General features: G+C 69.6%; 117 protein-coding genes, 1 tRNA gene and 1 pseudogene (2 of these 119 only partly in view). 75 read left to right on the top strand and 44 right to left on the bottom strand.

Going from position 1 to position 109,503, the window contains the following annotated elements:
• The 4 genes from DVR07_RS01705 to DVR07_RS01690 all read left to right on the top strand — a co-directional run.
• A protein-coding gene (locus DVR07_RS01705) for a shikimate dehydrogenase (protein ID WP_115795051.1) crosses the window boundary here: on the top strand, positions 1-129 show its 3' end. It extends 708 nt beyond the left edge of the window; 129 of the gene's 837 nt are visible here — the last part of the coding sequence; its start codon lies beyond the left edge, outside the window; its stop codon occupies positions 127-129.
• Between the two features lie 27 nt (positions 130-156).
• Positions 157-957 (top strand): helix-hairpin-helix domain-containing protein, encoded by an 801-nt coding sequence (locus tag DVR07_RS01700; RefSeq protein WP_115795050.1) that lies wholly within the window; start codon positions 157-159, stop codon positions 955-957.
• A gap of 188 nt (positions 958-1,145) precedes the next feature.
• The gene (locus DVR07_RS01695; protein ID WP_115795049.1) at positions 1,146-2,093 is read left to right on the top strand and encodes an aminotransferase class IV; all 948 of its coding nucleotides are present in this window, start codon (positions 1,146-1,148) and stop codon (positions 2,091-2,093) included.
• 108 nt (positions 2,094-2,201) lie between these two features.
• Positions 2,202-2,615 (top strand): Rieske (2Fe-2S) protein, encoded by a 414-nt coding sequence (locus DVR07_RS01690; RefSeq protein WP_115795048.1) that lies wholly within the window; start codon positions 2,202-2,204, stop codon positions 2,613-2,615.
• 221 nt (positions 2,616-2,836) lie between these two features.
• Here the strand turns inward: DVR07_RS01690 and DVR07_RS01685 are convergent, their stop codons facing one another.
• Positions 2,837-3,127: a transcriptional regulator gene (locus tag DVR07_RS01685; protein ID WP_115796274.1), complete on the bottom strand. Its 291-nt coding sequence runs from the start codon at positions 3,125-3,127 to the stop codon at positions 2,837-2,839.
• Positions 3,128-3,179: 52 nt separating this feature from the next.
• Here DVR07_RS01685 and DVR07_RS01680 point away from each other — a divergent pair, with 52 nt between their 5' ends.
• The 3 genes from DVR07_RS01680 to DVR07_RS01670 all read left to right on the top strand — a co-directional run bounded on the left by DVR07_RS01680 (position 3,180) and on the right by DVR07_RS01670 (position 6,458).
• Complete coding sequence (locus DVR07_RS01680) at positions 3,180-4,838, top strand: bacterio-opsin activator domain-containing protein (RefSeq protein WP_162829399.1); 1,659 nt, start codon at positions 3,180-3,182, stop codon at positions 4,836-4,838.
• A 59-nt stretch (positions 4,839-4,897) separates the two neighbouring features.
• Positions 4,898-5,296 (top strand): DUF7344 domain-containing protein, encoded by a 399-nt coding sequence (locus DVR07_RS01675; protein WP_205254470.1) that lies wholly within the window; start codon positions 4,898-4,900, stop codon positions 5,294-5,296.
• 193 nt (positions 5,297-5,489) lie between these two features.
• Complete coding sequence (locus DVR07_RS01670) at positions 5,490-6,458, top strand: sugar phosphate nucleotidyltransferase (RefSeq protein ID WP_115795046.1); 969 nt, start codon at positions 5,490-5,492, stop codon at positions 6,456-6,458.
• Positions 6,459-6,669: 211 nt separating this feature from the next.
• Here the strand turns inward: DVR07_RS01670 and DVR07_RS01665 are convergent, their stop codons facing one another.
• The 4 genes from DVR07_RS01665 to DVR07_RS01650 all read right to left on the bottom strand — a co-directional run bounded on the left by DVR07_RS01665 (position 6,670) and on the right by DVR07_RS01650 (position 10,150).
• Positions 6,670-7,239: a hypothetical protein gene (locus DVR07_RS01665; RefSeq protein ID WP_115795045.1), complete on the bottom strand. Its 570-nt coding sequence runs from the start codon at positions 7,237-7,239 to the stop codon at positions 6,670-6,672.
• A gap of 81 nt (positions 7,240-7,320) precedes the next feature.
• Entirely contained in the window at positions 7,321-8,079 is a 759-nt protein-coding gene (locus DVR07_RS01660) for a diphthine--ammonia ligase (RefSeq protein WP_115795044.1), read from the bottom strand.
• Between the two features lie 70 nt (positions 8,080-8,149).
• Entirely contained in the window at positions 8,150-9,307 is a 1,158-nt protein-coding gene (locus DVR07_RS01655; RefSeq protein WP_115795043.1) for a DUF373 family protein, read from the bottom strand.
• A 120-nt stretch (positions 9,308-9,427) separates the two neighbouring features.
• A complete protein-coding gene (locus tag DVR07_RS01650) occupies positions 9,428-10,150 on the bottom strand; it encodes a CehA/McbA family metallohydrolase (RefSeq protein ID WP_115795042.1) in 723 nt (240 codons plus the stop codon).
• Positions 10,151-10,214: 64 nt separating this feature from the next.
• On the opposite strand from DVR07_RS01650, the gene DVR07_RS01645 reads away from it, so the two are divergent.
• The 4 genes from DVR07_RS01645 (at position 10,215) to DVR07_RS01630 (ending at position 12,134) form a co-directional block, all read left to right on the top strand.
• A complete protein-coding gene (locus DVR07_RS01645; protein WP_115795041.1) occupies positions 10,215-10,655 on the top strand; it encodes a hypothetical protein in 441 nt (146 codons plus the stop codon).
• 99 nt (positions 10,656-10,754) lie between these two features.
• Complete coding sequence (locus tag DVR07_RS01640) at positions 10,755-11,114, top strand: DUF7344 domain-containing protein (RefSeq protein ID WP_115796273.1); 360 nt, start codon at positions 10,755-10,757, stop codon at positions 11,112-11,114.
• Positions 11,115-11,304: 190 nt separating this feature from the next.
• On the top strand, positions 11,305-11,793 hold the full coding sequence (locus DVR07_RS01635; RefSeq protein ID WP_115795040.1) for an Lrp/AsnC family transcriptional regulator: 489 nt from the start codon (positions 11,305-11,307) through the stop codon (positions 11,791-11,793).
• Between the two features lie 80 nt (positions 11,794-11,873).
• Complete coding sequence (locus DVR07_RS01630) at positions 11,874-12,134, top strand: HalOD1 output domain-containing protein (protein WP_115795039.1); 261 nt, start codon at positions 11,874-11,876, stop codon at positions 12,132-12,134.
• A 19-nt stretch (positions 12,135-12,153) separates the two neighbouring features.
• On the opposite strand, the gene DVR07_RS01625 is transcribed toward DVR07_RS01630, so the two are convergent.
• A complete protein-coding gene (locus tag DVR07_RS01625) occupies positions 12,154-13,005 on the bottom strand; it encodes an endonuclease III domain-containing protein (protein ID WP_115795038.1) in 852 nt (283 codons plus the stop codon).
• Between the two features lie 148 nt (positions 13,006-13,153).
• Between DVR07_RS01625 and DVR07_RS01620 the strand changes: the two genes are divergently transcribed.
• Entirely contained in the window at positions 13,154-14,200 is a 1,047-nt protein-coding gene (locus DVR07_RS01620) for a class I SAM-dependent methyltransferase (RefSeq protein WP_115795037.1), read from the top strand.
• Positions 14,201-14,215: 15 nt separating this feature from the next.
• Here DVR07_RS01620 and DVR07_RS01615 read toward each other — a convergent pair whose 3' ends face one another.
• Both DVR07_RS01615 and DVR07_RS21935 read right to left on the bottom strand, forming a co-directional pair.
• Positions 14,216-14,635 carry a DUF371 domain-containing protein gene (locus DVR07_RS01615; protein WP_115795036.1) on the bottom strand — a complete coding sequence of 140 codons (420 nt, stop codon included), beginning with the start codon at positions 14,633-14,635 and terminating at the stop codon, positions 14,216-14,218.
• 104 nt (positions 14,636-14,739) lie between these two features.
• Positions 14,740-14,892 carry a hypothetical protein gene (locus DVR07_RS21935; protein ID WP_165881717.1) on the bottom strand — a complete coding sequence of 51 codons (153 nt, stop codon included), beginning with the start codon at positions 14,890-14,892 and terminating at the stop codon, positions 14,740-14,742.
• Between the two features lie 112 nt (positions 14,893-15,004).
• Here DVR07_RS21935 and DVR07_RS01610 point away from each other — a divergent pair, with 112 nt between their 5' ends.
• The 4 genes from DVR07_RS01610 to DVR07_RS01595 all read left to right on the top strand — a co-directional run bounded on the left by DVR07_RS01610 (position 15,005) and on the right by DVR07_RS01595 (position 21,793).
• The gene (locus tag DVR07_RS01610) at positions 15,005-16,897 is read left to right on the top strand and encodes a hydrolase (RefSeq protein WP_115795035.1); all 1,893 of its coding nucleotides are present in this window, start codon (positions 15,005-15,007) and stop codon (positions 16,895-16,897) included.
• 327 nt (positions 16,898-17,224) lie between these two features.
• Positions 17,225-18,088 carry a coiled-coil protein gene (locus tag DVR07_RS01605; RefSeq protein WP_115795034.1) on the top strand — a complete coding sequence of 288 codons (864 nt, stop codon included), beginning with the start codon at positions 17,225-17,227 and terminating at the stop codon, positions 18,086-18,088.
• 646 nt (positions 18,089-18,734) lie between these two features.
• Positions 18,735-20,867, top strand: coding sequence for a methionine--tRNA ligase (gene metG, locus DVR07_RS01600; RefSeq protein WP_115795033.1), 2,133 nt, complete (start codon positions 18,735-18,737; stop codon positions 20,865-20,867).
• A gap of 104 nt (positions 20,868-20,971) precedes the next feature.
• Complete coding sequence (locus DVR07_RS01595) at positions 20,972-21,793, top strand: class I SAM-dependent methyltransferase (RefSeq protein ID WP_115795032.1); 822 nt, start codon at positions 20,972-20,974, stop codon at positions 21,791-21,793.
• A 31-nt stretch (positions 21,794-21,824) separates the two neighbouring features.
• Here DVR07_RS01595 and DVR07_RS01590 read toward each other — a convergent pair whose 3' ends face one another.
• A complete protein-coding gene (locus DVR07_RS01590) occupies positions 21,825-22,109 on the bottom strand; it encodes a GYD domain-containing protein (protein WP_115795031.1) in 285 nt (94 codons plus the stop codon).
• Between the two features lie 118 nt (positions 22,110-22,227).
• Here DVR07_RS01590 and pyk point away from each other — a divergent pair, with 118 nt between their 5' ends.
• The 6 genes from pyk to DVR07_RS01560 all read left to right on the top strand — a co-directional run bounded on the left by pyk (position 22,228) and on the right by DVR07_RS01560 (position 28,027).
• Complete coding sequence (gene pyk, locus DVR07_RS01585) at positions 22,228-23,991, top strand: pyruvate kinase (protein ID WP_115795030.1); 1,764 nt, start codon at positions 22,228-22,230, stop codon at positions 23,989-23,991.
• Between the two features lie 109 nt (positions 23,992-24,100).
• Complete coding sequence (locus tag DVR07_RS01580; protein WP_115795029.1) at positions 24,101-24,313, top strand: DUF7312 domain-containing protein; 213 nt, start codon at positions 24,101-24,103, stop codon at positions 24,311-24,313.
• 110 nt (positions 24,314-24,423) lie between these two features.
• Positions 24,424-25,005 (top strand): NfeD family protein, encoded by a 582-nt coding sequence (locus DVR07_RS01575; protein ID WP_115795028.1) that lies wholly within the window; start codon positions 24,424-24,426, stop codon positions 25,003-25,005.
• A gap of 71 nt (positions 25,006-25,076) precedes the next feature.
• Entirely contained in the window at positions 25,077-26,234 is a 1,158-nt protein-coding gene (locus DVR07_RS01570; protein ID WP_115795027.1) for an SPFH domain-containing protein, read from the top strand.
• Positions 26,235-26,509: 275 nt separating this feature from the next.
• The gene (locus DVR07_RS01565) at positions 26,510-27,124 is read left to right on the top strand and encodes a winged helix-turn-helix transcriptional regulator (RefSeq protein ID WP_115795026.1); all 615 of its coding nucleotides are present in this window, start codon (positions 26,510-26,512) and stop codon (positions 27,122-27,124) included.
• A gap of 30 nt (positions 27,125-27,154) precedes the next feature.
• On the top strand, positions 27,155-28,027 hold the full coding sequence (locus DVR07_RS01560; RefSeq protein ID WP_115795025.1) for an NAD-dependent epimerase/dehydratase family protein: 873 nt from the start codon (positions 27,155-27,157) through the stop codon (positions 28,025-28,027).
• 134 nt (positions 28,028-28,161) lie between these two features.
• Here DVR07_RS01560 and DVR07_RS01555 read toward each other — a convergent pair whose 3' ends face one another.
• Positions 28,162-28,404 carry a DUF7123 family protein gene (locus DVR07_RS01555; protein WP_115795024.1) on the bottom strand — a complete coding sequence of 81 codons (243 nt, stop codon included), beginning with the start codon at positions 28,402-28,404 and terminating at the stop codon, positions 28,162-28,164.
• Between the two features lie 381 nt (positions 28,405-28,785).
• Between DVR07_RS01555 and DVR07_RS01550 the strand changes: the two genes are divergently transcribed.
• Together DVR07_RS01550 and DVR07_RS01545 are read left to right on the top strand one after the other, a co-directional pair.
• A complete protein-coding gene (locus tag DVR07_RS01550; RefSeq protein WP_115795023.1) occupies positions 28,786-30,636 on the top strand; it encodes a flippase-like domain-containing protein in 1,851 nt (616 codons plus the stop codon).
• A 99-nt stretch (positions 30,637-30,735) separates the two neighbouring features.
• Complete coding sequence (locus tag DVR07_RS01545) at positions 30,736-31,122, top strand: SHOCT domain-containing protein (RefSeq protein ID WP_115795022.1); 387 nt, start codon at positions 30,736-30,738, stop codon at positions 31,120-31,122.
• Between the two features lie 35 nt (positions 31,123-31,157).
• Here the strand turns inward: DVR07_RS01545 and yjjX are convergent, their stop codons facing one another.
• Positions 31,158-31,676 carry an inosine/xanthosine triphosphatase gene (gene yjjX / locus DVR07_RS01540; RefSeq protein WP_115795021.1) on the bottom strand — a complete coding sequence of 173 codons (519 nt, stop codon included), beginning with the start codon at positions 31,674-31,676 and terminating at the stop codon, positions 31,158-31,160.
• A 196-nt stretch (positions 31,677-31,872) separates the two neighbouring features.
• The gene (locus DVR07_RS01535) at positions 31,873-32,652 is read right to left on the bottom strand and encodes a cobalamin-binding protein (RefSeq protein WP_115795020.1); all 780 of its coding nucleotides are present in this window, start codon (positions 32,650-32,652) and stop codon (positions 31,873-31,875) included.
• Positions 32,653-32,911: 259 nt separating this feature from the next.
• Between DVR07_RS01535 and DVR07_RS01530 the strand changes: the two genes are divergently transcribed.
• The 4 genes and pseudogenes from DVR07_RS01530 to DVR07_RS01515 all read left to right on the top strand — a co-directional run bounded on the left by DVR07_RS01530 (position 32,912) and on the right by DVR07_RS01515 (position 36,363).
• Positions 32,912-33,877 (top strand): transcription initiation factor IIB, encoded by a 966-nt coding sequence (locus tag DVR07_RS01530; RefSeq protein WP_115795019.1) that lies wholly within the window; start codon positions 32,912-32,914, stop codon positions 33,875-33,877.
• A 123-nt stretch (positions 33,878-34,000) separates the two neighbouring features.
• Entirely contained in the window at positions 34,001-35,032 is a 1,032-nt protein-coding gene (locus DVR07_RS01525) for a DNA-methyltransferase (RefSeq protein WP_115795018.1), read from the top strand.
• A gap of 306 nt (positions 35,033-35,338) precedes the next feature.
• A pseudogene (locus tag DVR07_RS22285) lies at positions 35,339-35,798 on the top strand (type I 3-dehydroquinate dehydratase); the annotation flags it as partial.
• Positions 35,799-35,910: 112 nt separating this feature from the next.
• On the top strand, positions 35,911-36,363 hold the full coding sequence (locus tag DVR07_RS01515) for a zinc ribbon domain-containing protein (RefSeq protein ID WP_115795017.1): 453 nt from the start codon (positions 35,911-35,913) through the stop codon (positions 36,361-36,363).
• A gap of 75 nt (positions 36,364-36,438) precedes the next feature.
• On the opposite strand, the gene DVR07_RS01510 is transcribed toward DVR07_RS01515, so the two are convergent.
• From DVR07_RS01510 to ppsA, 3 genes are all read right to left on the bottom strand, one after another.
• Positions 36,439-37,605 carry a 3-dehydroquinate synthase II gene (locus DVR07_RS01510; RefSeq protein ID WP_115795016.1) on the bottom strand — a complete coding sequence of 389 codons (1,167 nt, stop codon included), beginning with the start codon at positions 37,603-37,605 and terminating at the stop codon, positions 36,439-36,441.
• 112 nt (positions 37,606-37,717) lie between these two features.
• Positions 37,718-38,776, bottom strand: coding sequence for a hypothetical protein (locus DVR07_RS01505; RefSeq protein WP_162829398.1), 1,059 nt, complete (start codon positions 38,774-38,776; stop codon positions 37,718-37,720).
• Positions 38,777-38,904: 128 nt separating this feature from the next.
• A complete protein-coding gene (gene ppsA / locus DVR07_RS01500; protein ID WP_115795014.1) occupies positions 38,905-41,277 on the bottom strand; it encodes a phosphoenolpyruvate synthase in 2,373 nt (790 codons plus the stop codon).
• A 267-nt stretch (positions 41,278-41,544) separates the two neighbouring features.
• Between ppsA and DVR07_RS01495 the strand changes: the two genes are divergently transcribed.
• The 3 genes from DVR07_RS01495 (at position 41,545) to DVR07_RS01485 (ending at position 43,750) form a co-directional block, all read left to right on the top strand.
• Positions 41,545-41,976 carry a hypothetical protein gene (locus DVR07_RS01495; protein WP_115795013.1) on the top strand — a complete coding sequence of 144 codons (432 nt, stop codon included), beginning with the start codon at positions 41,545-41,547 and terminating at the stop codon, positions 41,974-41,976.
• Between the two features lie 213 nt (positions 41,977-42,189).
• Positions 42,190-42,474 (top strand): hypothetical protein, encoded by a 285-nt coding sequence (locus DVR07_RS01490; RefSeq protein ID WP_115795012.1) that lies wholly within the window; start codon positions 42,190-42,192, stop codon positions 42,472-42,474.
• A gap of 163 nt (positions 42,475-42,637) precedes the next feature.
• On the top strand, positions 42,638-43,750 hold the full coding sequence (locus tag DVR07_RS01485; RefSeq protein WP_115795011.1) for a phosphotransferase family protein: 1,113 nt from the start codon (positions 42,638-42,640) through the stop codon (positions 43,748-43,750).
• Between the two features lie 379 nt (positions 43,751-44,129).
• Here the strand turns inward: DVR07_RS01485 and DVR07_RS01480 are convergent, their stop codons facing one another.
• Positions 44,130-45,038, bottom strand: coding sequence for a PhzF family phenazine biosynthesis protein (locus DVR07_RS01480; protein WP_115795010.1), 909 nt, complete (start codon positions 45,036-45,038; stop codon positions 44,130-44,132).
• A gap of 137 nt (positions 45,039-45,175) precedes the next feature.
• On the opposite strand from DVR07_RS01480, the gene DVR07_RS01475 reads away from it, so the two are divergent.
• The 3 genes from DVR07_RS01475 to mtnP all read left to right on the top strand — a co-directional run bounded on the left by DVR07_RS01475 (position 45,176) and on the right by mtnP (position 47,386).
• Entirely contained in the window at positions 45,176-45,889 is a 714-nt protein-coding gene (locus tag DVR07_RS01475; protein ID WP_115795009.1) for a phosphoribosyltransferase, read from the top strand.
• Positions 45,890-46,013: 124 nt separating this feature from the next.
• A complete protein-coding gene (locus tag DVR07_RS01470; protein WP_115795008.1) occupies positions 46,014-46,481 on the top strand; it encodes a VOC family protein in 468 nt (155 codons plus the stop codon).
• A gap of 50 nt (positions 46,482-46,531) precedes the next feature.
• On the top strand, positions 46,532-47,386 hold the full coding sequence (gene mtnP, locus DVR07_RS01465; protein WP_115795007.1) for an S-methyl-5'-thioadenosine phosphorylase: 855 nt from the start codon (positions 46,532-46,534) through the stop codon (positions 47,384-47,386).
• A gap of 51 nt (positions 47,387-47,437) precedes the next feature.
• Here the strand turns inward: mtnP and DVR07_RS01460 are convergent, their stop codons facing one another.
• From DVR07_RS01460 to DVR07_RS01445, 4 genes are all read right to left on the bottom strand, one after another.
• Positions 47,438-47,803 carry a hypothetical protein gene (locus DVR07_RS01460; protein WP_240147423.1) on the bottom strand — a complete coding sequence of 122 codons (366 nt, stop codon included), beginning with the start codon at positions 47,801-47,803 and terminating at the stop codon, positions 47,438-47,440.
• A gap of 93 nt (positions 47,804-47,896) precedes the next feature.
• Positions 47,897-49,012 carry a segregation and condensation protein A gene (locus DVR07_RS01455; protein WP_115796271.1) on the bottom strand — a complete coding sequence of 372 codons (1,116 nt, stop codon included), beginning with the start codon at positions 49,010-49,012 and terminating at the stop codon, positions 47,897-47,899.
• Positions 49,005-52,592, bottom strand: a complete 3,588-nt coding sequence (gene smc, locus DVR07_RS01450) for a chromosome segregation protein SMC (protein WP_115795006.1) — start codon at positions 52,590-52,592, stop codon at positions 49,005-49,007. Before smc ends, DVR07_RS01455 begins: the two co-directional genes overlap by 8 nt.
• 24 nt (positions 52,593-52,616) lie before the next feature.
• Positions 52,617-52,934, bottom strand: a complete 318-nt coding sequence (locus DVR07_RS01445) for a DUF7518 family protein (RefSeq protein WP_115795005.1) — start codon at positions 52,932-52,934, stop codon at positions 52,617-52,619.
• Positions 52,935-53,133: 199 nt separating this feature from the next.
• On the opposite strand from DVR07_RS01445, the gene gatB reads away from it, so the two are divergent.
• Complete coding sequence (gene gatB, locus DVR07_RS01440; protein ID WP_115795004.1) at positions 53,134-54,621, top strand: Asp-tRNA(Asn)/Glu-tRNA(Gln) amidotransferase subunit GatB; 1,488 nt, start codon at positions 53,134-53,136, stop codon at positions 54,619-54,621.
• Positions 54,622-54,756: 135 nt separating this feature from the next.
• Here gatB and DVR07_RS01435 read toward each other — a convergent pair whose 3' ends face one another.
• Complete coding sequence (locus DVR07_RS01435; protein WP_115795003.1) at positions 54,757-55,329, bottom strand: response regulator; 573 nt, start codon at positions 55,327-55,329, stop codon at positions 54,757-54,759.
• A gap of 664 nt (positions 55,330-55,993) precedes the next feature.
• Between DVR07_RS01435 and DVR07_RS01430 the strand changes: the two genes are divergently transcribed.
• Positions 55,994-58,546, top strand: a complete 2,553-nt coding sequence (locus DVR07_RS01430; protein WP_115795002.1) for a DNA topoisomerase I — start codon at positions 55,994-55,996, stop codon at positions 58,544-58,546.
• A 175-nt stretch (positions 58,547-58,721) separates the two neighbouring features.
• Positions 58,722-59,447, top strand: coding sequence for a phosphoglycerol geranylgeranyltransferase (locus DVR07_RS01425; RefSeq protein ID WP_115795001.1), 726 nt, complete (start codon positions 58,722-58,724; stop codon positions 59,445-59,447).
• Positions 59,448-59,519: 72 nt separating this feature from the next.
• On the opposite strand, the gene DVR07_RS21280 is transcribed toward DVR07_RS01425, so the two are convergent.
• The gene (locus DVR07_RS21280; protein WP_162829397.1) at positions 59,520-59,732 is read right to left on the bottom strand and encodes a hypothetical protein; all 213 of its coding nucleotides are present in this window, start codon (positions 59,730-59,732) and stop codon (positions 59,520-59,522) included.
• A gap of 247 nt (positions 59,733-59,979) precedes the next feature.
• On the opposite strand from DVR07_RS21280, the gene DVR07_RS01420 reads away from it, so the two are divergent.
• The 7 genes from DVR07_RS01420 (at position 59,980) to DVR07_RS01390 (ending at position 66,244) form a co-directional block, all read left to right on the top strand.
• Complete coding sequence (locus DVR07_RS01420; RefSeq protein ID WP_115795000.1) at positions 59,980-60,966, top strand: ABC transporter ATP-binding protein; 987 nt, start codon at positions 59,980-59,982, stop codon at positions 60,964-60,966.
• Positions 60,959-61,759, top strand: a complete 801-nt coding sequence (locus DVR07_RS01415; protein ID WP_115794999.1) for an ABC transporter permease subunit — start codon at positions 60,959-60,961, stop codon at positions 61,757-61,759. Before DVR07_RS01420 ends, DVR07_RS01415 begins: the two co-directional genes overlap by 8 nt.
• Positions 61,760-61,779: 20 nt before the next feature.
• Positions 61,780-62,391 (top strand): TetR/AcrR family transcriptional regulator, encoded by a 612-nt coding sequence (locus DVR07_RS01410; RefSeq protein ID WP_115794998.1) that lies wholly within the window; start codon positions 61,780-61,782, stop codon positions 62,389-62,391.
• A 167-nt stretch (positions 62,392-62,558) separates the two neighbouring features.
• Complete coding sequence (gene aspS, locus DVR07_RS01405; protein WP_115794997.1) at positions 62,559-63,860, top strand: aspartate--tRNA(Asn) ligase; 1,302 nt, start codon at positions 62,559-62,561, stop codon at positions 63,858-63,860.
• Positions 63,861-64,067: 207 nt separating this feature from the next.
• Positions 64,068-64,913 (top strand): pantoate kinase, encoded by an 846-nt coding sequence (locus DVR07_RS01400; RefSeq protein ID WP_115794996.1) that lies wholly within the window; start codon positions 64,068-64,070, stop codon positions 64,911-64,913.
• A 90-nt stretch (positions 64,914-65,003) separates the two neighbouring features.
• Positions 65,004-65,381: an SHOCT domain-containing protein gene (locus DVR07_RS22280; protein WP_115794995.1), complete on the top strand. Its 378-nt coding sequence runs from the start codon at positions 65,004-65,006 to the stop codon at positions 65,379-65,381.
• A 119-nt stretch (positions 65,382-65,500) separates the two neighbouring features.
• Positions 65,501-66,244: a 4-phosphopantoate--beta-alanine ligase gene (locus DVR07_RS01390; protein ID WP_115794994.1), complete on the top strand. Its 744-nt coding sequence runs from the start codon at positions 65,501-65,503 to the stop codon at positions 66,242-66,244.
• Positions 66,245-66,402: 158 nt separating this feature from the next.
• Here DVR07_RS01390 and DVR07_RS01385 read toward each other — a convergent pair whose 3' ends face one another.
• On the bottom strand, positions 66,403-66,597 hold the full coding sequence (locus DVR07_RS01385; protein WP_115794993.1) for a cold-shock protein: 195 nt from the start codon (positions 66,595-66,597) through the stop codon (positions 66,403-66,405).
• A gap of 355 nt (positions 66,598-66,952) precedes the next feature.
• On the opposite strand from DVR07_RS01385, the gene DVR07_RS01380 reads away from it, so the two are divergent.
• Positions 66,953-67,882 (top strand): sulfide-dependent adenosine diphosphate thiazole synthase, encoded by a 930-nt coding sequence (locus DVR07_RS01380; protein ID WP_115794992.1) that lies wholly within the window; start codon positions 66,953-66,955, stop codon positions 67,880-67,882.
• 230 nt (positions 67,883-68,112) lie between these two features.
• Here the strand turns inward: DVR07_RS01380 and DVR07_RS01375 are convergent, their stop codons facing one another.
• A complete protein-coding gene (locus tag DVR07_RS01375; protein WP_115794991.1) occupies positions 68,113-69,669 on the bottom strand; it encodes a SagB/ThcOx family dehydrogenase in 1,557 nt (518 codons plus the stop codon).
• A gap of 89 nt (positions 69,670-69,758) precedes the next feature.
• On the opposite strand from DVR07_RS01375, the gene DVR07_RS01370 reads away from it, so the two are divergent.
• On the top strand, positions 69,759-70,544 hold the full coding sequence (locus DVR07_RS01370; RefSeq protein WP_115794990.1) for a DUF7001 family protein: 786 nt from the start codon (positions 69,759-69,761) through the stop codon (positions 70,542-70,544).
• 40 nt (positions 70,545-70,584) lie between these two features.
• On the opposite strand, the gene DVR07_RS01365 is transcribed toward DVR07_RS01370, so the two are convergent.
• The gene (locus DVR07_RS01365) at positions 70,585-71,163 is read right to left on the bottom strand and encodes a hypothetical protein (RefSeq protein WP_115794989.1); all 579 of its coding nucleotides are present in this window, start codon (positions 71,161-71,163) and stop codon (positions 70,585-70,587) included.
• A gap of 200 nt (positions 71,164-71,363) precedes the next feature.
• On the opposite strand from DVR07_RS01365, the gene fdhF reads away from it, so the two are divergent.
• Positions 71,364-73,481 (top strand): formate dehydrogenase subunit alpha, encoded by a 2,118-nt coding sequence (fdhF, locus tag DVR07_RS01360; RefSeq protein WP_115794988.1) that lies wholly within the window; start codon positions 71,364-71,366, stop codon positions 73,479-73,481.
• Positions 73,482-73,668: 187 nt separating this feature from the next.
• Here fdhF and DVR07_RS01355 read toward each other — a convergent pair whose 3' ends face one another.
• The 3 genes from DVR07_RS01355 to DVR07_RS01345 are packed head-to-tail and all read right to left on the bottom strand — an operon-like array spanning position 73,669 to position 77,576.
• Complete coding sequence (locus DVR07_RS01355) at positions 73,669-74,901, bottom strand: cupredoxin domain-containing protein (protein ID WP_115794987.1); 1,233 nt, start codon at positions 74,899-74,901, stop codon at positions 73,669-73,671.
• A 22-nt stretch (positions 74,902-74,923) separates the two neighbouring features.
• Positions 74,924-76,669, bottom strand: coding sequence for a pyrroloquinoline quinone-dependent dehydrogenase (locus DVR07_RS01350; protein WP_115794986.1), 1,746 nt, complete (start codon positions 76,667-76,669; stop codon positions 74,924-74,926).
• Position 76,670: 1 nt separating this feature from the next.
• On the bottom strand, positions 76,671-77,576 hold the full coding sequence (locus DVR07_RS01345; protein ID WP_115794985.1) for a hypothetical protein: 906 nt from the start codon (positions 77,574-77,576) through the stop codon (positions 76,671-76,673).
• A 293-nt stretch (positions 77,577-77,869) separates the two neighbouring features.
• Here DVR07_RS01345 and DVR07_RS01340 point away from each other — a divergent pair, with 293 nt between their 5' ends.
• Entirely contained in the window at positions 77,870-78,670 is an 801-nt protein-coding gene (locus DVR07_RS01340) for a hypothetical protein (RefSeq protein WP_115794984.1), read from the top strand.
• A 232-nt stretch (positions 78,671-78,902) separates the two neighbouring features.
• Here the strand turns inward: DVR07_RS01340 and DVR07_RS01335 are convergent, their stop codons facing one another.
• Entirely contained in the window at positions 78,903-79,580 is a 678-nt protein-coding gene (locus tag DVR07_RS01335; RefSeq protein WP_115794983.1) for a class I SAM-dependent methyltransferase, read from the bottom strand.
• Here DVR07_RS01335 and DVR07_RS21275 point away from each other — a divergent pair.
• The 3 genes from DVR07_RS21275 (at position 79,579) to DVR07_RS01325 (ending at position 80,379) form a co-directional block, all read left to right on the top strand.
• On the top strand, positions 79,579-79,749 hold the full coding sequence (locus DVR07_RS21275) for a hypothetical protein (RefSeq protein ID WP_162829396.1): 171 nt from the start codon (positions 79,579-79,581) through the stop codon (positions 79,747-79,749). The genes DVR07_RS01335 and DVR07_RS21275 overlap by 2 nt on opposite strands.
• A gap of 27 nt (positions 79,750-79,776) precedes the next feature.
• Positions 79,777-80,019, top strand: coding sequence for a PRC-barrel domain containing protein (locus tag DVR07_RS01330; RefSeq protein WP_115796270.1), 243 nt, complete (start codon positions 79,777-79,779; stop codon positions 80,017-80,019).
• Positions 80,020-80,130: 111 nt separating this feature from the next.
• Positions 80,131-80,379, top strand: coding sequence for a PRC-barrel domain containing protein (locus DVR07_RS01325; protein WP_115794982.1), 249 nt, complete (start codon positions 80,131-80,133; stop codon positions 80,377-80,379).
• A gap of 36 nt (positions 80,380-80,415) precedes the next feature.
• On the opposite strand, the gene DVR07_RS01320 is transcribed toward DVR07_RS01325, so the two are convergent.
• A complete protein-coding gene (locus DVR07_RS01320; RefSeq protein ID WP_115794981.1) occupies positions 80,416-81,315 on the bottom strand; it encodes a thiamine-phosphate synthase family protein in 900 nt (299 codons plus the stop codon).
• Positions 81,312-81,935 carry a dCTP deaminase gene (gene dcd / locus DVR07_RS01315; RefSeq protein WP_115794980.1) on the bottom strand — a complete coding sequence of 208 codons (624 nt, stop codon included), beginning with the start codon at positions 81,933-81,935 and terminating at the stop codon, positions 81,312-81,314. Before dcd ends, DVR07_RS01320 begins: the two co-directional genes overlap by 4 nt.
• A 101-nt stretch (positions 81,936-82,036) precedes the next feature.
• Between dcd and pth2 the strand changes: the two genes are divergently transcribed.
• From pth2 to DVR07_RS01270, 10 genes are all read left to right on the top strand, one after another.
• A complete protein-coding gene (pth2, locus tag DVR07_RS01310; RefSeq protein ID WP_115794979.1) occupies positions 82,037-82,375 on the top strand; it encodes a peptidyl-tRNA hydrolase Pth2 in 339 nt (112 codons plus the stop codon).
• 635 nt (positions 82,376-83,010) lie between these two features.
• Positions 83,011-84,396 (top strand): tRNA pseudouridine(13) synthase TruD, encoded by a 1,386-nt coding sequence (truD, locus tag DVR07_RS01305; protein ID WP_115794978.1) that lies wholly within the window; start codon positions 83,011-83,013, stop codon positions 84,394-84,396.
• Between the two features lie 79 nt (positions 84,397-84,475).
• Complete coding sequence (locus tag DVR07_RS01300; RefSeq protein WP_115794977.1) at positions 84,476-84,841, top strand: zinc ribbon domain-containing protein; 366 nt, start codon at positions 84,476-84,478, stop codon at positions 84,839-84,841.
• A gap of 115 nt (positions 84,842-84,956) precedes the next feature.
• A complete protein-coding gene (locus tag DVR07_RS01295) occupies positions 84,957-85,679 on the top strand; it encodes a DUF2103 domain-containing protein (protein ID WP_115794976.1) in 723 nt (240 codons plus the stop codon).
• Positions 85,680-85,965: 286 nt separating this feature from the next.
• The gene (locus DVR07_RS21925) at positions 85,966-86,136 is read left to right on the top strand and encodes a hypothetical protein (RefSeq protein WP_165881716.1); all 171 of its coding nucleotides are present in this window, start codon (positions 85,966-85,968) and stop codon (positions 86,134-86,136) included.
• Positions 86,137-86,224: 88 nt separating this feature from the next.
• The gene (locus DVR07_RS01290) at positions 86,225-86,506 is read left to right on the top strand and encodes a 50S ribosomal protein L37ae (RefSeq protein ID WP_115794975.1); all 282 of its coding nucleotides are present in this window, start codon (positions 86,225-86,227) and stop codon (positions 86,504-86,506) included.
• Positions 86,503-86,637 carry a DNA-directed RNA polymerase subunit P gene (locus DVR07_RS01285; protein WP_115794974.1) on the top strand — a complete coding sequence of 45 codons (135 nt, stop codon included), beginning with the start codon at positions 86,503-86,505 and terminating at the stop codon, positions 86,635-86,637. The genes DVR07_RS01290 and DVR07_RS01285 overlap by 4 nt, the downstream gene beginning before the upstream one ends.
• A gap of 17 nt (positions 86,638-86,654) precedes the next feature.
• On the top strand, positions 86,655-86,981 hold the full coding sequence (locus tag DVR07_RS01280; RefSeq protein WP_115794973.1) for a KEOPS complex subunit Pcc1: 327 nt from the start codon (positions 86,655-86,657) through the stop codon (positions 86,979-86,981).
• 103 nt (positions 86,982-87,084) lie between these two features.
• Complete coding sequence (locus DVR07_RS01275) at positions 87,085-87,486, top strand: prefoldin subunit beta (RefSeq protein ID WP_115794972.1); 402 nt, start codon at positions 87,085-87,087, stop codon at positions 87,484-87,486.
• Positions 87,487-87,753: a DUF3194 domain-containing protein gene (locus DVR07_RS01270; RefSeq protein WP_115794971.1), complete on the top strand. Its 267-nt coding sequence runs from the start codon at positions 87,487-87,489 to the stop codon at positions 87,751-87,753.
• A 190-nt stretch (positions 87,754-87,943) separates the two neighbouring features.
• Here DVR07_RS01270 and DVR07_RS01265 read toward each other — a convergent pair whose 3' ends face one another.
• A complete protein-coding gene (locus DVR07_RS01265; protein WP_115794970.1) occupies positions 87,944-88,123 on the bottom strand; it encodes a BBE domain-containing protein in 180 nt (59 codons plus the stop codon).
• Here DVR07_RS01265 and DVR07_RS01260 point away from each other — a divergent pair.
• The 7 genes from DVR07_RS01260 (at position 88,122) to DVR07_RS01230 (ending at position 96,634) form a co-directional block, all read left to right on the top strand.
• Complete coding sequence (locus DVR07_RS01260; protein ID WP_115794969.1) at positions 88,122-89,048, top strand: diacylglycerol/lipid kinase family protein; 927 nt, start codon at positions 88,122-88,124, stop codon at positions 89,046-89,048. The genes DVR07_RS01265 and DVR07_RS01260 overlap by 2 nt on opposite strands.
• A gap of 116 nt (positions 89,049-89,164) precedes the next feature.
• Positions 89,165-89,605: a VOC family protein gene (locus tag DVR07_RS01255; RefSeq protein WP_115794968.1), complete on the top strand. Its 441-nt coding sequence runs from the start codon at positions 89,165-89,167 to the stop codon at positions 89,603-89,605.
• A gap of 93 nt (positions 89,606-89,698) precedes the next feature.
• On the top strand, positions 89,699-90,247 hold the full coding sequence (locus DVR07_RS01250; RefSeq protein WP_115794967.1) for a GMP synthase subunit A: 549 nt from the start codon (positions 89,699-89,701) through the stop codon (positions 90,245-90,247).
• A 75-nt stretch (positions 90,248-90,322) separates the two neighbouring features.
• Positions 90,323-90,691, top strand: a complete 369-nt coding sequence (locus tag DVR07_RS01245; protein ID WP_115794966.1) for a putative quinol monooxygenase — start codon at positions 90,323-90,325, stop codon at positions 90,689-90,691.
• A 34-nt stretch (positions 90,692-90,725) separates the two neighbouring features.
• Positions 90,726-92,726 (top strand): DUF2070 family protein, encoded by a 2,001-nt coding sequence (locus DVR07_RS01240; RefSeq protein ID WP_115794965.1) that lies wholly within the window; start codon positions 90,726-90,728, stop codon positions 92,724-92,726.
• Between the two features lie 160 nt (positions 92,727-92,886).
• Entirely contained in the window at positions 92,887-94,131 is a 1,245-nt protein-coding gene (locus DVR07_RS01235; RefSeq protein ID WP_115794964.1) for an ABC transporter substrate-binding protein, read from the top strand.
• A gap of 1 nt (position 94,132) precedes the next feature.
• Entirely contained in the window at positions 94,133-96,634 is a 2,502-nt protein-coding gene (locus DVR07_RS01230) for a methyl-accepting chemotaxis protein (protein WP_115794963.1), read from the top strand.
• 101 nt (positions 96,635-96,735) lie between these two features.
• On the opposite strand, the gene DVR07_RS01225 is transcribed toward DVR07_RS01230, so the two are convergent.
• From DVR07_RS01225 to DVR07_RS01200, 5 genes are all read right to left on the bottom strand, one after another.
• Entirely contained in the window at positions 96,736-96,915 is a 180-nt protein-coding gene (locus DVR07_RS01225) for a hypothetical protein (protein ID WP_115794962.1), read from the bottom strand.
• Between the two features lie 93 nt (positions 96,916-97,008).
• Entirely contained in the window at positions 97,009-97,191 is a 183-nt protein-coding gene (locus tag DVR07_RS01220; protein WP_115794961.1) for a hypothetical protein, read from the bottom strand.
• Between the two features lie 408 nt (positions 97,192-97,599).
• Positions 97,600-98,256 carry a helix-turn-helix domain-containing protein gene (locus tag DVR07_RS01210; RefSeq protein ID WP_115794960.1) on the bottom strand — a complete coding sequence of 219 codons (657 nt, stop codon included), beginning with the start codon at positions 98,254-98,256 and terminating at the stop codon, positions 97,600-97,602.
• Positions 98,257-98,385: 129 nt separating this feature from the next.
• Positions 98,386-98,928: a DUF7097 family protein gene (locus DVR07_RS01205; protein WP_115794959.1), complete on the bottom strand. Its 543-nt coding sequence runs from the start codon at positions 98,926-98,928 to the stop codon at positions 98,386-98,388.
• Positions 98,929-99,055: 127 nt separating this feature from the next.
• The gene (locus DVR07_RS01200; RefSeq protein WP_240147422.1) at positions 99,056-99,382 is read right to left on the bottom strand and encodes a hypothetical protein; all 327 of its coding nucleotides are present in this window, start codon (positions 99,380-99,382) and stop codon (positions 99,056-99,058) included.
• 377 nt (positions 99,383-99,759) lie between these two features.
• Between DVR07_RS01200 and DVR07_RS01195 the strand changes: the two genes are divergently transcribed.
• On the top strand, positions 99,760-100,104 hold the full coding sequence (locus tag DVR07_RS01195; protein ID WP_115794958.1) for a DUF192 domain-containing protein: 345 nt from the start codon (positions 99,760-99,762) through the stop codon (positions 100,102-100,104).
• A 177-nt stretch (positions 100,105-100,281) separates the two neighbouring features.
• On the top strand, positions 100,282-101,790 hold the full coding sequence (locus DVR07_RS01190; RefSeq protein WP_240318839.1) for a 2-isopropylmalate synthase: 1,509 nt from the start codon (positions 100,282-100,284) through the stop codon (positions 101,788-101,790).
• A 279-nt stretch (positions 101,791-102,069) separates the two neighbouring features.
• On the opposite strand, the gene DVR07_RS01185 is transcribed toward DVR07_RS01190, so the two are convergent.
• Entirely contained in the window at positions 102,070-102,351 is a 282-nt protein-coding gene (locus DVR07_RS01185; protein WP_115794956.1) for a hypothetical protein, read from the bottom strand.
• A gap of 101 nt (positions 102,352-102,452) precedes the next feature.
• Between DVR07_RS01185 and DVR07_RS01180 the strand changes: the two genes are divergently transcribed.
• The gene (locus DVR07_RS01180) at positions 102,453-102,962 is read left to right on the top strand and encodes a TspO/MBR family protein (RefSeq protein WP_115794955.1); all 510 of its coding nucleotides are present in this window, start codon (positions 102,453-102,455) and stop codon (positions 102,960-102,962) included.
• A 178-nt stretch (positions 102,963-103,140) separates the two neighbouring features.
• Entirely contained in the window at positions 103,141-103,542 is a 402-nt protein-coding gene (locus DVR07_RS01175; protein ID WP_193569997.1) for a hypothetical protein, read from the top strand.
• Positions 103,543-103,618: 76 nt separating this feature from the next.
• On the opposite strand, the gene DVR07_RS01170 is transcribed toward DVR07_RS01175, so the two are convergent.
• Positions 103,619-103,704, bottom strand: a tRNA-Ser gene (locus DVR07_RS01170).
• 102 nt (positions 103,705-103,806) lie between these two features.
• Here DVR07_RS01170 and DVR07_RS01165 point away from each other — a divergent pair.
• The 3 genes from DVR07_RS01165 to DVR07_RS01160 all read left to right on the top strand — a co-directional run bounded on the left by DVR07_RS01165 (position 103,807) and on the right by DVR07_RS01160 (position 105,571).
• Positions 103,807-104,757, top strand: a complete 951-nt coding sequence (locus DVR07_RS01165; RefSeq protein WP_115794954.1) for an AAA family ATPase — start codon at positions 103,807-103,809, stop codon at positions 104,755-104,757.
• A gap of 174 nt (positions 104,758-104,931) precedes the next feature.
• Entirely contained in the window at positions 104,932-105,075 is a 144-nt protein-coding gene (locus tag DVR07_RS21270; protein WP_162829395.1) for a hypothetical protein, read from the top strand.
• Between the two features lie 70 nt (positions 105,076-105,145).
• Positions 105,146-105,571, top strand: coding sequence for a hypothetical protein (locus DVR07_RS01160; RefSeq protein ID WP_115794953.1), 426 nt, complete (start codon positions 105,146-105,148; stop codon positions 105,569-105,571).
• 7 nt (positions 105,572-105,578) lie between these two features.
• Here the strand turns inward: DVR07_RS01160 and DVR07_RS01155 are convergent, their stop codons facing one another.
• From DVR07_RS01155 to DVR07_RS01135, 5 genes are all read right to left on the bottom strand, one after another.
• Positions 105,579-106,079, bottom strand: a complete 501-nt coding sequence (locus tag DVR07_RS01155) for a DUF7519 family protein (RefSeq protein ID WP_115794952.1) — start codon at positions 106,077-106,079, stop codon at positions 105,579-105,581.
• Positions 106,076-107,353: a DUF58 domain-containing protein gene (locus tag DVR07_RS01150; RefSeq protein ID WP_115794951.1), complete on the bottom strand. Its 1,278-nt coding sequence runs from the start codon at positions 107,351-107,353 to the stop codon at positions 106,076-106,078. Before DVR07_RS01150 ends, DVR07_RS01155 begins: the two co-directional genes overlap by 4 nt.
• The gene (locus tag DVR07_RS01145) at positions 107,350-108,195 is read right to left on the bottom strand and encodes a DUF7269 family protein (protein WP_115794950.1); all 846 of its coding nucleotides are present in this window, start codon (positions 108,193-108,195) and stop codon (positions 107,350-107,352) included. The genes DVR07_RS01150 and DVR07_RS01145 overlap by 4 nt, the downstream gene beginning before the upstream one ends.
• Positions 108,192-109,226 (bottom strand): DUF4129 domain-containing protein, encoded by a 1,035-nt coding sequence (locus tag DVR07_RS01140; protein WP_115794949.1) that lies wholly within the window; start codon positions 109,224-109,226, stop codon positions 108,192-108,194. Before DVR07_RS01140 ends, DVR07_RS01145 begins: the two co-directional genes overlap by 4 nt.
• Positions 109,227-109,361: 135 nt before the next feature.
• Positions 109,362-109,503, bottom strand: partial view of a hydantoinase B/oxoprolinase family protein gene (locus tag DVR07_RS01135; RefSeq protein WP_115794948.1) — the 3' portion only. The gene runs 1,511 nt beyond the window's last position; the window shows 142 of its 1,653 coding nt (coding positions 1,512-1,653); the start codon falls outside the window, past its right edge; the stop codon is at positions 109,362-109,364.

Raw genomic sequence — 109,503 nt, 5'->3', positions numbered from 1 at the left:
GAGGTCGGGGCGACGACCGTGGACGGGGCGTGGATGCTGCTGTACCAGGGCGTCGAAGCGTTCGAGATCTGGACAGGTCGGGCGGCCCCCGTGGACGCGATGAACGCGGCGCTTCGGGCACGGCTTTAAGTACCGCCGCCGTCTACTGTCGAGCAAATGGGACTGCTCACGAAGCTGAAGTCGTTGCTTGGACTCGAGGACGACCGCTCGCGGATGCGTCGGAGCGAGTCCGGCGTCACCATCGAGCGCGAGCCCGACGAGTCGGTCGAACCGGACGCGGAAGCCGAGAGCGCCGTCAAGGGCGTCGACGCCGACGCCGAGGAGTCCACCGGTGCGGAGTCGGACGCCGAGGCCACTCAGGAGGAAGACGGAGTGGCCGGAATCGAGGAGGCCGAGGCGACCGACGCGGAACCGGCCGAGACGGAAGGCGAGCCAGAAGTCGACGCCGAATCCGAAGCGACCACCGACGTTGACGAGAGCGGTGCGACCGACGAGTCCGAACCGGCTGACGAGGTCGACGCGACCGAAGAGCCCGAAGGGACGGACGAGGACGAATCCGAGGACGCCGAGGCCAGCGTCGACACCGACGCCGTGACGACGGCGCCCGAGGGCCAGGGCGCCGAGACCGAGGTCGACGAGGCCGCCGAACCCTCGGAGGCGGTCGGACCCTCGACCGACGCGGCCGAGCCCGACCAGTCGGCGGGCGACGAGCCCGAGCCGACGCCCGAGGACACCGAGGGCGAGGAGCCCGACGCGGCCGACGGGGAACCGGTCGGCGAGGGCGAGCCGCTCGAGGACGTCAAGGGCATCGGCCCGGCCTACGCCGAGCGGCTCCGCGACGCGGGCGTCGCCGACGTGACCGAGCTCGCGAAGGCCGACGCCGAGCAGCTCGCCGAGGAGACCGGCCTCTCGGACAAGCGCATCCAGGGCTGGATCGACCGGGCGCAGGCGCGGTAACTCGGCCCCGCGACCCGGGCGTATCGACCGCGGAGTCCGGGCTCGCGTCGGCTGGCCTTCGCCGGCGCCGCCCGCGACCCCCGCGAGACGACCGCCGTCGTTTCTTTCGGAACCTCTCGACTACCGCGAGTATTGCGAGCTGCGGCCGACCCCACCAACACAAGCCCCCGGCCCGCCTACCCCGACGCATGTACTACCACGTCGACGGCGACCTCGTCCCCGCCGAGGAGGCGACCGTCAGCGTCCGCGACCGCGGGTTCATGTACGGCGACGCCGCCTTCGAGACGCTCCGGGCCTACGGCGGTCGTCCCTTCGAGTGGGCGGCCCACGCCGAGCGACTCGACCGGACCTGCGAGGCGCTCGGGCTCGACCACGGCCTGTCGGACGTCGACCTCCGGGAGCGCATCCGGGAGACGCTGGACGCGAACGAGTTCGAGGACGCCTACGTCAAGCTCTCGGTCTCGCGGGGCGCCCAGCCCGGCAAGCTCGCGCCCGGGCCGGTCGAGGACCCCACGGTCGTCGTCTACGTCGCGGAGCTCCCGCGGGGCGGGTCGGCCGACCGCGGCGGCGAACCGGTGTGGGACGGGCCGGCGACCGCCGCGGTGGTCGAGACCCGCCGGGTCCCCGACGCCGCGCTTCCAGCGCACGCGAAGACCCACAATTACCTGAACGGGATTCTCGCCCGGCTCGAACTCGGCGACGGAGACGGCGAGTCCCCCGACGGGACGACCGACGAGCGGGACGCGCCCGACGAGGCCCTCATGCTCGACGCGGACGGCAACCTCGCGGAGGGCGCGACGAGCAACCTGTTCTTCGTCCGAGACGGGACGCTACACACGCCGAGCCTCGACGGGCCGGTGCTGCCGGGCATCACGCGCCGGGTCGTGCTCGACCTGGCCGAGCGGGAGGAGATTCCGACCGCGGAGGCCGCCTACGCGCCCGCCGACCTCCGGGACGCCGACGAGGCGTTCCTGACCAACTCGACGTGGGAGGTCCGGCCGCTCGCCGCGGTCGAGGGGCGGGACGGCGAGCGAACCGCGCTCGGTCGGGGGCCGATTACCGACGCGCTGACCGACGCCTTCGACGCCCGGGTCGAGCGCGAGCACTACGCCGACGACCGCGAGCGCGCAGAGTGAATCCGGGCCCGAGCCGGAACCGAGTTCGTTCTCGTGAGGGGCCGAGCCGCAGAGACCGGGGACCGCGATGCGAAGGCTCAAAACCCCGCACTCGCTACTGGCGGGGTGATGGACGAGGACAGCCGCATCGCCGACGTCTCCGAGGTCCCCGCCGACTCCACGCTGCTGTTCACGGTCCGGGACGGCTTCGACGAGCGCGAGGCCGTCCTGACCCGGACCGCGGCGGGCGAGGTGACAGCCTTCGAGAACTACTGCCAGCACTGGACCGACGTCCGCCTCGACAAGGGCAGCGGGGCGAGCAAGCGCGACGGCGAACTGGTCTGCGGCAAGCACGGCGCGCTCTTCGAGGACGACTCGGGCGCCTGCACCTACGGCCCCTGCGAGGGCGCGGTGCTCGAATCCGTCGAGGTGACCGTGGAAGACGGCGCGGTGTACCTCGCGGACGACGGCTACGAGTTCGTGGAGGTGGGTTCGTCGATGGAGTACGACCTCTCGTCGGACCGGTCGCTGGGTTTCGATTGACGACCTTTTACTGCGGGCGGCGCCTGAACGCGCCGCCCTTGTAAAAGCTCGACCAAAACCACTGCGCTCCTCCCGCCGCTCGCTTCGCTCGCTCTGGTCGTCGCTTGGGCCGCTCGCTCGGGCTCCGCCCTCGCTCGCGGTAGAGCTATCTGGTACTCAAAGCACCGCAAACCGCGACAGCGAACCGTATTTGCCGAAGCAAACCGCAGTCGGTACGGCGGCTACGCGATTCTGAACTCGGGGTCCTCGACCGACTCGCTCTTGCACTCCGGGCACCGCGAGGGGCGGTTCGCCGGGTCGTCGAAGTCGCTGAAGCCGCAGTCCCGACACTCCGGCGGGGCGACGAGCAGCTCCTCGTCGTTGGCGGACAGCGACTGGGCGACGTGGCGGACGTGGTCGATGGCTGCTCCGGCCGTCACGTCGAATTCGGTGGCCAGCGCGCTCGGCGAGGCGGTCGTCTCGCGGAGGTGGGCGGCGATGCGCTCGCGGGTGGTCTCGTCGGCCTCGCGCATGTCCATCCGTCGCCACCGGGCGACTATAACCCTTTCCCGCGGGCGTAATTTTATGTCCTCGGCGCGACTGGTTTCGACCGAACCGGGAATGGGCGACACCGACGACCATCCGGGCGAGTACGCCCGACTGCTGGAGGCCATCGTCGAGAGCCACACCGACGCGCTCATCGTGAAGGACCTGGAGGGACGGTACCGGTTCGCCAACGCGGCGGCCGCGGACTTCCTGGGGTGCGACCCGGCCGACGTGGTCGGGAAGACGGACGCGGAGTTCTTCGACGAGGAGAGCGCCCGGAGCCTCCGCGAGCGGGAGCTGCGGGTGCTCGACCGCGAGACCGCGGGGACGTTCGAGGAGCGACTCCCCACCGACGACTCCGAGCGCGTGTTCCAGACGACGTGCTCGCCCTACTACGACGCCGACGGCAGGCTCGCCGGAACGGTGTTGATCTACCGGGACGTGACCGCCCGGCGGGTCCGCGAGCGAATCCTCGAGAGCCAGCGCGACGAGCTGGCCACGCTCGACCGCATCAACGAGGTGGTCCACGAGGTCATCCGGACGCTCATCGGCGAGCCGACCCGCGAGGAGATCGAGCGGACGGTCTGCGACCGGCTCGTGGAGTCGGAGCTCTACCACGTCGCGTGGGTCGCCGAACCGGTGCCCGCGACCGGCGGGGTGACCGGCGTCGTCGGCGCGGGACTCGACGACGAGGTCCGCGACCTCATCGCCGACGTCGACGTCCGCGAGGACAGCGACGAGCCGTTCCTGCGGGCCTACTACTCGGGCCAGCACCAGATCGTCCAGGACATCCCGGACGCCGACGCCATCGACGAACGGCTCCGGGCGGAGGTCGTCGACCGCGGGACGCGGTCGGCCATCGCGGTCCCGATCCGCTACGGCAACACGACCTACGGCGTGCTCACGGTCGGGTCGACCCGGCTCTCGGCGTTCAGCGAGCGCGAGGCCGACGCGTTCGACGTGCTGGGCGAGGTCATCGGCTTCGCCATCGGCGCGGTCAAGCACCGTCGACTCGCGCTCTCGGACACGGTCGTCGAGGTCGAGCTCCGGGTGACCGACGCCGACTCGTTCTTCGTCGCGCTCGCCGACGAGCTGGACTGCCGGGTCCGACTCGACGGCATGACCGCCGGCCCCGAGGGGAGCCTGCTGTTCTACGACGCGGTCAGCGGCGCGGATCCCGACGCGGTGCTGGCGTTCGCGGCGGAGTGGGAGACGGTCGAGGACGCCCGCGTGGTCAGCGACGGCGGCGAGGAGACGCTGTTCGAGTTCACGGTGTCGGGGTCGTCGCTCGTGCTGACCCTCTCGGAGTACGGCGCCAACACGACCGAGGCGGTGTCGGAGGCCGGCGAGGCCCGCGTCGTGGCCGAACTCCCGGCCGACGTCGACGTGCGGGGCGTGGTCGAGCGCGTCCGGGCCGAGTTCCCCGGCCTCGAACTGGCCGCCAAGCGCGAGACCGAGCGCGACCTCCAGACGGCCCGCGAGTTCCGGCGCGACCTCGACGACCGGCTCACCGAGGCCCAGCGGACCGCGCTCCGGGCGTCGTTCTTCGCGGGCTACTACGAGTGGCCCCGGGACAGCACCGCCGAGGAGGTCGCCGACTCGCTCGGCGTCTCGTCGCCGACGTTCCACCAGCACATCCGGAAGGCCCAGCGGGAACTGCTCGGGGCGTTCTTCGACCGCGACGGCGACCGACCCTAGGTGTTTAGGTCCATCGTTCTTTGTAGTCCGGAAGAAAGCAATGGTCGGCGCGCCGCAACATGAGCAACGAACACGCAGAAACGGGAGGAGAGGGGACAGCGACGGACGGTCGACCGGCCGTTCCGAGCGAACGACCGACGGCGACGGACCTCGATTCGCTCTTCGAGGTCCTCGCCGACGGACATCGTCGCCGCGTCCTCGACTACCTCGACGACACCGACGACGGCGTCGCGTCGTTCTCGGACCTCGTCGAGCACGTCGCCGACCGCGAGGGCGAGGGAACGCCGGCCGACCGCGACCGGATAGCGGTGAACCTCCACCACAACCACCTGCCGAAACTCGAGTCGGCGGGCGTCCTGGAGTACGACCCGCGGAGCGAGACGGTCCGGTACCGCGGGGGCCCGATCGTCGGCGAGTGGGTCGAACTCGCGCTGGCCCACGAGTCCGACGACCGGTAACGTCCGTCGTCGCGATGGCCGTCCGCCGTCGGCCGGCGAGTGGAGCCCAGCGACGCTCGACGGCCAGACCGGAGGACGCGACCAGGCGGGAGAACGCCCGGACGCGGGCGACGGAGTGGCTTCGAGGACCGTCGCGTCGTGTCCGACCGCGGAAATGAAAAAGGACTTACCGCGTGGGGACGACCGTGTTCGCATGAAAGCCGTCGTTCTTGCGGGTGGGTACGCGACGCGGCTCTGGCCGATCACGAAGCACCGACCGAAGATGTTTCTACCGGTCGGCGACTCGACCGTCATCGACCAGATATTCGCCGAGCTGGAGGCCGACGACCGCATCGACGAGGTGTACGTCTCGACGAACGAGCGGTTCGCCGACGACTTCGAGGCCCACATCGAGGACAGCGAGTTCGACAAGCCCCGGCTCACCGTCGAGGACACGACCGAGGAGGACGAGAAGTTCGGCGTCGTGGGCGCGCTGGCCCAGCTGTTCGACCGCGAGGACATCGCCGACGACACCCTCGTCATCGCCGGCGACAACCTCATCAGCTTCGGGGTCAGCGACTTCGTCGACTTCTTCGAGGCCAGGGAGTCGCCGACGCTGGCCGCCTACGACGTCGGCTCCCGCGAGCGCGCGCGGTCCTACGGGCTGGTCGAACTCGACGGCGACGAGGTCGTCGACTTCCAGGAGAAGCCCGACGACCCCAAGAGCACGCTGGTCTCCATCGCGTGCTACGCGTTCACCGCCGACAACATCCCGCTGTTCGACGAGTACCTCGAGAGCGGGAACAACCCCGACGAGCCGGGCTGGTTCGTCCAGTGGCTCCAGGGCCGCGACTCGGTGTACGCCTACACCTTCGACGAGGCGTGGTTCGACATCGGCACGCCCGAGAGCTACCTCGAGGCGGTCGGCTGGAAGCTCGACGGCGAGAACCAGATCGCCGACTCCGCGACCGTCGAGAACACCACGGTCGGCGAGAACGTCCACGTCATGCGGGGCGCGGAGGTCGTCAACTCCAGCGTGAACAACTCCATCGTCTTCCCGAACGCGACCATCGTGGACTGCGACATCCGCGACTCCATCATCGACGAGAAGACCCACGTCGAGAACATGGACCTCGCGGGCGCGCTTATCGGCGCGCACACCCAGATTCTGAACGGCGACTAACCACGGCCTTTTCCAGCGGTCGGCGCATGAACGCGCCTCCCTTGCAAAAGCTCGACCAAAAACACCGTCAGAGCGAAGCTCTGACGAGCCTGCGTTCACTCCGCTCACGCAGACACGGCGGTCGTCCCGTTGGTCCTCCCTTGGTCCGCTCGCGCACTTCGTTCGCTCGCGGTACAGTCGCTGGGACTCGCTCTACAAACGCGGTCTGCAACTACTCCCTGACGCCCAGGTACGCCTCCTGCCCCTCGAACTCGCCGCCGCGGAGCAGGTGGAGGACGTGAGCGACCGCCCGGTGGTTCCCGTCGGCGACGTAGGCCGGGTCCTCGCCCTCCTCGACGACGACGAGCCGACCCACGTCGCCGCCCTCGGCCAGGTCGTCGGCGAACTCGACCACCTCCAGGAGGTCCTTCGGCGCCTCCTCGTCCAGTCGCTCGAGGTCGTCGGCCTCGTGGACGCGCCGGGCGACGGACTCGATGCGGTTGTCGTCGGTGAGCGCCCGCCAGTCCTCGTCGTGGGGGCCGACGACCACCCGGAGGTTCCGCAACTCCGCCGCCGAGAGGTCGACCCGGTACCAGTCTGCGACCTCCGAGCCGAAGATTCGCTCGGCGATATCGTTGCGGTCGAGCAGTTCCTGCCGGAGCGCGGGTTCGGTTCCCAGCGCGTCGGGGTCGAGGTCGCCGCCGGCCGCGTCGACCTCCTCGCCCAGCCAGTAGCGCATCACCTGTTCCGGCGAGACGGGGTCGAGTTCCTCGCCCCTCCGGATGCGGTCTTCGAGGACCATCGCCGTGTGACGTTCGGCCGCCGACGAGTAGAAGCGTTTCGGCGGTCCCCGGGCGAGCGTTCCCGCGTAGTAACTCTCGCGCTACGACTCCAACCGAGCGTCCGTAATCCGGAGGGTTCCGCGCGTCCCGTCCCACTCGGTCTCGTACTCCAGTTCGATGGGCCGCTCCATGTGGGGCCCGTCGGTCACCAGCGTCTCGAACTCCCCGCCCTCGCCCAGGATGTGGACCCCGTGGCGCTCGTTGAGTTCCTCCAGGTCCGCGAGTGCCTCCCGGTCCAGCCGCCGCCCGAGCCACGACTCGTCGAGGCCGTAGGCCGCGACCCGGATGACGGTGATCTCGAAGCCCGCGTCGAGCATCGCGTCGGCGAGTTCGCGCGGGTCCTCCTGCCAGAGCGGCGCGAACACCTCGGCGTCGAGGCGGTCGGCCATCGCCTCGATGCGGGAGGTCTGGTACTCGCTCTCGACCGCGCCCGCGGTCACGCCCGCGAGGCCGCCCGGGAGGTCGGCCGCGAGGTCCCGGAGCGCGGCTTCGAGCGGGCGGAGTTCGGCGTCGCCCTGCGCGCCCGACTCGGCCGCAGCCTCGGCCTCGAAGTCGTCGGGTTCGACCTCCACGAGCGGGACGCCGACGCTCTCGGCGGCGAGCGAGGCGAGCCGGGTCGCCGGCACGTGGTACATGTAGGAGTCGCCCTCGGGGTGGACCGTGACGAGTCGCGAGACGTCGAGTCCCGCCTCCAGTGCGCGGTACAGCGCCCACGAGGAGTCCTTGCCGCCCGAGAAGAGGCTGACCCACGACCCGTCGTTCGCGGCGGGGTCGTCGGTCGACGACGAATCTTCGGTCATGGCGGTGTGTCGGCGGCGGGCGGATTTAGGTGCGGCGAATCGGGCGGCCGTCGCGAGGAGGAGGCCGGAATTACTCCGGCAGCTCCTCCTCGTCGAACTCCTCGCCGAGCGCGGTGCCGGTGAAGTACGACGAGAGCTGAACGCCGAGCAGGCTCACCACGACGCCCGCGACGACGAACAGCGCCATCCTGGTCCCCGGGAAGAGGACGATGCGCTCGACCGAGAGGCTCCCGAGGTCCATCTGGGGGACGACCATCGGGGCGACGTACCCCTCGCGCTGGAGGAAGTACGCCGAGAACCCCCGGACCACCAGCCCGACCGCCATGACGCCGAACGGGAGGTTGAGGTAGGAGTTGCGCACCCGGTCGTTCCGGATGACCTCGTCGAGCAGCCGGCCGGTCGAGGCCGCCAGCGCCGCCGCGGCCAGCCAGGGCACGCTGGCGAACGCGAACGCCATCGCCGGCATGAGGACGCCCTGGGTGGGCGCCGAGGGATCCGAGATGCGGAGCGCGCCGGCGAACAGGCCGATGAGCGAGAGCCCCGCCGCGACGACGTAGGTGACGATGGAGACCCGCCCGGAGTAGAGGGCGTCCCGGACGTCGGCGGGCAGGTCGGCCACGTACTCGTCGACGCCCAGCCCCTTGTAGAGGACGAACAGGCCGATGACGGCGGTGATGGCCGCGACCGCGGTCGCCGGCCCCGCCACCATCAGCAGGACCGGGAACGCCAGCAGCGCGACCCCGATGGGGACGAGGATGGTCTGGCGCAGTTCCTCGTCGGCGAGGAACTGCTTGAGCAGGTAGTAGGTCGACTCGATGTCGCGGGCCTGCCGGACGACGACCCGGTCGACCGCGTCGACCTGTACCCGGCTCTCGATGATGGGGACGAGCCGCTCGTCCTGGGCGCTGTCGATGACGACGACCGCCGAGTCGGGGGCGGTCTCGGCGATGAGGTCGTCCATCTGCTCGGCGACCGCGCGGTCCCGGCCGACCATCGTCTCGGCGGCGCCGGAGATGACCGCCACGGTCACCTCCTCGTCGCCGTCGCGCAGGTCGCGGGCCACGCGCAGGGATTCGAGAAGACAGTTGACGCTGGAGTCCTCGGGGTCGGCGAGGCCGACGTCGGTCACGAGCGACCGGACGGCCTCCCACCCCGCGACCGGGGTCTCGAGACCCGTCTTGGTCCCGATGTCGTCGTTCCGGTCGACGCACACAACCAGCGTACTCATGTCGCGTGGCTGAATCCAGACGTTCGCGCCTTAAAAACCCCATTGCTTGCGCCCACACCGGCCGGAATCGACGGACGAGGAGTAGCGAATCGGTAGCGGCGGGCAGTTTCGGAGCGGATCTCAGAACCGGGCCAGGCTCGACATGCTGGCGGCGACGCCGTGGCCGACCTTCCGGCCGGCGCCGAGCGCGTAGTGGCGGGCGCTCCGGGGCAGCGGCTGGCGGCGGCCGTGGATCTCGGCGTTGCCCTCCGCGAGCGCCTCGACGATGCGCTCGCGGTCGAGTTCGGCCTTCGAGGAGACGCCCTGGACGGTGAGCTCGGTGTACGCCCGACCGAGGTACTTCGCCGAGTGGGCGTCGCTGGCCGCGACCCCGGGGTAGTCGTTGCGGGCCGCGAACTGGCGCGCCCGGCGGTTCCGGTAGCCCGTGAAGATCCAGGCGTTGTACACCTCGATGGCGTCGCAGTCGGTGATGTGGCCCTTCCGGACGCCGTGGCGGGTCCGCTGGAACGGGTGGGGCACGACCGCGGCGCCGCCGGCGTCGCGGACCTCGGCGACCGTCTCGTCGAGGGGTCGGTGGGGGTCGGGGCGCTCCTCGACGCCGATGGCGAGCAGGTGGCCGGCCGCGGTCGAAACCTCGACGCCCGGAATCCCCACCAGCCCGTACTCCGGCGCGAGCTCGGCCGCCCGGAGCGACTCGACGATGGCGTCGTGGTCGGTCACCACGATGCCGTCGAGCCCGATGTCGCTGGCCTGGGCCAGCAGGAGCTCGACCGGCTCGTGGCCGTCGTAGGACCCTTCGGAGTGGACGTGCGGGTCGATAGCTATCGTTACCTCTGGGGCCATCTATTCCCCGTACTGCCCGAAACGCCAAAAGTCCCGCCATCGAAGAGCCGGCGGAGACGAGACGATGGAGCGGAAGGTCACCCTCGAGGCCGAGGAGTGGTACGTCCTCGCCAACTGGCTCCGCGAGCGGGAGAACCGGCTCCAGTACGCGCTCCGGTCCCGGTCCCGGGAGTGGGCGTTCGTCCACGACCTCCGGCTGGACATCGAGCGCCAGCGGGGCGAAGCGAGTGGGTCCGCCGGGTCGTCGCCCGAACTCGGGAGGACGGACGGGCCGGGTGTGGCCGCGGGCGCCGAGACCCGCGGGACGACCCGGACGGTGACGCTCACCGACCGGCAGGTGGCGTACCTCGCGTCGTTCCTCCGGAAGCGGGCGCGGCGGTTGCTCCTCCGACCGTGGCGCGACCGGGAGCGCCGGGACGTCCGCCACCTCCGGGACCACCTGCTCGCCGCGGCCGAGGGGGCCGAGCGGGCGGACCGGGGAACCGGGATTCAAAGGGAGGAATAATTTTATAAGGTGTGCCTGAGGGGAGTGAACCGTACTCTGCCGAAGTAGCGCCGTGAGACGAGTCGTGCAGTGCCGCGTAAGCCGAGTATGGAGCTCAGTATGAACACTGAAACGCGAGATTCCATCACCCAGGGTACAGACGCAACCGACCTTTCGCCGACCGCCATCTTCGGGCTGCTCGCCGACGCCCGCCGACGCCGCGCGCTCCGGTACCTCTCCCGGACCGTCGGCGCGACCGACCTCGACGACCTCGCGGCCGAACTCGCCCTGCGGGAGGGCGAGGCGTCCGCGAGCCGCCGCGACCGGATCCGCGCGAGCCTGTTCCACGTCCACCTCCCGAAGCTCCGCGACGCCGGCGTCGTCCGGTACGACGCCGAGCGCGGGACCGTCGAGCGACGGAGCCGACGCGACCAGCTCGAACCGTACCTGTCGCTCGCGGCGGCCGACGAGGCACGGTGACCGCCCGATAGCCCGACCTCCCGCGAGCAGCCCCGCCGCGGAGCGGCCGACTCCGCCGCGGTCGTCGCTCGGTCGAACCGGCGACCGCCCCGACCGAATCCGGTCGGCTCGGGCGAACGTCCGGTGACGGTCCGCCCGCACCGGCGATCGTCGCGGAAAGTTTCTACTGGGTGTGCCGGGTACGGACTGTATGGCGTTCGACGAACTCGACAGCGTGGACAAGGGCATCCTCTTTCTGCTCCAGCGGAACGCCCGGACCCACACGACCGCCGAGATCGGCGAGCAGGTCGGCGTCTCGTCGAGCACGGTCGGCAACCGCATCAGCAGGCTCGAGGAGCGGGGCGTCATCACCGGGTACTACCCGACGGTCGACTACGACCGGGCCGGACTGGGCCACCACCTCCTCGTCGTGGCGACCGTCCCCTTCGAGGAGCAGGAGTCCCTCGTGGACGAGATCATGGAGGTCTCGGGCGTCGTGAGCGTGCGGGAGCTCCTGACCAGCACCGAGAACGTCTCGATAGAGCTGGTGGGGTACGACAAGCAGGGGATAGAGCAGAGCCTCGCGCGTCTGAACGACCTCGGCATCGACGTCGAGCGGATGGAGATGGTGCGGTCCGAGCGGACCCGGCCCTACAACCACTTCGGCGAACAGTTCACAAGCGAAGACGGATCTGGATGATTGCCAGCGGCCTTTAAGAGGCCCTGTGATATATACACTACCCAACAAATTCAAGGGGCGGAGCGAACTATTGCGGCCCAATGAGCAACGTCCAGACCGCGACAGTGGGGGACCGAAGCGTGTGCCAGTCGGTCATCGAAGCCGTCGCCGAGACCGAGGGGGTCGAGCCCGAGGAGTTGGACCCCCTGTACGAGGCGGTCGACCCGGACGCGCTGGAGGAACTGTTCGCCCCCACGTCGACCGCCGCCAGGATGGAGGGGAAGGTGGTGTTCACGTACTACGGGTACGAGGTCACCGTCTGCGGTGACGGGTTCGTCTCGGTCGAGCCGGACGAGACGTAACCTCCCCGACTGCCCGGGTCTATTCCGTGTCCGGGACTGCTTCGGCGGGGTCGACCACGGACCCAGAGTCGGGATCGACGCCGACCCTGTCGCAGAGGTCGTAGAGGGGACACGCTTCGGGACCGTCGAGACACGCCGGCTTTCGAGCGGTGCAGTACTCCCGGCCGAACTGTATCGTCGCGGTGTGGCCGAAGCCGCACTTCTCCGCCGGCACCTCCCGCTCCAGGACGGCCCGGACCCCCTCGTGGTCGGCGTCGGCGGGTGCGACGCCGAGCCGACGGTAGATGCGGTGGACGTGGGTGTCGACGGGGAAGACGCCCGGCCGCCCGCCGGCGAACAGCAGCACGCAGTCGGCGGTCTTGGGGCCGACCCCGTCCATGTCGAGCAGGGCCGCCCGCACCTCGCCGGGATTGCCCTCGCGGACGAAGTCGTCGAAGGCGGCCGCGGAGCCCCACTCCTCGAGGACGAGTCCGGCGATGTCGATCAGTCGGGCCGACTTCTGGTTGTAGAGCCCCGCCGACCGGATGGCGTCGGCGAGTTCTGGCTGGTCGGCGTCGGCCAGCGCGGCCGCGAGGTCCCCGTCCCCTTCGGACGCGGCCCCGTCGCCGTCGGCTGAACTGCCGTACCGCTCGATCAGCGCGTCGTGGGCGGGCTGGCTCGCCACGTCGCTGGTGTTCTGGCTCAGGACGGTCCGGACCAGACACTCGAAGGCGTCCCGGCCGCCGTAGGTCTTCTGCCAGTAGCGTTCGCCCAGTCGGTCCACCACGGCCTCCGCGCGGGTCTCGGGCTCCCCGGCGGCGAACTCCGCGAACGAGCTCGCGGCCGGTTCGCCCCCGCTGATGTTCTCCGCGGGTTCGGGGTCGTCTGCCATGTCGGACACTCGTGGCGGAGCGGGATTAAAACGGTCGCTCCGGTTCGCCCGGAGGCGCCGCCTCCGGCCGCCGGGACGACTGCAGGTCGGCCGTGCTCGGCGCGGCGAGTCCGGAAGCGTTTTGCGCCGGCCACGTCAGGTCCGAGCCATGCCGGTACAACCGAATCTGGTCGAGCGGGTCGCGCTCCACCGGCTCAATCGGGGCCCGTCGTCGATACTCGACCTCTTCGGCGCGGGCGGCTTCCGGGCGGTGGCGCTGGCGCACGACCTCGGGCTGTTCGAGGCACTCGACGAACCGCTGACGCCGCGGGAACTCGCCGCGAGCCTCGACGCCGACGAGGGCGGACTGCGGTCGCTGCTCGGCTTCCTCGATGCTTTAGGCTACGTCGAGCGAGACGGCGGTACCTACGAGCGGACCCCGACGACCCGCCGCTGGCTCACCGACGACGGACGGGCGAACATCGCGCCGTGGTTCGCCTTCTGGCGGGACGTCGTCTTCCCGTTCTGGGAGGAGCACCTCGAGACCGCGGTCCGCGAGGGCACCCCGCCCCAGACGGTCTACGACTGGCTGAACGACCACCCCGACCTGTGGCCGACCGCCCAGCGCGGATTCCGGGCGGCGGCGACGCTGCTGGCCGACCCGGTCGTCGACGAGATCGGCGTGCCGGCGGGCGCGACGTCGCTACTGGACCTCGGCGGCGGACACGGGCTGTACGCCGCCGAACTGTGCGAGCGCCATCCGGGCCTGTCGGCGGTCGTGTTCGACCATCCCGACGCCCTCGGCGTCGCCGAGTCGGAGGCCGGCGACCGGGGGCTGACCGACCGGTTCGAGACGCGCGGGGGCGACTACCGCACCGACGACGTCGGCGACGGGTACGACGTCGTCCTGCTGTTCAACGTCGCGCACGGCCACGACGAGGCGGGCGTGCGGGCGCTGTTCGAGACGGCCCGCGAGGCGCTCGCACCCGGCGGTCGGGTGGTCGTCCTCGACCAGTTCGAGGGCGGCGGCCGGATGAACGTCGGGCGCGCCGCGGTCGCGTTCGTCGCGCTCGGCTACCGGGTGACGCTCGGCCGGACCGTCCACGACGCCGACGCGGTCGCAGACTGGCTCCGGGACGCGGGGTTCGCCGACGTCTCGCGGACCGGCCTCCGGCGCGACCCCGGGAGCGAACTCCTGCAGGCGACGAAGAAGTGAGTGTCCCGGAACGGGTCAGGGGCGTTCCACCCGGAGCGTCACCGTCAGGTCCGCGCCCTCGGCCAGCGCCGCGACGAGGTCCCTGTCGAACCCCTCCGCGGCGAACTCGGCGCCGACCATCACGGTCCGGTCGTCGACGTAGTCGCTGGTCCGGCCGACCGCGCTCCGGTCGCTCTCGAGCGTCAGGTCGGGGTCGCCGCGACCGACCACGGTCTCGCGGTGGCCGTCTGCCTCGAACGTCGCGGTGACGGTCGCCCCGACGTCCCGGCAGGCGTCGACGAACGCCGAATCGAAGTCGGCGGGCGCGCGGTCGGCCTCGACGCCGAGGATGCAGTCGCCCGCGGGCGTGAGGTAGTCGTCGGTCGTGACCTCGAAGGTGCTGGCGTGGGCGGCCGAGACGTTCTCGTGGCCGCGCGCGTGGAGGACCTCTTTCATCGTCGCTGCCGGAGGTTCGGGCGGGGGCTACTTCAGGGACGCCTTCTCGATGCGGCGTCGCGACGTCGGCGGGCGGTCGCGTCGCCCCGCGGGTCGGCGGCATGCTACCGGACGACGGTCACGGTGACCGCGCCGCAGGCGCACTCGTAGGCCCGTCGCTCGCCCGCCTCGGTCGTCATCCGGAGCATCAACTCGTCCTCGCCGAGCGCGCGCTCGCAGCCGACCGCGTCGCAGGCGCACCGCAGGTCTTCGAGCATACCCGATGCTGGTCCCGCCATCCTACTTAAATTGAGCCATGCCCGGAGCGAAAGTGAAAGTGGCCGTCGGTCGGACGTAAGACCTATCTGGTGTGGGTTTAGTTCCCCCAGTATGTCCCTCACCGACTGGACGGGCGCGGCGGTCGACGCGTCCGCCGGAGCCGAGCCGCCCTCCCCCGACGAGTGGCATCCGGTCGAGGTACCGGGTCGCCCGGAACGGTTCGCCGGCGCCGACGCCGCCGCGTACCGGACCGAGTTCGCCGACCCCCGCGACGGCGACGAGCGCGCGACCCTCGAACTCCGGGGGCTGTTCGCCGACGCCCGCGTCTGGCTCAACGGGGAGTTGCTCGGCGAACACGACGCCTACTTCGTCCCCGCGCGCTACGAGCTCGACCTCGACGCCGACAACGAACTGGTCGTCGAGTGCCGCGCGCCCGAGTCGTTCGGCGGCGTCTACGCGACCGACCGGGTGCCCGACGAGCGGGCGGTGCCCGGCATCTGGTGGGGCGCCGAGCTCGACACCCACCCGGAGACGTTCGTCGACGCGCTCTCGCTGACGCCCCGCCGGACCGACGACGGCGCGGTCATCGACGCCGCGCTGGCGGTCGAGGCGGGCGAGGACCTGGACGACCGCGTCTCGCTGTCGGTCCGGCCCCAGGGGTTCCGGGGCGGCGGCGTGATGGAGCGAGCCCGCATCGAGGCCGACGCCGGCGACCGCGTGACCGTCGAGAAGACCCTCGAACTCCGGGATCCGGCCTTCTGGTGGCCCGCGGGCCACGGCCCGCAACACCAGTACGCGGTCCGAGCCAAGCTCGGCGACTCCGAGCGAGTCGTCAAGACCGGCCTCAGCGAGGTCCGGGCGGGCGGGGACGGCGACGGGCTGGTCGTCAACGGCCAGCGGGTCCGGGCGCGGGGGTTCTCGCTGCTCCCCACCGGCGACCCGACGTGGGACGTCGAGCGGGCGGCCAACGCGAACGCCAACCTCGTCCGGGCGTACGGCCACGTCCCGCCCGCCGAGTTCTACGAGGCCGCGGCGGAGGCGGGGCTACTGGTCTGGCAGGACCTGCCGATCACCGGACCCGAGGAGTACGACCCCGACGACGCCGCCGACCTGGCCGGGACGCTCGCGTCGGCGGTCGAGCGCCACCCCAGCGTGGCCGCGTTCGGCGTGCGGGCCGACCCGACCGACCACCTCGCGGGCGTCGGCCCCTCCCGACTGGCCCGATACAAGGTGCGCTGGCGGGCCTGGCGGGCGGGTCACGACGCGACCGCCGACCGCGAGCTCGCCGAGTCGCTGCCCGACGACGCCGCGGTGTTCCCGGTCTCGGGCGCGCCGGGCATCGACCCCGACGCGGCCCACGTCTACCCAGGGTGGGAGTTCGGCGAGCCGACCGACGCCGATTGGGTGCTCGACCGGTACGGCTGCGGCGGCGCGGTCGGCGGGTTCGGCGCGGGGTCGCTGACCGCCGAGGAGGGCGGCGACGCCGCCGGATTCGACGCCGACGCTCACGACGCATACGTCGCCGGCCGGGTGGAGGAACTGGCCGGCGAGGACGGGAGTGCGGTCGACGCCTCGCAGGCGTACCAGAGCCGCGTTCTCAAGGGCGTGACCGAGACGCTGCGCCGGCGGGGGACCGGCCTGCTCGCGGCCGACGCGCTCCGAGACGCCGGCGAGGGCGCGGGCATGGGCGTGCTGGCGGCCGACGGCTCCGAGAAGCCGGGGTACGCCGCGATGGCGGCCTCGCTGCAGCCGGTGCAGGTCGTCCTCGACGCGTACCCCGCCGGCGGCGCGACCCGGGAGCTGACGGTGCTCAACGACACGCCCGAAGCGGTGTCGGGCACCGTCTCGTGGACCGCGGGCGACCGGACCGGCGGGACCGACGTCGAGGTCGACGCCTACGGCCGGGAGCGGGCCGGGACGCTAGACGTGCCGGCCGACGCGCAGGCGGTCGAACTCTCCTTCGGACGCGTAGACGGATCGGTCCAGAACGTCTACCCGCTCTGAGGCGAGCGGCGGGTCCGCGGAGCGACGACGGCCGCTGCGTCCGGCCCCGGGCGGTCGCTTCTTTATAACCCCCCGAAAGGTGTGGGAAGGCGTTACACGGCCGGTAGCGGGCGTGTGAACGCTTTCCACGCGGCGAATCTGCGCAACATTTATATAGACACAGCGAATATTTGCTGATACCAGAACGCCACGAGCGTTCGGCAAGCATCGCGCGACAAATGACATGGGACTATTGTCACAGGTCGATTGCCAGTCGAGGACAGCAGTCGCTGTCGTCCGCTGGCTCGCCGAACGCCGCGGCGGGCATGGAATCGAGGTTTAATTAGCATGGTAAGTGTAACCGAAGAGGAACTCCAGACCAAGTCGAAGGGCGAACTGATCAAACTCGCGGGCCAGCTCCGTGACCGACGAAACGAGCTGAACCAGAAGGCCAGCAAGCGCGCGTCCAAGCGCGACGACCTGAACGCGAAGACGCGCGAGAAGGTCGACGAGGCACAGGAGCACCGCGAGCAGCGCGACGAGCTCAACGAGAAGGTCCAGGAGCACAAGGAGAAGCGCAACGAGCTCAACGCGAAGGCCAACGAGCTGTTCGACGAGGTCGAGCAGCGCAAGTCCGACCTCGAGCTCAACGAGGGCAAGGACATCGAGGAGCTCGAGTCCGAGATCGAGGACCTCGAGTTCAAGCAGCAGACAGAGGTGCTCTCGACCGAGGAGGAGCGCGAGCTCATCGAGAAGATCGAGGCCAAGCGCGAGAAGCTCCAGGAGCGCAAGGAGAAGCTCGACGACAGCGAGGACCTCGAGGGGCTCGTCGAGGAGGCCGAGGAGGTCCGCGCCGAGGCCAGCCGGCACCACGAGAAGGTGACCGAGCTCGCCGACAAGGCCCAGGAGCACCACAACCAGATGATCGAGGCCTATCGGGAGGCCGACGAGATCCGCGACGACGCCGACGAGATGCACGAGAGCTTCGTGGAGGCCCAGGAGGCCGCCGACCAGCACCACGAGGACTTCGTCCGCGTCCAGAAGCGCCTGCGCGAACTCGACAAGCAGGAAGAGGAGGAGCGCAAGTCCGAGAAGGAGAAGGAGCGCGAGGAGGCCAAGGAGGAGGCCGAGGAGATCTACCAGCAGTTCAAGGACGGCGAGACCCTCGACACCGAGGACCTCATGAAGCTCCAGAAGACGGGGCTGCTGTAATTTCGTAGTTTCTGCGGTCGATTCGCGGTTCTTCGAGTTTTCGGTAGCGGTGGGTTCGTATAATATTCGTGACGAGAGGAGACGAGCAGTCGCAATCGTGATTTTCGGCTCTGTAGAATGCGAAACGGAAAGTGAGGAAACGAGAAGCTAGCTACTGCCGTCACCTATGTACCGCCCAGCACCGCGACCGCGACAGCCTCACGCCTCCCCAGCCTCCTGCGTTGCTCGGCCTTCGGCCTGCGCTACTCGGCCCTCGGCGCACATCGGCGCGGCCACTAACGGGCCGCGCCAGCGCGCGCCGAGGGAATCGGCCGGACTCTCGCATCCCGCAACGCTGTTCTACCGAGTGACACACCGAACCAACGTTTAAATACCGAGACGACCAACCCTGAATCGTGCCAGTCACGGTCCGAACTCGCTCGGAGCCCGACCGGTCCGCCCGCGCTATGCGTATGCGCATGCAGAGCGACGCGTAGCGTCGGGAGGACCCGCCCGGACCGTGACGCGCGGACGGTTTCTCGCGGTGGCGAAACCCGACTCGCCGACGGTATCGCCAGCCAGCCGCACTCGCTCGAAACACAGACGACGGACATGCACGAACACGGAAATCGGCGGGTTTTACACCCGCGAACGAGGAGTTGGTAGTATGAGCCACGAGGACTTTCCCACCGACGAGCCCGCGGTGGTGACCTGCGGGTTGCCGTACGCTAACGGCGACCTCCACATCGGTCACCTCCGGACCTACATCAGCGGCGACGCCTACGCCCGCGCGCTCGAGAAGCTCGGCCAGGAGACCGCGTTCGTCTCCGGGTCGGACATGCACGGGACCCCCATCGCGGTAAACGCCGCGGAGGAGGGCGTCGACCCGGAGGAGTTCGCCCTGGAGTTCCACGAGAGATACGAGGAGACGTTCCCTCAGTTCAACGTCGAGTTCGACAACTACGGCCACACCCACGACGAGACCAACACCGAGCTCACCCGGGAGTTCGTCGAGTCGTGGATCGCGAACGACCACGTCTTCGAGAAGGAGATCCAGGTCGCGTGGGACCCCGAGGCCGACCAGCCGCTGCCCGACCGCTTCGTCGAGGGCACCTGCCCGTACTGCGGCGCGAAGGCCCGCGGCGACGAGTGCGACGAGGGCTGTCAGCGCCACCTCGAACCCGGCGAGATCGAGGACCCGCACTCGACGCTGACCGGCAATCCCGCCGAGTACCGGAGCCGCGAGCACAAGTTCCTCCGGCTCTCGGACTTCCAGGAGTACCTCGCGGGGTTCATCGACCGCCTGGAGGGCACCAGCAACGCCCGCAACCAGCCCAGGGAGTGGATCGAGGGCGAGCTCCAGGACCTCTGCATCACTCGCGACATGGACTGGGGCATCGACTATCCGGGTGAGGGCGAGGAGGACCTCGTCCTCTACGTCTGGGTCGACGCCCCCATCGAGTACGTCGCCTCCACGAAGCAGTACAGCGAACGGGTCGGCGCCGACGAGTTCGACTGGGAGGAGGTCTGGAAGGACGGCGCGCCCGCGGCCGACGACCCCGCGGCGGCCGACGCCGAGACGTGGGAGCGGGCCGACACGGGCGAAATCGTCCACGTCATCGGCCGGGACATCATCCAGCACCACACCGTCTTCTGGCCGTCGATGCTCCGCGGGGCGGGCTACAACGAGCCCCGCGCGGTGATGGCCAGCGGCTTCGTCAACCTCGACGGGGCGGCGTTCTCGACCAGCCGGAACCGGGCGGTCTGGGCCGACGACTACCTCGACGAGGGGTTCGACCCCGACCTCGTCCGGTACTACCTCACCACCACCGGCGGGTTCCAGCAGGACGTCGACTTCTCGTGGGAGAAGTTCCAGGAGCGGGTCAACGGCGAACTCGTCGGCACGCTCGGCAACTTCGCCTACCGGAGCCTGCTGTTCGCGGCGCGCAACTACGACGGCGCTCCCGATGCCGATACGTCCGAGGAGGTCGAGGAGCGCATCGAGGAGGCCATCGAGGACTTCGAGGCCGCGGTCAACGACTACTCGCTCAAGAAGGCGGGCGACGCCGCCGTCTCGCTGGCCGGCTTCGGCAACGAGTACATCCAGCGCAACGAGCCGTGGAACCTGACCGGCGAGGAGCCCGAGCGCGCCGAGCAGGTCATCTACGACTGCGTCCAGATCGCGAAGGCCGTCGCGGTGCTGTCGGCGCCGATCCTCCCGGGCAAGGCCCAGCGACTCTGGGAGCAGCTCGGCGAGGCGGGGCCGGTCCGCGACGCCGGCCTCGACGCCGCGCTCGAATCGCCGCCGGGCGAGTTCGGCGAGCCCGACGAGCTGTTCGAGAAGATCGAGGACGAGCGGGTCGAGGAGCTCAACGCGAAGCTCGAGGAGCGCATCGAAGCGGCTACGGAGGCGGCGGACGAAGACGCGGACGATACGGAGGCAACCGTGAGCGACGATACCGACATCGAACCCATCAGCGACGACCGCATCAGCTTCGAGGAGTTCCAGGACCTGGACGTCCGGGTCGGCGAGATCGAGGTCGCCGAGCCCATCGAGGGCGCGGACGACCTCGCGCGGCTCGAGGTCGACATCGGCGTCGAGACCCGCCAGATCGTCGCGGGCATCAAGCAGCTCCACGACCTCGACGAACTGCCGGGCGAGCGCATCATCGTCCTGGCCAACCTCGAGCAGGCCGAACTGTTCGGCGTCGAGAGCAACGGAATGATGCTCGCGGCCGGCGAGGACGCCGACCTGCTGACGACCAAAGGCGACAGCGAGCCCGGTACGAGAATCCGGTAGTCTGCGCCCGGCCGACACGTCCGACGCGACCTTTTTCCGGCGAACGCGACCCCGTTTTTCCGACGAACGCCACCGTAATACCGGCGGCCGCCGTTCGGTCGCGCATGGACGACGATAGGCAGACGGACAGCGACCCGAAGCGTGCGGCGATGGACGCGTTCGCCGCCGCCGCAGACGCCTACCGCGACAGCGACGTCCACCGGTCGGGCGAGGACCTCGACCTGCTGGCCGAGTGGTGCGCCGGCGCATCTCGGGCGCTCGACGTCGCCTGCGGGCCGGGGAACGCGGCGGGTGCGCTCGCGGACGCCGGGGTCCCGTCCGTCGTCGCAACCGACGCGACGCCCGAGATGGTCCGGACCGCGACCGACTCCTTCCCGGTCGACGGAGCGGTCGCCGACGCGGAGCGGCTCCCGTTCGCCGGCGGCGCGTTCGACGCGGTGACCTGCCGCATCGCGGCCCACCACTTCCCGGACCCCCGGGCGTTCCTGCGGGAGACGGCGCGCGTGCTCGAACCCGGCGGCGGTGAGCGGACCGGAGGTCCGCGAGCCTCGTCGGACCTTCGGTCCGACGCCGTCCTCGCCTTCGAGGACAACGTCGCCCCCGAGGACGACCGGCTCGCCGACTTCTTCGACGAGTTCGAGCGCACCCGCGACCCGAGCCACGTCGAGGCCTACCCCCAGACGACGTGGGAGTCGTGGTTCCGCGAGGCGGGATTCGAGGTCGAGGAGACGCTGACGATGACCCGCGAGCTGGACTACGAGGCGTGGGTCGACCGGACCGACCCGGACGAGGACGACCGAGAGAAACTGGCCGAGATGGTGCGGAAGCCGGCCGCGAAGGAAGTATACGGAGTGTCGGTCGAAGACGGCGAGGTCCAATCGTTCAGCAATCGGAAGGTGCTGATCCGGGCGACGGTGCCCGAGTGACGGGACGGAGTCGGGTCGCCCGAGGGAGGATTCAGAGGTCGTCGACGACCTGCGCGAGCTCCTCGGTCGGGATGATCTCCATGGTCTGGGCGTCGAGGCCGTGGCGCTCCAGCGCGACGCCGGCCTGGTAGGCCGCGTCGCGGTCCGGCGCCTCCATGATGACCAGGAAGTCGTACTCCCCGAGGATGGCGTAGGTGTGCTGGAGGTCCGCGGGCTGGTCGTCGAGGTCCATGCGGATGTCGCCCCACACCGACGCGAGCTCCTGCGCGTTCTGGAAGTCCGTCCGCACGTCGACCAGCGAGGCGTAGGTGGGCATAGCTATCCGCTTGGACAGGCATGCAATAAGGGGTTGTGGCCGGGAGAAAGTACTCGGCCGCGAGTCAATCTCGGTCCAATCACGTGGGTTTTAGGCCCGGACGAACCTACCCCGACCCATGAGAAACGCGAAGATCGTCTGTACGCTGGGCCCGGCCTCCGACTCCCGGCGTACGGTCCGGGAGCTGGCCGAGGCCGGGATGACGGTCGCCCGGCTCAACGCCAGCCACGGCACGCGAGCCGACCGCGCCGAGGTCATCGACCACGTGCGCGACGTCGACGAGACGACGCCCGACCCGCTCGCGGTGATGGTCGACCTCCAGGGGCCCGAGATTCGGACCGCCGAGGTCGACGAGCCCGTCCACCTCGAGACCGGGTCGACCGTCCGCTTCGTGAAGGGCGACACGGCTACGTCCGAGGAAGTCGGGCTGAGCTACTCCATCACCAACGTCGAGCCCGGCGACACCGTGCTGCTGGACGACGGCCGCATCGAGACGACTGTCGAGGCGGTCGAAGACGGGGACGGCGAGGGCGACGCCGTCGTCGCCAGGGTCGAGAGCGGCGGCGACCTGAACAGCCGGAAGGGTGTCAACGTCCCCGGCGTCGACCTCGACCTCGACGTGGTGACCGAGAAGGACCGCCGGGACCTCGAACTCGCGGCCGAGAAGGAGGTCGACTTCGTGGCCGCGAGCTTCGTCCGGAGCGCCGCGGACGTCCTGGAGGTCAGCGAGGTGCTCGAGGAGCTGGGCGCCGACATCCCCATCGTCGCCAAGATCGAGCGCCGGGGCGCGGTCGAGAACCTCGACGAGATAATCGGGGCGTCCTACGGCGTGATGGTGGCCCGGGGCGACCTCGGCGTCGAGTGCCCGCTGGAGGACGTCCCGATGATACAGAAGCGAATCATCCGGAAGTGCCAGCGGACGGGGACGCCGGTCATCACCGCGACCGAGATGCTCGACTCGATGGTTCACGCCCGCCGGCCCACCCGCGCGGAGGCCTCCGACGTGGCGAACGCGGTGCTCGACGGCACCGACGCGGTGATGCTGTCCGGCGAGACCGCCATCGGCGACGACCCGGTCCGGGTCGTCGAGACCATGGACCGCATCGTCCGGGAGGTCGAGGCCAGCGAGGAGTACGACGAGTTCCGCGAGCAGCGCGTGCCGGCGGCCGACGACGCCCGGACCGATGCCCTGGCGCGGTCGGCCCGGTACCTCGCCCGCGACATCGGGGCGTCGGCCATCGTCGCGGCCAGCGAGTCCGGCTACACCGCGCTCAAGATATCGAAGTTCCGGCCCCAGGTCCCGGTGGTGGCGACCACGCCGAACGACCACGTCCGGCGCCAGCTCGCGCTCTCGTGGGGCGTCAACGCCGAATACACCCCGGTCGCCGAGGGCGTCGACACCATCATCGAGGACGCAGTGCAGGCCGCGCTCGACGCCGGCGTGGCCGAGAGCGGCGACACCGTCGTGGTCGTCTCGGGCATGATGTCGGAACTGGAGGACACCAGCACGACCAACATGCTCAAGGTCCACGTCGCGGCCGAGACCATCGCGACCGGCCGGAGCGTGGTCCGGGGTCGGGTCGCCGGCCCGGTCGCACGGACCCGCGACGGCGACCTCTCGGGGGTACCCGACGGCGCGGTGCTTGCCATCGACCCCGAGTTCGACGGCGAGTTCGCGGGCGACCCCTCGAAGCTGGTCGGCATCGTCGACGCCAGACCGGGGATGACCGGCTACCCCGCGATGGTGGCCCGCGAACTCGACGTCCCGATGGTGAGCGGCGCGCCGCTCGACCCGACCATCCGGGACGGCGACGTGGTGACCCTCGACGCGGAGCGCGGCGTGGTGTACGAGGGCGACGTGACTCACGCCGACCGGCCGTAGGTCGGCCGCCCGGGCGCCCGCCGTCCGGGACTCGGCGCATCGCGGTCGGCCCGCCGTCCGGTCCCGGTCGGTGACCAACCTTTTGCCGGTGGACCGCCTATCTCTCGCCATGTCGGATTGGAAGTACGACATCGACGAGGTCGGCCACGACGCCGAGGAACCCGACGACGAGGCCGGAGTCGCGGGGGCGGAGGAGGGCGAGCGCCCGGCACTCCAGCCGGTCGAACCGGGGTCGCCGACGGCCGAGAACGCGCTCTTCGTCGCGCTCGGAATCGGGGCGACGCTGTTCGTCTTCGCCCGCGTCGTCATGTTCGTCGGGTAATTCGGCGCGGGTCACGATTACTCGCGCCCGCAGAGCCGGAGTCCGAGGCGGGTCGACGACCGGCGCCGTCACTGCAAAACGTTAACCGGTCCGAATTCCAAGACGATGGTATGGCACCGCTGCTGGACTCGCTCTCGCTGTTGCTCCTGGTCGCCGGCATCGGGCTGGCGATAGCCGAGGCGCTGATTCCCGGCGCGCACTTCATCGTCCTCGGCGTCGCGCTCGTCCTCGCGGGGGTGATCGGACTGCTGCTGGGACCGGCCGCCTCGCCGCTCGTGCTGGCCGCGCTGGTGCTGGGGTTCGGCGCGGCCTCGCTGTACGCCTACCGCGAACTCGACCTCTACGGCGGCAAGGGCGTCGCGCGGACCAGCGACTCCGACTCGCTCAAGGGCCAGACCGGGCGCGTCACCGAACGGGTCACGACCCAGGACGGCCAGATAAAGCTCCACGAGGGCGGGTTCAACCCCTACTACGCCGCCCGGAGCATCCACGGCGAGATCCCGGAGGGGACCGAGGTGATGGTGGTCGATCCCGGCGGCGGCAACGTCGTCAAGGTCGAGGCGCTGGAGGCCATCGAGGACCCCATCGACCGGGAACTGCGCGAGGGCCGGACGGGCGCGGAGACCGACCCCGAGGTCGACCGGGAGACCGGACCCGAACCGGACCGCGAGACCGACACCGAAGGGGCCTGACGAAGATTCCGTCGCCCGAGCGGCGACGGTGAGGGGAACGCTTAACACGTCCTCTTTCTAACAATCGAAGTATGTTGGTTCCACTACAGGCTGCCCCCGCGGGTGGCCTCACGATCGTCGCCCTGTTGGTCCTCGCGTTGGCCGTCATCACCATCTGGCAGTCGGTCGAGATCGTCGACGCGACCGAGAAGCGCGCGCTGACCGTCTTCGGGGAGTACCGGAAGCTGCTCGAACCGGGTATCAACTTCGTGCCGCCGTTCGTGAGCGCGACCCACCGGTTCGACATGCGGACCCAGACTCTCGACGTGCCCCGGCAGGAGGCCATCACCCGCGACAACTCGCCGGTGACCGCCGACGCCGTGGTGTACATCAAGGTCATGGACGCCAAGAAGGCGTTCCTCGAGGTCGAAGACTACAAGCGGGCCGTCTCGAACCTCGCCCAGACCACGCTCCGCGCGGTGCTGGGCGACATGGAACTCGACGACACGCTCAACAAGCGCCAGGAGATCAACGCCAAGATCCGCAAGGAGCTCGACGAACCCACCGACGAGTGGGGCATCCGCGTCGAGAGCGTCGAGGTCCGGGAGGTCAACCCGAGCAAGGACGTCCAGCAGGCGATGGAGCAGCAGACGTCCGCCGAGCGCAAGCGCCGCGCCATGATTCTCGAAGCGCAGGGTGAGCGCCGGAGCGCCGTCGAGACCGCCGAGGGTGACAAGCAGTCGAACATCATCCGCGCACAGGGTGAGAAGCAGAGCCAGATCCTGGAAGCCCAGGGTGACGCGGTGTCGACCGTGCTCCGCGCGAAGTCCGCCGAGTCGATGGGCGAGCGCGCTGTCATCGAGAAGGGCATGGAAACGCTCGAATCCATCGGGCAAGGCGAGTCGACGACGTTCGTCCTCCCGCAGGAGCTCTCCTCGCTGGTCGGCCGGTACGGCAAGCACCTCACCGGCAGCGACGTGAAGGAGGACGGCGAGCAGCTCGACAGCCTCGACTTCGACGCCGAGACCCGCGAACTCCTCGGTCTCGACGACATCGAGGAGATCCTGGGCCAGATAGACGAGGAGGCCGAGATGGACGTCGAGGCGATGGAGCAGGAGGCCCAGGCGATCAAGGAGGGCGAGGACCCCGCGAACATCAAGAGCGCCGACGAGGTCATCGAGGAGATGGACGAGGACTCCCCCGACATGGAGGACGTGAAGGCCGAACTGGACGCGGAACTCGAGAAGTAACCGACCCTCCGGTCGCCCTCCGTTTTTTCCGCGCGTCGCGGAACGCCGCGCTGCGCGAGATTGTGTGTCGCCGTGTCAGTCGTCCAGCGCAGATCGTGCGACGTTGCGGCGTGAGGAACCATTATTAAATAGTTGTCTTCCATTGAAACGCCGGTCCGGGAACCGCCGCGAGCGCACGTGCGGCGTACGCGCGGCCTATATCCGGATTAGTCGGTCGTGCGACGGTCTCTCAGCCGAAGGTGTTTTAGGCCCCCGCAACGACAATTCTCTTGTAGATGGTTGAGCGCTCCGATGTGGATGAAAATAAGCGGGCGACCCTCCGCCGGTTCGCGGTCCTGGGGGCCGCGACGCCGCTGGCCAAGTTCGGCGGCGACGACGAGGCCGGCGGCGAGAGCGAGGCCCGCGACGCCATCGCGGGCTACGTCGCCACCACGCCGGGCGCGCACTTCTCGAAGATCCGCGACGACCTGAAACTGGGGACGGGGGAGGCCCAGCACCACCTCCGACAGCTGCTCGACGCCAAGGTTCTCGAGAGCCGCCGCGACGGCGACTACCGCCGGTTCTACCCGGCCGAGCAGTTCGCCCCGTTCGAGCAGGTCGCGCTGGGCTACCTCCGACGGGACACGCCGCGGGGGATGCTCATCGAGCTGCTGCGCGACCCCGACGCGACGGGCAGCGATCTCGCCGAGGCGCTGGACGTGTCGCGGCCGACCGTGAGCAAGTACGCCGCCGGCCTCGAGGAGGCCGGCCTGCTCGACCGCGAGGACGGCTACGCGGTCCGCGAGCCCGAGACGGTCATCACCCTGCTCGTCCGGTACGCCGACTCGTTCGGCGCTGACGCCGCGACGTTCGCCGCGCAGGCCGACGGCCTCATCTCGTTCGACCCGTAGCTTTTCGGTCGCCCCGCTCCGACTTCCTCCATGGACACCGTCGCTGTCACCGGCGGGAACGGCCAGATCGGGTCGGCGCTGCTCGCGGCGCTCGCCGACCGGGGCCACCGGACCGCGAACCTCAGCCGGGGCGAGCGCCGCGAGTCGGTCGCCGACCGGTACCTCCGGACCGACCTGCTCGACCCCGGCGAGGTGTACGGCTCGCTCGCGAGCGCCGACCCCGACGCCGTGTCCCACTTCGGGACGATCCCTCGACCCGGCGAGACGCCGGGCCACGTCACCTTCCGGAGCAACGTCCAGACGACCTACCACGTGCTGGCGGCCGCCGAGGCGCTGGACGTCGAGACGGTCGTGCTGGCCTCCAGCCTCTCGGCGATGGGCGCGGGGTTCGAGGACGAAATCGACGTGCGTTACCTCCCCGTCGACGAATCTCATCCGCTGACCGCCGGCAACCCGTACGGCCTCGGCAAGCGGGTGGCCGAGGTAGTCGGCGACGGATTCGGGCGCCGCGAGGGCGCGCCGACGACCGTCGCGTCGCTCCGATTCCCGCTGGTCGCCGACGACGCCGAGCTCCGGGAGACGTTCGCCGCGGCCGACCGCTCGCTCGACGCGGTCCGCGAGGCGGGCTTCTTCGAGACGGCCCGCAAGACGCTGTTCGCCTACGTCCATCTCGACGACGCGACCGACCTCGCAGTCCAGGCGCTAGAAGCCGACTTCGAGGGTCACGAGGCGGTCTTCGGGGCGGCGGCCGACACGACCGTCGACGCGCCGACCGCGGAACTGGCGGAGCTGTACGACGCCGAAGCCAGCGCATCGTTAGAGGGTCATGAGAGCCTGATCGACACCGGAAAGGCCGAGCGCCTGCTGGGCTGGTCGCCCGAGCGGTCGTGGCGGTCGCTGTGAGTTTGGGTCGAGAGAAAAACGGAGGGGCGGGCGGCGGGCCGAGGAACGAAGGCGGGGATCACGGGCGGACGGCGGGAACCCACCCCGAGCGCGTGCCGGCAACTTCCGCGGTCGGGCGTCGGGTCGGGCCGGCCTCAGACCGTGACCTTCCACGTCGTCGAGGAGGAGTAGCCCCACTTCTCGACGTCCACGTCGAACTCGCCGTCGGCGATGGCGGTCATGTTCGCGCCGACCTCCTTGGCGGTCATGCCCAGTTCGTCGCCGATGAGCCGGGACTTGAAGTAGGTCTTCATCTGGCCCTTCTCGCGGAGGAACTGGAGGATGCGCTGTTGCTTGTCGGTCAGGGTGGTCGTGCCAGCAGTCGCGGTCGTGCTCATGACGTACTTCTCACTTGGACGGAGACCACCTTAGTGGATTTGGTACGAGGAGTTAACGCCGTGCAGTCGTGCTATTTTCCTGAATAAAAATGTGTACTAAACCATCCCCCGGGGGTCCGTTGGTACGGCTGGTTAATCCGGAATTTCTCAGACGTGTCTGTTCGCGAGTATCGACCGAGCCGGCGAGGAGCTCGGCCGGTCGGAGCGGGCGAGAGCGGGGAATAAGCAGCGATTACCCGGCGTAACGACGGCGCGACTCGGTTCCACGGCTCGTTTCTCCCTGAATTCGGGTGAACGACGCCGCAAAGACCGGCCTATAGCCGTGAAGCCGCCGGAACGGAGCAGAAGGTACTTACGCGACCGGGCTGAGTCTCTTCGATAATGAGCGGTCGTGCAGTCGAGGTGAGCGTCGTCCTCCCGGCCTACAACGAGGAGGCGACGATAGAGAACACGGTCGAGACGACACTCGCCACGCTAGACGGGTTCCTCCCCGCGGGGACGTTCGAGGTCATCGTCGCCGAGGACGGGTGCGACGACCGCACCCCGGAGATCGCCGACCGGATGGCCGCGGACGACCCGCGGGTCCGGCACTACCACAGCGACGAGCGACTGGGTCGCGGGGGAGCGCTGAATCGCGCGTTCGAGGCGGCCGACGGGGACACGCTGGTGTACTTCGACACGGACCTCGCCACCGACATGAAGCACCTCGAGGAGCTGGTCGAGAGCGTCCGGTCGGGCGAGTACCAGTTCGCCACCGGGTCGCGCTGGATGCCCGGCGAGGAGGCAAGCAGGCCCGCCAAGCGCGACGTCGCGAGTCGGGGGTTCAACGGGCTGACCCGGACGTTCCTCGGTTCGGAGATGCGCGACCACCAGTGCGGGTTCAAGGCGTTCGACCGGACCGCGCTGTTCGACGTCCTCGACGACGTCGAAGACGAACACTGGTTCTGGGACACCGAGGTGCTCGTGCGCGCCCAGCGCCGGGGGTACGACGTCAAGGAGTTCGCTGTCGACTGGACCCCCAAGGGCGACTCGAAGGTCGACATCGTCCGGGACGTGTTCGGGATGGGCAGCCAGATCATGCGGTGCTGGTGGGAGTTCTCGGTCCAGCCCCGCATCACCCGCCGGGTGTCCATCGCGGCCGGGATCTTCCTGACGATCGTCGCGGTGCTGCTGATGGGCCAGTACCTCCCGCTTGAGAAGGTCCTGGCCCAGATGAGCGCGGCCGACCCCGCGCTGGTCGGCCTGGCCGCGCTGGTGTACCTCATCTCGTGGCCCCTCCGGGGGACGCGGTACAAGGACATCCTGGAGGAACTGGACTACACCGAGGACGCGGGCTTCCTGACGGGAGCCATCTTCGTGAGCCAGACCGGCAACCTCGTCTTCCCCGCGCGGGCGGGCGACGCGGTCCGGGCCTACGTCGTGAAGGCCCGGCGGTCGATTCCGTACCCGACCGGGTTCGCGTCGCTGGCGGTCGAGCGCGTGTTCGACCTGCTGACCATCACGATGCTGGCCGGCGTGGTCCTCGTCGGGCTCGCGCTCACCGGCGCGACCGCCGGGCTCGAGTCGACCCTGTTCGGGTCGACGCCGGTCGGCGCGGAGGGCGGCGACTACGGCGCGGCCGGCCAGACCGCCCTCTACGTCGCGGGCGGGGTCGGCCTCGCGGCCATCCTCGCGGTGGCGGCCATCGTCGCCAGCGCCCGGTCGGACCGCAACCTCGTCCGGGGCGTCGTCTCGCGGCTCAGCAACGACTCGTACGCCGACTACGTCGCGGGGGTCATCGAACGGTTCACCGGCGACGTCCAGACGGTCGCGGGCAACCGGAGCGCCTTCCTGACGGTCGGCGCCAGCAGCCTCGCCATCTGGACGCTCGACGTGGTGACCGCGCTGCTCGTGCTGAGCGCGTTCCCGAGCGTCGAACTCCCGATTCCGCTGCTCGCGGGGGTGTGCTTCTTCGCGGTCAGCGTGGGCAACCTCGCGAAGGTGCTGCCGCTGTCGCCCGGCGGGGTCGGCCTCTACGAGGGCGCGTTCACCCTGCTGGTGGTCGGGCTCACCCCGCTGGGCTGGAGCGTCGCGCTCGGCGCGGCCATCCTCGATCACGCCGTCAAGAACGTCGTGACGCTGGTCGGCGGCGTGGCGTCGATGCTCTGGCTGAACGTCTCGCTGACGACCGCCGTCGAGGAGAGCAAGGACGCGCGGGCCGCCGCCGACCCGGCGGAGCCGACCGACGACTGAGCGACTGGCGACCGACGGCTCCCCCGACGCCGACCGACTGCCGCGGACGCGGTCGGGTCGTCCCGAACTATTACTGCCTACCGATTGTAACCCTCTAGCATGGCTGACGATCCGATCGGCACGCTCGCGGCGGTCGTCGCCGTCGTGACGCTTCCGCTCGGCACCCTCTCGCTGTTCTTCGTCGGCTGGGAGGTCGCGATGGTCGTGTTCGTCGTCGGCTGGTTCCTGCTCGCGCCGCTGATTCCCATCGTCGGCGAGGAACTGCTACCTGCCCTCGGTAGCGCCGAGTCCGAGGGAAAGACGTCCGATCCGCTGACGGAGCTCAGGGGTCGGTACGCCCGGGGCGAGATCGGCGACGAGGAGTTCGAGCGCCGGGTCGAGCGCCTCGTCGCGACCGAGAGAATCGATCTGAATCGCGACGCAGCGTTCGACAGGTCCAGCAGTGCGGACGCCGACCCCCAACGGGACGTCGAGCGGAGTCGCTGACCCCAGCGGCGGGCCCGTCCCCGCTCGACGACCGCTCACTCGTACAGGTCGGTCACGAACGGGCCGAGCGCGCCCGCGACCGCCTGCCGGAGCGCGCCCTCGCGGTCGATGGCGTTCGCGGTCAGCACGCCCGCCGCGCCCTGCTTCTTCGCGACGTTCTCCGCGTCGAGCACGTCGTCCATCACGGGGCCGAGCTCCTCGCCGTCCCGGACGCGACCGGCGATGGACCCGGGGAGCCGCAGGCGGGGCCCGGCGCCCCTGCCGACTCGCTCGCCGTCGGTGGCGGCCGCCCACATGATGAGGAAGAGCCCGCCGGTGCCCTCGACCTCGGCGACGCCGCCTTCGAGCCCGACTCCAAGGTCGTAGTTGCCCGCTTCGAGGGCGTTCCGGGCGCGGTTCTCCGCGCCCGAGACGGTCTCGCGCTCTCCGCGGGGCTGTTCGCTCACGCCCGACTCGACCCCGACCGACTCGACCGCGGTGCCCGGGAACTCGCGCAGGGCGGCCTCCGTCGCGGCGCGCTTCACGGGGTTGGTGCTGCCGACGCCGACTCGCATGGCCGAGTGATGATTCCCGGTGGTCTTGGCGGTTACGCTCTGTGGAGAGCCGGGGTGTATCGTCAGCCGGTCCGGAGACAATCGAAACGGAGCGAATTCCGAACGAGGACGGTCAGAGAGCCCGCGACCGGGTGGCCCCTGGCATCCACCCGAACTGTCGGTGGTCGTGCCAAGCGGATCCCTGGTGGTCGGCCAGTCAGCCACGCCGAGGGGATCGCGAATCGAGCGCGTCGCCGTGGAGCGTCCCGGCCAGCGTCTCGATGCCCTCCACGAGGCGGGGGCTGGGCTGGTTGAGCAGCGAGTCGTCGAGGACGTGGACGTCGCCGCGGTCGACCGCCGGGAGGTCCCAGCCGCGGTCGGCGACGGCCGCAGGGTCCGCGCAGGCGCCGTGGCCGCAGACGTGGAGGACGACGTGGTCGGGGTCGGCGGTCTCGACCTCGGTGGCCGAGACCTCCCGCGAGCGCTCGCCCGGGTCGACGAACGGGTAGCGCCCGCCCGCGGTCTCGACCGCCTCGGGCACCCAGTTGCCCGCGGCCATCGGCGGGTCCGACCACTCCTCGCAGTAGACGACCGGCCTGTCGGCGTCGTCGGGCGTCAGCCGCCGGACGCGGTCCAGCCGGCTTTCGGATCGTCGGGCGAGCGCCGCACCGTCGTCCGGGAGGCCGACCGCCGCCCCGAGCTCGGCGAACGAGTCGACCACCTCGTCGAGCGCGGTCGGCGCGGCGTGGAACACCTCGTGGCCGCGGTCCCGGAGGTCCGCCGCCACGTCGGCCTGCAGGTCGTCGGCGGTCAGGACGAGGTCCGGGTCGCGGTCGGCGACCGCGTCGTAGTCGGGGTTGAGCCACCCGCCCACCGCGGGGACGTCGACCTCGCAGTGGTGGGTCGCGCCGACCAGGCGGTCGGTCGCGTCGAGCGCCCGCAGCGTTTCGGTCGCGCTCGGGGCCAGCGAGACGATCCGCTCGGGATGGGCTGCCATCACCGTCGGGTTGGGACCCCCGATGGTTAAATCGACCGCCGGTCGCGCTCGTCCAACGAACGGGGGCTTAAAATTATCCCCTCGGATGTGGAGACCGACGCCTCGTGGAGTGTGACACCTGTTCACGAGACCCTGGAAATCATACTCCGAAAATACTAAATACCTTTCGGAACAACGAAACCTCAAGCAACTGATTCCGGGGTTTTCCAGGTTCTCCCTGCCCGGTAGCCGACGCCTTGTCCGTCAACGAGGAGCCATCATGTCAGACGTAAGCACGAGAGTCAAGCGATCCGAAGAGGAAGAGAGCGAACGAGAGACCGAGGAGTCCACCGCGTGCCCCGAGTGCGGCGGGAACATCATCTCCGACACCGAGCACGGCGAGACCGTCTGCGAGGAGTGCGGCCTGGTCGTCGACGAGGACCAGGTCGACCGCGGGCCGGAGTGGCGCGCGTTCGACTCCAAGGAGAAGAACGAGAAGTCCCGTGTGGGCGCCCCGACCACGAACACGATGCACGACAAGGGGCTGTCGACCAACATCGACTGGCGCAACAAGGACGCCTACGGCAACTCGCTGGGGTCGCGCCAGCGAGAGAAGATGCAGCGGCTGCGCAAGTGGAACGAGCGGTTCCGCACCCGCGACTCTAAGGAGCGCAACCTCAAGCAGGCCCTCGGCGAGATCGACCGCATGGCCTCCGCGCTCGGCCTGCCGAACAACGTCCGGGAGACCGCGTCGGTCATCTACCGGCGGGCGCTCGACGAGGACCTCCTCCCGGGCCGCTCCATCGAGGGCGTCTCGACCGCCTGCGTCTACGCCGCCGCCCGACAGGCCGGCGTCCCGCGCAGCCTCGACGAGATCGCCGACGTGAGCCGGGTCGAGAAGAGCGAGGTCGCCCGGACGTACCGGTACGTCGTCCGCGAGCTCAACCTCGAGGTCAAGCCCGCCGACCCCGAGAGCTACGTCCCGCGGTTCGCCTCGGGGCTGGACCTCTCGGACGAGGCCGAGCACCGCGCCCGCGAACTGCTCCAGACCGCCAAGGAGAAGGGCGTCCACAGCGGCAAGTCGCCGGTCGGCCTCGCGGCCGCCGCGGTGTACGCCGCCGCGTTGCTCACCAACGAGAAGACGACCCAGGCCGAGGTCAGCGAGGTGGCCGACATCAGCGAGGTCACCATCCGGAACCGCTACCACGAGCTGCTCGAGGCCGAAGAGGCCCCGGCGATGGCCTGAGACGGTCGGCCAGGATTCCACGTCGACGCGGAGACCGCACCGCGACCGCCACAGATTTCTAGTTCCATACATTTCCAAACCGAAAGAGAGTTCAGTCCGCCCGACGAGGGAGCTACAGAGCGGATGGAGACCGAACACCGGATCCACGTCGGCGACGCCCGCGAGATGACCGCGCTGGACGACGACGCGGTCGAACTCGTCGTGACCTCGCCGCCGTACCCGATGATCGAGATGTGGGACGACCTGTTCGCGGAGCTGGACCCCGCCGTCGCCGACCTGCTGGCGGCGGGCGACTCGGCGGCCGCGTTCGAGGCGATGCACGACGCGCTCGACCCGGTCTGGGACGAGCTCTCGCGGGTGCTGGTCGACGGCGGCGTCGCGGCGGTCAACGTCGGCGACGCGACCCGCAACGGCGGGGAGGGGTTCCAGCTCTACCCGAACCACGCCGAGCTCATCTCCCGGTTCCGCGACCGGGGGTTCGACCTCCTGCCGGACGTGCTGTGGCGCAAGCCGGCCAACGGCCTCACCAAGTTCATGGGGTCGGGGATGGTGCCGCCCAACGCCTACGCCACCCTCGAGCACGAGTACGTCCTCCTCTTCCGGAACGGCGGGGAGTCGCGGTCGTTCGCGGCCGGAGCCGACCGGCGGTACGAGGCCGCCTACTTCTGGGAGGAGCGCAACGACTGGTTCTCGGACCTCTGGACCGACGTCCAGGGCGAGGCCCAGCGGCTGGACCACGCCGAACTCCGCGAGCGGTCGGGCGCGTTCCCCTTCGAGCTCCCCTACCGGCTCGTCAACATGTACTCGGTGTACGGCGACACGGTGCTCGACCCTTTCTGGGGGACCGGGACCACGTCGCTGGCGGCGATGGTCGCCGGCCGGAACTCGGCGGGGTTCGAACTCAGCCGGGAGTTCCGGGAGGTGTTCGACGACCGCCTCGCCGACGTGGAGTCGTTCGCCGACGAGTGTAACCGTGAGCGACTCGCCGACCACCGAGAGTTCGCCGCGGGCGAGGACCTCGCCTACGAGGCCGAGAACTACGACTTCCGGGTCAAGACGAAGCAGGAGCGCCAGTTGCAGCTGTACACCGTGGCGGACTACGAGCGCGACGGCGACCGGTACGTGGTCTCCCACGAGGAGTTCGGCGGAGAGTGAGGCGAATTGGCGAGTGAGATTCCTGTACTGTCAGTCCGGCGCGCGGTGGCGGACCCCTCCGTGGGTCCGCCGATGCGCGCGAGGGAGGCGGCCGCGTTGATGCGGCCGCCGAGGCTGGGGAGGAGTGAGGCTCACGGTCGCTATTGCAGTGCGGGGCGTGCGGTTGCGGTAACAGAGGTGACGGCAGTAACTAGCTTCCTCGACGCGAACGACCTCGTTGCAGCGGCACATCCCCCCTCGCGTCCAACGAGTACACTTTTCCTCGTACCCGACACAGGCACCCACATGAACTTCGAGGAGTTCGTCCTCGCGGCGCTCGCGGAGGCAGCGGAGTTGGCCTGCGTCGGCGCGGTCGACGTCGAACTCCGGTCGCTGACCGCGGGCGAGGGCGAGCGCGTGGTCGAGCGCGCGTCGGGCCGGCACCGCGGTCGTCGCCTCGGTCCACGACTTCGAGCGCACGCCGCCGGAACCCGACCTGCGCGGGACGCTCGAGACGGCCACCGACCGGGCCGACGTGGGCAAGCTCGCGGTCACGGCCGAGAGCCGGGGCGACGTGCTCGACCTGCTGGCGGTGACCCGCGAGTTCGACGACGCGGGCGAGCGCGTGGCCACGATGGCGATGGGCGCGCCGGGGCGCCACTCGCGGGCGGTCGCGCCGCTCTACGGCTCGAAGATCGGCTACGCGCCGGTCGACCCCGCGGACGCGACCGCGCCGGGTCAGTACGACCTCGCGACGCTGGCGCGACTGGTCGAGGAGCTGTCGTGAGCCGCCGCGATGCGCGGAATCGAGGCCGGGTTAAAATAGAACGCCGACATTGACCGCTAACACCGGCCTGAGGGGACAGCATTTATTAACGTCGGTCGGCTACCCGCGACTAGTGACCCGTACGAAATCCGAGAAGCGTCCGTGGTTGGGGGCGCTGCTGTCGTTCCTCCTGCCCGGAGTCGGCCACGTCTACCTCCGTGAGTGGCTCCGCTCGGCGATGTGGTTCGCCTTCGCGGTCAGCGCGGTGCTGCTGTTCGTGCCGCTTCCCGAGGCCGCGACGACCGGCGCCACGAGCGTCGGGGCCGCGATGGACGCCGCGATGGAGGCGACCAGCGACCTCCCGCTCGAGGCGCTGGTCCCCATCTGGGTCGTGCGGGCGTTCAGCGCCATCGACGCCTACTGGCTGGCGCTCCAAACCCGGAGCGACGACGAGGACGGCGAGCAGTGCCCGGCCTGCGGCAAGCCGGTCGACGACGACCTGGACTTCTGCCAGTGGTGCACGACCCCGCTCCCCGAGCGCGACGGCCCGAACGGCCCGACGGAAGGCAACGCGGTCTCTCGCTGACGGACTCCCGACAGAGAGCGGTCTCTTACTTCGATTCCGAACGAAGGAGTTCCGACGCGACCCCGACTGCGCGCGCTACTTCTCGATGATGCTCTCCTCGACGGTCTCGCCGAAGTGGCGGGCGCCGCCCTCGCGGAACACCAGGACCTCGTCGCCCTCGGCCAGGTCCGTGACAGCGGTCCGACCGTCGCGGGTGGGGACCTTGATGGTCTCGGCGTTCTGGAGCAGCGTCTCGACTCTATCTCCGTCGTCGAACTCGGCCTCGACCCGGAACATCGGCCGCTTCTCGATCTTGACCCGGCCGACCGTCGCCTCGCGGGTCCGGCCGTCGGTGTCGACGATCTGGACTTCGTCGCCGGACTTGAGTTCCGAGAGGTACTTCGTGCCGCCGTCGGGCGTCCGGACGTAGGCGTGGACCGCACCCGCGTTCACCCGGAACGGCCGCGAGGCGACGTACGGCGATTCGGCGGTCTCGGCGTGGACGAAGAACAGGCCCCGGGACATCGACCCGACGAGCATCCCCTCGTCGTGGTCCATCAGGCTCCCCGTGTCGACGCAGACCCGGTCGGCGCTGCCGACGCGCTCGACCGCCGTCACCTCGGCCCAGGTGAGGTCGAGCGTCTCGCGCTCGGCCTCGTCGCGGACCTCGACCGTCTCGCGGATCTCGTCGGGGTCGTCGGAGTCGAGCAGCACCGCGTCGCTCCCGATTTCGAGCGTCTCGAACGCGGTCTTGGCCTCCTCGGCGCTCGTGACGCCCGCGACGAGGTCGGTCTCCTCGCCGATGCGTGCGATGAGGTTCTCCAGCGGGATGATGGTCCAGTCCTCGCCGACGACGATGGTGTAGTCGGCCTCCTCGGCGGCCGCCTCGGCGAACGCCTCGTAGTCCTCGCTCAGGATGCGGACGTACGCGCCCTCGGCCCGCTCGTCGTCGCGCCGGAGCGTCGAGAGGTCCGCCGACCCCGAGAAGTCCGACGGGAGGTCGACGGTGCCGTCGCCCTCGCCGTCCTTGCCCACGACGAAGACGTCCGGATTGGCCCCGGACTCGGCCTCGTCTATCAGTTCGGCGTCGCCGTCGGTGAACGCCGCGACGTTGACGTCGCCGAGTTCGCGCACCCGTCCGACGTCGGCGGCGTCGACCAGCACCCAGTCGACGCCCGCTTCGAGTCCGGCCGTGATCCGTTTCCGTCGGTCGTCCCAGTCGCCGACGGCGTCGTCGGCCTTGAGCCACACGGAGCGTGTCATGTTATGTTCCCACGCTTGCAGCGAGACGGCTTGAACGTGGCGGATGCGACGTATGGTGCGACCGACGACGTGCCACCGACGCCGACGAGTCGGCGTCGAGGGCGTCGCAGAATCAGCCCGAGTCGGCGGTCGTCGGCGCCGTCGTGCGCCGAGTCGCGGTCGCGGTGGTGCTCGGGGTCGTGGTCCCGTTGGCGCTCGCGGCGGTCGTCGCACCGCTGGCGGTTCCCGTCGTCGCACTGCCGGCCGCCCCGGTCGTCGTCGCGGTCTCGTTCCGCGGGGTCGGCGGACTCGCGGCCTCGACCCACGTCGGGCGCTCGACGGTGACGTCGCCGACGTCGGTCAGCGCGAACTCGTAGTGGATCCGGGTCTCGTCGTCGCCGGCGTAGGCCGCCGTCAGCGAGAGCGAGTGGACCCGGCCGGCGGCGTCGACGACGACCGCCGCCTCGAAGTCGGTGTAGTTCTCGGCCGAGACGGCCCGATCGGCCCGGAGCACGGTCATCGTCCGGCCGTCGCGGCGCTCGACGTCGGCCACGTCGAACTCCCCGGCGGCCAGCGCGAGTTCGATGAGCCACGCCTGGGTGACCTGCGAGTCGAGGTCGGCCCGCGGCAGGTGGGCCCACGTCTCGTCGGCGACGCTCTCGCCGGTCCGGTTGTACCGGCGGAGCTCTGACCGGTTGGCCCCCTCGTACCGGACGACCACCGCCGTCCCGTTGGCCCAGAGGTCGGTGGCGACCCGGGTCCGGCCGTCGCCCAGTCGGCGCACGCTGTCGGAGTGGACCACCAGCGGCGACAGGCCGGCCTCGACCGCGCCGCGCTGGCGGGTCCACTGGTTGGCCGGGCCGACCGAGACGTTGGCGTGGAACCGGAAGGCGAAGCTGGTGTTGTTGAGCGCCGCCCGGTGGGCGTCGACCAGCGCCGACGGGTCCTCGACGCCGGTCCGGTTGACCCCCGGCGGGCGCGACTCGTTCGGCGTGGCGTTCGCGGCGGTCGTGGTCGCCGACGGCGCGTCGCGCTCGCCGCCGGTGTCTGGCGGCGCGTCGGCCGGCGAGGTGGTCGCGGTCGGCGTCGCGTCCGCGCCGGCGGGCGCGTCGGGCGCGGCGTCGCTGCCCGCACAGCCGGCGACGACGACCATCAGCGCCACGAGGAGCAGTGCGACTCGACGGACATCCATTTCCGTGTACTCCATTGCGGCCGCCCATAAACGGACGGTACCATGCCGGGACGTTTTCCCGATTTAGCCCCCGATTATTTCGACTAAGTGGTGCTTACTCAGCCGGCGTCGTCGGGCGGTAGCCGGCCCTACCGCACCGAGTCGAGCAGCAGCTTCTGCTCGACGCGCTTGACCTCGTGCTGGACGTCGCGGACCGCGTCGATGTTGGCCGAGATCGACGAGACCCCCTCGTTGACCAGGTGCTGGACCATCTTTGGCTTCGAGCCGGCCTGGCCGCAGATGGAGGTGTCGACGCCGTGCTCCCGGCAGGTCTCGATGGTCTGGCTGATGAGCTGGAGGACGGAGGGGTGGAGCTCGTCGAACCGGTCGGCGACGTTCTCGTTGTTGCGGTCCACGGCGAGGGTGTACTGGGTCAGGTCGTTGGTGCCGAACGAGGCGAAGTCGATGCCCTGCTGGGCCATCTCCTCGACGCCGAGCGCCGAGGCGGGCGTCTCGATCATCACGCCCCAGGTGCGCTTGTCGGGGTCGATGCCCGCCTCTTCCATGAGGTTGCGCGCCTGGATGACGTCCTCGGTGTCGTTGACCAGCGGGAGCATGATCTCGACGTTGTCGTAGCCCATCTCGTAGAGCCGGGCGAACGCCTCGAGCTCGTGGGCGAACACGTCGGGGCGGTCGAGGCTCCGCCGGATGCCCCGGTAGCCCAGCATCGGGTTGTGCTCGTCGGGCTCGTCCTCGCCGCCCTGGAGCTGGCGGAACTCGTCGGTGGGGGCGTCGAGCGTCCGCACCCGGACCGGCCGGGGGTAGAACTCGTCGGCGACCCCGCGGACGCCCTCGACGATCTCGTTGACGTAGGCGTCGACGCCGTGGTCGTCGATGTACCGGGCGGGGGTCTTGTTGGTCGAGAGGATCATGTGCTCCATCCGGAGCAGCCCCACGCCGTCGGCGCCGGTCGCCGCGGCGCGCTCGGCGGCCTCCGGAATCGAGACGTTGACCTTCACCTCGGTCGCGGTCATCGGCTTGACCGGGGTCTTGGGTCGGGCCTCCTCGATGGGCTCGCGCTCCTCGCTCGTCTCGCGGCGGCCCTCGGTGACGGTCCCCTTGTCGCCGTCGATGGTGATGCGCTGGTCGTCGGTCAGCGTCGACGTGGCGTCGGTCGAGCCGACGACCGCCGGGACGCCCAGCTCCCGGGAGACGATGGCGGCGTGGCTGGTCATGCCGCCCTCGTCGGTGACGATGCCCGCCGCCCGCTTCATCGCGGGCACCATGTCGGGCGTGGTCATCTCGGTGACGATGATGTCGCCGTCGCTCACCTTGTCGAGCTGGTCGAGCTGGTCGACGATGCGGACCGCGCCCGACGCGATGCCGGGGCTCGCGCCCAGCCCGGAGACCAGGACGTCGCCGTTGCCCGACGCGCCCCCGGCGTCGCCGCCGGGACTGGCGGCCTCGACGCCGCCGCTCCCGTCGGTGATGCCCTCGGTCGGGCTCCCGTTGGCGCCGTTCGCGCCGACGCCGGCGTCGCCGTTGGCGCTCGCGTCGGTCTCGATCTCGCTCTCGCCGTCGTCGATGGTCGTGATGGGACGGGACTGGAGCATGAAGACCTCGCCGTCGACGATGGCCCACTCGACGTCCTGGGGGTCGCCGTAGTGGTCCTCGACCCGCTCGCCGAGCTCGACCAGCCGCTCGATGTCGCGCTCGTCGAGCACCTGGGCCTCCCGGAGGTCGTCGGAGACCTCGCGCTCGACGGTCTCGCCGGTCTCCTCGTCCTTCTCCATCTTGGTCTTCTTGTCGGCGATGGTGACCTCCTCGACCGAACTGGTCTCGCGGTCGACGACGTAGTTGTCGGGCGAGACCGACCCGGAGACGACCGCCTCGCCGAGCCCCCAGGCGGCCTCGATGATGATCTTCGGCGCGCCGGTCGAGGGGTGGCTGGTGAACATCACGCCGGACTTCTCGGCGTCGACCATCCGCTGGACGACGACCGCGATGTCGACCACGTCGTGGGCGAAGCCCTTCTCCTGGCGGTAGTAGATGGCCCGCTGGGTGAACAGCGACGCCCAGCAGCGCTTGACCCGGTCGACGAGGTCCTCGCGGGTCACGTTGAGGAACGTCTCCTGCTGGCCCGCGAACGAGGCGTCGGGGAGGTCCTCGGCGGTCGCCGAGGAGCGGACCGCGACGAACGCCTCGCCGTCTTCGAGGTCGTCGTAGGAGTCGAGGATCTCCTGTCGGATCTCCTCGGGCATCTCGGTGTCGAGCACGAGCTCCTTGGCCCTCGACTGGGCCTCGGCGAGCGCCGCGGAGTCCTCGGTGTCGACGTCCACGGCCTCGAACAGTTCCTCATCGATGCCGGTCTCCTCGATGAACGAGCGGTAGGTGCCGGCCGAAACCACGAACCCCGAGGGGACCGGCAGGCCCGCGCCGGTGAGCTCCCCCAGCGACGCGCCCTTCCCGCCGACCAGTTCGAGGTCGTCTGCGGTGATTTCGTCCAGCCAGAGTACAGCCATTGGTGCATGTGAGAGAACAGGAAGGCGAATAAAGAATGTTCCGACCGGTCGGTAGAGCGAATATTAACTCGGAATCGGATTTTCTCTTCGTCCCCGAAGTGCCGGGGCGTCGGAGACGAGTCGCCACGGGGTCCGACTCGGCCGGCGCCAGTCCGTCGTCCGACTGGCGCCCGTCGCGACCGGGTCGCCGGTCGGCCGGCCGGTACTTCTTCGTTCACCGACACGAAATCGGATGGGTTTATAATCCCGGGTCGGCCTCACCCACGCATGGACGCGAAACGCTCGCTTCGGTGGGCAGTGTACTACGTCGTCCTCGCCGGCGCCGCCACCCTGGTCGGTGGCGCGCTCGTCGGCGCGGGCGTCGCTCTCGGCATCGGCGACGGGTACGGACAGCTAGCGGACGGCGCGGCGCTCTCGACGGCGCTGACGACGGCCGCGCCCGGCCTCGCGGTCGCGGTCCTCGGCGTGCTGGTCTGGGCGGTCGGTAGCGTCGCAGCGTTCGTGCGGGTGTTCACCGCCGCGGTCGAGGAGCAGATGCGCGAGCGCTTCGACGGCGAGCGGGTCAAGAGCGAGATCCTATCGGTGCTCGACGAGCGCCTCTCGGAGGTCGAGCACGACGTCTCGGAGACCCGCCGCCAGGTGTCGGAGCTCAAGCGCGAGGACACGGCCGAGGAGTTCCAGTTCGGCGAGCAGCAGTGAATGAGCCTCGCCGCGCTCCCCCGGATTCGAGGTAGGGGCGCCGCCGCGTGGTCCGCCTCGCGATAACTGACGGTCGACAGTACGCTTTTCTGAGAGTTCGCCGTAGACGGTTCCACCATAGAGACGGACGGAGCAGCGACGACGGCAGAAGACTCCTCCCTCCCGGACGGCGTCATCGCTGTCTGTCTCCTCCACTACGGCCTGGGCGGGCTGTTGGTCCTCCTCGGCGTAGCCTCGCTCGTCGGGAACCCCGTTCTCGGAATCGTCGCCGGTGTTCTCGGCGGTCTGTTCGTCCAGATAGGCAACGGCCTCCGGGCGTTCCGCCGGTCGGCGTGGCGCAACGCGCTCGTCGTGCACGGGATCGACGTCGCCGTCGGACTCTTCCTGCTGGTGTCCGGGGGAGCCGGCAGGCATCTGGTTGCGATCGGCGTCAGCGGTGGCGTCGTCGGTTATCTCTACATCCAGCGTACCCGCTATCGCCACGATTCGGAGGGATAATTCCAACACGGTTCACCGGCGCAGAAGCCGGCGGAACCGAAGCGCCTCGATTGACCGGTCCGCACAACCGAACTCCACCGACTCCGCAGGCGACCGTCGCAGAACTGCTACCAACGTCCAAACCGGGGCAAGACTTCTACCGAGGGGCCCCGTCCCCGGGGACATGGACACCGACGAGGCGCTCGCGGACCGGACCCTCCGGCGGCTGCTGCGCGAGGTCCGACCGGCGTGGTCGCTCCGCGGGGCTTCGGCCGCAGAGGAGGGCACCGACCTCGTCTACTTCCTCGACGTCGAGACGCCCGAGGGACCCCGCGAGTGCGTCCTCAAGGCCCGCGAGTTCCTCGACCCCGAGGCGTTCCGGCCCGAGCCGTACCTGATGACGCTGGCCGACCGCCGGACGTCGATGTCCGTCCCGAGTGTCGTCGGCGCGGTCGACGACCACCCCGACCTGCCCGCGCCGTTCTTCCTGATGGAGCGCCGCGCCGGCGACGTTCGCGAGAACGGGGCGCGTGACCTCCACGCCGACGCGATGGAACGCATCGCCCGGGACGCCGGGCGCTGGCTGGGCGAACTCCACGGCCTCGGCGACTTCGAGCGGTTCGGGCCGATTCGGCTCGCCCGGGACGTCGACCCCGAAGCCGGCGGCGCCGCCCCCGACCGCGCGGACAGAATCCCCGGCGGCATCGCCGTCGAGGGACGGACCATCACCGTCGGCGAGGCCGGGACCGACTCGTGGCGCGACCGAATCGCGTCGATGGCCGACGACTGTCTCGACGACCTCCACGACCGGTTCGCCGACCTCGAACCCGACCTCCGGGCGTTCGTCGACGACCGCCTCGATGCACTCCCCGATGGACCGGGCCGAGACGGTCCCGACGGCGGAGTCGCGCCGGTGCTGGGCCACGACGACTACCGACTGGGGAACCTGCTCGTCGACCCGGAGACCGGCGAGACCCGCGCCGTGCTCGACTGGGGCAACGCCCACACGATGACGGCCCGGTACAACCTCGTCGTCACCGAGCAGTACCTCAGCGGGTGGGCGACCCGCGACGACCCGCTCCGCGAGCGCGTCCGCGCGGCGCTGCGCGAGGGCTACCGGGAGTCGGGCGAGCTACCGCGGGGCTCCGACGACGAGCGCCGGCGCGAGCTCTATCTGGCCGTGACCCGGACCTTCCCGCTGGGCTGCTTCTCGCTGTGGTACGGCGATTTCCCGGCGAGCGAGCGCGAAGCGGTCGCCGAGCGGAACCGGCGGGCGGTGCTAGACCTGGTGGACTGAGGGCTCGAAATCGGTCGAACTGAGGGTTCGTCGTGACAGCCGCACGTAGCGGTGTCAAGAAGAAACAGCTAGCTACTACCGTCACAAATGAATTACCGCACCGCACCGCACCGCCCCGCACCGCGACCGCGAGCCTCACTCCTCCCCAGCCTCCTCGCTCACACCGGAAGACGAGCAAAGCGAGTCTTCCGAGCCTTGTCGTCCGAAAATCTTCGATTTTCGGGATCACGAAAGGCTCCGCCTTTCGAACGACTTCGCTTCGCTCAGCAAGACTGCGTTCGCTCGTCCCTCGCGCATATCGGCGGACCCACGGAGGGGTCCGCCAGCGCGCGCCGGAGCCTACTTGTTCACCGAGCGAAGCCAGTCCTCCTACCGGTCCCTATCCCGTCGCGTCGATGATGTCGTCGTCCTCCGCGGCCGGCACCCGCAGTTCGCCCTCGAACGCGGTGGCCGCCTTCCCGCCGACCCGGACTTCGTCGCCGACACGCACCCGGACGTGGCCCGGCCGGTCGACGAAGTGGCCCTGCTCGAACACCATCTCGTCGGGGAACTCCCCGTCGAAGGCCTCGTACTCCCGGAGGTAGGCGCCGGTCGCGCCGCTGGCGGTGCCCGTCACGGGGTCCTCGGGCACGCCGGCGGCGGGCGCGAACATCCGGCCGTGGAGCGTCGAGTCGACGGCCACGGCGTCGAAGCTGAAGGCGTAGATGCCGGTGGCGTCGACGTCCTCGCTGATGGCCTCGATCTTCCGGTGGTCGGGGTCCATCCCGCCGACGTGCTCGAGGAAGTTGACCGGAACCACCAGGAACGGGAGGCCGGTCGAGGCCACCGCCGGCGGGAGGTCGGCGCCGATGTCCTTCAGCGCGGCGGGGTCGACGCCGAGCGCGTCGGCCACCCGGTCGTAGTCGATGTCCACCTCGCGAATCGTCGGGTCGTCCTGGGTCATCCAGACCGTCCCGTCATCGGCGACGTCGATGTCGAGGACGCCGACGTTGGTCTCCAGGCTGTGCGTCCCGGGGTCGACGACGCCGTTCTCGTGGAGGTGGGCGTGGGAGGCGATGGTGGCGTGCCCGCAGAGGTCGACCTCGGTCGTGGGCGTGAAGTACCGGACCCGGCGGTCGGCGTCGTCGCTCTCGCGGAGGAAGGCGGTCTCGCTCACGGCCAACTCGGCGGCGATGGCCTGCATCTGGTCGTCGGTCAGTCCGTCGGCGTCGGGGACCACGCCGGCGGCGTTCCCGGCGAAGGGGTCGTCGGTGAAGGCGTCGACCAGCAGCGCGCGTCGCGTGTCCATGGTCGGACCCAGGCGGGCGCCGCCCTTAGTAATTTGTCCGTCGGGACAGGGCGAGTCGCGGCCGCGACAATCCGGAGCGGCGACGCGGGAGCGCCTGTAAATCGTTAAGTGTGCAGGAGTGCGAGTCCCGAGTTGGTATGAGCGAACTCCCCGACGAGTTCAAATGTACGATTACGAACTGGGAGTACATCTACGGTCTCTGCCGCGACGTCAGCGACCAGGTGAAACGCGACTCCTTCGAGCCGGACGTGGTGGTCGCGCTGGCCCGCGGCGGGTGGTTCGCCGGGCGGTGCATCTGCGACTTCCTCGGGATGGACGACCTGACCAGCCTCAAGATGGAGCATTACGTCGGGACCGCCGAGAAGGCCGGCGAGCCCGAGGTGCGCTATCCGATGCCCGAGGGCAGCGTCGAGGGCAAGGACGTGCTCATCATCGACGACATCGCCGACACCGGGGGTTCCATCGAGCGCGCCTACGAGTACGTCACCGACCGCGACGCCGGGGAGGTCCGGACCGCCACGCTCCAGTTGCTCCAGACCAGCGAGTTCGAGCCCGACTACATCGGCGAGCGGCTCGAGGAGTGGGCCTGGGTGGTCTACCCGTGGAACTTCATCGAGGACATGATCGACCTCACCTCGGGCGTGATGGACAAGGCCGACGGCGACGCCTTCACGACCGAGGAGATCCGCCACCTGCTCTCGGAGTACCACGAGATCGAGCGCATCGAGATGGAGATCGCCCAGCCCGACCGGATGGGCGAAGTGCTCGACGAGATGGTCCGCCGGGGAGTCCTGGAGGACGACGGCGAGAAGTGGCGGCTCGTCGAGAACGAGGAGGGCGTGGGCGCCTGAGCGGTCCGGACGCTGCCGAACCGCCCTCGCGTCTCGCTCGTTTCGCGGCGGCGGAGTGTGCCATTGTATCCCGCACCGACGGTATGCTTATCGAAGTTCGCGGAGTACCGACAGGAGAGAAGCCGTGGCGACCGACCCCGACGCCTACCCGATGCCGCTGTTCGTCCGACTGAGCGTCTCGGACCTCGAGGCGTCGACCGAGTGGTACCGCGCGCTCGGGTTCGACATCGTCTACTCCATGCCGGTGATGGTCCACGTCCGGTACCGGAAGTACGCGGACGTCATGCTCGCCGCGCCGGCGGCCGACCTCGACGGCGAGCGGACAAGTGGCGACGCGAGTCGGGGGCGGGGCGTCTCGGTCTACGTCGCCGTCGAGGACGAATCGGTCGACGACGTGGCGGGCCGGGCCCGCGAACACGGCGCGGAGCTCTCGGCGGAACCCCACGAGACCCCGTGGAACACCCGCGAGGTCGCGCTCCGGGACCCCGACGGGTACGAGTTCGTCTTCTCCGAGCCGGTCGACACCGAGCGGTCGTTCGAGGACGTCATGGGCGGGCCTGCGCCGGACGACGCCACAGACGAGTCGAGCTAGTCCGACCGAGAAGAGCAGGCGTTTAGTAGCCGCCGCCTGGAGTATATCCCATGACGATCGGCTTCATCGGTGGCAGCGGTATCTACGAAGCGCTCCCGCTGGAGAACACCCGCGAGGAGGAGATCACCACGCCGTTCGGCGACCCGAGCGCGCCCGTGACCATCGGCGAGCTGGCGGGCGAGGAGGTCGCGTTCCTGCCGCGCCACGGCCCCGACCACCAGCACACGCCGACCAACGCGCCGTACAAGGCCAACATCTACGCGCTCAAGCGGGTCGGCGTCGAGCGCGTGCTCTCCTCGAACGCGGTCGGGAGCCTGCGCGAGGACCTGCCGCCCCAGACGCTCGTGGTCCCCGACCAGATATTCGACCGGACCAAGCACCGCGACGCGACGTTCTTCGGCGACGGCATCGTGGTCCACATGCCGTTCGCCGACCCGTACTGCCCGCACATGGTCGACCACCTCGCCGACTCGTGCCAGACCGCGACCGACGCGGAGTCGGAGCAGGGCGGCACCTACGTCTGCATCGAGGGGCCGCAGTACTCGACCCGCGCCGAGAGCGAGTTCTACCGCGACCAGGGCTGGGACGTCATCGGGATGACCACGATTCCGGAGGCCAAGCTGGCCCGCGAGGCCGAGCTCTGCTACGCCACCGTCACGGGCGTCACCGACTACGACGTCTGGAAGGAGGACAGCGAGGTCACGCTCCAGGAGGTACTGGACAACGCCGCCGAGAACGAGGACGCGATCAAGGAGGTCGTCGAGCACGCAATCCGGAACATGCCCGACGAGCGCGACTGCGACTGCGGGTCGGCGCTCGAGGGGACCATCAACACGCCGACCGAGGCGATCCCCGACGAGACCCGCGAGCGCGTCGAGCCGTTCGTCGGCGAGTACCTGGGCTGACGGGGCGACCCGGGGTCGGCGTCCGGTCGGTGGAACGCCCACCGGCGGGCGTCACAGGTGGCGGCCGACCGTCTCGACCAGCGACTCGAGCCGGACCGACGCGTCCGAGTCGGCGCTGACGTACCCGCCCGTCTTCTCGGTCCGCACGAAGTGGTAGGCGGTGAGTTCCTCGAACCGGTGGACCGAGCACTGGAGCGGGCCGGCGTCGAACAGGTCCTCGAGGTACTCCCGCCCGACGCCCTGGAGCACCAGCTCCCGATGGATTCGGTCGGTGTTCATCTCCTCGACCCGCGGTCTGATGTCCTCCCGGACGTAGTGGAGTTCGTAGCCCTCGGCCGTGTACCCGGCGACGACGCGCAGCCCCTCGCCGACGTCCTCCCGCAGGTCCGAAACGAGGTCCGACGGGTCGCTGTTCATGCGTTACCGGTTGGCACTCCCTGAGTTTGTCTCTTGTGGGCCGTGTCTCGACACGGGGCAGAATCGCGTCGGCGAGTGCGGCGGCGAGGTCGCCTAGTCGGCGATGGCCTCGGGGGTCTCGGTCCCGTCGGTCGCCTCGGCGTCGATGACCCAGAGGTCGCCGAACAGGTCGTCCTGCTCCAGGGTGACCGCGCCGCGGTGCGAGAGGAAGAGGATCGCCAGGAACGTCTCGATGCGCGTCCCGCCGATCTCGTCGATCTCGGCGTACAGCACCTCGTCGCGGCCCCGGTCGTAGTGGTTGCGCAGCTCCTCGCGCACCACGTCGATGACCGCCTCGATGTCCTCCTCGTGGGCCGTGCCGGTCACGTCGTCGGCCGAGGGCTCCTCGTCGACCCGCATGTCGTCGTCCATCCGGTAGTCGAGCGTCTGGGTCCCGCGCTGGAACCCCGACGGCGAGTCGCTGGTGTCGTAGCTCCGCGAGTCCTTCCACCACGACCCGCGCTCGCGCTCCCGGAGCTCGTGGACCAGCTCGTCGAGGGTCTCGGGCGTCCCGCGGGCGGTCTTGCGGTCGAGCCGGCGCTCCATCTCGTCCTCGAGCTTGGCCACCGGGTCGAAGTCCGCGAAGTCGCCGTCCGCGGGGTCCATCGGGGCGTCCGCACCCGGGCCCCACTCGTCCCACGGGTCCTCGGGCTCCTCGTCCTCGTCGTCGTCGGCCAGCATCGCGTCGCTCTTCATCCGGAGCAGCACGCTGGCGTAGAACAGCGCCCGGCCCGAGGTCCGGAGGTCGGCCCCGTCGAGCCGGTCGAGGAACTTGTCGGTCACCCGGACGATGTCGATGTCCCACGGCTCGATCTCGCCGTCCTCGGCCAGCTGGACCAGCAGCTCGACGGGTTCGGCCTCCTCGTCGGACGGGTCGGGATCCACGTCGAGTTCGTCGGACAGGATGGCGTCCGACTCGTCGACCTCGCCCTCGGATGCGTCCTGCTCGGAGTCCGATTGGGTGCCGTCGGCCGACTCGTCGTCCGCCCCGAAGGGGTCGGCCTCGTCCCCCTCGCGCTTTCGCTTCTCCTCCTCGTGACCTGCGATGTTGAGCGGAATCTCGCCGCCGTCCGTGCGCGCGTCCTTTTCGGGTCCGGATTCCGCCGGGGTCTCGTTACTCGCGGTTTCGCCGCTCGTATCCCGAGATTCCTCCGGAATCTTGCTAGTCATCGGCGGGTACCTCCTCGTCGCCGTCGCCGTCACCGAGCTGGATGCCGGTCACGGTGCTGACGTTGTCGCCCTGCATCGTGACGCCGATGGCGCGCTCGGAGCGCTCCATCATGGCCGAGCGGTGGCTGACGACGATGAACTGGGCGTCGCCCGCGAGCTCGTCGACCATCTCGCCGACCCGCTCGGCGTTCGCGGCGTCGAGGAAGGCGTCGACCTCGTCGAGCGCGTAGAACGGCGCGGGGTTGTACCGCTGGATGGCGAAGATGAACGCGAGCGCGGTCAGGCTCTTCTCGCCGCCCGACATCGCGTCGAGGCGCTGGATGGGCTTGTCGGCCGGCTGGGCCTTCATCGTGAGCCCGCCCTCGAAGGGGTCCTCGGGGTCCTCGAGGTGGAGGTCGCCGGTCCCGTTCGAGAGCCGCTCGAAGATGTCCTGGAACTGGTCGTCGATGGCCTCGTAGGCGTCCATGAACGTCGCCTTCTTCTGGTCCTCGTAGGAGTCGATGCGATCGCGGATGGCCTCCCGCTCCTCGACGAGCACCGACTTGCGCTCCTCGATGTCGTCGAGGTCGGACTTCACGTCGTCGTACTCGTCGATGGCGAGCATGTTGACCGGTTCGAGCTCCTCCATCTGGCGCTCGAGGCGCTCGATGTTCTTCTCGACCTCCTTGAGGTCGGGAATCTCGTCGGCCTCGTACTCGCCGACCTCCGCCTCGAGCTCGGCGACGTCCTCCTCCAGCCGCTCTTCGCTGCGCCGGAGGCTCTCGAGGCGGTTCTCGACCGTCTCGACCTCGTTCTGCTTCTCGTCGCGGGCCTGCTGGGCCTCCCGGAGGTCGTCCTTGACGTCCTGGCGGTCGTCCTTGAGGTCGGCGAGCTCGTCCTCGAGTTCGGCGACCGCCTCGCGCTTCTCCTCGAGCAGCGACTCCTGGTCGTCGATCTTGCTCTCGAGGTCGGCGATCTTCTCCTCCTGCTCGGCCTTCCGGTTCTGGGCCGTCTCGATGTCGTCGTGGAGGTCCTCGATGGCCTCCTCGGCGTACTGCTTCTCGAGCTGGAGCTCGTTGAGCTCGCCGTCGAGCTCGTCGACGCGGTCCTCGAGGTCGTCGATGTCGCCCTCGATATCCTCGGCCTCGGCGGTGAGCTCCGGAATCCGGGAGTCCTGGAGCTCGGTCTCCAGCTCCGCGATGGCGGCCTCGACCTCGGCGATGGCGTCGTCGCGCTCGTCGATCCGCTCCTCGACCTCGGCCATCTGCTCGTTGACCTCCTCGCGCTCGGCCGCCAGCTCCTCGAGTTCGGCCTCGAGCTCGTCGATGCGCTCCTCGGCGTCGGTCAGCTCCGCCTCGGTTCGCTCGACGTCCGACTCGATGGACCGGACCTGGTCGGTGGCGTCGCTCTTGCGGTCGCGGGCGTCGTCGAGCCGGTCCTCGACGTCTCGGACGTCCTCCCGGATCGACCGGCGCTCGTCCTCGAGCTCGTTGATGCGCTGGGCGACCCGCTCGAGCTGGCCCTCGCCGGACTTCGAGAACGAGTAGCGCGACCCGGACTTCGACCCGCCGGTCATCGCGCCGCTCTTCTCGACCAGTTCGCCCTCCAGGGTCACCAGCCGGTAGTCGCCCATCAGGTCGCGGGCGGTCTCCATGTCCTCGACGACCAGCGTGTCGCCGAGCACGTAGGCGAACACGCCCGCGTACTCGGAGTCGAAGTCCACGAGGTTGTACGCGAAGTCCACCACGCCGGGCATCGAGGGCGCCGACGGGAGGTTTCGCGTGTGCATCTCGGTCAGCGGGAGGAACGTCGCCCGGCCGGCGTTCCGAGACTTGAGGTGCTCGATGCAGCGCTGGCCGACGCCGTCGTCGTCCACGACGACGTTGGCGAGCCGGCCGCCGGCCGCCGTCTCGCAGGCGGTGGCGTGCTTCCCGGCGACGCTGCCGAGCTGGGCGACCGCGCCGTGGACGCCCTCCATGCCGGCGTTCAGGACGGTCGAGACCGCCCGACCGAACGAGGAGTCGCCGCTCTGGTCGGCCTTCGCCTCGAGCTCGGCGTACTCCTGCTGCTTGGCCTGGATCTCGTCCTCGACGTCGTCGAGGTCGTCCTGGAGCTCGCGCTTCTCCTGTTTTAAGTCCTCGACGACGTCGTCTATCTGAGCGCGGTTGCGCTCGGCCTTCGCCAGCTCGTCCTCCAGGTCGTCGAGCTTGGTCTCCAGTTCCGGAATGGACTCGCGCGCCTCGTCGAGTTCCTGCTCCTTCTCGCTCTCGGCGTTCGACCGCCGCCGGGCCTCGTCGACGAGTCGGTCCTTCTCGCGCTGGAGGTCGTTCTTCTCGCTCTTGTGCTCCTCGAGTTCGTCCTTGCGCTCGGCGAGGTCGGCCTTCACCTCGTCGTACTCCGTGTCGATGGCGTCGATCTCCGCCTCGACCTCCGCGAGTTCGGACTCCTTCTCCTGGACGTCGGCCTTGACCGAGGACTTCTCGATCTTGATGTCGCGGATGTCGCCCTCGAGCTCCTCGACGTCCTCCTGCTTGCGGTCGATCTCCACGAACGCCTGCCGTCGGGTGTTCTCGGCGTCCTGGATCTTCTCCTCGGCCGACTCGATGGCGTCCTCGAGCCGCGAGATCTCGCCCTTGACCTCCTCTATCTCGCTCTTGATGCGGAGCTGCTCGTCCTCGCCTTTCCGTTCGATTTCGGCGTTGAGCTCCTCCAGCTCGTCCTCGAGCCGGATGACCTTGCCCTGGCGTTCGTCTAACTCCTGCTGGAGGTCGGCCAGTTCGTCCTTCCGGTCTGCGATGTCCTCGCGGGTGTGCGCGAGGTCCTCGCGCTTCTCCTCGAGCTCGGCGGCCCTGAGGTGGCCCTCGTACTCCTGCTTCTCGTCGCGCAGGCCCTGGTACTCCAGGGCGGTCTCGCGCTCGTCGGCCAGCTGGTCGAGCCGCTCCTGCTTCTCCTCGATCCGGAGCTCGGCCTCGTCGATGCGCTCTTTGACGGTCTCGAGCTCCGCCAGGGCGTCCTCCTTCTTCGCGTCGAACTCCGCGACGCCGGCGATCTCGTCGATGATCTGGCGGCGCTCGTGGGGCGTCATGTTGATGATCTCGGTCACGTCACCCTGCATGACCACGTTGTACCCCTCCGGCGTCACCCCGGCCTGCGCCAGCAGGTCCTGGATGTCCGAGAGGTTGACCGACCGCCCGTTGAGGTAGTAGTAGGAGTAGTAGTTGTCGTCGGTCTCCTTGACCCGGCGCTTGATGGTGATCTCGTCGACGGCGTCGACGTTCTCCGACCCCGCGGCGTTGACCACCTGCGCACGCTCGAGCACGCCGTCGCTGTTGTCCAGCACGACCTCGACGCTGGCCTCCCGCGTCCCGTTCGACTCCTCGCTACTGTCGGCGTGGCCGGGATTGTAGATGAGGTCGGTCAGCTTCTCGGCGCGGATGCCCCGCGTCCGGGCCAGGCCCAGCGCGAACAGGACGCTGTCGATGATGTTGCTCTTCCCCGAGCCGTTCGGACCCGAAACGGTCGTGAAATCCTCGTAGAACGGAATCTCGGTGCGTCGTCCGAAGCTCTTGAAGTTATCCAGGACGAGCTTTTTGATGTGCATGGTTGCTCGTACGTGGGGCTCCCGTCAGGCGACGATGATGTCGTCGCCCAACCCGGAGTCCTCCCCCGTCTCGTCTTCTTCCTGGGACTCGTCGCTTTTAGCCTCGTCGTTCTCGGCGTTTCGGCCGCGAGCGTCGGTCTGCTCCGTCGTCGTGGACTGTTGGGCTCCCGACCCGCTCGCCGCCGAAGCCGAGCCGTCGGTCGCCGCGTCGGCCGCGGCCCCCTCGAGCGTCTCGAGCCGGTCGTGGACCTCCACCAGCTCCTCGGTCAGTCCGTGTACGGTCGCCTCGAGTCGCTCGACCTTCGATTCGAGTTCCTCGACGCGCTCGTCTTGGTCGCTCATGTCCGTGATGGCCCACGGCAGGACCATAAACGTACGTCAGACGAATGTAGTAATTTTTACCATATCGGCGGTGGACGGACCGCCGCGCTGCAGACGTACCAGCCGAGTTCGACAGACGACTCTGCGCCGCGCGGACCGGCGTGCGTCGTGTGACCGGCGTTCGTTAGTCTTTAGCGGCGCCGCCGCGAACGGGCGGGTAATGACTGCACAGGCTGTCCAGCAATCGGACCTCGCGGTCGTCATCGGGCTCGAGGTCCACGTCCAGCTCGAGACGGACACGAAGATCTTCTGCGGCTGTTCGACCGACGTGGCCGACGCCGAGCCGAACACCCACACATGCCCGGTGTGTCTCGGCCTGCCGGGCGCGCTGCCTGTCCTCAACGAGGCGGCCGTCGAGTCGGCGGTCAAGGTCGGCAAGGCCATCGACGCCGACATCCCCGAGGAGACCGCCTTCCATCGGAAGAACTACTTCTACCCCGACCTCCCGAAGGGGTTCCAGATCACCCAGTACGACGCGCCGATCTGCCAGGACGGCGAGCTCGAAGTGGAGGTCGAGGGCGAGCGCCGGACCGTCGGCATCCAGCGCGCCCACCTCGAGGAGGACCCGGGAAGCCTCCAGCACGCCGGCGGGAACATCGACACCGCCGACTACACCCTGGTCGACTACAACCGGGCGGGCGTCCCGCTGATGGAGATCGTGACCGAGCCCGACTTCCGGGGCGCCGAGGAGGTCCGGGCGTTCCTCGCGAAGCTCGAGGAGGTCCTGGAGTACCTCGGCGTGTTCGACAGCCAGCGCGACGGGAGCCTCCGCATCGACGCCAACCTCAGCGTGGTCGAGGCCGACGAGATCGGCGACGACGGCGCGGTCAGCGACGAGACGCTCGAGGCGGCCAACCGGACCGAGGTCAAGAACATCTCCAGCCACAAGGGCGCCGAGAAGGCGCTGTCCTACGAGGCCCAGCGCCAGAAGAACGCGGTCCAGCGCGGCCGCGAGGTCGAGCAGGAGACCCGCCACTGGGACGAGTCCCGGGGCATCACGGTCTCGATGCGCTCGAAGGAGGAGGAGAAGGACTACCGCTACTTCCGGGAGGCCGACCTGCCGCCGCTGCAGGTCAGCGACTGGAAGCAGAAGCTCGAGATCCCCGAACTCCCCGACGCCCGGCGCGAGCGCTTCCGCGAGGAGTACGACCTGAGCGCGGAGGCCGCCAGCAAGCTCACCTCCACGAAGCAGGTCGCGGACTTCTACGAGGACGTGGCCGGCGAGTACGACCCCGACCTCGCCGCGACCTGGGTCGCGGACAACCTACTGGGCGAGCTCAACTACCGCGACATGGCCGTCACGGACGTCGACGACCGGCTCGACGAGTTCAAGCGGCTGGTCGAACTCGTCGCCGACGAGGAGATCACCACCAAGAACGCCGAGGAGGTCGTGCTCCGCGAGATGCTCGACGAGGGCCACGACCCCGAGGCCATCATCGAGCGCGAGGGGCTGGGCAAGGCCGACGAGGGCGCCATCGAGGGCGCCGTCGACGAGGCCATCGACGAGAACCCCGACGCGGTCGAGGACTACCACGCCGGCGAGGGCGGCGCGCTCAACTTCCTGGTCGGCCAGGTCATGCAGAAGACCGGCGGGAGCGCCGACCCCGGGTCGGTCAACCAGCTGCTCCGCGAGCGACTGGACGAGTAGGCGGGCAGGCGGTGCGGAGGAACGTTCCGTCTCTCGCGAGGGGTGCACCGCACATCCGCCCCGACGCCCTCGCGGCAGTTCTCAGGTCACGGCCGGGCTTCGTCCCGGCCTCCGGTGTAAACGTTCGCGTCGAAGTTACTCTTCTCGCCGGGACACTTCGAGCAGGAGTCCCTGGAACGTCTCGTGGTCCTCGAACGAGACCGCGTCCTCGAGGTCGCGTTCGAGTTCACGGAGTTCCGCTTCGAGCTCCGCGAACGTCTCGCTCTCCGCCAGCTCGTGTCGCGGTCGCTCGGCGGTCAGGGCGGCGTGTTTCGAGGCGAGCGCGTAGTACCGGTCGAGCCCGTCGACGTAGTCGGCCCGCGCCAGCAGCGACTCGACCGTCTCGCGCAGTTGCTCGCCCGAGACGGGTTTGGTGACGTAGTCGTCGAACGGCATGTCGATGATGTCGTACCCCGGCGCGACCGCGGTGAGCATCGCGACGCGGCAGTCGACGTCGCGCTCCCGGACCACCTGCAGCACGTCGTCGCCGCTCGCTCCGGGCATCCGCCTGTCGAGGAGGACGACGTCGACGCCGTCGCCGCGACGGTCGAGTATCGAGAGCGCCTCCGACCCGTCGTGGGCGACGAGCACCTCGTACTCCGACAGCCACGACTCGTAGACGTCCGTGAGCGAGGGTTCGTCGTCGACGAGCAGCACGGTCGCGGTCATCTGCCACCCCCGGCGGCGCGACAGGGGCGGTGAGACCGCGCATCCGCCCGGGAGGTCCGCCTGTCTGCGTTCTCCGGCGCGCCGACGACGCCGTTCCGTCGAAGCGGGAGGCTCGTCAGTTCGGGGTTGACGACCGAAGCGAGCGTCGCCGCGACGGGGAAAGTGGCGTCGGCGGACATCGTTCAGTGTTCGTTGGGAGTCGATATCCACATAATATAACCGTTTCCCATCTTATCTCGTTTGATAATCAGCCGGAGAATATTTCGTACTTTTCTTTATTTAATTTACATTATTTATACCAGACACGATTTTGGCGCGAACCGTTGCGGCCCCGCTGGCTCTTTATCTGCAGCGACATCCGCGTTCGGTGTGCGACGCGACGGACGCGCCGGAGGCGCCGGCATCGTGCAGGTTGGCTCCTTTGGGGCACAGTCCCGGTTACGGCGCTGCCGGTCGACTGTCCCGACCTGCGCGTGCGTTCGACTCGCATCGAGCGCACGCTCCACCGCGATCGACCGCGTGCATCGAAGACCGCCGCCCTCCCGCGATTTCCTCGGCGAAAGCTTTACCCACTCACTTGTCCTACCGAGGACACGATGACCGACGAGCGACTCCCGGAGCGCCCCCTGCGCTGCGGGCGGACCCCCGGACCCGGAGGTGAGGTATGGAGCTGATAATCACCGAGAAGGACAACGCGGCCAGGCGCATCGCCGACATCCTGAGCGGCGAGTCGGCCGACGCCGAGCGCAAGAACGGCGTCAACGTCTACAAGTGGGGCGGCCGGCGCTGCATCGGCCTGTCGGGCCACGTGGTGGGCGTCGACTTCCCCGACGAGTACAACGACTGGCGCGACGTCGAACCGGTCGAACTCATCGACGCGCCCATCGAGAAGAAGGCCACCAAGGAGAACATCGTCCGGACGCTCCGCGTGCTGGCCCGGAAGGCCGACCAGGTGACCATCGCGACCGACTACGACCGAGAGGGCGAACTCATCGGCAAGGAGGCCTGGGAGCTCGTCCGCGAGGTCAACGACGAGGTGCCCATCCGCCGGGTCCGGTTCTCCTCCATCACCCAGAACGAGGTCACCGAGGCGTTCGAGAACCCCGACGAGCTCGACTTCGACCTCGCGGCCGCGGGCGAGGCCCGCCAGGAGATCGACCTCATCTGGGGCGCGGCGCTCACGCGGTTCCTCTCGCTGTCCGCCCGGCAGCTGGGCGAGGACTTCATCTCGGTCGGCCGGGTCCAGTCGCCGACGCTGAAGCTCATCGTGGACCGCGAGCGCGAGATCGAGGCGTTCGACCCCGAGGACTACTGGGAGCTGTTCGCCGACCTGCTGAAGGACACCGCCGAGGAAACCTCGGCGAGCCGCTCGGAAGCCGGAGCTTCCGAGGATGCGGACGACGAGACCGTCGAGTTCGAGGCCCAGTACTTCTACCGCGACGAGGACGACAACGAGGCCGAGCGCGTCTGGGACGGGGAGACCGCCCAGGCCGTCTTCGAGGCGCTCGAATCCGCGAGCGCGGCGACCGTCGACCGGGTCAACCGACGAACCCGGACCGACGACCCGCCGGCGCCGTTCAACACCACGCAGTTCATCCGCGCGGCGGGCAGCCTGGGCTACTCGGCCCAGCAGGCCATGAGCATCGCCGAGGACCTCTACACCGCGGGGTACATGACCTACCCGCGGACCGACAACACTGTCTACCCCGACGACCTCGACCCCGAGGAGCTGCTCGACGCGTTCTCGGGCGACTACCACTTCGGCGACGACGCCGACGACCTGCTCGACCTCGACGACATCGAACCCACCGAGGGCGACGAGGAGACCACCGACCACCCGCCGATCCACCCGACCGAGGACATCCCGACGAAGGGCGAGCTGAGCGACGACGAGTGGGAGATCTACGAGCTCGTCGTGCGGCGGTTCTTCGCCACGGTCGCCGAGTCCGCCACCTGGGAGCACCTCAAGGTGGTCACGGCGGTCGGCGACCACAAGCTCAAGTCCAACGGCAAGCGGCTCCTGAAGGAGGGCTACCACGCGGTCTACCCCTACTTCAACACCTCGGAGAACTACGTCCCGGACGTGACCGAGGGCGAGGAGTTGGCGCTGACCGAGGCCCGCATCGAGGACAAGCAGACCCAGCCGCCCCGCCGGTACGGTCAGTCGCGGCTCATCGAGACCATGGAGAAGATGGGCATCGGGACGAAGTCGACCCGTCACAACACCATCGAGAAGCTCTACGACCGCGGCTACATCGAGGGCGACCCGCCCCGGCCGACCCAGCTTGCGGACGCGGTCGTCACGGCCGCCGAGGAGTTCGCCGACCTCGTGGTCAGCGAGGAGATGACCCGCGAACTCGAGCAGGACATGACCGCCATCGCGGAGGGCGAGGCCGACCTGAGCGAGGTGGCCGACGAGTCCCGCGAGTACCTCCAGCAGGTGTTCGACGAGCTCCGGTCCTCGCGCGAGGAGGTCGGCGACCTGCTCCAGGAGTCGCTGAAGGCCGACAAGACCCTCGGCCCCTGCCCCGAGTCGGACCACGAGCTGCTCGTGCGCCAGAGCCGAAACGGCTCGTACTTCGTGGGCTGCGACGGCTACCCCGACTGCGAGTACACCCTGCCGCTGCCGAACACGGGTAAGCCCCTCATCCTCGACGAGGAGTGCGAGGACCACGGCCTCCGCCACGTCAAGATGCTGGCGGGCCGCCAGACGTTCGTCCACGGCTGCCCGCTCTGCAAGGCCGAGGAGGCCGAGGAGCAGGACGACGAAGTGATCGGGGAGTGTCCCGAGTGCGGTGACGAGGAAGGGGGAGAGCTCGCCATCAAGCACCTCCAGAACGGCTCGCGGCTGGTCGGCTGCACCCGGTACCCCGACTGCGACTACTCGCTGCCGCTCCCGCGCCGGGGCGACATCGAGGTCACCGACGAGCGCTGCGAGGAGCACGACCTGCCCGAACTCGTCGTCCACAGCGGCGACGAACCGTGGGAACTGGGCTGTCCCATCTGCAACTACCGGGAGTTCCAGGCCCGACAGAGCGAGTCGGGCAGCGACCTCGAATCGCTCGAGGGCATCGGGTCGAAGACCGCCGAGAAGCTCTCGGCCGCCGGCATCGAGAGCATCGAGGACCTGAAGGACGCCGAGGTCGAGACGGTCGCGGCGGAGGTGGCCGGGGTCAGCGAGGACAGACTGCGAGGGTGGCAGGCGAAGGCGGACTGACTCCCACTTTTTGCTGCGCTCGCGGAGCAATGCGGTGTACTCTCGTGGGAAGTTCGGACGAGAGAACCCCGAGGACAGCGACTCTCGATATCGAAGCGGTCGGCGGACAGACGCGACTTCCTCACGAGAGGCGGTTCCGAAGAGGTTTTAGCGAGCAGTACGGTTAACACGAATAATGACTACAGCACCGTGGGGCGACTGGGAACACATCGTCAAGCTGGACCCGGACAAGACCCTCGTCGAGGGCGAGACCTTCGAGGACGTCTGCCGGACCGGCACCGACGCCCTCGAGATCGGCGGCACGCTCGACATGACCCAGGAGAAGATGCAGCGGGTCATCGACGCCTGCGCGAAGTACGACGTTCCGCTGTATCAGGAACCGAGCAATCCGGCGGTCGTCGTGAACCACGACGCGCTCGACGGCTACCTCGTGCCGACCGTGCTGAACGCGGGCGACATCGCCTGGACCACCGGCTTCCACAAGGAGTGGGTGAAGTCCAGCGACGTCGACTGGACGCAGACGACCACCGAGGCGTACGTCATCATGAACCCCGACGCCAGCGTCGCCGACCTCACCGACGCCGAGTGCGACCAGACGCCCGAGGACGTCGCGGCCTACGCCGAGGTCGCCGAGCAGATGTACGGCCAGGAGATAATCTACGTCGAGTACTCGGGCACCTTCGGCGACCCCGCGGTCGTCGAGGCCGCCGCCGACGCGCTCGAGGCGGCGACGCTGTTCTACGGCGGCGGCATCCACGACTACGACTCGGCCAGGACGATGGCCGAACACGCCGACGTCGTCGTGGTCGGCGACCTCGTCCACGACGAGGGGTGCGACGCCGTCCGCGAGACCGTCGAGGGCGCGAACGACGCCGAGGCGGCCGCACCGGAGTCGGTGTAGGGACCAGTCCGCGACACCTCGGGCGTGCGTTCCCGGCGAAGAACGACCGGAATCTGTTTATCGCGGGTCAGTTCAGATGTCGAACCCCGATTCGAGGGTCTCCGCGAGTTTCTCGCACCGGGCCCGCTTCCACGGGGTGATGTCCTCGCGCGCGTACCATCGCAGCGCCTCGGCGATCTGTGCGGCCTCGCCGTTCCGGAGTGCGACCTCCGTCTTCGCCATCGAGCGCTCGACGTCGCGTGCGGCGGGTCGTGTCGTCTGAACCGTCCGTGGGTCACCTGACATGGGAATCCTAACCTCGTGAGTCGACCGACAACATCTGCTTAACCCCGTATCGACTTCGTTATACGTCGCCTGACTCCCCACAGGCCCGGCCTGTGCCCCCGGTCGGCGGTCGACCAGCCTCCGGTGCGAGGCACCGAGATCCGCCATCGTTGGGCGTATTTTACCCGTCCTGAGGATTTTCAGCCACTCGTGAACGAATAATCGAACCATTCATCTATTCACGGTTCGAAGCTGTAGACGTGATGTTATGAGCGCCATCGAGACCAGCGGGCTGACGAAGTACTACGGCGACACCCGCGGCATCGAGGACCTCTCGCTGTCGGTCCGCGAGGGCGAGGTGTTCGGCTTCCTCGGCCCCAACGGCGCGGGCAAGACCACGACCATCCGGACCCTGCTGGGGTTCGTCGAGCCGACCGGCGGGTCCGCGACGGTGCTGGACCGGGACGTGACCGACGAGGCCGCCCTCATCGAGGCCAAGCGCCGCGTCGGCTACCTGCCGAGCAACCCCGGCTTCGACGAGGACGTGACCGGCCGGCGGCTGGTCCGGTACCACGACGACCTCAAGGGCGACGAGCGCAGCGACGAGCTCCTCGAGGTGTTCGACGCGCCCGTCGACCGGGAGATCGGCGAGTACTCCACCGGAAACCGCCAGAAGCTCGCGCTGGTGCTCGCGTTCATGCACGACCCCGACCTCGTCGTCATGGACGAGCCGACCGCGGGGCTCGACCCCCTGATGCAGGAGCGGCTCTACGAGTTCATCGAGGACGAGCGCGAGCGGGGGACGACGTTCTTCTTCTCCAGCCACGTCCTGAGCGAGGTCCGGCGGGTCTGCGACCGCGTGGGCATCATCCGAGAGGGCCGGCTGGTGGCGATGGAGGGCGTCGAGGAACTGCTCGACCGGAGCGGCAAGCGCGTCCGAGTCAGCGTGGAGGGGTCGCTCGACCCGGCGGACTTCGACCTCCCCGGCGTCCACGACCTCGACGCGGGCGACGGCGAGGCCGCGTTCATGTTCACGGGCGAGTACGACGCTCTGCTGGACCACCTCCGGAACTACAGCGTCCGCGACCTCGAGATCGAGGAGGCGCCGCTCGAGGACGTGTTCATGAAGTTCTACGACGGCGACGCCGCGCCGGGCGCGGGCAAGGACGACGCCGGAGCGACCGGGACGCCCGCCGAGACCGCCGCGTCCGCGGAGGTCGACGGCGAACCGGCCGGAGGGCAGACCGATGCTTGAGATCGCCGGCTACGAGTCCGAGCGACGCATCAAGGGCACGCTCGTGCTCGCGGTCCTGCTGGCGGTGATGTCGGTGCTGTTCGTCGGTCTCTTCCCGTCGATCGCCTCGTCGGGCGTCGACTTCGAGGCCTACCTGGAGAGCCTGCCGCCGGCGATGCGGGCGGCGTTCGGCGCGACAGGGGCGGTCGCGTTCACGACCATCGAAGGCTTCCTGGCGATAGAGCTCTACCAGTTCTTCTGGCTGTTGATGCTGGGCATCTACGCCGCCTACGTCGGCGGCGGGCTGATCGCGGGCGACGTCGAGCGCGACCGGATGGACGTGCTGCTCGCGGCGCCGGTCGCCCGACGCCGGGTGGTGGTCGAGAAGTTCCTCTCGCTGGTGCCGGTCGTGGTCGCGCTCAACCTCGTGGTGGGCGCGGCGGTGTACGCCACCGTCCTCGCCGTCGGCGAGTCCATCTCGGTCGCTGACCTCGCCGCGGTCCACCTGCTGTCGATCCCGTACCTGCTCGCCTGCGGGGCCGTCGGCCTCGTGCTTTCGGTCGTCTTCGACGCCTCGGACGTGGCCAAGCGGGGCGGCCTCGGCGCGGTCTTCGGGCTGTTCCTGCTCGAGACCGTCAGTCAGTCGGCCGACGTGGCGTGGCTCGGAGCGGTCAGCCCGACGCGCTACTACGACCCGACCGCCGTCCTGGTGCGGGGCGAGTACGACTGGTTGGGCGCGGTAATCCTGCTCGCCGGCGCGGCTGCGCTGGTCGCGGCCAGCGCGTGGTGGTTCCGGAGGAAAGATATCGCGTGACGCTGTCGGGGGGCATCTGAGTGCGGGGCTTCGACGACGACGAGCGCGAGCGCATCCGGCGCCAGCTCCGGGAGACCGGTCGAGAGCTGTTCGGGCGCTACGGGCTCGACAAGACCACCATCGCGGACCTCACCGGGCCGGCGGGCATCGCCAACGGGACGTTCTACCGGTTCTACGACTCGAAGGAGCAGCTCTACTTCGAGATCCTGCGCGAGGAGGGCGAGCGCCTCGCCGCGGAGATCGTCGCCGACTCCTTCGAGGCCCACGACGACCCCGAGGACGCCATCGTCGCGTTCCTCACCGGCATCTGCGAGGCCATGGAGACCGAGCCGCTCGTCAGGCGGCTGGTCGTGGACGACGACCTCTCGCGGCTGATGGCCCAGTTCAGCGACGAGGAACTCCGCGAGGAGCAGACCGAGTCCCTGGGCTACGTGGTGCCCTACGTCGAGCGCTGGCAGGCCGAGGGTCGGTTCCGGGAGGGCGACCCCGAGGTCCTGGCGGCCGCGATGGGCGTGGTGAAGTTCGTCGCGTACCACAGGGACGCGTTCCACGACGAGGCGTTCTACCGGGCGGTCCGGGACGCGCTCATCGAGGCTGTCGCGGCCGGGTTGACCCGGACGGACGGAGAGTAGCGGGTCAGTTCCTCCGGCGAACTGCTCCCTTGTCGGAGGGAAGCAGTCCGGAGGCTCCCACAGAGTGTCTCAGTATCGAACCTCGAACAGGCCTATTGCAGCCGGCGCGACAGTTCCGTCCGGCTCGAATGACCGCGTTTAAGAACGCCCCGCGAGAATTCGGGGGTATGGAACATCGAACGTACACGGCGGACGCCGAACCCGGCGACACGGTCACCGTGGCCGGGTGGGCCCACGAGATCCGCGACCTCGGTGGCATCGCGTTCCTCATCGTCCGGGACACGACCGGCAAGATTCAGGTCAAGTTCGAGAAGGACGAGATGGACGACGACCTCGTCGAGACCGGGACGGAGGTCAACCGCGAGAGCGTCGTGACGGTCACCGGCGACGTCGAGGAGGAGGAGCGCGCCCCGACCGGCGTCGAGATCGTGCCCGACTCCGTGGAGGTCGTCGCCGAGGCCGACCCCGAACTCCCGCTGGACCCCTCGGGGAAGGTCGACGCCGACCTCTCGACGCGTCTGGACAACCGGACGCTGGACCTCCGGAAGGACGAGACCAAGGCCATCTTCGAGATCCGCGCCGAGGTGCTGCGGTCGGTCCGCGAGGCCTTCCGCGACCTGGGCTGCACCGAGATCAACACGCCGAAGATCGTCGCCACCGGGACCGAGGGCGGCACCGAGCTGTTCCCCATCACCTACTTCGGCCAGGAGGCGTTCATGAACCAGTCGCCCCAGCTGTTCAAGCAGCTGATGGTCGGCTCCGGCCTCGAGCGCGTCTTCGAGATCGGCCCGATCTTCCGCGCCGAGGAGCACAACACGCCCCGCCACCTCAACGAGGCGACCTCCATCGACTTCGAGAGCGCCTTCTACGACCACGAGGACGCGATGGACGCCTGCGAGACCATCGTGCGGGCCGCCTACGAGGGCGTCGCCGAGAACTGCCAGCACGAACTCGAGGCGCTGGGCTACGAGGACTTCGAGGCGCCCGAGGGCGAGTTCCCGCGACTCAGCTACGAGGAGGCCATCGAGCGCATCAACGCCACCGGCGAGCTCGACGAGCAGCTGGTCTGGGGCGACGACCTGCCCACCGAGGGCGAGAAGGCGCTGGGCGACGAGGTCGGGGGCCACTACTTCATCACCGACTGGCCCAGCGAGATCAAGCCGTTCTACATCAAGGACCACGACGACGACGCCCAGCTCTCGACGGGCTTCGACCTGATGCACCCGAACATGGAGCTGGTCTCGGGCGGGCAGCGCGAGCACCGCTACGACCGGCTCGTCGAGGGCTTCGAGCAGCAGGGGCTCGACCCCGACGCGTTCGAGTACTACACCAAGATGTTCAAGTACGGCATGCCGCCCCACGCCGGCTGGGGCCTCGGCGGCGAGCGCCTGGTCATGACGATGCTCGGCCTGGAGAACATCCGCGAAGCGGTGCTGTTCCCGCGGGATCGCCAACGTCTGAGTCCGTAGCCGAAGACGTTGGGAGCCGGCGAGACGAGCGAAGTGAGTCTCGCAGGACCGCCAGCGGCTGAGCCCCTGAGCTGACGACTCGTTTTTCGGAACTCATCGGTGACAGTGTCGGACGTGCGTCAAACCGCAGGATTCGGAAGTCCCTGACGGCCCGGACGACGGACGCGGAATAAAAACGTTATACGCCCCGACTCGCAAGACCGGTACATGAGCGACGACTCGTCGCGGGCGTTCGTGCCGGGCCACGTCACCGGCTTCTTCAGCGTCCACGACGCCGACGACCCCGAGCAGGCGGGCTCGCGCGGCGCGGGGCTGACCCTCTCGGACGGCGTGACCGTCGACGTGGAGCCCGCGGAGGACACCTCGATGCAGTTGAACGACGAACCCGCCGCGGTCGAGGCCGTGACCCGCGTGCTCGCGGCGCTCGGCGTCGACGCGCGGGTGACCGCCCGGACCGACCTTCCGGTGGGCGCCGGCTTCGGCGTCTCCGGAGCGGCCGCGCTCGGGACCGCGCTGGCCGCGAACGACGCCTGCGACTGCGGGCGCTCGGCGAACGAACTCGTCGCGGTCGCCCACGCCGCGGAGGTCGAGGCCGGGACCGGGCTGGGCGACGTTGTGGCCCAGGCCCGCGGCGGCGCTCCGATCCGGCTCGACCCCGGATCGCCAGAGTACAACCGGCTCGACGGCGTCCCCGCCCGGAGCCGGGTCGAGTACCTGACCCTGGGCGAGCGCTCGACCGAGGCGGTGCTGTCGGGCGACACCGACCGGCTCTCGGAAGCGGGCGTCGACATGCTCGTCCGTCTGGTGGAGGAGCCGACGTTGCCCACGCTGCTGGACGCCTCCCGGGAGTTCGCCCGCGAGGCCGACCTGCTCACCGACAGCGTGCGCGATGTGCTCGACGACGTGCGGGCCGAGGGCGGCGAGGCCGCGATGGCGATGCTCGGCGAGACGGTGTTCGCGCTCGACGACGGGCTCTCGCGGGCGGGCTACGACCCCGAGGTCTGCGAGATCCACCCCTGCGGCGCTCGCCTGGAGCGCTCAAACGACGAGTGAGTCGCGGGCGGGCCCCGCGCGAATCGAGTCGCCGGGGTCGGAGACGAGGCGACGACAGCTTTTCGGCCTTGGACGGCGCGAGTGTCACGTATGAGCGAGAGCGACGCCGACGAGGCTCGCGCCCAAATAGCCGTCGGCGTCGGTACCGTGGCGATGGGACTCGTGGCCGTCGGCCTGCTCGCCGCCGGCGTCCCCTACTGGTGGATGGCGTTCCCCATCGGCGGCGGGCTAATTCCGCTCGCGCTCGGCATCGCGCGGTGGTGCGACGAGCGCAAAGAGATGGAGAGGACCGGCGACGGCAGGCAGGGAGCACTCGACGAACTCCGCGCGCGGTACGCCCGCGGCGACCTCTCGGACGAGGAGTTCGAGCATCGACTCGAGCGACTGCTGGAGACCGAGACCGTGGAGAACGCCCGCGAGTCGCTCGACGCCCGGCGGACGCCGGACCGAGAGCGCGAAATCGAGTGACTGTCCGCCGGAAAGCGAGCGCGGGAGACAGAACAACCGCCGGCCGCGGTCGCCGGGCGACGTCCGACTCGCGCTCCGCGGAACGACGCCTTTTCGGTAGCCCGCGGTAACGGTCGAGTATGACCGAGATCCCCGAGGACCACCCGCGGGCGGCGTCGCTGCGCACCCGCCACCGCATCGAGGAGGGCGTGGAACTGGGCATCACCAGCAGGCAGGGACTGGTCGCGGAGGGCCGCGGCGAGGCGTTCGACTACCTGCTCGGCGAGGAGACCGTCCCCAGCGCCGACGCGGCCGAGCGGGCGGCCGCGGCCCGACTCCTGCTGGCCGACCACCCCGTGCTCTCGGTGAACGGGAACGTCGCGGCGCTGGTGCCCGGCGAGATGGTGGAGTTGGCGGAAGCGGTCGACGCGGACCTGGAGGTCAATCTGTTCAACCGGACCGACGAGCGCATGCGGGCCATCGCCGACCACCTCCGGGACCACGGCGCCGAGGACGTCAAGGGTCTCGCGGCCGACGCCCGCATCCCGGGCCTCGACCACGAGCGCGCGAAGGTCGACGCGGACGGCATCTACGCGGCCGACGTGGTGCTGGTCCCGCTGGAGGACGGCGACCGCGCCGAGGCGCTGGCCGAGATGGGCAAGACCGAGATCGTGGTGGACCTGAATCCGCTGTCCCGTTCGCCCCAGACCGCCGCGATTCCGATCATCGACAACATCGTTCGCGCGATCCCGAACATCACGGAGCACGCACGCGAGTTGCAGGGTGCGAGCGAGGAGGAACTAGAGGAGATCGTGGCGGAGTTCGACCGCGAGACGGCACTGGAGGAAGCGGAGCGCGCGATTCGCCAGGGCGACCTCGCCTGACGAGGCCGGGCCGGTCGGGTCTCGATTATCGGCGTCTCGATTAACGACCTCTCGACGGACAGCGCCTCGGCTGGCCTACTAGCGCCTCGGCTCGTCGGTGGTAGTGTACTCGCGAAAATGCAGTTCTGTGTGCCACCCGATGTGACGTGGTTTCCGACTTACGCGCGGACGACGTTCGTCGCGCGCGGGCCCTTGGGGGCGTCTTCGATGTCGAATTCGATGTCGGTTCCCTCTTCGAGGTCCGGGCCGCCGACATCCTCCATGTGGAAGAACACGTCGTCGTCCTCGTCGTCCGTAGAGATGAAACCGTAGCCGCCTGTGTCGTTGAAGAAATCAACAGTTCCTTTCGCCATTGCAACTATAGGGAGGGTCCCTCCACGGATAACGCTTCCGAGAGTCGCGGTATCACGGGTGTCGGGGGTTATCTGGTCGTTTTTCGGTTGTGGAAGGTTGGACTATGGTCGGTATTTTGGACTGAGACGATGAGCCACGGCAGCTAGCTAGCTACCGCCGTCACCGATGAGTTACCGCGACCGCACGGCACAGCCCTCACACCTCCCCATCCTCCTCCCTCACTGCGTTCGGTCGTCCCTCGCACATGAGGGCGCGGTCACGAGGACCGCGCCAGCGCGCGCCGAACTGAAGATGTCATCGTTCGGAACCCGTTCCGGAACCTCTTTCAACCACGACGTGATACCACCTGGTTGTATGAGCGAGTTCGAAAAGTTCAGCGACGTCGGCGAGGCGGACGTGACCCGCGCCATCGGCCAGGAGTGGACCGAGGAGTTCATGGACTTCAGCGACTCGGACGTCATCATCGTCGGGGGAGGCCCCTCCGGCCTGATGGCGGCCAAGGAGCTCTCGGAGCGCGGGGTGAAGACGATGGTCGTCGAGAAGAACAACTACCTCGGCGGCGGCTTCTGGCTCGGCGGCTTCCTGATGAACAAGGTGACCGTCCGGGACCCCGCCCAGCGCGTGCTCGAGGACCTCGACGTCGACTTCAAGCAGTCGCGGGACAGCGAGGGCCTCTACGTGGCGAACGGCCCGCACGCTTGCTCGGCGCTGATCAAGGCCGCCTGCGACGCGGGCGCCAAGATGCAGAACATGACCGAGTTCACAGACATCGTCATCCGGGAGGACCACCGGGTGGGCGGCATCGTGATGAACTGGACGCCGGTCCACGCCCTGCCCCGCGAGATCACCTGCGTCGACCCCATCGCGGTCGAGGCCGACCTGGTCATCGACGCGACCGGCCACGACGCGATGGCGGTCTCGAAGCTCGACGAACGGGGCGTGCTCGACGCGCCCGGCATCGGCGACGCGAAGGCCAACGCCACCGGGATGGACAAGACGGGCGACGACTCCTACGGCGCGCCCGGCCACGACTCGCCCGGCCACGACTCGATGTGGGTCGGCGAGTCCGAGGACGCCGTGGTCGAGCACACCGGCCTGGTCCACGACGGGCTCGTCGCGACCGGGATGGCGACCGCGACGACCTACGGGCTCCCGCGGATGGGCCCGACGTTCGGCGCGATGCTCGTCTCGGGCAAGCGCGCGGCCCAGGTCGCCATCGACGAACTCGGCGTCGACGCCGACCCAGTCGACATGACCACCCGGACCGCTTCCGCTGACGACTAGCCACTTTTTACTTCGTCGGGTGGGGGGGGGGGGGGGGGGGGCCCCCCCCCCCCCCAGAAACAAGGGTAAGAAGACACCCCCCCGCCCGCCCAGACCGCGGGGCGCTTCGCTCGCCCACCACTCCTCGTAAAAACTTGGGGAAAAACCTCCCGGACGCGAGCGAAGCGAGCGTCCGGCGAACCGCGCGCCGATGGCGCGCAGATGCTTCGACTGTCGTCTCATGGACCACGTTACTCCGCGACGCCCATCGCGAACAGCGTCGTCGGGGTCTGTCCCGCGGCTCGCGGCGAGAGGTAATCGGTCACCTCGTCGTCGAAGAACGTCAGGCCGGTCCCGCCGAGCGGACGGTGGGCATAGGTCGCCAGGTAGAGCCGCCCGAGCGCGATTCCCGCCTCCAGCTGCGCCAGGCGGTACCCCCGGTCGCCGAGCTCCTCGACCACCGCCTCGACGTCGGTCATGCAGTAGACGTTGACGTGGGCGCCGCCGGCCCACTCCTGGCCGAGCGCCAGCCGGGTCTGGTCGCGGCTCGTCGCGTCGCCGAGCCGCTCCAGCGCGCCCTCGTCGGGGTGGAACTGGTAGCGCCCGTCCGGGACGCCCTCGACGCCGGTCGCCAGCACGTACACGTCGTTGAACCGCAGTCCGGCGGCGTCACCGTCGTTCCAGTCGCCCGGCGCGCCCCGGGTCGCCCGGTCGAGGACCGTCCCGAGCTTCCGCCGGCTCAGCGGTTCGTCGGCGAACTCACGGCAGGACCGACGGCGCCGAATCGCGCTCGACAGCGGCCGGGCCACCTCGGTCCCGTGATCGACGGGGTCGAGCGGGACGCGCTCGCCGTCGCCCGCCGCGACTCTCCCGACCGACCCGGCCGCGCGGACCCGGTCGCGCCACGCCGCCGCCGAGTCGCCGTCGGAGAGGGCGCTGGCCTCCCACGCCTCGTACGGGAGGTCGTGGGTGCGGTCGTGGGCCGGCTGGGGTTCGGTCGCGGGGTCGATGGGCTCCGGGTCGCCGGCGGTCGCGTCGTCCACCGGTGCGCCCTCGCCGACCGGGACGAGTTCGAGGGGTGACTCGGTTCCGGGGTCGACACCCAGCAGGTCGGCGACCGCGCGGTCGTCGAACCCGGCGACGACCGACGCGGAGAGGTCGGCGGCGTGGGCGGTCCCCAGCAGGTTCGCGACCGCGGTCCCCGAGTCCCAGAACGCGTGGCGGTAGGTCCGCTCGCGGTACTTCCAGGCGTTGCGCCACCACTCGGAGGTGAGGACGAGCGTGACCGGCGCATCCGCGACGCCGGCGCCGGGACCGGCCGCGGCCGCGAGCGTTCCCCGGTAGTCCCCCTCGCGCAGCGCCTCGAGGGAGAACGTCGCGGGATCGAAGTGGTAGACGCCCGCGTTCAGTCCGTCTAGATCGGCGCAGACGACGTAGGCGTCGACGTGGTGGAGGTTTCCGGTACAGGACGCCGTCCGGTAGTACATCCGGCGGTCGACCCCGTCGGCCGGGTGATCGCGCTCGGCCTTGACGCCCGCGGCGTAGTAGCACAGCGACGCCGCGGTCCGGGCGTCGACGGGGTCGCGAGTGGACTGGTCGGTCCCCGCGAGCGGGTCGGCGCCGGCCTCGGCGACAGTCGAGAGCGCCGGGAGGACGGGCGCTCGGACGCCCCAGAGGGACGCACGCGGCCGGTCGCGGTAGCGCTTGAACGGCCGCGGCATCGTCTCGGGGTCGAGCTGGAACGTCGGGTCGGGGAAGTCGCCCGGGGCGTGCTTGGTGCGTTCGTGGTACTCGGGAGCGTCGACCATGTGACGTGAGCTACTGTCAATCTACACTTAGGGGTTGCCGTCGTTCGGGGAACCGCAACAGGCTTCACCCGATAGTACAATCGGCGAATATGGTCGAGACGGTGACGCTCTACCGCGCGCCCACCACCGTCGCGGACGCCGACGAGATCGGCGACTGGCTCCGCGAACGGCTCGCGTGGGGTGAAGGGAACGACGCCGGAATCGACGTCGAGGTACGCGACCGCTTCCTGGACGTCCATCGAAACGAGAAGCTGCCCGAGCAGTTCGCCGAGGCCCGGGTCCTCTCGCCGCACGAGCGCGAGACCGGCAACAGCATGCTCGGCATCGTCCGGTACGAGGAGCGCGCGCTGGAGCACCCCGACCGGGCGGGCGGCGTCCTCTACGACGGCGTGGCGGTCCAGCGCGCGCTCAACGCCGCCGTTCCGGGAGGCGAGCGCTCGCTCGACCACCTCCACGTGGCCCTGCTGGACCGCGCGGTCGGCACGTGGGGCGACCACGACGGCCGGTGGCACAAGCGGGTCAACGTCCTCGGTCAGCCAGCGCTGGTCTCGGTGCCCGGTCTCTACGAAGCGCCGGCCAAGCCCGAAGCCTACTACGAGGCCAAGCAGAAGCACGCGCTCGTCTCCGGCGACGCTCCCCCGCGCGAGGTGCTGGAGAACGAGGTCGACGGCGAGTTCCTGGTCACCGACGACCCCCGGTCCACCGAGGCGCTGAAGGGGTACGTCCTCCAGGCGGTCCACTGCCGGCTGACCGGCGAGGCGTTCTGCGGACGGGAAGGCTGTCGGCTCTCGAACCCCCACCGCCAGCCGGGCGTGGTCGAGGCCCAGCTCCGCGACCCCGAGTTCTGTGAGGACCACGCCGAACGGTACGGGTGACGCGACCGCGCCGCTGCTTCCGGTGTGGTCATCGGCGCAGTCACTCGGCGAACGCGGCTTCGTCGTCCTTCCAGAGCCGCCAGAGCGCCCGGTAGAGCGTCCACAGGTCGCAGTCGACCCGGTCGGCGACCGACCGGCAGACGTCCAGATACGTCACGTACTCCCCGACCGACGGCGGCCCGGGATACTCGGGGGACAGCTCGCCGGCCTCGCGGAGCACCGCCCACTCCCGCGGCCCGACGACGACGTACTCCTCGGGGTCGACGAACAGCAGGAACGCCGAGGCGACCGGCACGTCGACGGCCGCCAGGTCGGTCAGCCGGTCGACCCTGTCCGAGACCGAGTCAGTCGCGACGACGTCCGCGATCGCCTCCCCGATATCCTCGTAGTCGTTCTCGCCGAACCGCTCCTCGGCGTCCCGGCGCTCGGGGTCCGGGTACTCGCCGAGGTACCGCCGGTAGTACCACCGGACGACCCACTCGGCGTCGCGCCATCCGAACTCGCCCGACGCGAACGCCGCCGGGAGCGTCCGCACCTGGTCGCGTTCGACGGCGTACAGCGGCTCTCGCTCCCGGTACTCCTCAGCCGCGGCCGTCACGGTCGAACGGGTCAGGGTCACGGCCGACCGTTGGGCGGCGAGCGGGGTTAACGTTCCCCCAACGGAGCGATACGCGGCCTATCGGACCGCGGATGCACCCGGCGCCGTCAGCCGGTATTCCCGGGGAAAGCTACGAAATATGTTAATAAGTTTCATGCACTTGGGGCGGGTCTCTCTAGCGGGATTACCGAACATGGATTACAATACGGGGGACAAAGCGGATGTCCGGTGAGGAACAGGAGCCGGTCAAGACCATCTGTCCGTACTGCGGCGTGGGCTGCGGCATCCAGGTCAACCCCGGCGACGACCCGGCCGACATGCGGTTCATGCCGTGGGGCGACGCGCCGGTCAACGAGGGCCGGGTGTGCATCAAGGGCGGGGCCGCGACCGAGGTCGTCGACCACGAGGACCGGCTCACCGACCCGCTGATAAAGGAGGATGGAGAGTTCCGCGAGGCCAGTTGGGAGGAGGCCTACGACCGCGTGGTCAGCGAACTCGGGCGCATCCGCGAGGAGCACGGCCCGGACGCGATGGGCTTCTTCGGCTCCTCGAAGACGATGAACGAGGAGAACTACCTGCTCCAGAAGCTCGCGCGCCGGTACGGCACGAACAACGTCGACAACTGCACCCGGATGTGCCACGCCTCGACGGTGTGGGCGCTCCGGACCAGCCTCGGCGCCGGCGCGATGACCAACAGCATGGCCGACCTCCGCGAGGAGGCCGACGTGTTCTGGATCCAGGGCGCGAACCCCGGCGAGCAACACCCCATCGCCAACAGCCAGTACTTCCGGCAGGCCGTGCTCGACGGCGCGACCGTCATCCAGGTCGACCCCCACGCCAACAAGACCACCCGGTCGTTCCAGATCGACGAGACCGACCGCCACCAGCACCTCCAGCTCAACCCCGGGACCGACATCCCGCTGCTCAACATCGTGCTCAAGACGGTGCTGGAGAACGGCTGGGTCGACGAGGAGTTCATAGAAGAGCGGACCGACGGCTTCGACAACCTCCGGGAGACCCTCGAAGACTTCGACAAGGAGGAGGCCGCCGAGACCTGCGGCGTCCCGCTCGAGGACATCGAGGCGGCCGCCGAGAAGTACGCCACCGCCGACAACGCCGCCATCTTCACCGGGATGGGGATGAGCCAGCACCGCTGCGGCGTCGACAACGTCCAGAACGAGATCAACCTCGCGCTCGTCACCGGGAACGTCGGCCGACCGGGCACGGGGGTCAACCCGCTCCGGGGCCAGAACAACGTCCAGGGCACCTGCGACGTGGGCGCGATGCCGAACGTGCTGCCGGGCTACCAGCTCGTCGACGACGACGAGGCCCGCGAGAGCGTCGAGGAGGTGTGGGGCTTCGAGATACCGGACGAGCCCGGGCTGACGAACGTCGAGATCTCCCACGCGGCCGGCGACTCGATCCACGGGCTGTACGTGATGGGCGAGAACCCCGTGATGTCCGAACCCGACGCCAACCGCGTGGCCGAGCGCTTGGAGGAGCTGGAGTTCATGGTGGTCCAGGACATCTTCATGACCGAGACCGCCGAGTTCGCCGACGTGGTGCTGCCGGCGACATCGTGGGCCGAGCGCGGCGGCACCGTCACCAACACCGACCGGCGCGTCCAGCGGATGCGTCCGGTCGGGAAGGTCCACGAGAACACGAAGCACGACCTCGACATCGTCTCGGAGGTCGGCGGTCGCCTGTTCGAGGGCGAGGGCCACTTCGACTTCGACGAGCCCGAGGCGGTGTTCGAGGAGCTCCGGCAGGTCTGCCCCAGCTACCACGGGATGACCTACGACCTGCTCGGCGAGGAGGGCCTCCACTGGCCGTGCTACGAGCCCGGCGACGAGGGCGACCCGTTCCTCTACGAGGAGGAGTTCGACACCGAGAGCGGGCTCGGCCAGATCGCGGGCGTCACCCACCAGCCGCCGGCCGAAGTGCCCGACGAGGAGTACCCGCTCACGCTGACGACCGCCCGGCTCGAGGAGCACTACAACACCGGGACGATGAGCACCCGGTCGCCGACGCTCAACCGCCAGCACCCCGAGAACTTCGTCGACGTCCACCCCGCCGACGCCGACCGGTACGGCATCGAGGACGGCGACGAGGTGACCCTCAGGTCGCGCCGCGGCGAGATAACCGTCGAGGCCCACGTCACCGACGCCATCAAGGAGGGCGTGGTCTGGACCACGCCGCACTTCGCGGCCGCCGCCGCGAACAAGCTCACCAACGACGTGCTCGACGAGCGCGCGAAGATTCCGGAGTACAAGGCCGCGGCCGCCGAAATCGAGGTCAGCTTCGACGGCGGCGCCCGGAGCGACGCCGCAGGCGACTGAGTCGGCGTCGGTCGCCCGATTCCTCGGGGCGCCGGTCGTATCCGACTGCGAGCGGACGGTTCTCACGGTTCCGTCGTTTATCCGAATCCGAGCCGATGGCTGCCGGTTCGCCTGTCGGTCGGAGTGCTCCTGTCGGAACGAGACCCGCGGTCGCGTCGGACCGAAAAAGCTGCGGTCGCGGTATCGCCTACTCCTCGTCGTTACCGCGGGACAGCAGGTAGCTCATCGCGCCGCCGATGCCGCCCAGCGCCGTGAGCGCGCCGAAGCCCGGGGCCGGGACCTGTCTGACGATCGACGATACATCGACACTGCCGACGTCCGCGGCGGTCGTCTGGTTCGCCATCGTGGTCTGACCCGGAACCGTCGTCTGGTTCGCCATCGTGGTCGTCTGGTTCGCCGTCGTGGTCTGACCCGGGGCCGTCGTCTGGTTCGCCATCGTGGTCTGACCCGGGACCGTCGTCTGGCCAGCCATCGTCGTCTGCTCCTCCGTCGTCATCTGGTCGGCGGCGGTGGTCGTCCGGCCAGGCGCCGTCGTCTGCTGGGTCTCGTTCGCCTGCGAGATGTCCCGCGAGACCGTGTGGCGCGTGAACTCCGCCTGTTCCTCGGCGGTGGTCGGCTGCTGGGTGACCTGCTCCTCGCTGACGAACTCGATGTCGCCGCTCATCCGGAGCGGGTGGTACTGGCAGTAGTACTCCGTCATCTGCTCGGTCGCCAGGAACTTGACGGTCTGGGTGGCGCCGCCGCGCGCCGTGATGTCCGACCGGACCAGTTCCTGGTTCAGGTCGTTCTTGATCTCGACGTTGTGGGGCGCGCCGTCGCCGTTGATCCAGTGGATGGCGTACAGGTTGCCCGGCACCATCTGGAGCGTCGGGTTCGTCTCGCCCTGGATGCTCGACGGCGCGAGCCCCTGCCAGCCCTCCGTGGAGCCGACGAACCGGAACGTCGTCACCGGGACGGAGGCCTGCGCCGTGCGCTCGACCTCCACGTCCTGGGTCGTCGCCTGGGTCTGCTGGCCCTCGCCGACGACGATCTCGCCCATCTCGTCGAGGTGGTTCTCGCAGTAGTACGCCCCGAGGCCCTCCTCGGCGGTGAACGTGACCGACTGGCTCTCGCCCGGGGCGACGTAGTCCGACCGCTGGAGCGCCTCCCCGCCCGGATACCGCCTCGTGATGGCGAAGTTGTGGATGATGTCGGTCCGGTTCTCCCACTCGATCGTCACCTCCTGTCCGGGGTCGGGGTTGAGCGTCGGATTGTTCTGCCCGTCTATCTCCGTCGGCGACTGTCCCACCCAACCGTTTGGAGTCATCGCGAGGGTGTAGGTCGGTCCCTGCCTCGCGCCCGTCGAGCCGATACCGAACGCCAGGGCGCTCGCTCCGGTCGCCGCCGAGAGGAACGAACGCCGCGTGAAGTCGTGTGACATGGTTGTAATCTGTGTTGTTCGTTCACTCGGCGAGCGAGAAGACGGCGACCGTGCTGCCCCGCGGACCGTGGCGCAGCCAGCCGCTGCCGCCGACCTGTACCGCGACGTACTGCTTCCCGGTTCCCGGATCGTACCAGCTCATCGGCGAGGAGCTGATGGGTGCGCCGAGGTTCGGCGACTCCCAGAGCCGGTCGCCGGTCTCGCCGTCGTAGGCGATGAACCGGTTCTTCTGCGTTCCCAGGAACACCAGCCCCGTCGCGGTCGTCATCGAACCGCCCCAGAGGTAGTTGCGGTCGTCGATCCACTCGCGCCAGACCCGCTCGCCCGTGAGCGGGTCGACCGCGACGATGGCGCTGGTGTGGCCGTTCCACCCCTCGGGCGTCTCGACGTGGGGCCAGTCGTCGAACGTGCCGCCGAAGTAGGCCGTGCCCGGCTCGTACTCGGCGTGGTCCCACCACATCTCGACCGGCGTGTTCTGCTGCTTGAGGTAGACGTACCCGGTCTGCGGGCTGTACGACGGCGGCTGCCAGTCGTTGCCGCCCTGCGGTCCGGGCACGTACGAGATGCTCTCGTCGCTGTCGACGTGCGGGACCATCTCCCACATGTTGATGTGCTGGCAGGTCGGCTGGCTCCGCACGAGCAGCTTGCCGGACTCGGCGTCGGTGGTGTAGTTCCACCCCGTCTTGCCGGGGTTGACCACCACGTCGCGGGTCTCGCCCCGGACCTCCTGGTCGCGCAGCAGGATGCGCGGCGCGATCGAGTCGTAGTCCCAGACGTCGTGGGGGCTCTCCTGGAAGTTCCACTTGACGTCGCCGCTGTTGGTGTCGACCGCCAACGTCCCGCACGTGAAGGGATTCGGGCCGGGCCGAACCGAGCCGTCGAAGTCCGGACCGGGGTTGCCGATCGGCGCGTACAGCGTGTCGCGCTGCTCGTCGACGGTCGGGGTCATCCAGCTGGTACCACATCCCTGCTCGTAGCTGGTGCCGACCCACTGGTCCTCCGGCGTGGTCCACCGCCGCCAGAGGACGTCGCCGTTCTCCGGGTCGAGCGCCATGATGAACCCGCGGACGCCGTACTCGCCGCCCGCGCTCCCGGTGATGAGCTTGCCGTCGTAGATGACGGGCGCCCAGGTCGCCGAGTAGCCGACCTCGTAGTTGGCGGTCGAGGTGTACCACTGCTCCTCGCCGGTGTACCGGTCGAGCGCGACCATCCCCGAGTCGAGCGTGGTCATGAACACCTTGTCGCCGAGGATGGCGAACCCGCGGTTGTTGGCGTCGCAACACAGCAGCAACCGGTCCTCGGCGGGCTGATTGCCGTGGATGTCGGTCGGGTTCGAGTAGGTGTACGTCCACAGCACCTCGCCGTTCCGAGCGTTGACCGCCTTCGCGTGGTTCGGCCCGTTGGTCTGGTACATCACGGGCGGGTCGCCCGGAACGACCAGCGGCGTCCCCTCCATGCTGGAGCCGACGCCGGTCTGCAGGAGGTACTCGATCTCGAGGTTCTGGACGTTCTGCTTGGTGATGACGTCGGCGGTGGTGTGGCGCTTCTGGGTGTAGTCGCCGCCGTACATCAGCCAGGACTCGGGATTCTGTCCGGTGTTGGACAGCATCTCCTGGGTCACGTCCCGCTCCGGGATGTCCTGGACGTTGTACTGGTTCGATACCGACTCGTCGGGCGTGTTGACCAGCGTGTAGCCGTCCTCTACCTCCTTCAGTTCGATCTCCTTGGCGGCCTTGACTGCCGGGTCGTTGGTCAGGTCTGTCGACATGTCAGAATCCCTCCGGGCGCGGCGCTCGCACGTCGTCGGTGATGCGGTACACGTCCTGGGTCAGGTCCTCCTGACCGAGGATCATGCTCGCGGTGCCGGCCGTCAGCGCGGCCGTGAGCTGGCTGTTCGTGAGTTCGGCCTCGCCCGCGACGTCGGTCGCGGCCTTGGTCAGCAGCTCCGCCCCGCCCAGCATCACCTTCAGGTCCCAGATCCCCTTGTCGAGGATGTCGTCGGTCATCAGGATCTCCTTCTGCCAGAGGTACTCGTCGAGGTCGTCCATCCAGAGCCCGACCCCGCCGAGCGCGCGCTGGTGAAGCGGCGCGACGTGCGCGAGGTCGTACTCGACCCGCTCGGGGATGTCCTTGGTCGGCACCCACAGCGCGAGCCGCTCGCGCCGGTTGACCACGTTCGAGACCAGCGCGGTCTTCTCCTGCTCGGCGAAGCCCGCCTCCGAGAGCAGCCCGGTGAGCGGTTCGGCCCCCACGAGCGCCCTGGCGGTCGACTCGATGTGGTCCTCGGTGAACGCCGGCAGGTGGGTCTCGACGCTCTCGAAGAACCCGACCCCCTTCAGGTGGTCGTACACGTCCCACACCGGCGCGGCCGCCTCCTGGTACGCGGTGCTGTCCTGCGCCGGAATCCCCATCTCCCGGAGCGCCGGCAGCTGCTCGGCGCTCGCGGCGATGTCGGTCACGCCGGTGCCGAGCAGGGCGGGGTCGAGTTCGCCGGTCAGGTCCGACCGGATGGACTCGCCCATGGCGGCGAGCTCCCCGCCCGCCTCCGCGGTCATCGCGTCGCGGAGTTCGCCCATCGTGAGCTCCGCCCCCGCGGCCGCGGCCCCCGTCACCCCGAGCACCCGCAGGAACTGCCGCCGGTCCTCCGAGTCGATCTCGGGCGTTCGATATGTCATCAATCGATCCCCCCGCGTCGAAGTGTCATTCGGTAACTCACCCCGAAGCGATTCACACCGTTGTCGTCCTTCAACGTTCGGTAATCGTGCACCGGCCCTAACGGTAAGATACCCGGCGGTAAATTGCCCCACTGAAGAGCAATCAGAACAGCGTTCGGAAGACCCGACAAGAATCTACATAAATTATTGTCTGGAATCTTTTTAAGGGCCGTCGTCACCGTTCGATGACGTGACTCCGTACTGAGACGAACGCCCCAGTTATTAGTTCGAGAACCCCATATCTAATTCGTCACGTGGGGATCGAGCGACTCTTCGAGACGGTGCGCCAACCGGCGTACACGGGGGAGAACCGGTGTGCCCCGTGCACGCTGGTGAATCTGCTCCTCGCGGGTATCGCGAGCGCCGCCCTCGCCGTCGTCTCGCCCGTCGTCGGGGCGGCGGCGTTCGCGGCGAGTGCGCTCGTCGTCTACCTCCGGGGCTACCTCGTCCCGGGGACGCCGGCGCTGACCGAGCGGTACCTCCCCGCGTCGGTGCTCGACCTGTTCGGCAAGGCGCCGAGTTCGGTCGACCGCGCGCCGAGCGACCTCGCACCGGCCGGTCCGTCGGGGGAGGCCGACCCCCTCGACCGGTTCGGGGCGGTCGACCGGGACGCCGGCGGGGACCGGCGACTCGCCCCCGAGTTCCGGCGCGCGTGGAACGACGTCGTCGACGACATCGACGCCGCCGACGTGGAACGAGAGGCGGTCGCCGCTGCCCTCGGCGTCGAAACCGACGACGTCTCGGCCGTGGGACCCGCCCAGTTCTTCGTCAGCGGCGAGCGACTGGTCCAGTGGCCCTCGGAGCCGGCCCTCGTCGCCGACGCGGCGGCCGGCAGCGTACTGGCGGGCCGGCCGTCGTGGGACGACCTGGGCGTCGACGACCGCCTCGACGCCCTCGCGACGCTCCGGGCGCTCCGGCGCGACTGTCCCGCCTGCGGGGCCGCGCTCGTTCGGGACGAGGAGACCGTCGAGTCGTGTTGCCAACCGCCGGTGAACGTCGTCGTCGCGTCGTGCGAAGCGTGCGACGTCCAGATAGCCGAGAAGCGAGTCAGGTAGTCGTGCGGCGACCCGGAAGTTCGTGGGGCCTGTTCGCACGCCAGCGCCGGCTCTGACAGGTGACCCTGTCGGATGGGCCCGTTTACCTTGGTGGGAGGTCACGCGTTACTCGGCGACGTCGCGATTCAGACTGTCAGTATCCGTCGTCCGGGGCTGGTATCCCCCACCACTACCCCCAAACTGGACACCCTTCTGGGCGGTGCGGCCTCGGCCATCGCCGAACCCCGCCGCCCTATTCGATCCGGCCGGCGGTGAGTCGCACCACCCCGAGCGCGTGCTCCTCGTGAGTGGTGGCGGCGGCCCGCTCCCGGAGCGCGCGCCGGGCGGCCGCGACCCGGCCGTCAAGCACCGTCCACGGCGGCGCCTCGTAGGCGTCGACGCCGCTCGGCGAGGAGGCGACGACCAGCCCGCGGAACGCCCGGTTCACCGGCCAGCCGAACCACCGCGTGGTCTGGGCGGCGTCGAGCAGCGCGAGGCGGCCGCCCGGCGCGACCGTGTCGGCCCACCGGTTCACCTCGGCCGCGGGGTCGCCGAGCATCCCCACGACGAAGGTGGCGAGCACCGCGTCGGGCGGCTCGCGGAACGCGACGCTCGTGGCGTCGCCCCGGACGCAGTGGACGTTCCGCCAGCCCTCGCGGTCGATGCGGTCGCGGGCCCGCACCAACATCCCCTGCGTGAAGTCCACGCCGACGACCCGGCCCTCCGGGCCGACCCGCTCGCGGAGGTGCGGGAAGTTCGCCCCCGTGCCACAGCCCATCTCGACCACGGTGTCGCCGGGGTCGAGCGCCAGCGCGTCCGCGACCCGGGCCCGGAGCCGTCCGAGGCCGGGCGTCGAACGCGCGAGCACGTCGTAGAGGTCGGCCCACCGCCCGTAGAACCGCTGTGCCGCCGCCGTCGCGTCGGTCGCCATGCCGGAGCCTACGACGGCCGGCGACAAAACGATGGGGTCGACCTCCACCGCGAAGGGCCACCGCCGCGGACAAACGATGGGGTCGACCTCCACCGCGAAGGGCCACCGCCGCGGACGCGAGAACGACGCGCCCGCCGACGGCGACGAAGCCGGTCGGCCGGTGGCGTGAAGGGTGACGACGCCGTACTACCGGCGCATGACAGTCGCACTCACGGAGGAGGACGTGGACAAGGCCGTCGTGGACCGCGAGGGGACGCGGGTGGGGACCGTCGTGGACGTCCACCACGGCGCGGCCCACGTCCGGGCCGACGAGTCGACCGTCGAGGAGATGCAGACCCGGCTCCCGCAGGGCGGTATCGACGAGGAGACCTACGCGGTCCACGACGAGAGCATCGCCGACATCACCGACGACCGGATCGTCCTCGACGTCTCGGCGTAGACGGGATCGGCGGGGGCCCATTTCTTTCCCGTCAGAAAACTAGATTTTTAGGGTGCTCCGTCGAGTCCGGAGGCCGTAGCCGCTTTCCCCGAGGGCGACGAATCCTGCGCCATGGAGTTCACCGAAGCCGACGAGGGCGCGTCCGTGTTCGACGCCGACCGCGAGAAGATCGGCGTCGTCACCGAGGTTCGCGAGGGTACCGCCTACGTCGAACCCGACCCCAGCTTGGCCGAGGAGCTGAAGGCGAAACTCGACTGGGGGAGCCACGAGGCCGACGAGGACGCCTACGCGCTCAAGTCCGGCTGGATAGACGAGATCGAGGACGGCGAGGTGCTGCTGGGGACCCGGCCGGAGGAGTAGGCCGTCGGGGGAAATGGAGTCCGGAGACGCGCCGGCTCAGAGCAGGTTCCGGGCCGCGTTCACGACCGCCTCGGCGTCGTCGCCGAGCAGGTAGACGATGGGTTCGATGCCGTAGCCGCCGGTGTGGTAGAGCACGGTCGCGTCCGGCCGCTCCTCGAGGGCCGCGCCGACGACCGCGTCGAGGTCGTCGTACTCGGCGTCGAACTCGACGGTGGCGAAGCCGGCGTCCTCGAGCGCGGCCACGATGTCGGGGTCGTAGCGGATGTTGAGTGCCGCCAGCGCGTCGCTGCCGTGCCGGCGGGCCGACAGCAGGATGGAGGCGACGTGCTCGCTCACGCCGAACTCGGGCTCGGCGGGGATGGCGGCCTGGCCCTTCACGTCGAAGATGCGGCCGGGGACGCCCGCCACGTCGTCGATGCCGTCGGCGTCGGGCGTGGCCTGACAGAGGTTCGACCCGACCGCCGGGATGAGCGAGGCGAACCCGCTGGTGCTCTCGACCAGGGTGAGCCCCCGGCGGAGCGACGACCGGACCCGCTCGGTCGTCCGGAGGTCGCCCTCGGGGTCGTGGACGTTGAAGTCCCCGCCGTGGCCCGAGAGCTCGGGCATCTGGAGCTCGTGGAGCTCGGCGATGACGTCGCGGTCCTCGAGCCGCCGGACGAGCACCTCGATCTCGATGAGCGCCTCGACCCGGCTCATCGTCCCCTCGGCCAGCCCCTCGCCCAGGCGGGCGACGAGGTTCCGGACGCGCTCGTCGTTCAGGAACCGGTCGTTGCGCTCGACCTCGCCGTTGGCGTACTTCGAGACCGCGCTCTGGCTGATACCCAGCAGGTCGGCGACCTCGCTCTGGGTGAGCCCGCGGTCCCGCAGGTCCTCGGCCAGCATCGACCGGACGGTCGGGAGGAACTCCTCGACGACGATCTCCTCGGCGAACCTCATCGGTCGGTCTCCTCGGGATCGGCCGATTTCCCCTTCTGGTCGCCGCCGAACTCGTGGTCGCTCTGGATGCGGGAGGCCTGCGGGCCCGACTGGCCCTGGTACTTCGAGCCGCGCTCCTCGCCGTAGGGCCGGTCGGCGGGCGACTTGAGTTCGGTGAACGTGAGCTGCGAGACCCGCATCCCGGGTTCGAGCGCGACCGGCGCGGTGCCGAGGTTCGACAGTTCGAGCGTGATCTGGCCCCGGTAGCCCGGGTCGCAGAGGCCCGCGGTGGCGTGGACCACGACCGCCAGCCGGCCCAGCGACGACCGGCCCTCGACGTGGGCGATGAGGTCGGCCGGGATCTCGACGCGCTCCCTCGTGGTGCCGAGCACGAAGTCGCCGGGGTGGAGGATGAAGTCGTCGCCCTCGTCGACCGTGGTCTCGGTGACGTACTCCGAGACCTCCTCGTCGCTGGTCGGGTGGATGCAGGGGATGTTGGTGCGCTGGAACTCCAGGAACTCCCGACCCAGCCGGAGGTCGACGCTCGCGGGCTGTATCTGGAGGTCGGGGTCGTCGAGCGGTTCGACCACGAGGTCGCCGGCCGCCATCCGGTCGAGGATGTCGGCGTCCGAGAGTATCATAGTCGAAGCAGTGGGTGGAGAGAGGTAAAGCGTGGCGGTCCGCCCCAGCGGCCGGACCGGCCATCATCAGGTCTATACGCGCCGCCGGCGCAGTTCGACCCATGAAGCAGGCCATCGTCGCCCGCACGGACATCGGCATGGGCCAGGGGAAGCTGGCCGCCCAGGTCGCCCACGCCGCGCTGTCGGCCTACGAGGACACCGGGAGCAAGGCGCGCAAGCGGTGGAAGGGGGAAGGCCAGAAGAAGGTCGTCCTGAAGGCCGACGGCGAGAGCGAGATTTTCGAACTCGCCGAGAAGGCCCGCGCCGAGGGGCTGCCCCACGCGGTCGTCCGGGACGCCGGCCACACCCAGCTCGACCCGGGCACGGTCACTGCGCTGGCGGTCGGCCCGGCCGACGACGACCTGGTGGACAAGGTGACCGGGCATCTGTCGCTGTACTGAGTTCTGGAGTCTGTTTGGCTGGGAATCGGGGGAGCGAGTGCCTCGACGTCGTCAGCAACGACCATAGCAGGAACGAGGTTTCCGAAAGCCCCCGCGGGCTCGCGGTCGCTCGCCGACATATCCTCGGCTCACCTTCGGTTCGCCTCGGATAGGGGTCGCCGAGACGACCAGGTAAACGCGAGCCCGCGGCCCCTTTCAGTCCCGCCCGCGGTGGTTCGGTCGATTCGTCGTCGCTCGTGGAAGACTCCGCCAGTGGCGCGTGCTGGCGCGACCTCGTGTCGCGCCTTCGCCCCGCGAGGGACGAGCATCGCAGGCCGTAGGCCGAGAAGCGCAGGAGGCTGGGGAGGGTCGAGGACTGCGGTTGCGGTGCCGTGGGGTGGATGAAAGGGGCCGCCCGGTCGCGTTCATTGTAGTCGCCTCAGCGACCTCTATCGGCGCGGGCGGTGCGGAGAGCGCCGATATGTCGCTGAGCGACCGCGACCGGGCGGGGGCTTTCTGGGCGTTCTTCCTCCATTCGTGCTCGTTGGTTCGTACTTCTGTTGCGGTTCGTCGTTCCGCCTCCCGCCTGGTTCACGTACGCGTTGTTCATCGCAGGAAGTCAGATACAAGCGACCCGACCCCCAACCCCGACACGAATGCGCGAGGCGCACCCAGTCGAGCGGGCGGTCGGCATCGCTTTCTTCGTCAGCGACGCGGACGGCGTCGGCGGCCGCCTCCGCGAGTCGCCCGAGGACTTCCGGGTCCGGGAGGTCGAGCGGTTCGGCGCCGAGCCCGCCGACGCCGACCCCGGCTCGTACCCCTTCCTGGTGGTCCGGGCCACCCTCCGGGAGTGGGACACCAACGACTTCGCCAAGCGCCTCTCGGACGCGCTGGGCATCAGCCGCGAGCGGGTCTCGTGGGCCGGCACCAAGGACAAGTACGCGGTCACGACCCAGCTGTTCACCCTCCGGAAGGTCGACGCCGCGGATCTCGCGGACGTGTCGATCTACGACGCCGACGTCGAAGTGGTCGGGCGGGCCGGCCGCGGCCTCCAGTTCGGCGACCTCGCGGGCAACGAGTTCGAGATCGTCGTCCGAAACCCCGAGCGCCCCGAGAACGCCGAGCCGATTCGCGAGGAGCTGGCGGCGTTCGGCGGGGACTCCACAGCGGGGACCGTCGGCGTCCCCAACTACTTCGGCCAGCAGCGGTTCGGCAGTCGCCGACCGGTCACCCACGAGGTCGGCCTCCGGGTCGTCCGCGGCGAGTGGGAGGAGGCCGTCAGGCAGTACGTCGCCAACCCATACGAGACCGAACCCGAGGACAGCCAGCGCGCCCGCCGGGAGGTGGCCGACGCCTTCGACGACCGGGACTGGCAGGCCGCCCTGGACGCCACGCCCCGGCGACTCGGGTTCGAGCGCGCGATGCTGAACGCCCTCGTCGAATCGGGCGGCGACTCCCCCGCGGAGTTCCGGACCGCGCTGGAAGCGGTCCCCTCGAACCTCCAGCGCCTGTTCGTCAACGCCGCCCAGTCGTACGCCTTCAACCGCATCCTGAGCGAACGCCTGGAGCGGGGACTGCCATTCGACCGTCCCGTCGCGGGCGACGTGGCCTGCTTCGCCGAGACGGTCGGCGACGTCGCCCTGCCGGACCCCGACCGCGAGCAGCGCGTCACGGACCGGCGGGTCGAGACGGTCGCGCGCCACTGCGAGCGCGGCCGGGCGTTCGTGACCGCGCCGCTGGTCGGGACCGAGACAGAACTGGCCGACGGCGAGCCCGGCGACGTCGAGCGCGAGGTGCTGGACGACCTCGACCTCGCGCCGGCGGACTTCGACCTTCCGGGCGAGTTCCACTCGACCGGGACCCGGCGGGCGATCCTGGTCCGGACCGACCTCGACGTCGAACGCGGGACCGGAAGCGCAGGCGAGTCGGACGACGGCGACCCGGACGACGGGGCGCTGACGTTCGACTTCGCGCTCCCGAAGGGGTCGTACGCGACCGTCGTGCTCCGGGAGTTCCTGAAGACCGACCCCGTCGAGGAGTGAGGGACGCCTCGAACCGACGCCGCCGAGGAGTGACGACAACCTCAAACCATATCCCCGACGCCGTCGTATCGAAGTCGGAATGAGCTACGCCAACCGATCCGAGAGCCTCCAGCGGGAGATCGACGACCTCATCGCCCGCGGCTGGCGCATCGAGTCCGAGACCCCCGAGCGGGTCGTCATGGTCAAGCGCAACGTCGGCAGCCTCGGCGTCCACCTGATACTCGCACTCCTGACGGGCTGGTGGTCGTTCGGCCTCGTCAACCTGGTCTACGGCGGGTACAAGTACCTCAACGACTCCCAGCGCCGGGTCCTGCGCGAGGGCACCAGTTGTCCGGAGTGCGGCGCGTCGGTCGCGCCGGACGCGAGCTACTGCCAGAACTGCGGGACCGAACTGCTGGGCGTCGAAGCCACGGGCGCGACCGAGACCGACCTGACCGAGCGGTGACGCGACGCGTCGAGCGGAACGACGGTAGTCGCCGACCGACCCCCGGACCGTCTTCACCCGACCGCCGGCGGACGAAAGCATTGGGATTAAATCCGCACCCGGGTTAGGGACGGTAATGGAGTGTCGGCAGTGCGCCTCCCCGCTCGAGCGACCGGGCGACTACTGCCTTGTCTGTCGGGAGCCGAACTGCGACACCGTGGTGCTGGACCTCGCCCGCGACCGCGCGACGCTGACGATGCTCGACGACGAGACGGTCGTCGGCGAGAGCCACGTGACGACCACGCCCGAGGACGGCGGGGAGGCCGGCGTGGTCGAGCTCCGGAACTTCGCGGGCCGGGTCGCCGACGAGGTCCGGCGCAAGCGCCCCGAGGAGGTGTACGCCGCGGGCGACCGCGACGTGCTCCGGGCGACCCGCGACCAGCTCCACTACTCGTTCTACCGGGTCGGCGACGACGAGGACCCGGTCGAGGCGGTGCTCGCGCGCCGGGGCGACCGCGCGCTGGAGGTCGTCGACGCCGCGCCCGCCGAGAAGCTGGGCGGCAGCCACTCGACGCTCATCGGCGACCGGGCCGGCCGGAAGGCGGTCCAGACCGTCGCGAGCCACCCGCACGTCAAGAAGATCATCCCGGGCCCCATCGACGCCGGCGGGTCGGGGAGCCGGACCGGCGTCCGGGCGAAGGCCACCCGGGCCGACGAGAACGGCAACGTCCGATTGTTGCTCCGCGACGGGTCGAGCGTCCAGGAGAACCGGGTCGTCACGACCGCGATGGACCGCGAGCGCGGCGAGCGGGTCCGGGCCGACCTCAACGACGCGCTCGCCGAGGCCGACCTGCAGTAGCCGGGCGGCAGTGGCCGGACCCGGAGCCGTAGTCGGGGCCGGAAACACGGTCGGGCGCGGGAGCGACGGGCTGGACGGGCGAGCCGTCCGAAACGCGACCCGGCGAGACGGTAGGACGGACACCGACGAGACGGTAGGCCGCGGTTGACCGGTATCGGTCGGCCATGCACCCGGTTAGGCACCGCATGACTTTGAGGGCCGCCGCCGTGGTGAGCGACGGGGTGACGAGGTCTGCCAACCGAAGGCCCCAACCTTCTTGACCCTGGTAATTAGATATAATTACGCAATGGTCAGCCACTACGACGCGGTCCTCGCGCTCATCCCGCTGCTCTCCGGGGGAGGGGTGCTGGTCGGCCAGTTCACGGGGCTGCCGGGGGCCATCGCGGGGATGGTGGCCTCGCTCGCGGTCATCGGCCACGAGCTGTTCAATCCGCCGACCGGCGGCGACGGGGAGTGACGCCGCCGCGCGCGGCGGGTCGCAGGGAGCCCGACGGCCGTCTCGACTCAAAGGCTTTATCAGCGACCCGGCGTAAATTCGCAGTACTATGGCCGAAAACACCCAGAGCCGAACCGGCAGCGCCGGCCGCTTCGGGGCGCGATACGGGCGGGTCGCCCGCAAGCGCGTCGCCGAGATCGAGAGCGACATGAACGACGACCACGCCTGTCCCGAGTGCGGCGCCGACGACGTGGGCCGGCAGGGCACCGGCATCTGGCAGTGCGGGCGCTGCGGCTACAAGTACGCCGGCGGCACCTACCGCCCCGAGACGCCCGCTGGCCGGACGGTCACGCGCTCCATCCGCGCCGCCCTCGGTGAAGACGACGAATGAGCTACAAGTGCTCGCGGTGCAAACGCGACGTCGAACTTGACGAGTACGGCGGCGTCCGGTGTCCGTACTGCGGGCACCGCGTCCTCCTGAAGGAGCGCAGCCGCGACGTGAAGGAAATCGACGTGCTGTAACTGCGGACCTCTTCTCCATGGGCGACCGACCCCGCGGCGCCGACGACCCGTCTCGAGACGCGACTCCCCCGGCGAGCGACGCGTCGGCCGACGCGGCGCGCCGTCCCCACGACGCGACGCTCCGATTCGAGTACGAGTCGCCCGCGCGGGCCCGAGCGGTCGCCCGGGCCGTGGCCCAGGAGGTCGGCGAGATCGACGGCGACCGCTCGGCCGCGGTCGTCGACCGCGACGAACGCACGGTCGCGGTCCGGGTCGTCGCCGACGACCTCGTGGCGCTCCGCGCCGGGTGCAACACGTGGGGGTCGCTGGTCGAGGTCGCCGAGCGGACGACCGCACTCGGGTAGCCCCGCGAGGAGTCGCGAGACCGCCGAGACCCGGCGCCGTCGGTCGACGCGGTCCGCGGACCGAAAGCGGGGGTTTTTCTGTCCGGCCCCCGTCGTCCGAGGTATGCAGGGTAATCTGCCACCGGAAGCACAGGAGAAGCTCGAGGAGCTTCAGGACCTCCAGGAGACCGCACAGCAGGTCGCCGTCCAGAAGAACCAGGCCGAGACCCAGCTGAACGAGGCCCAGACCGCGCTCGACGAGCTCGACGACATCGACGAGGACACCACGATGTACCGCGAGGTCGGCGAGCTGCTCGTCAAGACCGACTTCGACCAGGCCCAGGACGACCTCGATGAGAAGGTCGACAGCCTCGAGATCCGGGTCGAGACCCTCGAGAAGCAGGAGGAGCGCGTCCAGGAGCAGTTCGAGAGCCTCCAGTCGGAGCTCCAGAACATGCTCGGCGGCGGTGGCGGCCCCGGCGGCCCGCAGGGACCGGGCATGGGCGGCGGCCCCGGCGGCGCGTAGATGCCGAGCGACGACGAGATCGTCCGCACGGCCGCCGAAGCGGCCGAAGGGCTGATTTTCTCGCGGCTGAAGAAATCGGCGGTCACGGACGTCGACGTGACCGTCGAGTTCGAGGACGGCATCCTCGACGTGGACGTCTACCTCAACGCGCCCGACGCCCCGAACGAGGAGCAGATCGCCGAGGACGCCGCGCTGACGGCCCGGTCGGCCGTCGACGACCTGTTCGCCGAGGCCGAGGACGCGGACACGGACACGGACGCGGATTGAAACGAGGACGCGGGTGAGGCCGGCCGCCAGTTGCGCTTCTCACTCGGCGATCTCGGGTCGACGCGACGCCGCGGCGTCGGACACCACAAAACATATTACTGGCCTCTTTGATTCGATGAAATACCGCGGGTAGGGGTACCTTGCGGTGTTCTTTCGACGCCGGCCGCGGAGTCGCAACGCTCGTCGCACATCACTCGCCCGGCGTCACGTTCTGGTGGTCCCGGAACACGTCCTCCGGGTCGTAGGCCGCCTTCACCTCGGCGAGCCGGTCGTGGAGCGCAGTCGCCGACCGGTCCGAAGGTAGACCGGTCTGACGCCGGGATACTCCGGCCTCCGAGCATTTACGCGACCGGCCCGTAGGGAATCGCATGGACCGCGACGCGCCGGACGGCGAGGCGGGCCCGCGCCGGCTGATCCTGAATCCCACGAGCGGGGGCGGCGGACACGTCGAGCGCGTCCGCAGTCTCGCCGCCGACCGCGGATTCGCGGTCGTCGAGACCGAACGCGCGGGCCACGCCGTCGACCTCGCGGAGGACGCCGCCGACGGCGGCGCGGAGCTGTTGGCGGTCTGCGGCGGCGACGGCACGCTCCACGAGGCGGTGGCCGGGCTCGTCCGGGCCGAGGCCCTCGACGACGTCACGATGTGCGTCGTCCCCGCGGGAACCGAGAACTTCTTCGCCGAGGACCTGAGCATCCGGTCGCTCGAAGACGGGTTCGACGCGGCCGACCGCGGCGACGTGCGGCGGCTCGACCTCGGGATGGCGGGCGACGAGCCGTTCGTGCTGTCGGCCATCGCCGGGCTGCCCGCCGACGCCAGCGCCGCGGCGACCCACGACCGCAAGAACAGCCTCGGCCCGGTCGCGTTCGTCGTCGCGGGCGTCGAGGAGGCGCTGGCGTTCGACGGCCTCCGCGTCCGCATCGACGCGGTCACCGACGGCGACGAGGTCGAGTGGTCGGGCGAGGCCGCCGCGATTCTGGTGGGCAACGTCCGGAAGTTCGCCGGAGCCGGGGGACAGGCCGACGCCGAGGACGGCCTGCTGGCGGTCACCGTCATCGAGGAACTGCCCGCGAGCGACGCGCTGGTCGAGTACGTCGAGCAGCGGGCCCTCGAGCGGGACACGCCCCACGTCACGGAGGGCCACGCCAGGCGACTCGACTTCGAGCACCGGGACGGCGAGTCGGTGACCTTCAGCCTCGACGGCGAGATCCGGGAGTTCGAGCGCGTGACCATCGACGTCCGACCGGGCGCGCTCCGGGTCGCCGTCGGCGAGGGGTACGACCCGCACCCCGAGTGAGGGACGCGAAGCGGGTCCCGCGACCGAGTCGCGTCCTGCGACCGAGTACCGGGCGAATCGTGGCCGGTCTCGCCGACACCCGCCCGTATTTGGTCCCTACGGCCGAAGTCGCCCGTATGAGCCACCCTACCGAGCTCGGTCACGTCCACCTCAAGGTCCGGGACGTCGACCGCGCGGTCGAGTTCTACCGCGAGGTGCTCGGCCTCGATGCGGTCGAGCGCGCCGGGCGGTACGCGTTCCTCTCGTACGGCGACCACCACCACGACGTCGCGCTCCAAGGGGTGGGAGACGATGCGCCGGGGCCGGGCCGCGGGGTCGGCCTCTACCACGCCGCGTTCGAGGTCGACGACGCCGACGCGCTCCGCGAGACGCACCGCCGCCTCCGCGAGCGCGGCGTCGAGGTCTCGCCGGTCGACCACCGCATCAGCAAGGCGCTGTACTTCGAGGACCCCGACGGGAACGGCCTGGAGGTGTACCTCGACACCCGCGACGAGACCGACCGCGAGGAGTGGCGCGGCGAGAACCGGCGGTTCGACCCCGAGGCGCTCGGCGAGTGAGCGGCGGGGTCGGGCGCGGTGTCGGACTCTCCGGGCGCCGGCGGTTCCCTGGCATCGAACGCCTTTTGTGGGCCTGCTGACTACGACTCTCCAATGACCCGCATCGTCGTGGTGGACAACCACGGGCAGTTCACGCACCTCGAACATCGCGCGCTCCGGGACATGGGCGTCGACACCGAGATCGTCGACAACACGACGCCGGCCGAGGAGATAGAGGCCGACGGCCTCGTCCTCTCGGGCGGCCCGAGCATCGACGACATCGGCAACTGCGCCGACTACCTCGACCTCGACGTCCCGGTCCTCGGCATCTGTCTGGGCATGCAGGCCATCGCGCACGTCCTCGACGGCGAGGTCGGCGAGGGCGACTACGGCGGCTACGCCGACGTGACCGTCGACGTGCTGGACGACGAGGACCCGCTCGTCGGCTCGCTCGCGCCCGAGACCCGCGTCTGGGCCAGCCACGCCGACGAGGTCAAGGCGGTCCCGGAGGGGTTCGCCCGCACCGCGACCAGCGACGTCTGCGGCGTCGAGGCGATGAGCGACCCCGACCGGGACCGCTACGGCGTCCAGTGGCACCCCGAGGTCGCCCACACCGCCGAGGGCGAGGAAGTGTTCGAGAACTTCGTCGCGATCTGCGAGTAGGCTGACGGGGCGGCTCTCGTCCGCGTCACCTACGCTGACTAACCTTTTTGTCTTCCGCCCGTGACGGGACTGACGATGATAGTGGTGCACGCCGCCGTCCCCATCGACTCCGACCGGCGCGAGGAGGCGCTCGAACGCGTCCGAACTCTGGCCGAGCAGTCACGGGCCGAGGACGGGGTAGTCGACTACCACGCGACCACCGACCTCGACGACCCCAACGTCGTCCGGTTCTTCGAGCGGTACGAGGACCGGGCCGCGCTCGACGCCCACGGCGAGACCGACCACTACCGGGACTGGATGGAGACCCTCCCCGACGTCCTCGGCGGCGACGTCGACGACATCGAGGTCACGCAGTTCGCCGTCTCGGACGCGTTCGACCCGAACGCGGGGGGCGAATCGCACGACGGCGGCGAGCCGTCGGTCGATTCGACCGAACGGGAGTAGCACCTTTTATCCCTCCCGACCGAAAGACCCGAGTATGACAGCGACGCAGGGCGACCTCGCCTCCCTCTCGCGGTTCATCTTCCGCGCGCCGCGGTGGTACGCCAGCGTGGCGTTCGCGCTGCTCATCGCCGCGGTCGCGGGGGTGGGCGCGTTCGACGCGGGGTTCGTGCTGGAGGACGCGTGGCAGGGCGTGTTCTTCATCGGCGTCCCGACGGTCGTCGCCAGCCTGCTGACCACGCCGGTCGACCGCCGCCTGGGCGGCCAGCTCACGTACAACCGGTCGTCGCTGCTGGCGCTGACCTGCGAGGCCGTCATCGTCGCCATCATGGCGGGCGCGGGCGCGGTGGCCGTCCTGTCGGCCAGACTCGGCCAGCAGTTCGTCTTCGACACGCTCATCGTCGGGCTGGCCTCGGTGTTCGCGCTCCGGCTGCTGGTCGTCATGGCGGTCTCGGGCACGCCGGTGCTCACGGCCGCGGTGCCCGCCAGCCTCCAGACCGGCGCGGCCGCCCTGCTGTTCTTCATCTACAGCGGGACGATGAAGTACCTCCACGTCGGCGGCGGGCCGCTCGTCGAGGTGTTCTTCAACCGGGTCGAGGAGGCCCCGCGAGCGCTCAACGTCATCGAGGTCCAGGACTTCGCGCTCCTCGGGTTGATGTGTCTCGTCTACGGCGTCGCGGTCTGGGCGTTCGTCAAGTTCATCGACCGGCCGTGGAAGCGGAGCCTCGACGTGAGCGTCCTCGACTTCATCCGGGGGTTCATCGGCCACATCGCGGAGGGTACCAACGAGCTCGAGGGGTTCTTCGAGGACATCGGCGAGGAGGCGGTGGTGCCGGTCACGGTGCTGGCGTTCCGCCGGAAGGACACCGCCGAGGGGACCTCGGCGAGCAATCGGAACGCGGAGGGTTCCGATGGCGCCACCGAGAAGGCCCGGTTCGTTCTGCCGATGATACACCCCGGGCCGATGGGCGAGATCGGCGGGGGCAACCTCCCCCAGCGCGTGGCCGAATCGGCCGAGGGCGTCGCCTTCCCGCCCCACGCCACGGCGGGCCACGACTTCAACCTCGTCACCGAGCGCGAGGTCGACGAGCTCATCGCGACCGCCGACGAGGCGTTCGCGAACATCGAGTACCACGACACCGCAACGCCCTCGATCCGCGTGCAGGAGGGCGACGCCAAGGTGGTCGGCCAGGCGTTCGGCGACGACGCGCTGCTGGTCGCGACCTACTCGCCGGAGTTCGCCGACGACGTCGAGTACGCGGTCGGGCTCTCGGCCGCCGCGGAGGCCCGGTCGGCCGGCGTCGACGACGTGATGCTGGTCGACGCCCACAACTGCAACAACGGGCTGGAGGGCCCGGACCTCGGCCACGTCTACCCGGGCAGCGAGCGCTCGTTCGACATGATGCAGGCCGCCGCCGAGTCGGGCGGCCGGCTCGCCGACGCCGAGCAGGCCCCGATGCGGCTCGGCGTCGCGTGGGACGAGACCGAGTGGGAGCCCCGAGACGGCATCGGGCCGCTCGGGGTCCGTGTCTCGGTGCTGGAGGTCGGGGACCACCGCACCGTCTACGTCCTCGTCGACGGCAACAACATGGAGCCCGGCCTGCGCGACCGCATCGTGGCCCGGCTCACCGACGAGGGCGACGCAGACGCCCCCGACGAGGTCGCGGCGGAGGACGCGGCGGCCGTGGCGGCCGACGGGGCGGCGATCCCCGCCGCCGACGAGGCCGAGGTGATGACCACCGACACCCACATCGTCAACCAGGTCGAGGCCTCGAACCAGGTCGGGGAGGCCATCGACGCCGACGACCTGCTCGCGGTCGTCGAGCGCCTCGCCGCCGAGGCGGCCGCGGACGTCGAACCGGTCGAGGCGGGGATGGCCAGCGAGCGGGCGGAGGTGACGGTGTTCGGCAACGACCGGACCGAGACGCTCGCCAGCCACGCCAACGCGGTCATCTCGATGGGCGCGGCGCTGGCGGCGACCGTCGTGCTGGCCGCGATGGCGGTCAGCCTGCTCATCTTCTTCCTCGCGGCGTCGTAAGGCGGTTCCATTCCGGGCGACTCGGACGCGCTTGCTACCGGCCGAGCACCGCCGATTCGACCTCGGCGTCGAAGCCGGTCGACCGCACAAGTATAAGCCCTCTTACTTCTTGGCGGTCGTACCGGAATGAATATAAATACGATTTTTGAATTTCCGACCGATGGATTCCAGTTACTCTCGACGGTCCTACCTCGTCCGGAGCGGGGCGGCGCTCGCCGGCGTCGGTGCGCTCGCCGGCTGCGCCGGACGGCTCCGCGGCGGCGGGACGGTCACCTTCGGCTCTATCCTGCCGCTCTCGGCCGACGGACTGCTCGGCGACCTCGGCGAGAGCCACACGCGCGCGGTGGAGGCCGCGGTCGCCGACGTCCGGTCGGCGGGCGGCCCGCTCGACCGCGACGTCGAACTGCTCGCGCGCGACAGCGAGGTCGACGGCGAGGCCGCGGTCGAGCAGTGCCGGGCGCTCCTCGAGGCGGGCGCCGTCGGGTTCGTCGGCGCGCTGGTCAGCGACGTGTCGCTCGCGCTCGCGGCGTTCGTGAGCGACAACCCCGTGGCGCAGGTGAGCCCGTCGAGCACGACGCCGGCGCTCGCCAGTCGGGGCTACGTCGGCGACACCAAGTACGTCGGCCGGACCGCGCCCAACGACATCCAGCAGGCGTTCGTGATGGCCAAGGCGCTCAACGACGCCAAGCACGTGGGCGCGGAGGAGGTGGGCATCCTCTACCAGAACAACGCCTTCGGCAACAGCCTCGCCCGCGAGGTGGCCGACGCGGTCGACGGGAGCGTGACCGCGGAGGTGCCGTTCGACCCGGGCGCCGACGCCTACGGCGACACCATCGCCGAGGTCACGAGCGACGACCCCGACGCCGTCGCGCTCGTGAGCTCGCCCGGCAGCACGCAGGGCGTGCTCCGGGCGGGCGTCGGCAGCGATTACGCGGGCGACTGGGTGCTGAGCGCGGGGCTCATCCCGAGTTCGCCGCCGCGCTACTACGACGGCCTCTACGGCGCGACGATGGCGTCCCGGCGGTCGACCGGCGCTCAGAAGCTCGCCCGGAAGCTCGACGACATCGCGCCGCTGCCCGCCTACACCCAGCACGCCTACGACGCGCTGTTCCTGCAGGCGCTGGCGGTCGAACGGGCGGGCGAGGCGACGCCCGAGGCGGTCGCGACGAACCTGCGGGCGGTGTCGGGCGGCCGGGGCCACACCGTCACCGTCGGCGAGTTCGGCCGCGCGAAGAAGCTGCTGGCGGCCGGTCGCGAGGTCAACTACGAGGGTGCGTCGAGCAGCGTCGACCTCAACGCGAACCTCGAGCCGCTCAACCCCTACGTCATCCAGCGAGTCCGGGCCGGGACGGTCGAGGACCTCGAACTGGTGAAGACCTCGTTCTTCGCCGGGAGGGAGAACTGACATGGCCGACCGGAAGGGACTCCGCGACCGGCTCGGCGCCCCCGCCCGGTGGCTCGAGCGGCGGCTGCCGAACCGGGTCCGCCGGAGCTACGCCGCGAAGTTCAACCTCGTGCTGATACTGGTGGTCGTGCTGGTCGGGGCCATCGGCCTGTTCATCCACTTCGACACCAAGGGGCTCGTCCAGGACGACACCGAGGCCCGGATCACCGGCATCGCTCACGAGGAGTCCGAGGCGGTCCGGAGCTGGGTGACCAAGAAGAAGTCGACGACGTCGTTCATCGCCTCGTCGGTCGCGGCCGACGACCAGAGCGCGGTCGGGACCACCCTGGAGCGTCGGCTGGTCGAGCTACCCGGCGACGTCCAGTCGATACACTACCTCGACACCAGCAGCGCGACCGTGGTCGAGAGCACCGACGACGCCGTCGTCGGCTCGACCGTCACCGCCGACGGCGCGCCGTGGGCCGCCAACCTCACCGCGCTGCCGACCGGGAGCGTCAGCGTCTCCGCGCCGTACGAGACCGACGCGGGGCCGGTCGTTGCGTTCCTCACGCCCGTCGGCGACGCCCGGACCCTCGTGCTCACCGCGTCGCTGGAGAAGCGCTCGCGGGGCTTCAACTCCCCCATCGCCACCGGGGACATCAAGGTGGTCAACGCCGAGGGCACGGTCGTGCTCGACAACCGGAACGGGAACCTGCTGGACTCCTACGGGCAGGACGGCGACCTGCCCGACGGGGTGGCGGCCGGCTTCGAGGGGACCACCGGCTTCGGCACCGTCTCGGCCCAGACCGGGATGGCCGACGGGCGGTACGTGATGGCCACAGCGCCGGTCATCGGGACCGACTGGGTGCTCACGTACCACGTCCCGAAGCAGCAGGCCTACGCGCTCCAGACCCAGGTGAGCCGGAACATCGGCGGCCTGCTGGTCGTGATGCTGGTCGGCCTGGGGCTGGTCGCCGTCACCATCGGCCGCCAGACCGCCAAGTCGCTCGACATGCTCGCGGCGAAGGCCGACGCCATCGCCCGGGGCGAGCTCGACGTCGACCTCCCCGACTCGCGGCGGGTCGACGAGATGGGGTCGCTGTTCGACTCGTTCGGGTCGATGCGGTCGTACCTCAACACCGTGGCCGACCAGGCGGGCGCGCTGGCCGCCCAGGAGTTCGACGACCCGGTGCTCGACGAGGACGTGCCCGGGACGTTCGGCGACGCGCTCGACCGGATGGGCGAGGACCTCGAGACGATGGTCACCGACGTCAAGCGGGCCCGCGACGAGGCCGAGGCCGCCAAGCAGGAGGCCGAGGCGCTCTCCGAGTCGCTGGTCCGGGAGGCCGAGGCGTTCAGCGGCGTGATGGAGGCGGCCGCCGACGGCGACCTGACCCGCCGGATGGACGCCGACGCCGAGAGCGAGGCGATGGAGCAGATCGCCCGGGAGTTCAACGCGATGATGGCCGAGCTCGAGGCCACGGTCGGCGACGTCCGGACGTTCGCCGAGAGCGTGGCCAGCGCGAGCGAGCAGGTCACCGCCCGGACCGCGGACATCGAGGACTCGAGCACCCAGGTCAGCCAGGCGAGCCAGCAGCTCTCGGCGGGCGCCCGCGACCAGCAGGAGAACCTGGACACCACCTCGAGCGAGATCAGCACCCTCTCGGCGACCATCGAGGAGGTCGCGGCCTCGGCCGACGAGGTGGCCCAGGCCGCCGAGAGCACCGAGGAACTCGGCGAGGACGGCCGCGAGGCCGCCCGGGAGGCCATCGAGACGATGCGCGCGGTCGAGACCGAGACCGAGGCCACCGTCGAGCAGATCGACGGCCTCCAGTCGGAGATGGAGCGCATCGGCGAGATCGTCGACCTCATCCGGGACATCGCCGACCAGACCAACCTGCTCGCGCTCAACGCCAACATCGAGGCCGCGGCCGCCGACGGCGACAGCGACGGGTTCGCGGTGGTCGCCGACGAGATCAAGGCGCTGGCCGAGGAGTCCAAGGAGGCGGTCGACGACATCGAGGACCAGATCGAGGAGATCCAGGACGAGACCGACGAGGCGGTCGCCGACATCCGGGCGACCCAGTCGCAGGTCGCCGACGGCGTCGACGCGGTCGACGAGGCCCAGGAGTCGCTGGAGGCCATCGTCGAGAACGTCGAGGAGACCGCGGTCGGCATCCAGCAGATCAACTCCGCGACCGACGAGCAGGCCGCCTCGACCGAGGAGGTCGTCTCGATGATGGACGACGTGACCCGGCTCAGCGAGGAGTCGGCCGACGAGGCCGAGCAGGTCGCGGCCGCGACCCAGGAGCAGTCCGCGGCGGTGTCGGAGGTCACCGAGAGCGCCGACCACCTCGCCCGGCAGGCCGACGAACTGATGGAGATGCTGGAGGACTTCCGGGTCGACGCGAACGGCGGCGACGCGGACGTCGGTGCCCCTGCGGCCGAGGCTGACGGTGACGAACAGGACGGGTACGACCCCGTCGACACCGACGAGTCCGTGAGCGTCTCGCGGACCGAGTGACGGACTCGGGTCGCTCTCTTATCTGCAGTCGGTAGCACGGTTTCGCTATCCGTCTTCGGTCGGAAAACGAGAACGCGGATTCGGTACGTGCGTGGTGCGTATCAACCACTGTCTGACGATTGCTTACGGACGTCATCTGCGTAGAACCCGTACATGATACCAACGAGACCAAGGAAAACACCAAATGCGAGTGCCCCGTGCCATCCCTGAGGCATAAAGCCTATGAACAGAATCCAGACTATCGCAAACAGTTCGATAAGCACAGCCTTGTATACGGACATACGACTTCTGGTTCAATACCTGTACTAAGTGCTGACGATAAACCCTTGACCTGAATCACCCAGCTCGTGGTGCGAATTGATTATCGACCCACTTTATCCGTTCTTCAAGGCGAGTAGCTGGAGTGCTTGTCGAATCTGGTAGTCTTTTTCGTCCACCTCTTCGGTTTCGAGTGCTTTGGTGAGTGCTTCGACCACTCTTTTCTGTTCGGTCACGGGCGTGCCATCGACGGGTGTGGGGTCATTGGTCGTCATAGTATGCTGGTTCGCGTCCTTCATGTGGTTGGAAGCTCAGAATCGACAGCGAGGATTGCCGAAAGGTGGGACTCTTCTTGGTCGAACTGGACTGTTGACTCCAGCACTTGCCGCTCAAGGTCGTATTGGATGAACCCGGCATCGGCTAACTTCGGAAGATGGACGGATGCAGGCCGGTCTGAATCGCTGTGACTGTCTCGTCAGCAGTCTCTGTCGGTGACGTATGATGATTGTGTTTGATGATTGCGTTTGTAAGGTCGTTTATCGAAATCGACTGTTGATTTGCGAGTGCCGCGAGGACGATGCGACAATGCTTGTGTTCACAGACGTTGAGAACCGTGTCGAGCTCAGGTGCCCCATCCATACACTTCTGTAAACAACCTACGCGGTTCACCGCTGTCCTTGTGATTACAAGTACCTTTTAAGCAGTCTTCAGGCCGATGGACGGAGTTCGGCCAGCGTACCGCCGAGGATTGAACTAATCCCGCGTCGGAGTCGCTCGGAGACCGCCTGCTGTGAGATGCCGAGTTCATTGCCGAGGTCGGCCATCGACACGTCGCGGGGCGTGTTGAAGTATCCTTGTTCGTACGCGAGTACCAGCGCCTCCTGTTGGGTGTCGGTGAGTGCGCTCTCGGCCTCCGACTCGATGGGCGTGAGCGCGTGCAATTTGGTGAGCGTAATCGGGATGTTTAGCTCTCGACAGCGGTCTTGAAATGCCGCGATATCTCGTCGGTCGTCACCCCGAATATCGAACGTCCATTGCTCGCTCGTGCCGACCGCTTCAATAAGGGGAACCCCCGTTTCTATCAGCGTGCTCAGTACACCGTCGTACTCCAGCGTCCACTCGACGCGCAACAGATACTCGTCTTCGACGGAATCGACGGGTCGGATGTCCTCGACGCCCGGATGGTCGAAAAAAGCGTCCTCAATCTCGTCAACGTCGGTCCCGCGCACCCAAAAATAGGGAATCACAACGTCTTGGGCCGGGATGATCCGCTCCAGTTCGACTATCGCTCCCGGCAGTTGTTCAAACACAGTACCGAGGGGGAACTGGTCGGACGGAACCGTAAATGTGGCTTCGGTAGCCATTGTTCGAATCGTGACTCGCTATCAGTAAAGGACTGGTGTCCGTACCACCAAACCACGAGCATAACGCTCTTTACATACCGATGGTCTCACCGACTGCGCTGAGTGAACAAGCCGCGTGACGAAGTACTGCTATTCGCTCCCACCGTCTTCGTCGACGTCGTACCGCTCGGCCGCCGACTCGAACGACAGTTCCTCCTGCTCGCGCGACCGGCGGCCCTCCTTCTCGGCGATGGCCTCCGGGTCGGGGTTGACGTCGTCGTCGATGCGGGCCCACGACTTGTGGACCCTGGCGTGGCACCACCGGCAGAGGTACACCGTGATCTCGTGGCCGAGGGTCTCGCCCTCGCCCGCGTACGAGAGGTGATGCTCCTCCAGCAGCGGGCGCTCGTCGGAGTGGGCCATCCGGCGCTCTTCGAGCCCGCAGCGGATGCACTCGCGGTCCCGGTTCCGGCACCGGTAGTGGGGGCAGGACTCCCAGTCCCAGTCGCCATCGGGGTCGGCCGCCGGACACCGCAGGTCGTCCTCGCGGCGCTCGCGGGCGAACTCGGGGTCCTGTCGGGGGTGCTCGAAGGCGTACCGGCACTTGCCCTCGTTGGTGAGGTGATCGCAGACCCCGGCGTGGTCGTAGGGGTCGTCCACGCCGACGGGGGTCCCGGAGGGCGTCTCCTTCATGCTCAGTCACTGCATCGGGCGGCCCGGGATAAAAACGGTCGGACTCCCGCGGCGCCGCCGGCGCAGGGGTTCGCGAAGGAGCGTCGTCACTCGGCGGGCGGTTCGGCGGAGAAGCGGCGAGGCCTCGTCAGTCGGCGTGCGGAGCTGCGCTCGTCGTCGAGTTCGACGACGAGTCGCTGGAGGAGGCCGCGGCGTCGGACTCCATCGTCGGATTGTACGGGTGGGGCGAGCGAACCGCGGCGATGAGACTCCACATGACGCCCGTGAGCACCGAGCCGAGCGCGGACATCGTCATCCCGAGGGTCAGGAACGCCGTGCCGTAGACGAAGCCGATGGTCGCCGAGGGGAGTGCGGTGCCGAGCGGGACGTTGGCCATCGAGTCCCGGAGGGTCGGGACGAGCACGACCAGCGAGAAGACGCTGCCCGCGAGGAAGACCAGGTCCTGCCACATCATGGTCGTCGCTCCGTTCGAGTGGGGGAAGTGGTGGGGGACTTCATCATCGACTCAATGTAGAGCGGGGAATTTTAAAAAGTTTACTCACTACCGAGTAAACAGTTTGTTACAGTTCGAGACGGTACCACGACTCGCGGTTCAAGCACTCACGAAGCTGCTGCAACCGTCGGGTACGTCACCGTTATCGGGTGCGGAACGGTCCGATTACAGGCCGAAGAAAGTAGGATTCTCACGGCTTGAACCGCGGGGATTCGTCTCGTTACCGGGACCGAAGAACGGACGGTTGCGACCCTCCCGGAGCGTTCCGCGGTCGGCGGTGAGCGTCGGGGAGCACGGCGACGGAAACGCTTTTGTCACCCCCGCGAACACCTCGGGTCGTGCGAGTGGTACACGACGACGGGCGGTCCGAACGGACGCTGGCGACCGAGGTCGACACCGCCGACTCCTTCCTCTCGCGGGCCCGCGGGCTGATGTTCCGGCGGTCGATCCCCGACGACTACGCGCTTGTGTTCCGGTTCGACGGCGCGGCGGTCCGGGACGTCCACATGGTGTTCGTTCCCTTCCCGCTGGACGTGCTCTGGATAGTGGACGACGAGGTCGTCCGGACCGAACAGCTCTCGGCCTGGACCGGGCTGGCCGAAGCGGAGGCCGACCGACTCATCGAACTGCCGGCCGGAAGCGCCGACGGCGTGGCGGTCGGCGACGCGGTCAGGGTGGAGTAGCCCGGTCCGACAGACCCGTCTGTCACAGAGACTCGCTTAACTACCCCCGCCGGGAACGACAGTCGTGGTCAAGCATGGCCAGTGAACGATTTATTCGGGGGCTTCCCCGATAACACATCCCCATCGAACGGTGACGTACAGCACGACGAACGCGACAGTCGGTTCTCGGACCGGGACGTGGAGCTCCTAGACACCACGCTGCGCGACGGCGAGCAGGCGCCGGGCGTCTCGCTGACCCCCGACGAGAAGGCCGAGATAGCCCGGGCGCTCGACCGGGCGGGCGTCGACGTCGTCGAGGCCGGCAGCGCCTGCACCGGCGACGGCGAGCGCGCGACCATCCGGCGGGTCGCCGACCTCGACCTCGACGCGACGGTCACCAGCTTCGCCCGCGGGGTCGAGGCCGACGTCGACCTCGCGGTCGACTGCGGCGTCGACGGCGTCCACCTCGTCGTCCCGGCGAGCGACCGCCACGTCGAGGGGAAGGTCGGCACGACCCGCGACGAGGTGGTCGAGACGACCGCCGACCTCGTCGAGCACGCCCGCGACCACGGCCTCTGGGTCGAGGTCATCGGCGAGGACGGCTCGCGGGCCGACCTCGACTTCCTCGAACGGCTCGCCGAGGCCACCCACGAGGCGGGCGCCGACCGGTTCTGCTTCGCCGACACGGTCGGCCACACCGGCCCCGAGCACGCCTACGAGGCTGTCTCGCGGCTCACCGACCTCGGGCCGACCAGCACCCACACCCACGACGACCTCGGGCTCGCGGTGACCAACGCCCTCGCCAGCGTCGCCGCGGGCGCGGACCTGGTCCACGCCACGGTCAACGGCGTCGGCGAGCGCGCGGGCAACGTGGCCCTCGAGGAGGTCGCCATCGCGCTCGCCCACCGCTACGACGTGGAGACGGTCGAGCTGACCGAGCTCTACGACCTCGCGCGGACGGTGGCCGACGCGACCGACGTCCCGCTCGCGCCGAACAAGGCGGTCGTCGGCGAGAACGCCTTCGCCCACGAGTCGGGCATCCACACCGACGGCACGCTCAAGGACGAGCAGATGTACGAGCCCTACCCGCCCGAGACGGTCGGCCGGGAGCGACGGCTCGTGCTCGGCAAGCACACCGGCCGGGCGGGCGCGAAGGCCGCGCTCGCCGAGCACGGCGTCGAAGTGGACGACGACGAACTCCAGGAGGTGGTCGCTCGCGTCCAGGACCTCGCCGAGCGCAACAAGCGGGTGACCGACGCCGACCTGCTCGCCATCGCCGAGGACGTCCAGGGCCGCGAGCGCGACCGCCGCATCGAACTCCTGGAACTGGCCGCGACCAGCGGCGGGCGCATCCCGACGGCGAGCGTCCGGCTCGCGGTCGACGGCGAGGAGCGCGTGGCCAGCGGCACCGGCGACGGCCCGGTCGACGCCGCGGTGACCGCGGTCCGGGAGGCGGTCGGCGGGTCGGGCGACTCGACGGCGGTGGCGGCCGACGCCAACCTCGAATCGTACCACGTCGACGCCATCACCGGCGGCACCGACGCGGTGGTCACGGTCGAGGTCGAGATGCGCCGGGGCGACCGGACGGTGACCGTCGCGTCGAGCGACGGCGACATCACCCGGGCGAGCGTCACCGCGATGGTGGACGCGCTCGACCGCCTGCTGGTCGCCGACGAGGCGGCCGACCCGGCGGTCGCGGACGACTGACCGTCGGAGTCAGTCCGGTCGCGGAATGGGGTGTTTTCCTTCTTTGGCGCGGTAACACGGACGAACTGCCGCAACAGTGTGTCACGGTGGATTTCGGGACGGCGCCGGACCAGTTGACCTGCGGGCGCTCCACTGGACGGTCTACCCTCCACTCGTCCAACCAAACCGCCGCCGGTGGGACTAAAAGGGGCCGCGCGGGGGCTTTCGAAGTAGACGTCACGGTGTTTTCGAGGACAGTTCCCGCGGCCGAGCCGTCTTAGCGATCGTCCCCCGATAAAGTCAGTCCTCGTCCCGAACAGCCTCGGCGACCGATTCGAGTTCCGCCTTCCGGAAGGGCCGCTCGGCGTTCTCCGGGTCGTCGTCGTCCAGCACGCCGATCTTCCAGAGGATTCCCGCCCGCATCTGCGGCTTCGGGGGAAGCCGGTCCGCGTCGATGTCGTAGTTCACCGCGGTGCAGATCGCCGCGAGCGCCTCCTTGGTGAAGGCGGTCGACTCGATGCGCTCGTATCGTCCTACAGCTGTTCGGATGTCGTTCCGGAGGTCGTCGACTGTCGGCGCCATACGGGCCGAACGGGGAGGTCCGTGCTGAACGTTGCGGTCGAGCGCCGGAGCCACTCTCGACGGGCCTCAACCTCTTTCCCCGTTTGAACCGTACAGGCATCATGAGCGTCACCGAGAGCCTGAAACGCGACGACGGCGGAAGCATCGAGTGGGTCGCCCTGTTCGCCAGCGTCGTCGGCTGCGAACTCGCCGGCGTCGTCCCGTCGCTGCTGACCGCCGACGACGTGGCGACGTGGTACCCCACGCTCGCGAAACCCGCGTTCACTCCGCCGAGCTGGGTGTTCGGCCCGGTCTGGACGACCCTCTACCTCCTGATGGGCGTCGCGCTGTACCTGGTCTGGCGGAGCGACTACGGTCGGCGCCGAAAGCTCGCGCTCGCGATATTCGGGGTCCAGCTGGCGCTCAACGCGGCGTGGACGCTGGTGTTCTTCGGCTCGCAGGCCATCTTCGGCGGCCTGGTCGTCATCGTGGCACTGCTCGCGGTCATCCTCGCCACCGTCGCGGCGTTCGCCCGGGTCGACCGTCGGGCGGCGGCCCTGCTGGTCCCGTACCTGCTCTGGGTCGGGTTCGCCACCGCGCTCAACTATCGCATCTGGCAGCTCAATCCCTGACTCGTCGTGAGGAGCGGTCGGCCGAGTCGGGAGTGTGCGAGCTAATCGCACCCGCACCAGTATTTGGTCGTTACCGTCGCGCTCACCGCGACAACGAGAGCCTGACCCGGCATTGGACGGCCGTTAATGGAGGTTTTTGGGGTCTATAACAAAGGGTGGGAGCGGCGTCGCACGTGACGTGTCGAACAGTTCGGTTCCAGGGTCGTACGCCTTCGGGGGCGGCCGCTTCGCCGTCGGAGCGAATCGCTACTCGCTGCTCGTGGTGTTGGTCGTCGGCAAGGCGCTCGACGCCGTGAGCACCGTCACAGTCCTCTCGCTCCGGGAGGACGTCTACGAGTCGGTGTGGCTCACGCGCACGCTCATCCACGAGATCGGGATGGTCCCGGGCGTGCTCGCCACGGTGGTGCTCGCCGTGGTCGGCGTGGCGGTGCTGGCCGAGAGCGGCGAGGCCGTCGCCAGGCTGACGCCGGAAGGGTGGGCGCCGGACGGCTACTCCGACGCGTTCCGGGTCGTGACCTACTGCTCGGCGGCCGCCTGGTACGGGTTCCTCGGGGTCCACAACTTCATGTTCCTGTTCTAGGGAGAGACGAAACGAGACGCAAGGAGGTCGAATACCCGTCGCTCGTTGCGGTGAAAAGCTAAAGAAATGTCGGGAGCGCCGAGGAGGAGATTTGAACTCCTGAGTCCGTGAAGGACAGTTGCTCTCGAAGCAACCGCCTTGGCCAGGCTAGGCTACCTCGGCTCACTTCCACGTAATCCCCGTTCCGTCTTAGGGATTTCGATTCCGGGTCATTTCTTCAGTCGACCGTCACCTTGAAGCAGGTTCCCCGCGACGTGGTCGGGTATGGACGTAACCGAGGCGAACGAGCAGTGCGAAGCCGTCCTCGATGCCATCGGCAACGCGGTCATCGCCGACCGGGAGTTCCTCGAGACCGTGCTCCTGGGCGTGATGGCCGGCGGCCACGCCCTCCTCGAAGACGTGCCCGGTACGGGCAAGACGCTGACCGCGCGGAGCTTCGCGTCCGCGCTCGGCCTCTCGTTCTCGCGGGTCCAGTTCACCCCCGACCTCCTCCCCGCGGACGTGACCGGCACCCACGTGTTCAACGAGCAGGACCGCGAGTTCGAGTTCAACGAGGGCCCCATCTTCGCCAACGTGGTGCTGGCCGACGAGATCAACCGCGCGCCGCCCAAGACCCAGGCCGCGCTCCTCGAGGCGATGGAAGAGGGCCAGGTCACCGTCGACGGCGACACCCACGATCTCCCCAAGCCGTTCTTCGTCATCGCGACCCAGAACCCCGTCGAGCAGGAGGGAACCTTCCCGCTCCCCGAGGCCCAGGTCGACCGCTTCGCGGTCAAGTCCTCCATCGGCTACCCCGACGTCGAGGGCGAGTACGAACTGCTCCGCCGGCGGGCCGGCCGCTCCGAGCAGAGCCCGTCGGTCGGCACCGTGCTCGACGAGGAGCTCGTCACCAGCCTTCGCGAGGTGCCCGAGACGGTCCGGGTCGACGACGACCTGCTGGAGTACATGGCGAACGTCGCCCGCGGCACCCGCGAGGACCGCCGGGTGCAGGTCGGCGTCTCGCCGCGCGGGACCCAGCGCCTCTTCGAGGCCTCGCGGGCGTACGCCGCGATGCGCGGCCGGGAGTTCGTCACCCCCGACGACGTCAAGCGCGTCGCCCAGCCAGTGCTCGCCCACCGGGTCGTCCTCACGCCCGACGCCCAGGTCAACAACGTCTCGAAGTCGACCATCGTCGACCGCGTGCTCGACGACGTGCCGGTCCCCACGGTGGAGTAGGCCGTCCGTTGGCCTCCAGACGACCCCGACGAGACCTACGACTGCGGCGCGAGCCGTCGTTCCGAACCCCGTCAGACACCCGTCTGACCGGCGGTCGACCCGGCCGCCCGCCCCCAGTTTCACTTCCGCCGCGGTTGGCTCGGCTTTATATCAACTCGTCGAGCAACGCAGGGTATGAACGCAGACGAATCCGGGGAGGGTTCGGAGACCGAACAGGACGAGGAGAAGGACCTCGCGGACCTCGACCCGAACGCCGAGGAGCAGGCTCGACGAGTCGAGCGACAACTGCGGCGACTCCAGCGCGAGATGCGGGGCTGAGCGGGCGCGGCCCGTCGAATCGTCTCGGCAGACCAACCGCTAAGTGTTCGGAGATGTTATCGTCGCAAGGATGTCCTCCGAGACATATCCCGCTCGGGCGGCGTTCGTCGGCCGGCAACGGGCGTACGCGCTCGAGGCGCTGGCGGTCGCGCTCGCGCTCGCACTCGTCTTCTCGATACCCGGCGCGGTCGGCCCGCTGCCCGACTGGTACCGGCCGGACGTGTACGTCGCCGTCCTCGCGGTGAGTTCACTCGGCGGCGCGGCGGTCCACGCTTACTACAACAGCGGGCTGGTCGTGAGCTGGCTCGTCGCCGGAATCCAGTTCACGCCGATAAACCTCGGGTACACGCTGACCAGCACCTCGGTCGGGGACCCGTCGCTCGCGTTCACGATGGGACTCTTCCTGTTCGTGCTGGGGCTGTACGGTACGGTCGTCGGAACCGTCGGGTTCGCAATCGGCGTCGGACTGCGGGAATCGAGAGGGGCGAGGCGGTAGAACCCCGTCAGGCCCGGAGCGCCGACGTGAGGACGACCGCGGCCAGCAGCAGGAACACCAGCGCGGTCACCGGCCGGCCGCCGGCCGACGCCAGGTAGACCCCGTAGCCGAGTCCGCCCGCGCCCACCGCGACCACGGTGCTCCCGGCGGCGTGGGTCGCTTCGAGCTGGGTCGTGTCGGCTCCCCGCCCCAGCTGGTCGCCGACGTTGATGGCCTGCTCGCCCAGGTCCCACGCCAGCACCGTGGCGATGACGCCCGGCAGCAGCAGGAACGGCGCGCCGACCGCCAGGCCGCCCGCCAGCGCCGCGATCAGCAGCGCGGTCGCCCCGAGGGTGACGGCCCGCAGCGACCCCCGAAACACGCCGAGCGCGACCGCGAGGAACCCGGCCGCGCCGACCGCGAGCCCGACGGACCCCGTGAGCGCGCTGGTGCCGGCCGAGAGCCCGGCCGCAGTCACCGACAGCGCCGACGAGAGGCGAGCGGGCGACCGGTCGATCTCGCGGTTCACGCGCCACCTCCCGCGACCCGGGCGGTCCGGGCCAGCGCCACGCCCAGCGTCTCGTCGACGTCCCAGTCGACGACCCGGACGCCGGCCCCCCGGAGCTCGGAGACGCGCTGACTCCGCTGGGTCCGGGCGAACCGCTGTCCGGCGGTCGCCGTCGCGGTCGGGTCCGGGCTCACTACGGTCACGAGGTGGTCCTGGGCGTCGAGCCGGCGGGCGACCTCCGGGCCGAACTCGTCGCACAGCGGCGTGACGAACACCACCTGCGAGGCGGCGGGCAGCCGCTTGCGGAGCTGCTTCAGCCGCGTGACCGGGTAGAACATCTCGTCCGAGGGCGTCGGCGCGAACGCAGGGTGGGTCGCCAGCAGGTCGCGCGCCCGGGCCTGGTGGTCGGTGCCCGCGCCCGGCGCCAGCCAGCAGTCCGCGGGCCCGAACGACGCCAGCCCCACGCGGTCGCCCGCGTCGAGCAGCTTCGTGACCATCTTGCCCGCGGCGTCGACGCCGAACTGGACCGCGTTGCGCTCGCTCTCGCCGCGCGCGAGGTACGCCTGCTCGCGGGTGTCGACGACCACGACCACGCTGGCGGCCCGCTCCTCGCGGAACTCGACGGTGGTGAGCTCGCCCGTGCGCGCGAGCCGGTTCCAGTCGACCCGCGAGAGCGGGTCGCCCGGGCGGTACTCCCGGGTGGCGTGGAACTCGACGCCCGACCCGCCGGTGTCGGTCGTGACCCGGCCGGTGTACTGGGTGGTCTGGGCGCGCAGGGGCACGTCGACGGTCGTCCCGAGCTTCGGGACGCACCGGAGCGTCGTCTCGCACTCGACTGCGGTCTCGACCTCGACGGCCCCGCTGAAGTCCCGGACGACGGCGGTCACGGGGTCGAACTCGTGCTCGCCGCGCTCGGCCTCGACGGTGTACGTGAAAGATGCCGTCTTCCCCGGCCGGAGCGCGGTCCCGAGCCGGGCCGAGCCGTCGGTCACCGGCAGGGCGTCTGGTACCCCGTCGACGAGGCGGACGTCTGCCAGCATCGCGTCGCCGACGTTCTCGACGACCACCCGGACCCGGACCTCGTCGCCGGGCAGCGGTTCGTCGTCGCTGACGGTCCGTGTCACGTCGAGGTCGACCTCGGGCGTGCCCGCGGTCCGGGCGTAGGCCGCGAACGCGACCCCGACGACGCCCGACAGCAGCACCAGCGGTCGACTGAACAGCACGCCGAGCCCGCCGGCCAGCAGCGCGACCGCGCTCACGCCCTTCCACCGGCGGGTCCGGCGGATCGACTTCACGCTTCGGCCTCCGTTCGACGGTCGGCGTCGGCCGGTTCGGCTCCGCCTCGGTCGGCCTCGGTCGCCCGCTCTGCGTCCGGGGTCGAGCCGCCGCGGTCAGCCGATTCGGTCCCGGCGGACGCGGCGTCCGCGTCCGGGGACGGCGCGTCGCCCGGTCCGCCGGTGTCGGTCCGCCACGACCGGAGGCGCGACAGCCAGCCCTCGGTCCGGGAGCCCCTCGACCCGGTGCCGTCGTCGTCCGGGCCGTCGCTCGACGCCTCGTCGTCCGGGGCGACGCCCGCGGCCCGGGCGACGGCGTCGGCGGTCCGGCGGATGCGGTGCTGGTTGCGCGACTCGGTGCTGGCCGCGAGCCGCAGCCTGTCGAGCAGCGGGGGCGACGGCGCGTCGTCGCCGCCGAGGAACGCCGCGGCGTGGGGGTCGTCGGTCCACGTCCCGGCCGCGATGCGCTCGCGGGCCCGCTCGGGCGAGCAGTTGTCCCGGTCGGCGACCGCCGTGACCGCGGCCTCCCTGAGCGTGTCCCGGAGGTCCGACCGCTCGCGGACGAGCATCCGTCGGGGCCCCGACCGGAGTTCGGCGACGGTCCGGTCGAACTCCTCGCCCGGCGTCGGCACCGACTCGACGGTCTCGACGTCGGGCGTCTCGGCGGCCTCGACCTCGGCGGCCTGGCGGGCCCGGGCGACCCGGAGCCCCTGGACCAGCGCGAGCAGACCCACCGCGGTCACGGCGGCGTAGCCGGTGCCGACGGCCGCGGCGAAGCCGGGGACGAACGCCATCAGCAGGCCGAGCGCGACCGCGACCACGCCGACGACGGTCAGAATCGGATGGTCGTTGTCGTCGGTCACGCGGCGTCACCTCCGTCGTCGGCGTCCGAACCGGCGTCTCCGTCCGGACCGGTGCGTCCCTCCGAATCGGTGTTTCCGCCCCGATTAGCGTCGCCCGGCTCGGTACCGGCGTACTCGCGTTCGATGCGACGCAGCGCGTCGAGGGCCTGCTGTTCGCGCTCCTCGGTCGGCGCCTCGCCGCCGTACCGGACCTCCTCGAACAGCGCGGTGAGCCGGTCGACGTCCTCGCGGGCCATGCCCGCGTCGACCGCGGCCGCGGCGAACTCCGCGGGCGTGCTCGAGGCGGGGTTGCTGACCCGGAGGTGGTCGGTCATCTCGCGCCACGCGCGGAACACCTCGTTGTCCACGTCGGTGGCGTCCTCGATGCGGTCGGCGGCCTCGCCCGCGGCCCGGCCGACGGCGCGCACGTCCTCGGCGGTGTCGGGTTCGGCGAACTCCTCGTCGGAGTCGTCGCCCGAGGAGGAGACGAACAGCAGCGCGACCGCGGCGAGCAGCGCGACGCCGAGGCCCGCCATCAGCAGGAACGAGGGGTCGGTGACGCTCGTCCCGGTGGCGCCGCCGGGCACGCCGCTGCCGCCCTCCGGCACGAGCGTCATGTTGCCGCCGAACATCGACTGGCTGACCTTCGGCAGCGGTTGGGTGCAGCTCGTCAGGACGGCGTGGGCGAACAGCAGCGGGATGCCCACCGGGCCGGCGTAGGCGACGACGCCGACGCCCCCGAGCCGGCGGAAGGCGACGTACGCGCCGAGCCCGAAGACCCCGACGATGGCGGTGATGGCCCACCACGAGTCGAGGAACGCGTAGCAGGGGACGTCCAGCAGCGAGCCGCCGCCGGCGGGCGGCGACGACCGGTTCCCCAGCCCGATGCTGGGCTGGCCGCCCTCGGGTGCGCCCGCGTCGGAGCTCGGCGAACCGAAGCCGAACCCGCCCGAGTCGGTCCGGACGGCCGAGTCGAGCGTCGCCGCCGCGAAGCCGATGGCGACGACTGCGAGCAGCGCGAGGACGACGGGGCGTACGGTGTCACGGTCCACGGTGGAAGGTAGACGGATTGATAACTTAGAGGTTCTGCCTCGTCCTCGGGACGCGGCGTTTCTTTCCTGCGGTTTCGGCCGAATACTTGCGCAGTCGAGGGCGGCGGCTGGGTCCGAACGGGCGGCCGCGACCGCTCACTCGTCGCCGGTCACTTTCTCGTCCACCCGGTCGGCCTCGCGCGCTCCGGGGTCGCGGTCGGCCGGGTCGCCGCGCCCGCCCCCGCCGGGGGTCAGCACCGCGACGGTGGTCCCGGGCTCGACCTCGACGGTGGCCTTC

The sequence above is a fragment of the Halorussus rarus genome, assembly GCF_003369835.1.
In the GTDB taxonomy this organism is placed as follows: domain Archaea; phylum Halobacteriota; class Halobacteria; order Halobacteriales; family Haladaptataceae; genus Halorussus; species Halorussus rarus.
Note: the sequence above shows the minus strand (reverse complement) of the source record. Positions and strands in the feature narration are given on the sequence as shown.

Coding starts and splice junctions, on each gene's coding strand:
- DVR07_RS01700 (WP_115795050.1), top strand. CDS start 157: ATGGGACTGCTCACGAAGCTGAAGTCGTTGCTTGGACTCGAGGACGAC.
- DVR07_RS01695 (WP_115795049.1), top strand. CDS start 1,146: ATGTACTACCACGTCGACGGCGACCTCGTCCCCGCCGAGGAGGCGACC.
- DVR07_RS01690 (WP_115795048.1), top strand. CDS start 2,202: ATGGACGAGGACAGCCGCATCGCCGACGTCTCCGAGGTCCCCGCCGAC.
- DVR07_RS01685 (WP_115796274.1), bottom strand. CDS start 3,127: ATGCGCGAGGCCGACGAGACCACCCGCGAGCGCATCGCCGCCCACCTC.
- DVR07_RS01680 (WP_162829399.1), top strand. CDS start 3,180: ATGTCCTCGGCGCGACTGGTTTCGACCGAACCGGGAATGGGCGACACC.
- DVR07_RS01675 (WP_205254470.1), top strand. CDS start 4,898: ATGAGCAACGAACACGCAGAAACGGGAGGAGAGGGGACAGCGACGGAC.
- DVR07_RS01670 (WP_115795046.1), top strand. CDS start 5,490: ATGAAAGCCGTCGTTCTTGCGGGTGGGTACGCGACGCGGCTCTGGCCG.
- DVR07_RS01665 (WP_115795045.1), bottom strand. CDS start 7,239: ATGGTCCTCGAAGACCGCATCCGGAGGGGCGAGGAACTCGACCCCGTC.
- DVR07_RS01660 (WP_115795044.1), bottom strand. CDS start 8,079: ATGACCGAAGATTCGTCGTCGACCGACGACCCCGCCGCGAACGACGGG.
- DVR07_RS01655 (WP_115795043.1), bottom strand. CDS start 9,307: ATGAGTACGCTGGTTGTGTGCGTCGACCGGAACGACGACATCGGGACC.
- DVR07_RS01650 (WP_115795042.1), bottom strand. CDS start 10,150: ATGGCCCCAGAGGTAACGATAGCTATCGACCCGCACGTCCACTCCGAA.
- DVR07_RS01645 (WP_115795041.1), top strand. CDS start 10,215: ATGGAGCGGAAGGTCACCCTCGAGGCCGAGGAGTGGTACGTCCTCGCC.
- DVR07_RS01640 (WP_115796273.1), top strand. CDS start 10,755: ATGAACACTGAAACGCGAGATTCCATCACCCAGGGTACAGACGCAACC.
- DVR07_RS01635 (WP_115795040.1), top strand. CDS start 11,305: ATGGCGTTCGACGAACTCGACAGCGTGGACAAGGGCATCCTCTTTCTG.
- DVR07_RS01630 (WP_115795039.1), top strand. CDS start 11,874: ATGAGCAACGTCCAGACCGCGACAGTGGGGGACCGAAGCGTGTGCCAG.
- DVR07_RS01625 (WP_115795038.1), bottom strand. CDS start 13,005: ATGGCAGACGACCCCGAACCCGCGGAGAACATCAGCGGGGGCGAACCG.
- DVR07_RS01620 (WP_115795037.1), top strand. CDS start 13,154: ATGCCGGTACAACCGAATCTGGTCGAGCGGGTCGCGCTCCACCGGCTC.
- DVR07_RS01615 (WP_115795036.1), bottom strand. CDS start 14,635: ATGAAAGAGGTCCTCCACGCGCGCGGCCACGAGAACGTCTCGGCCGCC.
- DVR07_RS21935 (WP_165881717.1), bottom strand. CDS start 14,892: ATGCTCGAAGACCTGCGGTGCGCCTGCGACGCGGTCGGCTGCGAGCGC.
- DVR07_RS01610 (WP_115795035.1), top strand. CDS start 15,005: ATGTCCCTCACCGACTGGACGGGCGCGGCGGTCGACGCGTCCGCCGGA.
- DVR07_RS01605 (WP_115795034.1), top strand. CDS start 17,225: ATGGTAAGTGTAACCGAAGAGGAACTCCAGACCAAGTCGAAGGGCGAA.
- metG (WP_115795033.1), top strand. CDS start 18,735: ATGAGCCACGAGGACTTTCCCACCGACGAGCCCGCGGTGGTGACCTGC.
- DVR07_RS01595 (WP_115795032.1), top strand. CDS start 20,972: ATGGACGACGATAGGCAGACGGACAGCGACCCGAAGCGTGCGGCGATG.
- DVR07_RS01590 (WP_115795031.1), bottom strand. CDS start 22,109: ATGCCCACCTACGCCTCGCTGGTCGACGTGCGGACGGACTTCCAGAAC.
- pyk (WP_115795030.1), top strand. CDS start 22,228: ATGAGAAACGCGAAGATCGTCTGTACGCTGGGCCCGGCCTCCGACTCC.
- DVR07_RS01580 (WP_115795029.1), top strand. CDS start 24,101: ATGTCGGATTGGAAGTACGACATCGACGAGGTCGGCCACGACGCCGAG.
- DVR07_RS01575 (WP_115795028.1), top strand. CDS start 24,424: ATGGCACCGCTGCTGGACTCGCTCTCGCTGTTGCTCCTGGTCGCCGGC.
- DVR07_RS01570 (WP_115795027.1), top strand. CDS start 25,077: ATGTTGGTTCCACTACAGGCTGCCCCCGCGGGTGGCCTCACGATCGTC.
- DVR07_RS01565 (WP_115795026.1), top strand. CDS start 26,510: ATGGTTGAGCGCTCCGATGTGGATGAAAATAAGCGGGCGACCCTCCGC.
- DVR07_RS01560 (WP_115795025.1), top strand. CDS start 27,155: ATGGACACCGTCGCTGTCACCGGCGGGAACGGCCAGATCGGGTCGGCG.
- DVR07_RS01555 (WP_115795024.1), bottom strand. CDS start 28,404: ATGAGCACGACCGCGACTGCTGGCACGACCACCCTGACCGACAAGCAA.
- DVR07_RS01550 (WP_115795023.1), top strand. CDS start 28,786: ATGAGCGGTCGTGCAGTCGAGGTGAGCGTCGTCCTCCCGGCCTACAAC.
- DVR07_RS01545 (WP_115795022.1), top strand. CDS start 30,736: ATGGCTGACGATCCGATCGGCACGCTCGCGGCGGTCGTCGCCGTCGTG.
- yjjX (WP_115795021.1), bottom strand. CDS start 31,676: ATGCGAGTCGGCGTCGGCAGCACCAACCCCGTGAAGCGCGCCGCGACG.
- DVR07_RS01535 (WP_115795020.1), bottom strand. CDS start 32,652: ATGGCAGCCCATCCCGAGCGGATCGTCTCGCTGGCCCCGAGCGCGACC.
- DVR07_RS01530 (WP_115795019.1), top strand. CDS start 32,912: ATGTCAGACGTAAGCACGAGAGTCAAGCGATCCGAAGAGGAAGAGAGC.
- DVR07_RS01525 (WP_115795018.1), top strand. CDS start 34,001: ATGGAGACCGAACACCGGATCCACGTCGGCGACGCCCGCGAGATGACC.
- DVR07_RS01510 (WP_115795016.1), bottom strand. CDS start 37,605: ATGACACGCTCCGTGTGGCTCAAGGCCGACGACGCCGTCGGCGACTGG.
- DVR07_RS01505 (WP_162829398.1), bottom strand. CDS start 38,776: ATGGATGTCCGTCGAGTCGCACTGCTCCTCGTGGCGCTGATGGTCGTC.
- ppsA (WP_115795014.1), bottom strand. CDS start 41,277: ATGGCTGTACTCTGGCTGGACGAAATCACCGCAGACGACCTCGAACTG.
- DVR07_RS01495 (WP_115795013.1), top strand. CDS start 41,545: ATGGACGCGAAACGCTCGCTTCGGTGGGCAGTGTACTACGTCGTCCTC.
- DVR07_RS01485 (WP_115795011.1), top strand. CDS start 42,638: ATGGACACCGACGAGGCGCTCGCGGACCGGACCCTCCGGCGGCTGCTG.
- DVR07_RS01480 (WP_115795010.1), bottom strand. CDS start 45,038: ATGGACACGCGACGCGCGCTGCTGGTCGACGCCTTCACCGACGACCCC.
- DVR07_RS01475 (WP_115795009.1), top strand. CDS start 45,176: ATGAGCGAACTCCCCGACGAGTTCAAATGTACGATTACGAACTGGGAG.
- mtnP (WP_115795007.1), top strand. CDS start 46,532: ATGACGATCGGCTTCATCGGTGGCAGCGGTATCTACGAAGCGCTCCCG.
- DVR07_RS01460 (WP_240147423.1), bottom strand. CDS start 47,803: ATGAACAGCGACCCGTCGGACCTCGTTTCGGACCTGCGGGAGGACGTC.
- DVR07_RS01455 (WP_115796271.1), bottom strand. CDS start 49,012: ATGACTAGCAAGATTCCGGAGGAATCTCGGGATACGAGCGGCGAAACC.
- smc (WP_115795006.1), bottom strand. CDS start 52,592: ATGCACATCAAAAAGCTCGTCCTGGATAACTTCAAGAGCTTCGGACGA.
- DVR07_RS01445 (WP_115795005.1), bottom strand. CDS start 52,934: ATGAGCGACCAAGACGAGCGCGTCGAGGAACTCGAATCGAAGGTCGAG.
- gatB (WP_115795004.1), top strand. CDS start 53,134: ATGACTGCACAGGCTGTCCAGCAATCGGACCTCGCGGTCGTCATCGGG.
- DVR07_RS01435 (WP_115795003.1), bottom strand. CDS start 55,329: ATGACCGCGACCGTGCTGCTCGTCGACGACGAACCCTCGCTCACGGAC.
- DVR07_RS01430 (WP_115795002.1), top strand. CDS start 55,994: ATGGAGCTGATAATCACCGAGAAGGACAACGCGGCCAGGCGCATCGCC.
- DVR07_RS01425 (WP_115795001.1), top strand. CDS start 58,722: ATGACTACAGCACCGTGGGGCGACTGGGAACACATCGTCAAGCTGGAC.
- DVR07_RS21280 (WP_162829397.1), bottom strand. CDS start 59,732: ATGTCAGGTGACCCACGGACGGTTCAGACGACACGACCCGCCGCACGC.
- DVR07_RS01420 (WP_115795000.1), top strand. CDS start 59,980: ATGAGCGCCATCGAGACCAGCGGGCTGACGAAGTACTACGGCGACACC.
- DVR07_RS01415 (WP_115794999.1), top strand. CDS start 60,959: ATGCTTGAGATCGCCGGCTACGAGTCCGAGCGACGCATCAAGGGCACG.
- aspS (WP_115794997.1), top strand. CDS start 62,559: ATGGAACATCGAACGTACACGGCGGACGCCGAACCCGGCGACACGGTC.
- DVR07_RS01400 (WP_115794996.1), top strand. CDS start 64,068: ATGAGCGACGACTCGTCGCGGGCGTTCGTGCCGGGCCACGTCACCGGC.
- DVR07_RS22280 (WP_115794995.1), top strand. CDS start 65,004: ATGAGCGAGAGCGACGCCGACGAGGCTCGCGCCCAAATAGCCGTCGGC.
- DVR07_RS01390 (WP_115794994.1), top strand. CDS start 65,501: ATGACCGAGATCCCCGAGGACCACCCGCGGGCGGCGTCGCTGCGCACC.
- DVR07_RS01385 (WP_115794993.1), bottom strand. CDS start 66,597: ATGGCGAAAGGAACTGTTGATTTCTTCAACGACACAGGCGGCTACGGT.
- DVR07_RS01380 (WP_115794992.1), top strand. CDS start 66,953: ATGAGCGAGTTCGAAAAGTTCAGCGACGTCGGCGAGGCGGACGTGACC.
- DVR07_RS01375 (WP_115794991.1), bottom strand. CDS start 69,669: ATGGTCGACGCTCCCGAGTACCACGAACGCACCAAGCACGCCCCGGGC.
- DVR07_RS01370 (WP_115794990.1), top strand. CDS start 69,759: ATGGTCGAGACGGTGACGCTCTACCGCGCGCCCACCACCGTCGCGGAC.
- fdhF (WP_115794988.1), top strand. CDS start 71,364: ATGTCCGGTGAGGAACAGGAGCCGGTCAAGACCATCTGTCCGTACTGC.
- DVR07_RS01355 (WP_115794987.1), bottom strand. CDS start 74,901: ATGTCACACGACTTCACGCGGCGTTCGTTCCTCTCGGCGGCGACCGGA.
- DVR07_RS01350 (WP_115794986.1), bottom strand. CDS start 76,669: ATGTCGACAGACCTGACCAACGACCCGGCAGTCAAGGCCGCCAAGGAG.
- DVR07_RS01345 (WP_115794985.1), bottom strand. CDS start 77,576: ATGACATATCGAACGCCCGAGATCGACTCGGAGGACCGGCGGCAGTTC.
- DVR07_RS21275 (WP_162829396.1), top strand. CDS start 79,579: ATGCCGGAGCCTACGACGGCCGGCGACAAAACGATGGGGTCGACCTCC.
- DVR07_RS01335 (WP_115794983.1), bottom strand. CDS start 79,580: ATGGCGACCGACGCGACGGCGGCGGCACAGCGGTTCTACGGGCGGTGG.
- DVR07_RS01330 (WP_115796270.1), top strand. CDS start 79,777: ATGACAGTCGCACTCACGGAGGAGGACGTGGACAAGGCCGTCGTGGAC.
- DVR07_RS01325 (WP_115794982.1), top strand. CDS start 80,131: ATGGAGTTCACCGAAGCCGACGAGGGCGCGTCCGTGTTCGACGCCGAC.
- DVR07_RS01320 (WP_115794981.1), bottom strand. CDS start 81,315: ATGAGGTTCGCCGAGGAGATCGTCGTCGAGGAGTTCCTCCCGACCGTC.
- dcd (WP_115794980.1), bottom strand. CDS start 81,935: ATGATACTCTCGGACGCCGACATCCTCGACCGGATGGCGGCCGGCGAC.
- pth2 (WP_115794979.1), top strand. CDS start 82,037: ATGAAGCAGGCCATCGTCGCCCGCACGGACATCGGCATGGGCCAGGGG.
- truD (WP_115794978.1), top strand. CDS start 83,011: ATGCGCGAGGCGCACCCAGTCGAGCGGGCGGTCGGCATCGCTTTCTTC.
- DVR07_RS01300 (WP_115794977.1), top strand. CDS start 84,476: ATGAGCTACGCCAACCGATCCGAGAGCCTCCAGCGGGAGATCGACGAC.
- DVR07_RS01295 (WP_115794976.1), top strand. CDS start 84,957: ATGGAGTGTCGGCAGTGCGCCTCCCCGCTCGAGCGACCGGGCGACTAC.
- DVR07_RS21925 (WP_165881716.1), top strand. CDS start 85,966: ATGGTCAGCCACTACGACGCGGTCCTCGCGCTCATCCCGCTGCTCTCC.
- DVR07_RS01290 (WP_115794975.1), top strand. CDS start 86,225: ATGGCCGAAAACACCCAGAGCCGAACCGGCAGCGCCGGCCGCTTCGGG.
- DVR07_RS01285 (WP_115794974.1), top strand. CDS start 86,503: ATGAGCTACAAGTGCTCGCGGTGCAAACGCGACGTCGAACTTGACGAG.
- DVR07_RS01280 (WP_115794973.1), top strand. CDS start 86,655: ATGGGCGACCGACCCCGCGGCGCCGACGACCCGTCTCGAGACGCGACT.
- DVR07_RS01275 (WP_115794972.1), top strand. CDS start 87,085: ATGCAGGGTAATCTGCCACCGGAAGCACAGGAGAAGCTCGAGGAGCTT.
- DVR07_RS01270 (WP_115794971.1), top strand. CDS start 87,487: ATGCCGAGCGACGACGAGATCGTCCGCACGGCCGCCGAAGCGGCCGAA.
- DVR07_RS01260 (WP_115794969.1), top strand. CDS start 88,122: ATGGACCGCGACGCGCCGGACGGCGAGGCGGGCCCGCGCCGGCTGATC.
- DVR07_RS01265 (WP_115794970.1), bottom strand. CDS start 88,123: ATGCGATTCCCTACGGGCCGGTCGCGTAAATGCTCGGAGGCCGGAGTA.
- DVR07_RS01255 (WP_115794968.1), top strand. CDS start 89,165: ATGAGCCACCCTACCGAGCTCGGTCACGTCCACCTCAAGGTCCGGGAC.
- DVR07_RS01250 (WP_115794967.1), top strand. CDS start 89,699: ATGACCCGCATCGTCGTGGTGGACAACCACGGGCAGTTCACGCACCTC.
- DVR07_RS01245 (WP_115794966.1), top strand. CDS start 90,323: ATGATAGTGGTGCACGCCGCCGTCCCCATCGACTCCGACCGGCGCGAG.
- DVR07_RS01240 (WP_115794965.1), top strand. CDS start 90,726: ATGACAGCGACGCAGGGCGACCTCGCCTCCCTCTCGCGGTTCATCTTC.
- DVR07_RS01235 (WP_115794964.1), top strand. CDS start 92,887: ATGGATTCCAGTTACTCTCGACGGTCCTACCTCGTCCGGAGCGGGGCG.
- DVR07_RS01230 (WP_115794963.1), top strand. CDS start 94,133: ATGGCCGACCGGAAGGGACTCCGCGACCGGCTCGGCGCCCCCGCCCGG.
- DVR07_RS01225 (WP_115794962.1), bottom strand. CDS start 96,915: ATGTCCGTATACAAGGCTGTGCTTATCGAACTGTTTGCGATAGTCTGG.
- DVR07_RS01220 (WP_115794961.1), bottom strand. CDS start 97,191: ATGAAGGACGCGAACCAGCATACTATGACGACCAATGACCCCACACCC.
- DVR07_RS01210 (WP_115794960.1), bottom strand. CDS start 98,256: ATGGCTACCGAAGCCACATTTACGGTTCCGTCCGACCAGTTCCCCCTC.
- DVR07_RS01205 (WP_115794959.1), bottom strand. CDS start 98,928: ATGAAGGAGACGCCCTCCGGGACCCCCGTCGGCGTGGACGACCCCTAC.
- DVR07_RS01200 (WP_240147422.1), bottom strand. CDS start 99,382: ATGATGTGGCAGGACCTGGTCTTCCTCGCGGGCAGCGTCTTCTCGCTG.
- DVR07_RS01185 (WP_115794956.1), bottom strand. CDS start 102,351: ATGGCGCCGACAGTCGACGACCTCCGGAACGACATCCGAACAGCTGTA.
- DVR07_RS01180 (WP_115794955.1), top strand. CDS start 102,453: ATGAGCGTCACCGAGAGCCTGAAACGCGACGACGGCGGAAGCATCGAG.
- DVR07_RS01165 (WP_115794954.1), top strand. CDS start 103,807: ATGGACGTAACCGAGGCGAACGAGCAGTGCGAAGCCGTCCTCGATGCC.
- DVR07_RS21270 (WP_162829395.1), top strand. CDS start 104,932: ATGAACGCAGACGAATCCGGGGAGGGTTCGGAGACCGAACAGGACGAG.
- DVR07_RS01160 (WP_115794953.1), top strand. CDS start 105,146: ATGTCCTCCGAGACATATCCCGCTCGGGCGGCGTTCGTCGGCCGGCAA.